Below are 115,343 nucleotides of genomic sequence, written 5' to 3' on the forward strand. Positions count from 1 at the left end.
TCCTCCGCGACGACCGCGCCACGGATGGGCAAGTGGTCGCGGCTCCGGGCCAGTGTCGCGGCGACCGCGTCCAGCGGGACCGACCGGTGGGCGGGATCTTCGAGCCAGTCCGCCAGATCGGCGGCCCGCGCCCGGAGCACCTCGGCCGACCGCGTGGACAGCGCGAAGATCCGCGGGCGCCGGGTCTCCGTCCCGCGAGCCGCGAACGACGCGGCGGGCCATTCTTCGAGGACCACGTGGGCGTTGGTGCCACCGAAGCCGAACGCGGAGACCCCGGCGCGCACGACGTCGGAGTACCGCGGCCAGTCCGTCCCGGTGTCCACCACCCGGAGGCCGAGACCGGCGAAATCGACGTGCGGGCTGGGTTCGTGATGATGCGGGGTCGGCGGCAGCCGCCGGTGGACCATCGCGAGGACGACCTTGATCAGCCCGGCCATCCCGGCCGCGCCCTCCAGGTGGCCCAGGTTCCCCTTCACGGAGCCGATCAGGAGCGGGCGGGCGGGTTCGCGTCCGGCCCCGAGCACCTCACCGAGCGCGCCCGCCTCGATCGGGTCCCCCACCGCCGTCCCGGTCCCGTGCGCCTCCACGTAGTCCACAGTGGACGGTTCGACGCCCGCCGCCGCGTACGCGTCCCGCAACAGGTCCGCCTGCGCGCCGGGACTGGGCGCGACGAGACCGTTGGACCGGCCGTCGGAGTTGACCGCGCTGCCGCGGATCACCGCGAGCACTCGGTCCCCCGCACGGCGGGCGGCCTTCAGCGGTCTGAGCACGATCACGCCGCAGCCCTCGCCGCGGGCGATGCCGTCGGCGGCGGCGTCGAACGGTTTGCAGTACCCGTCCGGGGCCAGCACCCCGGCCCGCTGGAAGGAGGCGGTGACCGCGGGTGAGAGCAGCAGGTTCACCCCGGCGGCGAGCGCCGTCCCGCATTCGCCGCGACGCAGGCTCTGCACCGCTTGATGCACCGCGACCAGCGAGGACGAGCACGCGGTGTCGACGGTGAGGCTGGGTCCGCGCAGGTCGAACAGGTACGACAGCCGGTTGGCGGCGATACTCGTCGCGGCACCGGTGGCGGACCAGACGTCGACGGCGGCGGGATCGGCCATCGTCAGGTGGCCGTACTCGCCTGCCGAAAGGCCGACGAACACCCCGGTCCGGCTTCCCCGCAGCGTGGACGGCGGGATCCCGGCGTGCTCCAGCGCCGCCCAGGTCACTTCGAGCAGCATCCGCTGCTGGGGATCCATCGCTTCGGCCTCGCCCGGCGTGATGCCGAAGAACTCGGCGTCGAAACCGGCGACGTCGCCGAGGAATCCGCCACGCGCGGAGGTCTCCCAGCGATCCTCCGGAACCTCGCGGATGCCGTCGCGTCCGGCGTCCAGGAGCCGCCAGTAGCTCTCCGGCGAGTCCGCGCCGCCGGGCAGGCGACAGCCGACACCGACGATCGCGATCGGTTCCTCCTCGCGGCCTTCGCCGCTCACGGTCGTAGGTTCCTCCACTGTGGACAGACGGTCGGCGAGGGCGGAGATCGTCGGGTACTGCCACACCAGGGTCGGCGGCAACGGACGACCGAGGTACCGGCCCAGCTCCGCCGCCAGTTCCATCGATTCCCGCGAGGAAAGCCCGCTCTCGTGCAGCGGCCGGTCCGGATCGACGTGGTCCGCGGGCGAGCCGGTCCGCTCCGCCACGCGCGCGATGAGCCAGGCACGGATCTCCGCGGTCACCCGAGCCGCCGCGCGGTCAGCGAACCGTCCGAATAGGACTTCCGGCACAGCGCACGGCTGATCTTGCCGCTGGAGGTGCGCGGCACCTCACCCGGGGCGACGAACACGACGTCGTGCGGCCGCAGACCGTGCGCTGCCGAGACCGCCCTCCGGATCTCCGCGATCGCGACGGCGAGGTCGGCCTCGGCACCCTTCGCCCGCTCCACCAGCACCACCGCTGCTTCGCCGTCTTCGCGCTCGATCGCGAAAGCCGCGGCGGAATGCGGCCGGACCGCGGGATGCGTCTCCACGGTCTGCTCGATGTCCTGAGGGTAGTGGTTGCGGCCGTCGACGATGACGAGGTCCTTGAGCCTGCCGGTCATGAACAGCTCGCCCTCGTACCGCACGCCGAGGTCCCCGGTCGCGAGCCAGCCCGCACCGGAGTCCGGGTCGATGGGTGGCAGGCCGAAGACGCCGTCGGCGGGCCGCCCCCAGTAACCCACGCCGACGTTCGGGCCGTTGACCTGGATCTCCCCCACCCGGCCCGGTTCGACCAGTGCTCCGGTGGCCGGATCGGCGATCCGGATCCGTTGCCCCGCCGGGAATCCGCAGGAGACGAGCGTGGTGGACGCCGCGCCGGGCAGTGCGGGCGTCGCGAGTCCGGCGGCGAGCCGGTCGCGGTCGAAGGCGACCTGCCGTGGCGCCTTGCCCGCCTCGGTGACGGAGACGAGCACCGTGGCCTCGGCCAGCCCGTAGGAGGAGCGGTGCACCTCCGGGCGCAGCCCGCATTCCTCGAAGGCGCCGTGGAACTTCGCGATGGTCGACGGAAGAACCGGTTCGCTGCCGTTGATCAGCGAGACGACCCGGCTCAGTTCGAGATAGCTCTTCTCGGCCTCGGTGACCCGGGAAGCGGCGTAGGCGTACGCGAAATTGGGTGCCGCGCTGATCGCGCCCGGGCTGGCCGAGAGCGCGCGCAACCACCGCGACGGACGTTCCAGGAAGGCGTGCGGATCCATCAGGACCGACGCCGCACCCGCCGCCAGCGGCGCGCCGATCCCGAGGATCAGGCCCATGTCGTGGAAGAGCGGCAGCCAGCTGACGGTTGAGGTCGTCGCGGTTTCGACCGCGTAGGCGTCACACGCTTGACGGGCGTTGGTGAGCGCGTTGCGGTGGGTCAGCATCACGCCCGCCGGCGTTCGCGTGGAACCGGACGTGTACTGCAGGTACGCCACTTCGTCCGGTTCCGGTCGCGGCCAGGAGCGATCACCGGCCGCGACCGGAGCTGTGGTGTCGACGGCGAGCACGGCGGGCCGCTCGAAATCCGTCGAGGCGAGGAAACCGGCGGCGTCGTCGAGTCCGTCGGTGGTCGTGAGCACGACCCTCGGTGCGCAGTCGGCGAGCACGGCGGCCAGCCTTCCCGCGTGCCCGGGGAGGCTCGGGGAGAACAGCGGGACCGCGATCAGCCCGGCCCGGATCGCGCCGAGGAAGGCGACGACGTAATCGACGGACTGCCGGGCCAGGATCGCGGCCCGGTCGCCCGGGCCGGTGAACCCGGTCAGCCGGGTGGCGAGCGCGTCGACCCGGTCGTCGAGTTCGCGCCAGGACAGGGTGATCGCCCGGCCGTCGGCCCCGGCTCGATGGTCGAGGTAGGTCACCGCGACGTCGTCGCCGAGCCGCCACGCCCAGTACCTCAGCAGCGTCGCGAACGACTCCCCGCCGCGTGCGTCGTCCGGCCCGTGGACGGCGACGACCGATTCCGAAATGGTTTCCATGGCCCCTCGTTGTGACGATTCGTACAGGAGCGGGTGAATTCGGAACGGCGCCGTTGCCGAAAGCGGATTCCATTCCGGAGACCGTTCTTTATCTGCCCGGAACTGTATGGACGTCGCGGGAAGAGTGTCAATGAAAGGATGATGGAACGCCGCCGGAAGCGCGGACGTGCTCACGGGGACGTGAGAAAGGGGGTGCTCTCCTTGTCACTTCGGCACGAACTTCGGGGGTTCAGGAGCCGGAGCGCGAGGAGCGCTCCGGCGAGTTGCAGCGCCGCCGCGGTCAGCAGCCCCGCCGTGTAGCCGTCGGCCAGCGCGGCCGGGGCGCCCTCGTCGAGCCGGGCGGTGCGGACCACCGACAGCACGGCCCCGATCAGCGCGACCCCCAGCGCGCTCGACAGTTCACGGGACGCGGTGAGCAGTCCGGAGGCGGTGCCCGCGTGCCGTTCCGCGACGATTTCCAGCGCGTACGAGGTCAGCGGCGTGGTCAGGGCCGATCCGGCGCCGATCAGCACCAGCCCGGGAATCCTCGGCGGCACTTCCGGCAGATGGTTGACCGCGGCGATCACCAGCAGTCCGGCGGCCACCGTGGCCAGCCCGGCCGCGACTGTCCGATGTGGACCCCATCGGGGGACTGCCCAGGGCACGAGCGGCGTGGCGGCGACGACCGCGACGGCCACCACAACCAGCGGTAATCCGGCGAGCGTCGGCCCGAGGCCGAGGGATTCCTGATGCAGCAACGGCGTGAAGAAGAAGACCCCCGAAACCCCCAGCCCCCACAGCAGCTGCACGGTGAGCGCGCCGGTGAAGACCCTCGTTCTGGTCAGCTCCTTCGGCATCAGTCGCACACGCGCGCGTCTTTCCCTGAACAGGAACCAGATCGCGAAGGCCGTCCCCACCGCACCGAGTACCGCGCTCGGTTCGACCACCGCGGCGGTGATCAGGACCATCGCGGTCGTCACGACCAGCATGGAGCGCACGGCAGGTCGTCCGGCCGCCGGGTCACGCTTCGCGAGGGCGACCTTCCGTACCAGCGCCAGCATCGCCGCCACGAAGGGGAGATTGACGAAGAAGATCCAGCCCCAGCCCAGATATTCGCTCAACGCCCCGCCGAGCGTCGGGCCGAGCGCGAGGGCGGCCGCCAGGCAGGCTGTCCAGACCGTCGCTCCGAAAGCCCGTCTTCGCGCGTCGAGATCGGTGCGGAGCAGGCTGAGCAGGGCCGGGACCAGGAACGCCGCGGCGGCACCCTGCAGCACCCTCGCGGAGATCACGAGCCACGCCGTCGTGGCGAACCCTCCGGCGGCCGCGCCGGCGCCGAACACGAGCAGCCCCGCCCGCAGGGTCGCGGCCTGGCCCCAGCGGTCCACCAGCGTTCCCGCGACCGGCAGCAATCCGGCGAACGGAAGCATGTAGCCGATGCTCACCCATTGCAGCGTGGGGAGATCGAGCCCGAGTTCCCGGGCGAGCGAAGGCGCGCCCGCCGCGACGATCGTGTTGTCGAGGGTGGTGACGAAGGCCCCGAGCCCGATCATGAGCAGCGTCGCTCTCATTGTCCATCCTCGTGAGTGGCAAAGACGGTTCTAACCGTCCTTACCACTCACGAGACGCGACCCCGCTCTCCCGTGACAATTCCCGCTCACCGTCCTCACACTCGCGCTACAACCAGCCCTGGCGCGAAGCCTGCGCTCCGAGCTGGAAGCGGGTCCGCGCGCCGAGCAGTTCCTGCAACCGGCTGATCCGCCGCAGCACCGTACGCTCGCTGATGCCGAGCTCGCGCGCGATCGCCTCGTCGGTCAGGCCTCCGCTCAGCAGCGCAAGCAGGCGGCGTGTGGCGACGGTCGGTTCCCGCGCCGCTTCGGCGTCGTCCTGGCCGCCCGCCCGCACGGGCACGGCCATCCGCCAGAAGGATTCGAACAACTCGATCAGCGCGCTCAGCAGCATCGACGGATGGATCAGCAGGGCGAGGACGTCACCGGCGTCGGAATTCGGGACCGCGATCAGCGCCCGGTTGCTGTCGGCGATCACCAGCTTCAGCGGGAGCCCGGGGAACACCCTGGCCTGCTCACCGAGGGCGATACTCGACTGCACCTGGGCGAATCCGTCGTCGTGCTGCAGCACGGACGAGTCGTAGACGACGCGGTACGCGATGCCGCGCGCCATCGAACCGGGCTGTACCGTGCTCACTTCGGCCTTCGGGCTCATGTACGACCCCGGGTCCAGCGCGACGATGTCGGCACCCGCCTGGGTCTGCATGGCTTCGAAGGTGGCGATCACCTCGTCGCGGCTGCGCAGCACCTCGACGAAGTCCGCGTCCCGGCCCGTGCGCAGCGAATAGGCGGCGCCGAGCACCTCGGCCGCTTCCCGCGCGCGGATCGCCGCGGCCTCGTGCTGCGCCGCGAACGCCGACAGCGCCGCACGCGGCGGGCATACCTCGACGCCGGACGCGCCGGCCCGGATCAGGCCGAACCGCTCCAGCTCCGCCAGCTCGGCGCCGGGCATGATCGGACGCCCGTCCAAGAGGGCCCGGTACAGCTGCTCAGCCTCCATCGACAGGCCCCGCGACTCGGCGAGCATGACGCTTCTCCTCCCCCACCCCAGGATCGATCGACGCGACATCGATGTCACGGCTCACAGTCCTTGAGGGGGAAACCGGCCGGATCGTGCGCCTGGACCGATTACAAAACCGTCACGGATCATGCCGAAGAGGCTCCCGCGAGCCGCGGGAGCCTCTCGCCGACATCGTCGGAGACTAGGCGTTGGCGGGCATGCCCTTCTCGTCCGCTTCCGGCGTCGCGGTGCCTTCCAGCAGCTCACGGACGATCTCGTTCGCCTTGCGCACCTGGGGCGTGATCATCTTGATCTTGATCTTCCCGTCGTGCCCGAGGTGACCGCCGACCTCGACCGTCTTGTCCTCACCCGGCAGCGGCAGACCCTGGCAGCCGGTGAACTTCTTCTTCGGCGTGAGCCCGGTCTGGAAGTAGGCGACGATCGGGTCGTCGACGCAGTCGGTGTTGTACGGGAAGATCCCATGGCTGCCTTCGTTGTCGACGCTGATCATCTTGGCGCCCGGCAGGCCGTTCGCGGTGGCCAGCGCTCCCTCGTACGGCGTGGCCGCGTCGAGTTCGGTCTGCGCGATCAGCACCTTCGGGAACGTCTTGGCGTCCGGCGCCGGCTTGGCGTTGGGGGTCGGCCAGAACGCGCACAGCGGCGCGCCCGAGAGGGCCATGATCGGCGCGATGAACGGCGCGTTCACGGTCAGATCGGCCTGCCAGAAATTCCAGTAGTGCAGGTTCTGGTTCCACTGGCCGTCCTGGCAGCGGATCGCCTCGAACGCGGCGTCCCAGGTCTCGACCTCGGCGCCACCCTGGTAGGAGGCCTTGCGCTCGACCGAGTCCTTCTTCGCGATGGCCTCCAGCGCGTTGCCCTTGGCCTTGGTCAGGAACGCCTTGTTCGCGTCGGTCAGCCCGGGAGTGGCGAGCGCCTTCGCGACGACCTGCTCCAGCTTCTCCGCGTCGGTCCCGGCAGGCGCCGGTCCCTTCGCGAGCGCGGCGACCATGGAAGCCGCCGACGGGTACTGGCTGGTGTCGTACATCGCCGGGATGATGAACCACGCGGCGTAGAGCATGCCCGCGAACTCCCGGGTGCCGCCCGCCTTCTCCCAGTTGCGGCGGATCTCGAGCGGATCGGTGCCCGCCTTGTACTTGGCGTCGTTGCGCGCGACGTAGGGCAGCAGCGCCTCCTGGAACTGGCGGTCACGGCTGCGCGGCTGGAGGTCCCAGGTCTTCTCCAGCGTCGAGCGGCTCGCGTCGGTCGACGAGTCGAGCAGGAACCGGTGCGCCTTGGACGGGAACGTGGTGGCGTACCAGGTACCGAGCCAGGTGCCGTACGAGTAACCGATGTAGCTGGTCTTCTTCTCCCCGAGCAGCACCCGGATGAAGTCCATGTCGTACGCGGTCTGCTCGGTGGTGATGAACTTCGTCAGCGGGTTCTTCAGGCAGCCCTCGACCTTCGCCCGGCTGATCACGTTCTGATCCGTGCTGTCCGGAACGGTGTAGCTACAGGTCAGCGGGGTGCTCTGGCCGACGCCGCGGGGGTCGAAACCGACGAAGTCGTACTGCGAGGCCAGCACGGGGCTGCGCATCGCCATCGCGGCGCCCCACGGGAGACCTTCGCCGCCGGGCCCGCCGGGGTTGACCAGCGCGATGCCCTGCCTGCCGGTGCCGGGGTAGGCGGTCGCGGTCTTGGAGACGCGGACACCGATGGTGTTGCCGTCCTGCGGGTTGTGCCAGTCACGCGGCACCTGGACGGTGGCGCAGGCGAGGCCCTTGACCTTCTTCAGTTCGGCTTCCGTCGCCGGCGCGACCGAGGGGAACGAGCACTCGCCCCAGGCCACGGCCTGCTTGGTCAGCGCGCCGGCGAGCGCCGCGGTGTCCGGATCGGCCTTGACCGCGGGTGCCGCGCCCGCGGCCGGGGCCGGCACCAGGCCGGAGGCCAGGAACGCACCGGCGACCACGGCCACCGTGCCCCTCCGCGTCTTTCTCGTACTACTGATCACCATGATCCCTTTCGACAGGAGCCCCCCGACGTCCTTACGTGAAGTTAAGACGGGTGATCAGCTCTGCCACACGGCCGGAAGGTGGCGGATACCCGACATGGCAGGATCTCGACACCGCGTAACTCGCGTGATCAGACACGTAACTCGCGTGATCAGAGGCGTAACTCGCGAGTTACGCCTTCAAACACGCGAGTTGCGCCTCTGATCACGCGAGTTACGCGTTCCGTCACGGATGCAGGCCGGGTCCGTGGTCGGGGTCCGGCGACGGCGCGATCGGGGTCGGGCTGAGCGACGACTCGTCCTCCCCCTCCTCCAGCAGGGTCGCCGCGGCGCCGACCACTTTCAGATCCGGTTCGCCGACGGCGTCCTCGTCCTTGTCGGCGTAGTCCACGCGGGCGAGGACGCTGCGCATCGCCTCGACACGCGCCCGTTTCTTGTCGTTGCTCTTGACCACCGTCCACGGCGCGATCTCCGTGTCGGTGGACCGGAACATCGCGACCTTCGCTTCGGTGTAGGCGTCCCAGCGGTCGAGCGACTTGATGTCGTTGGGGCTCAGCTTCCATTGCCGCACCGGGTCGACCTGCCGGATGAGGAACCGGGTCCGCTGCTCGGATCTCGACACCGAGAACCAGAGCTTGACGAGGACGATCCCGTCGTCGACCAGCATCTCCTCGAACGTCGGGGCCTGCCGCATGAAGCGCTCGTACTGTTCGTCCGTGCAGTACCCCATCACCCGTTCGACGCCGGCGCGGTTGTACCAGGACCGGTCGAACAGCACGATCTCGCCCTCGGTGGGCAGGTGGTTCACGTAACGCTGGAAGTACCACTCCCCCTGCTCGCGTTCGGTGGGCTTGCTCAGCGCCACCACTCTCGCGCCGCGCGGGTTGAGGTGTTCGGTGAACCGTTTGATCGTGCCGCCCTTGCCCGCCGCGTCGCGCCCCTCGAACAGGATCACCATGCGCCCGCCGGTGTCCTTGATCCAATACTGCAGTTTCAGCAGTTCGATCTGCAGCGACCGTTTCACGACGTCGTATTCCTCGCGCGACATCCGCGTCGGGTACGGATAGTTCTCCCGCCACGTGTCGATCGGCGATCCGTCGGGGCGGAGCAGGACCGGGTCGTCGGCGTCGTCGTAGTCGACGACGAGACGCTGGTCTCTCAGTTCCGGGAAGTACGAATGATCGAGCACGCGCCGCTGATACCCACACCGGGCGGCGCGCAAACACGGTGCGTCACCCACCGAGCCCGGCGGCGAACCTTCGCGCCGCTTCGAGATCTGCCGTATCAGGCCGGTTCTTGGCGATACCCCCGACGAGCCGGAACGGGAGCCAGGTGTCGAAACCCCGGCACGAGAACGTGCCCACCACGTCGAAGCCCTTGCGGCGGAGCGACCGTGCCAGACGACGGGTGTAGCGCCGGAACGGCGGTTCGGGCAGCCCGCTGGTGGTGAACACGAACGCCTTCCTCCGCCGCTTCGACGGCATCTCCTCGACGAACCGCCTCAACCGCGGATGGAAGTCCATGCCGAAGATCCCCGAGCCGAAACCCACGAGGTCACACGAATCCAGGTCGGACGGGCCGATCTCCTCGGGGCTGACGACTCGGGCGTCGAGAACCCCCGCCAGCACTTCGGCGATCCTCGCCGTATTGCCGTGGGACACCGAAACGCACACGATGACGACCTTCATGCCGATCCTCCACTTCGCCGGTCCTTCCCCCTTGAGAACCGGACAGCCGCGAAGAACGTGACGTCACCCTTCGCGCAGGTGATCCCGCAACGCCCGCGCCACGCGGGCCATCAGCACTTCGGCCTCCGGCTGGATCGCGGCGGGCACCCGGGATCCGGTCAGCGCGGCGATCGCGTACAGCCCGCCGTCGGCGTGTTCGACCACTCCGACCTCGTGCCGCAGGTTCAGCACCGTGCCGGTCTTCGACGACCATTTCGTGGCGTCGGAGACGAAATCGGGGCTGAGCCGCTGACGCAGCAGGTTCAGTCCCATGAGCTCACGCACCCGCGCTGCGACCTCTTCGTCCACTTTGGACGGTTTCCACAGCGCTTCGAGGAGGTTCACGAACGCCCGGGCCGAACCGGAACTCGCCCGGGTGATGTCGAGCTGCGGAACGGGATGACCCCGCCCGGCGGTACCCGCGTTGATCGCGAGCGCGTGCGCGAGGTGGACATCGGCCGGGGCGAACCGCTCGGCGGGCGTGTCACTGAGGTCCGCGGCCGGATGCCGCGCGGTGATCCCGGAAATGCCCCATTCGCGCGTCATCCTGGTGACCTCGGCGGGTGGGGTCAGCGCGAAGAGCGCGTCCGCGGCGGTCTCGTCGCTGATGGCCATCGTCAGGTAGAGCAGGTCGTCGATCGCCACCCTGGCCGGATGCCGGAACCGCGTCAGCCCGGTCGGTCCCGGCGCGGTGGCCCGTCCCGGCTCGACGTCGATCGGTGCGGAGCCGTCCAGTTCACCCCGACGGATCCGTTCCAGGGTCGCCGCAGCGAGCGGGATCTTCACCAGCGAGGCGCTCGGGAACTCCAGGTCCGAGTCGATGCCGATCTCGTAACCGGTCCGCAGATCACGCACGAGGAACGAACCGCGCAGGCCGCCGTCGTCGAGTTCGGCGCGCAACCCGAGGAGCAGGGTCTCCGTGTTCATGTCGTCTCCTCCGCGCCGAGACACCGGGCGATGTCCGGCCACAATCGTGCCCGGAGCCGCTGCGCGTCCTCGCCGGGCCCCGCCGTGATCTCGAAGCCACGCGCGAGCCGGAGCTCGCCGATCGGCCGCCAGTTCAGGCCGAGGCCGGTGGCCTGGGCCGCCGAGCAGAGCAGCAGATCGTCCGAACCGAACACCGCCGCGGCGGCCGCGGTGAGCGCGTCGGCGACGGACACCTGCGCGGGCCGCAGGCCCACCGAATCACGGACGCGGAAGAGGCGATCCCGGATATGCGGCACGTCGTCCTCGGGCTGGATCCAGACCCGGCGGGGCGACCGGCCGGACCGGCCGACGCGCAGCGTTTCCAGGTGGAGGGCGCCCGCCCGCGGCCTGCCCCCGCCCGCCAGCCCGAGCGGCACCGTCCAGGTGCCCTCTTCGGCGGGAACGGCGGTGAGCGCCGCGCGGACCTCCTGGGTGCGCACGAGTTCCGCGCGCTCTCCCGGTGGCGCCTGCCGGAACTCCAGGAAGACGTCCAGCGCTCGCGCCGCGGCGTCGAGTTCGGCGAGCTCCCGGACGGTGCAGGTGTCCGGCATCGCCAGCCGCATCGGCCGCAGTTTGGCGCGCTGCGCGTCGTGCTCCATGGCGTCGGCCAGCGCCACCAGCCGTTTCGCCGACGGCAGCATGTCGCGGCCGAACGGGGTGAGCACGGCGCGGCGGGTGGAGCGGTCGAACAGCCGCTCGCCGAAATGCCGTTCCAGCGCGGCGATCCGGCGGCTCGCCACCGGCTGCGGGATGCGCGCGATCGCGGCTCCCGCGGTGAAGGTCCCGGCTTCGCTCACACTCACGAACGCCCGGCAGCTCCCGATCAGGTCCACGACCACATACTATGCCGATAACGCATGAAAGAGGTCATTCGTGTCTTGGACAGCATGATCGGTGCCGGACAGACTGCGTGCATGTCCGTCACTTCTCGCCGCTGGGCCGCCCTGCTGGCGCTCTCGGTCGCTTCACTCGCCGCCTGTTCCACACCTGCTCCAGCGCCGCCGCCGGCCGCTACTCCGGTCGCGGCGACCGGGCGCGCCGACTTCGAACAGCTCGAACGCAGCTATCGCGCCCGGCTCGGGGTGTACGCGGTGGACACCGCGACCGGCCGCGAGGTCGCCTTCCGCGCCGACGAGCGGTTCGCCTATGCCTCGACGCACAAGGTGTTCAGCGCCGGAGGTCTCCTGCAGCGGACACCGGTCGCCGAACTGGACCGCACGGTGACCTACGAGCGCAAAGACCTGGTCGTGAACTCACCGGTCACGGAGAAACACGTGGCGACGGGGATGCCGCTGCGCGCCGTCATGGACGCGACCCTCCGGTACAGCGACAACACCGGTGGGAACCTGCTCTTCCGCGAACTCGGCGGCCCCGAAGGGCTCAACACGGTATTCCGTGGGATCGGCGACACCACGAGCCACGCCGACCGGATCGAACCCGAACTCAACGACACCTTCCCCGGCGACACCCGGGACACGAGCACCCCGCGTGCCCTCGCCGTGAGCCTGCGCGCCTTCGCCCTCGGAAACGCCCTCCCCGAGGACAAACGCAAGATCCTCGTCGACATGATGCGGAGCAGCACCACCGGCGACCAGAACATCCGCGCCGGGGTGCCCGGCTGGCCCGTCGCCGACAAGACCGGGACGGCGTCCTACGGGACACGCAACGACATCGGGGTCGTATGGCCGCCGAACCGGGCGCCGATCGTCATCTCGGTGCTGACCGACCGGTCCGAGAAGGACGCCGAGATCGACAACAAGCTCCTGGCGGACGCCACCGCGGCCGCCGTGAAAGCCCTTCCCTGAACGAACCCGCCGGGACGGACGAGGTTCCGTCCGTCCCGGCGGGATTCAGCGGCTCAGCGGCGGCAGGGGTTGCCCGCCGGATGCGCCGCGGTTCCGTGCACGTCGGCCTGGGACTCCGCGAGCACGATCTTCGCGAGCGCGGTGTCCAGCGCGACGGCCTGCTGCTTCACCACGCCGTTCGCCACGGTCTGGCCGTTGAGCTTCAGCGAACCGATGACCAGCGGGATGGTCAGCGGCGCCGAGCCCACGGTGATCGACTCACCGTTGATCTTCAGCGAGGCGACGTTCGAACTGCCCGCCAGCACCGGGGCGAGCCCGCCCGGCGACGGCTGACAGGTCGCGGTCGCCTGCGACTGGATCACGCCGAGTTCGACCGTCAGCCCGAGCGTGCTGATCACCGTCTTGTCGATCTTGGCCGACGCCAGCGCGCGATCGCCCGCGGCCGGGGCCGCCGACTGGTCGTCCGGCGTGAGATCGGTCGACGCGGTCAGCACCTTGGTGTCGACCTTGATCAGGCCGGCGTTGAGCGTCGCGGCGGCGACAGTGCTGCTGTCGTCGGCACAGGGCAGGTTCGCCGGATTCGCCCGCGCCGCGGTCACCCCGAGGACGTTCGCCGCGGTGCCGGTGCAGGAGAAGACACCGTCACGGTCGTCGTCGACGATCGTGCCGACCCCGGTCGGGTCGATGAGACCGGCGCCCGACGGGGCCGACAGGTTCACCGTGAACGTCTCGTTCGGCTCGTCGACGGTGTCCGGGTTGACCAGGACGGTCACCGGCCTGGTCGTCTGCCCCGGGGCGAACGTGACCGTCCCGCTCGCCGCCGCGTAGTCGGCGGGCGCGGACGCGGTGCCGTTGGCGGTCGCGTACTGGACCGTCACCGGATTCGGGCTGGGGCCGCCGAGCAGCGACACCGTGAACGTGGCGGGCACCTGCGCACCGCCGGACCCTTCGCCGACGCTCACGTCGTTGATGCTCAGGCCGAGCACGCGCACGGTCGTGGTCTCGAGGTATCCCCGCGAAGCCCCGTCGACCTGGTAGTCGACGACGCACTGGTAGGTGCCGGGAGCGGCACCGGCGGCGGCCGAGATCGTCTCGGTGAACGTGGCGACGCCGCCGCTGGCCACCGTGACGCTGCCCGGGGAGTTGGTGACGGTGAGCTGCGGATCGCAGCTGGTCACCTTCGGGGTCACCGTGACCTCGATGGACTTGATGCCGTCCAGGATGGCCTGGGAGACCTGACCGGCCGGGACGTTGTTCAGCAGCACCCCGCCCGTGGCCGAGGTGATGGCGGAGGCCTGGCCCGTGGCGTCGAGGGCGCCGACGTTGACGGCGACCACACGGATCTTCGCCGCCTGCAGCGCCGCGATGGTCTGGGCCAGGGTGTGCCCGCCGCTCGGGTCGTGCGACGGCGCGTCGCCGAACCAGGCGACGATGCGGGTACCGTCCGGCCGGAAGGCGACCGCGCCGGTGGCCAGCTGGTAGAGCGCGTTCAGGTTCGCCTCCGGCGTGTCCCCGCCGCCCGTGGCCACCCACTGGTCGATCCCCGCCTGGACGGCGGTCGTGTCCCCGGTGATGCCCTGATTGACCTTGAACGGCACCGAGTCGGTGAAGTCCTTGTACTCGGCGACACCGAACCGCGCGGTCGGCTGCGCGGCGAGGACGTCACCGGTGATGGTGCCGGCGTTCGACCGCACGTTGCCGATCGGCCCGCCCATACTGCCCGTGGTGTCGGCGAGCAGGACGAGATCGGGATTCGGCGGCACTGCCGAGGTCGTCACGTTCTTGGTCACGGTCGTGCTCTGCCCCGCGTTCAAGGTGAGGTCGAGCGTGGCCGGGTCCACTCCCGGCGGAGCCGCGGCGGCGACCGCGGTGGACGCGAGCATCGCCGAAACGGCGGCCAGTACGACGAGCAATGGTCTTCGTGACATGGACTTCCCTTTCGAGATCCGGCCGGGGCCGGAATACCTGTGGGCTCGGTGGAGAAGACGGAATATCTCGTTTTTCGTTAGCGCGGACGCCGGATTCACCCGGGCGCCCTGAGTCAAGGCGCCCAACGGGCTGTTACCGCGAATCCGGGCTACGCGGACCAGGTCCGCATTGGGCCGTCCGGCCGACGGGGCTTCGTCACTTTTCACTCTTCAGCGTGAAAGGGGCCGAAGATTTCGGCGTTTCCGTGAACACCTCGCCGGACGGAAACCCGAATTCAACGGCGAATAAGCACCGAATGTCGCAACGGTCGATACCTCGGCGAGACCTCGGTCAGTAGACGCATTGGATGATCGCGTCGTCCAAGCGGATGTACTTCGCCGGTCCGCCGTTGTTGCCGTAGATCGGCTGGAGATAGACCGTACCCACGCCGTTCAGATTGAGATTGGGCAGTGTGATGAGCTGATAGCCCGCCCGGTCGTCGATCCACTTCACCGTGTGGGAGATTTTCCGCCAGCCGTTGGGATCCCAGATCTCGAGGCCGATGTTCGCCCCGCCGCCTACCGGGTCGGCGTGGATCGCGGCGGCGCAATTCGATCGATTCGACGGGAAACTTCCGAGCGACTTCGGGGTCCTCATCGCCGACCATCCGTTGTCGGCGAAGAGCCAGCCGTTGTTGTTGCCGGTCCGGGCCACTCCCATGCCGATGTCGAACCAGGAATGACCGTCACCGCCTTGGATTCCCCGCTCCCATACGCCATGGGGGTTCGATTCGTAACCGTCGGACCATTGCACGATCCCGGCCTGCGCGGTTCCCGCGAAACCCAGGAGCGCGATCGAAAACACCGACAGGACGGCGAATAATTTCTTGAACACGAGAGTTCCCCCTCTTCGTGTGAACTGAACCCTGTCAGAGGACCAGAGTCCGGAGCGCGGGCACAAGGTACCTTCGCGCGCACGATCGCCCGCCTCGAAGTACCTAAGCGAGGTCGGCGGGCCGTGTCCGCAGTTTGGCGGCGATCCGGGCCAGCGCCTGCTGGTCCTCCACGGTCAGTGGGTCGAGGACGAGCTCCCGTACCGAACGGACGTGCGTGGGCGCGGCCGCCACGACCACGTGGTAGCCGTCGTCGGTGAGCATGGCGAGCGTGTACCGGCCGTCGGCGGGATCCGGCATCCGCTCCACCCAGCCTCGCTGCTCGAAGCGTTTGACCACATTGGACAGACGCGAGAGCGAGCCGTTGGCGAGGTAGGCCAGCTCGCTCATCCGCAGCCGCCGGTCCGGGGCCTCCGAAATATGACTGAGGGTCAGGTACTCGAACAGCGTCAGCCCGGCGTCGTGCTGCAGCGGCGACTCGAGCCGCCCCGGCAGCAAAAGGACGAGGGAGACCAGCCCGGTCCAGGCCTCCTTTTCGGCAGGGTTCAGCCAGAGCGCTTCGTCGGGGTCCGGGGCGGCCATGGCGGAACCTTACCCAGAAGCCGGTTACTTCACACGTGAAGTCAAATCGTGCTACCTTGACTTCAAGCATGAAGTCAACGAGAGGATCCACCATGACCCAGCCGGAGTTCTTCGCCACGCCCGGATACGGCGACCGGCAACTGAAGGTGATGCGCTACAGCCAGGCGGTGCGCGTCGGTGATCGTGTCGAAATCTCGGGACAGGGCGGCTGGGACGACGACTTGAACTTCCCCGAATCGCTGGAGGAGGAGATCGTCAAGGCCTTCGAGAACGTCGAGCGGACCCTCGCCACGGCGGGCGCCACCTGGCGCGACGTCATCTCCGTGAACTCCTACCACGTCCCGGAGACCCCCGGTTTCCTCGGCGAGACCCACAACCGCGTGATGGTCGAGCAGTTCCGCGAGCACATGGGCGACCGCGCGCCGATCTGGACGGAGATCGGCGTCCCGGCCCTCGGCGCGCCGGGGATGCGGGTCGAGATCAGGGTCACCGCGATCGCCGGGAGTTCCCGCGTGTGAACCCCGCGCTCCCTGGGTACTCCCTTACCGCGCCCATGCTCTTGGCCAAGCTGGGAAACCCGCTAAGGAGAACGCGTGGGTATCACGAGAACACGACAGGCTTACGAATTCCCCGCCGGCATCGCCCCGCCTTTGGGGGAGATCCGTGCCTGGCTGCGAGAGCGGCTGACCGAGGTCGGTCGCACCACCATCGCGGACACCGAGCTGCTGACCACGGAACTGGTCACCAACGCGCACGAACACGCGGACGGCGTCGCCGAGCTCAGGGTCTCCGTACCCTCGGGCCGGGACGTCGTCCGCGTCGAAGTCGACGACCATCGGCCGCGCCTGCGGCCGTACCGCGTGACCAAAGCGGATCCGACGAGCCCCCGCGGGCGAGGGATGGCACTGGTCGAGGCGATCAGCGCCCGGTGGGGCGTGATCGCCCGCGCGGGACGCAAAACGGTGTGGGCGGAGATCCCGGTGCTCTGACACGATCATCCGGTGACAGCCTCACGCGGCACCGTGGTCGCGCCGGCCCCACGGCCGGGTGATCACGTCCGCCTCGTCTCCCCCGCCAGCTTCCCCAGTCGCGAGCTGGTCGCCGAGGCCGCGGCGGTCCTCGAAAGCTGGGGACTGGTCGTCGAAATCGGCACACACGCGCTCGATCGCTGGGGCTACATGGCGGGCCGGGACGAAGACCGGCTGGCCGATCTCGACGACGCGTTCCGCGACCCGGCCGTCCGCGCCGTGATCGCCACCCGCGGCGGCGCGGGCGCGTACCGCATCGCCGACGACCTCGATTTCGCCGCGGTCCGGGCCGATCCCAAACCGCTGGTCGGCTTCAGCGACATCACCGCCCTCCATCTCGCGCTCTGGCGGCACTGCGGGCTGGCGGGGATCCACGGTTTCCTGGCAGGTCCCCGTTCCGCGGCCGCCACCCGTCGGCTGCTGATGGACGGCGAGCCCGCCGTCCTCCACCGCGACCCGCGGGCCATGACCGTCGAGGCCGAAGTGCCCGGCGCCGCCACCGGCGACCTCGTCGGCGGCAACCTCGGCACCGTCGCCCACGCGGTCGGCGCCGGCCTGCCGTCGCTGGCGGGCACCATCCTTTTCCTCGAAGCCGAACGGACGATCGGCCTGGGGCAGATCGACCGCCAGCTGACCCAGCTGATCCGATCCGGCGCGCTCGACGGCGTACGAGGGATCGCGCTCGGCCGGTTCCCCGGTTTCGAGGACTACACCGATCGCGGCTGGACCCTCGTCGACGTCTTCAAGGACCGTCTGGGCTCACTGGGCGTTCCGGTACTCGGCGGCATCGACGTCGGGCACGGCGCGGACCCGCTTTCCCTTCCGCTCGGACCGCTCGCCGTACTGGACACGGCCGCGGGCACGCTCAGCGTCGAACCGGCGGTCAGCTCAGAAGACGCGGATCCACGGTTCCCCCGAGCCAAGTGCGAAGGACTTCGTTGAACAGCTCCGGATCCTCCACGTTCCAGATGTGGTGCATCCCCGGCGCGAGCCGCGACCGCGTCTGGGGCGCGGCCCGCGCGATTTCCGAGAGCGAGCGTCGCACCGCCGAGGAATCCTTCTCCCCCGCTATCGCGAGAAGCGGCCCGGTATAACGACGCAGGTCGGCGGGCACCCCGCCCGCACACACGTCGGCCGCCATCGCGGACGCGGTTTCGCGGCGCACCGAGAGACCGTGCTCGACATACCGGGCACGGCTGTCCTCTGGGAGCCCGAAGACAGCCGCCTGTGCGCGCCAGTACCAGCGGGCTCGCGAGAGCGCCGCTTGCAGCGCGCAGTACAAGCGCATCCCGGCACCGGCGGGCGTGAGCGGCGCGCTGGTCAGGAACGCCGAGTTCACCCGGTCCGGGTGCCGCGCCAGCACGCGCAGCGCCGTGAGCGCTCCGAGGGAAAGCCCGACGAGGTCGAACGGGCCGTCGACGCCGTGCCCGGTCACTCTCGCGACGACGTCGTCCGCCACCGCGTCCAGCCCCGGCCAGTCCTCGCCGACCCGTTCGCCGAAACCCGGCAGATCCGGCGTGAGCACCGTCCGGTCCTCGAACGCGGACAGTTGCGGCTCCCACATCCAGTTCGCGACGTTGCCGCCGTGCAACAGCACCACCGGCCGCTCCGTCGTGGCCGTCCCGGCGGAATGCACTTCGGGGAACGTGTTCACGCGAGCTCCTTCTCGAGCGCGTCGAGCCAGTCCAGTTCGACGCGCAGGTTCGCGATTCCATAGTCCAGTGTGGACAGTCGCAGCCTGGCCGCCCGGTCGGGCGCGTCGGCCTCGGCCCGCGTCCGTTCGAATCGCTCCAGCCGCGCCCGGGTCGCCTCGCGGCGGGCCGCCAGGAGGGAGCGGAAGGCGTCGTCGTCGAGATCCGCACCGAAGAACACCCGCGCGAGAAACGGATCGCGTTCGACGTGCCGCTCGGGCTCGCTCGCCAGCCACTCGGCGAGCGCCGCCCGCCCCGCGGCGGTGATGCGGTGTTCCTGCCGGTCCGGCGCCCCTGAGCCGGCCACCTTCTCGACCTCGGCGAACCCGTCCGCGACGAGCCGGGCGAGGGTGCGATAGATCTGCGCCTTGTCGGCCGCCCAGAAGTGCCCGACGGTCGACTCGAAATGGCGTTTGAGGTCGTAGCCGGTCATGGGCGTGAGGGCGAGCAACCCCAGGATGAGGCGGGAGAGAACCATGCCACTAGTAGACTAGTCCCCTATGAGACTTGTCAACTAGTTGCACTACTTCGATTCGACCCGCCCGACCGGATCGGCCCCGGCGGTCAGCGCGTCGACCGCCTCCTGCCAGGCCGAATCGCCCGGATACAGCTCGCTGCGGAGATAAGCCGCCGTGAGCCGCTGGACCGCGGCCACTCGCTCCGGGTTCTCGTCCGTGGTCTCGGCGACGTCGTAGCCGGAAATCCCGCCGAGACCGTGCTCCGCGCCGAACAGGGTGAGCAGGGTCTTGCGCCCCGGCGAGAGGAAGTACGGATCGGTATGCCATTCCGGACCGCGGACCGTCAGATGCGCCGAGGAGTCCTTGTCGCCGGCGACCACGAGAGCGGGCGTCGCCATCGTGGAGAAATCGGTGCTGACGAAGAAGGAGTAGTTCTCCGCCACGAACTCGGTGACCGCGTCACCGCCGCGACCGGGCGCGGCGAGCAGCACTCCCGCGGAGACGCGGGGCTCGGCCAGGTTCACCACCGTGCCGTCCCCGGGCTCGGTGTACCGCGCGCCGAGCAGCAGGCTCGCGGTATGCCCGCCCATCGAATGCCCGGCCACGGCGACCCTGCCCCGGTCGACCCGGCCGCGCAGACCCGGTACCGCGGCTTCGATCTCGTCGAGCCGGTCGAGGATCGCGATCATGTCCTCGGCCCGCGACCGCTGGTACAGCGGCGCTTCAGGGTGAGCGGAACCCAGATCCAGAGTCCTGGAACTCAGATGGGTGGGCTGAAGAACGACGAATCCGTGCGCCGCCCAGTAGTTCACGAGCGGGGCATAGCCGTTCAGCGACGAGAGGTGGTTCGAAGGGCCCTGTCCGTGCGACAGCAGGATGATCGGCAACCCGCCACCGGACATCGGAGCGGAGACCCGGACCTGCAGATCCACCGCACGATCCGGGGTCGGCAGCGTCACCGGGGCGATCGAGATCACTGGGGTGCTCATGGTGATTCTTCCCTTGTGAGACGGCTCCACGCTAAGCGGAGCACTGTTCCACAAACATACGGAGCACTGTTCCGCTTTGTCAAACACCCCTCGCCCGGTCCGCGAGAGTGCGCGCGAGCGAGCCCACCTCGGCCGAAAGCCCGGTCCAGTCGTCGGCAGCCGTACCGAGGTAGCCCGCTCGCGCACGTTCGAGCAGCGCACGTCCGTCACCGTCGAGCGTCGGCGCCACGGCCGCCGCCGCGACGTCCTTCGAGACGATCGCGCCCGTCTCGACCGTCACGACGATGCGCGCGAGGGTGAGCAGGACATTGCGTTCGTCGCCTTCGATCTCGGAAAGCAGACCGGGGACGACGCCGAGCGCCGCGTCGCGGAGCAAGCCCCGCGGCACCGGATCGAGGAGATCGGTGAGCGCGGGGCCGCGCAGGACGCGATGCGCCGCGTGGGCGGTGGCCACGAGGATCACGACGTCGAGATCCTCCGCGGGCCGGGGAAGCCCACCTTGGACGAAGTCTTCCCGCAGCCATTCCCCGTACTGGAAATCCCGGCGCGACGGCCTGTCCCCGGCCACGATCCCGGTCAACTCGATCGGGCGGCGGCCCGCCGCGCCGGGGAATCGGGTGGCGTGGCCACGCCATCCCGAAACCCGCGACAGCAAGGACACCAGCGCGGCGCGCTCCGATTCGCCGAGCGAGCGGCGGGTGATCAGCAGCAGATCGACGTCGCTGTCCGGCCTGAGCCCGCCCGCCACGGCGGAGCCGTAGAGATACAGCCCGAGGACACCGCCCGGATCCTCGCGGTCGAGATGGTCCAGCAGAGGCTCGATGCGCATGCCTCGACGATCACGTACTACGCAAGGGATTTTCGCGCCCACTCCGCGAATCCGGTGAGCGGAAGGCCCAGCTCACGGGCGAATTCCGGACGCCCCGGCTGGCCGACCACGTTCAGCCACTCGTGCGAGGCACCCATCGGCGGCATCCCGGCGGCGACCGCCTGCTCGACGGTCATCTCCGGCGCCGTCAGCGGGGTGCCCAGCACACCGGACAGGACTTCGGCGATCTCCGCCATGGTCAGGAAGTCGCTCGCCAGCTCCAGTTCGACCCCGGTGAACCGCTCCGGTTCGGCGATGGCCGCGGCGGCCGCGGTGCCGATGTCGTCGACGGCCGCCAGTGACAGCGACGTCGACGGCTTGATGACGCTCACCAGTCCGCCGTCCACCCCGCGCGGGAACAGGAACTTCATGTCGGGCAGGAAGTTCTCCATGAAGAAGCCCGGCTTGAGCAGTGTCCACTGGGGAAAGCCGGCTTCACGGAGCCGGTCCTGGATCGCGGCCTTGGCGCCCAGCGTGGGCTCCATCGACGTCCAGCGGCCTTCGGCCCATCCGTCCGCCTCGACGTGCTGGCCGGCGCCGGAAACGGAGGTGTGCACGAACTGCGGCACCCCGGCCGCCCGCGCGCCCTCGATGAGGTTGACGCCCTGGGTCACCTCGCCGTCGAAGTCGAAACCTTCGGCACTGATGCCCGGCATCTGTACCGAGAAGACGGCGCGTGCTCCCTTGGCCGCCCGGATCACGGAATCGACGTCGTGGAGGTCGCCGACGACGAGTTCGGCACCGAGCGCTTCGACGGCTTTCGCCCTGGCCGGGTCGCGCACCAGCGCACGGACGGGAACACCGGCCGCGAGCAGGGCCCTGGCGGTCGCACCACCCTGCCTGCCGGTGGCGCCGGTGACCAAAACGGGTGCTGGGGACATGGGGACTCCTTCGGTCGACTAAATGGCGGGGCCCGCCACTTATCGTCCGCTACAATATGGCGGGGCCCGCCACTTACGCAAACTCCGAGGTGAAGACATGTCCGACGGCCTGCGTGCCGACGCACGGCGCAACTACGCGCGCATCCTCGCGGTCGCCGAGGAGGAGGTCGCGGCCCACGGCTCCGGCGCCTCCCTGGAGCAGATCGCGCGGACCGCCAACGTCGGCTCGGCGACCGTCCGGCGCCACTTCCCCACCCGCCGTGCCCTGCTGGAAGCGGTCTCCGCGAGCCGGATCGCGGCGCTGTGTACCCGCGCCGCCGAACTGACCGGCGAGGACGACAGCCGGAAGGCGCTCCTGACGTGGCTCGACGAGGTGGTCGCCTACTGCGTCTCCGCCCGCGGCCTGGCCGCCGCGCTCTCCTACGACGGCCCCACGCACGAGAACTCGTGCTCCGCCGCCATCGAGGAAGCCGGGGATCCGCTCCTGCGGCGAGCCGCGCGGGACGGTGTGGTGGCGCCGGAGGTCACCGTCGCCGATCTCATCACGCTGATCGTCGGCATCGTCCTGGCCACCGAGCAGCACCCGGATCCCGCCGCACAGGCCGGCCGCCTGTTCCGGCTGGCCGTGGCGGGAGTGACCGGCCGGACGTGAAAGGGGCCGGAACGGTCACCCGCTCCGGCCCCCGCAACACCTTCCGGACTACCGCGTACCGCGACGGCCCGACGAGACCACCGCCGGCACGGGACCGCCGTTGATCACGAACTGCGACCCCGGCTCACGGACGACGTCACCGTTCGCGGAGTTCGTGATCGTCACGTTCGTCAAGGTCGCGCTGCCGCGGGCGCCGCTCATCGCGAGGATGCCCGCGCCGTTGTTCGACTTGTCGATCTTGACGCCGCTGAGGGCCGCGGTCACGACGCCGCCGCCCGTCTTGAACTGGACACCGTCGTAGGTCGAATCGTGGATCTCCGTGTCCCGCAGCACGACCCCGGGAATGTCCTTGCCCTGCGCGAAGAACGTGATCGCGCCGAACTCCTGCTGTTCGCCCCAGAACACGCCGCCGCAGCGGTACAGGGCGTTGTTCGCGATCAGCGTCTCCCCGGAGAACGGCAACGGGTCGTGATCCGTCGCCAGCATGATGCCCGGGTAGTTCATCGTGTCGTGGACGATGTTGTTCTCGATCTTGTTGCCGTAGCCGCCGTAGATCGCGATCCCGTTGGCCCGCCACGGGAGCTGGATCGTGTTGTTGGCGAACACGTTGTCGTGCGCGATGTCCTGCGACGGATCCTTCACGTACTGGTTCGCCCACACCGCGAGCGAATCGTCACCGGTGGTACGGAACGACGAGTTGAACACCTTCGAGTTCCGGGTGCCGTTGGTGAAGTTGATGCCGTCGGCGTAGGTGTTCCGGATCCGCATCCCGCTGAACTCCAAGCCGTCACCCGGGCCCCAGAGCGCCGGGACGTTGCTGTAGTCCCGGCCGACCCACGCGCCGACGTTGGCGTGCTCGATCCACACGTTCGTGATCTTCGTGCCGGTGCCGAACCGGCCGTTGAGACCGACGCCGCCTTCCGCGCCGCCGTCCCCGCCGCGGATCCGGCCGGAACCGAAGATGGCGATGTCGGAGATCTGCGTGTTCTTGTCGATGTCGAACCCGAAGTTGCCCTCGTGCGGATGGTTGATACCGCCCGCGTTCTGCGGCTCGATCAGTGAGTAGAGCTGCGAGTGCCACATACCGGCGCCGCGGATCGTCACGTTGGAGATGCCGACCTGGTTGTACTGGCCGCCGCCGTTGGGCACGTTCGGGTCGTCGGTCAGGATCTTCTTCTCCTGCCGCCACTGCCCGGCCGGGATCCAGACACAGGCGATCACGCCGTTCTGGTCGTCGGTGACCGCACGCTGGATCGCCGCCGAGTCGTCGTTCCCGTCGTTCGGCACGGCGCCGTACTCCGTGATCGACACGCAGTTCGCGGGCTTCGCCGACGCCGGGGCGACCTCCTCCAGATCGATGAGGTCCACGATGTAGAAGGCCGCGTTGTCACCGCTGTCCCGCTGCAGCTTGAACTTCGTGCCCGGCGGATACGAACGGGACAGCAGCGCGTGCGACTCGTCGAACAGCCGTCGCGCGTTGGCCTGCGGGGTGTTGGTCAGGCCTTCGGGATCGTCGGTGCTGCCGTAGAGCCAGCTGTGCTTGGACGACAACGTGAGCTTCTGCGCGAAGGTCCCGTTGACGTACAGGCTGAGCGTCGCGTCCTGACCGCCGCCGCCGGGGGCGTCGGGAATGGAGTTGCGCACGACGATCGAGTTCGCCTGGTTCGCCGATGTGAACTCCACGTACTGCCCCTGATTCGCCAACCGCACGGATTTGCGGCCAGAGGATTCGGTCGCGAAGTTAGTGTGGCCGAAGGTGCGAAGCGGGTCGGCTTCCAGCAGTTGTCCTTGGTACTGCGCGGCTTCCGCCTCGTATTCGACGTACGGGACCGCCGCGCCGCGGCCCACGACGATCGCCCGCGAGAGACTGTTGTTGGACTCGTTGGTCTCCGTGACCGTGCCGTCCGCGTCGGCCGTCGCGGTCAGGGTCGCGCCACCGTCGGCGGCGGTCCACGTCCCCGAGATCGCGACGTTCGCCGTCGCGCCCGCTTCGATCGCACCGGTGGCGCCGGTCAGCGTGGTGCCACCGACGGCCAGCCGCGTCACCGAAGTGCCCGCGGCGCTCGTGCCCCGGTTGCGCACCGCGACGGTGAAGGACACCGCCGAACCGGCCGCCGGATTGGGCGGGTTCGAGGTGATGCCGATGACCTCGAGGTCGGGCCCCGGTGCCTGCGCGACGACCAGTGACGTCGGCGAGGTGTAGGTGTTGTTGGTTTCGTCCTGTTCGGCCACCGTGCCCGCGGGGTCGGCGGTGGCGGCCACGGTGTAGGTCCCCTGTGGACGCGTTCCCGCGTCGACGGTCACCGTGGCGGACTCGCCGGCGGCGAGCGCCCGGACCGCCGCGTCACCGACGACGGTGCCGCCGAGACTGACGTTCACGGTGGTGGCGGCCGCGTTCGCGGTGCCGGTGTTCTTCACCGTCGCCGACACGGCGAGCCTGCTGGTCTCCGTCGGGTTCGACGGCGTCCAGGTGGTGCCGGTGACGACGAGGTCCGGGTTCGGCGCGGGCGTGCCGATCACCTGGAATTCCGCGACCTGACCACCGGGGGCACCGGAGTTGGCGAAGAACTGGAGGCGCACCTCCGAAGCGCGTCCGCTGACCGGGATGACGACCGAGTTCTGGTTGGTGGCCAGGTCGAAGCGGTGGTCGGCTCGCGCCGACAGCGCGGTGAACGCGGTGGACCCCTGCGGACGACCGAGGACCTCGAAGTTCTGTGTCCGCGCGCCCCAGATCGCGTCCGGGTTGAGCTTCACCACGACCGAGTCGACGTCCGCGTCGACCCCGAGCTTCACCGTCAGCGCGTTCGGGTAGCCCGCGGCGGATTCCCAGTACGTGGCGGTGTTGTTGTCGTTGGCGTTCGCCGCGACGAACGAATGGACGGTCAACGTCGCCTCGATCGGCTTGCCCGCCGCCAGGTTCGCGCCCGCGCTCGTGCCGGAGCGCACGACGTGGTTGCTGTCGCCGGATTCGTTGCCCGCCGCGTCCTTGGCACGCACGAAGTATTCGACCCGTGTCCCCGTGGGCCTGGCTTCGGTGAACGTGGTGCCGGTGATCGTGGTGACCGGCGTCCCGTCGCGATAGACGGTGTAGCCGGAGACGCTGACGTTGTCCGCCGAGGGCGACCAGGTCAGCCGGATCTGACCGGCGGCGGGCTCGGTCAGCGCGAGATTCGACGGCGCGCTCGGCGCCTGCGTGTCGCCGGTGTCCGGCCCGTACAGCTCGAATTCCGAGAGCTGCGCGGCGGGCCACCGCGAGTTCGCGGTGACCTGCAGCCGCACGTAGCGGGCCGACGACGTCATCGGGATGGTGACGGTGTTGGTGCCGGGAGCGAACGCGTAGCCGGCCGGCGCGGCGAGGTCGGTGAACGCCGCGCCGTCGGTGCTTCCGCGCACCGCCAGCGTCTGGGTGCGGGATTCCCAGCCCGCGGGCAGTTTCAGCACGATCCGCGAGAGGGTTTTCGCCACGCCGAGGTCGGCCTGGATCCACTGCGGGAACGCGTTGTTGGCGGATTCCCAGTAGCTCTCCTGGTTTCCGTCGACGGCGTTCGCGACGGGATAACCGGGCAGCGCGCTGCTCGCCGACACCGTGCGCGTCAACGGCACTTCGGCGAGCGCGGCCGGAACGGGGCCGGCGACGGGATCGGGTGGTGGGCCGCTCGCGGCGGAAGCGAGGGAGAGCCCGGCGACGGAAAGCCCCGTGACCAGGAGACCGGCGATGAGCCGGGACAGGCGCATACGTGTCATGGCGTCTTCTCTTCTTTGAGACGGCGGGGAGGAGCCAGAGCCGTACGAGCATGCAACAACTCGGAGACAAAATGCAAGAAGTAGACATGTTTCAGAAATTTTGCGACTGCTCCCGTGGTCTCACCTCGAGCGACCACTGATCGAGCGCACCGCTTACGTGCGTTCTCCAAGATTCGGCATCTTTTGTTCCCGGCGAGATCGCGTATTCCGAACGTCCGGTGTACAGCTGTACACTGAGCGCAGGCTAGCCGCGTGGAGGTCGATCCCTGATGGACGTGACGAAAACCCTGAGGTCCGCGCTCACCGGGACGGCGAACGAGTCCAGGTGCGCGGTCCGGGAGCTGCGACGCGAGACCGAAGACCTCGTGGCGCGCCGGGCGGGCCGGACGGCGAACCGGCTGACCGAACTGGGCGAGCGGCTCGCCGATCTGGTCCTGGTCTCCGGCAGCAGGCTCGCGGGCCTCGCCGAGCGGCACAGCGTGCCCGCGGGCGAAGGAGTGCGCCGGGAGGCGGGCCGGATCGGCGAATCGGTCGAGCGCTTGTCCGTCACGCTGTCGGAGCGGACGATCCTGCTCGCCGAGGAACTGCTACGTCACCGATGACTGCGAAGTAGCTCGTGGTACGTGAAGGCCCCCTTCATTGCGTCTAGCGCAGTGAAGGGGGCCTTCACGTACTTCGAGGATCAGCAAGCCACGAAGGCCCCCGTGACCCATCGGTGCCATCGGCACTCACGTGCCGAAAGCGCTGGTCCGGTTCCCGTCTTTAGTCGCTATCGACCGTCGTATCCGCCTGCCTAGCATGGGAAAACCGAGATCGGATCCGGCCGGGCGATCCCCGGTGATCCGCCGCGGCCGTGAACGGGTGAACCTGCCGATTCCCCATTCCTTTCCCCGATTCCCCTGCATTGGAAGGCATTCATGCGCATCCGAGGTCTTCTCACCGCCCTGCTGTGCGCCGCCGGGCTCACGACGGTCGCTCCCGCCGCCGTCGCGGCCCCCATCATCGACGGCGAATACGCCCGGTCCGGCCCGTGGGCGGCCATGATCGAGCAGAACGGGCAGCAGTGGTGCTCCGGTTCGATCATCAGCGCCCGCTGGGTCCTCACGGCCGAGCACTGCGTCGACGAACCCGGCGCCGGCTACTCCGTCCGGGTGGGCGACGTCGACCACCGGGCCGGGACGTACGCCGTGGTGACCGCCATCCACACCCCCTCCAGCGGCGCCGACATCGCGCTGCTGAGGCTCGACCGTTCGGTGAGCACGACGTACGCGTCCCTCGGGACTTCCGTCGCCGTCGGCGACACCGAACACGTTTACGGCTGGGGCTACAACGAAGACGGTGACCTGCAGCGTTATCTCAAGGTCGCCAGGATGACGGTGAGCAGTGTCGCGAATGGACTGATCAAGGCCCGGCGGGGCGACGGGCTGACCAACGGCGGTGACTCCGGCGGCCCGGTCTTCGTCGGTGGCAAGCAGGTCGGCGTGCACATCGCCGGCAACAAGGTGGACACCTCGACGCACACCGGCATCTCGGCGAACCGCACCTGGATCCGCGACACCTCGGGCGTCTAGGGTTCGGCGAACCGGTCCGGGAGCGGCCGCACCACCGCTCCCGGACCGCTGAGAGGCAGGTGGAAAGTGGCATCGACGATTTCCCCGGACGGGCTCGACGCGCAGCTGACCAGGCTGGGCATCGGCGAGACCGCCGCCCGGATCTACCGGCGGATGCTCGAAAGCGCCCCTGTCACCGCCGGGGAGCTCGCCTGGCGGGAGGGCGACGCGGAGACCGTCCACCTGGCACTGAAAGAACTCGCGGACACGGGGCTCGCCGTGCCGTCCGGAGTGGACGGATCCGAGTATCTCCCCGCGAACCCCAGCGAAGCGCTCACCGCGCTGACCACGCGACGGCAGGCCGAACTGCACGACGCGCGGCTCGCGGTCCAGACCGCGTACCGCGCCTTCCGGCGCGCGCATTCGGGGATGCCGGACGCGCAGGACCTGCTCGAAGTGGTCACCGGCGATGCCATCATCCCCCGGCTCCAGCATCTCGCGACCACGGTGCGGCATCAGGTGCGCCGTCTCGACTCCCCGCCCTACTTCACCGGTGGCCGCCGGAATCTCCTGGAGGAGGAGCAACTGCGGCGCGGGATCACCTACCGGTGTGTCTACAGTGGAGCGTCGCTCGGCGATCCCGGCTACCTCGCCGCGAACATCCTGCCGTGCCTGCGGGCCGGCGAACAGGCCCGCCTGCTGCCCGAGCTCCCGGTGAAACTGACGTTGTTCGACGACCGTGCGGCGACCATCGCGCTGACCATCCGTGAGGCGGATCGCAACCAGTCCATCGTCATCGTGCGTCCCTGCAGCCTTTTCTCGGCGCTGGAAGGACTGTTCGAAACCTCCTGGGCGGCCGCCCTCCCGCTGGACCGGCACGCTCGGACGGCCGAGCAGCCGATCCGGCCGGTCGAACGGGAACTGCTGCTCCTGCTCGCCGCCGGGCGCAAGGACGACGAGATCGCCGCCGAACTCGGCGTCAGCAGGCGCACCCTGTTCCGCTATCTCGAGAACCTGATGGACCGCGCGGGCGTGTCCAGCCGGTTCCAGCTGGGCGTCTTCGCCGCGCACAACGATTGGTTCTGAACTCCCGGCTCATCGCGCTATGCCGGCCTTCACGGGCTTCCGCCAGTCGCCCGTGTCGCGAAAGCCACTTTCGCGACGTCTGATGTCCCGAAAGTGGCTTTCGCGACACGGGCGCCAGCGGCCAGGGTCGGTGCGGGTGGTCGTGCACAACGGCTGGTTCTGAACTCCCGCATTTCGTCCTCTGGATGCGGTAGTCGGCGATACGAACGACCGCATCCAGAGGACGAAACGCGGGCTCACCCGGACGGGGTCACCCAGGTGGCGGCAAGGACGCCGAGAGCGGATGGTGAGGTGGGAAGGAGGGCGGAATCATGGGGAATCACCGACACCACACCGGCACCGCGTCGCTCCGGATCGCCACCGCGGGCCTGCGGGTGGTCGCGGTCGTCGTCGCGGTCGCGGCCTGTGCCTGGCTCGCGCTCTGGCTCGCGTTCACCCTCTGAGTCCCGCCGGTCCCGGCTGGGCTTCCGGCGGGCTCTCGGGCTCGGGGATCGGGCGGTCCGGCCCCGGATCGGGGACGCGTTCGGGCACCCCGGGATCCGGGACCGGCTCCGGCCTGCCCGGGTCCGGCACCGGTTCGGGAATGCCGGGGTCGGGGATACCAGGATCCGGCGGCATGGGGTTGGGCGGCGCCGGAGGCGCGGTCATTCGAATACTCGTCATCGCACTACCTCCTGCCCACGCCACTACCCGGTCCGCCACCGGACGAAACGGCCGGTTAGCCCGTTCGAGTGGCGATCCAGTCCGCGATGACATCGGCGCGCGAGGTCGTCTCGATCCCGGCGTGCGGGCAGTCCGGCCCGGTGGCCTCGATCGAGACCAAGGCGCCGCTCTTGCCTTCCGGGACGAAGTACGGCGCACCCGAGTCATACGTGCAAGCACTGGTCGTGATCGAGGGCGCCGCGCCGCGGACGCCGATCGTCGTCGGAGCCACCGTCGCCACCTGCACCGTGCCCTGCTGCATCCGGGTGACCGGGACGGGGTTCTTGGCGGTCAGGCTGCCCCACCCCGCCAGCGTCAGCTGCTGGCCGATCTTCGGGAGAACGCGGTTCACCGTCAGCGGGGTCACCGTCGTCACCGGAGTGTCCAGTTTGATGAGCGCGACGTCGTTTTCCTTCGCCTGCAGCACTTCGGTCGCCTTGCGGGCCACACCTGACTCGATCGCCTCGTCGACGAGGCCCAGCGTCACCAAGGTCGGATACGGCACCTTGCCCGCGACGCGTTTGCGGTGCGCGTCGTGGAAGCAGTGCCCGGTGGTGACGACCCAGCCGGGCGCGACCAGCGCACCCGTGCAGTAGCTGCTGTAGGTCGAGCCGTCCGGGCGTGGGATCTTCGTCATCGCGATCTTCGCGACGAACCCGAACTGCCCTGGTGGGACATCGGTGCCGTGGGCGACGTCCGGCGCGGCGAGCGCGGCCGGAGCGGTGGTGATGGTCAGGACAGCAGCGGCCAGCAGGGCGCGCAGACGCAATTTCTTACCCTTCGTCGAGGAGGTGATCCGAGGCTAAGACCCCTGCGCGACAAGGGGAATTCCCCGACCAGGTGTCACCCGATGGCACGCCGGGCGGGTTGTTCGCGACGTTCGAGCCAACGCCGGTAGGGGTGACTGCTTTCGGTGTCGGAGCGGTAGGCCGCTTCGGCCGCGGCGATCAAGCCATCGCTGTCCGCGCCGAAGGCACCTTCCGTGCTCCAGGCGATCAGATACCGCATCCACAGCGGATCCCCCGCGAGCGGCCGGATCGCGATCCCGGGTGAGGCGGGAAAGGTGACCTGGCATGGGGAAATCGCCCGGCCCGCGGCGATCAGGCGTTGCAGGGGCCGCAACTCGGTGCTCCGATGCGCCACCTGCGGCCGGAATCCCGCCTGGGCACAGGCTTCCTCGAAGCACTCCGGCCAGCCGGCACCGTCGGACGGCCCGAGCACCCACCGCTCCCCGGCCAGGTCGGCGAGGTCGATCTCGGGCCGGTGCGCGGCCGGATGGTCCGCGGCGATCGCCACGAACACCGGTTGCGTGGCCAGCGGCCGCCACGCCACGCCGGGAGCGGACGGCAGGACGTGCCCGGGGTAGTCGGCGACCACGGCGGCGTCGAGTTGCCCACCGGCCACGAGATCCAGCAACCGCAAGGGCGAGAACTCGGTGGTCACCGAAACTGCTTGCCCACGGCGGGAATCACCGAGCCGGTCCGCCAGCTCGACGACCATCGAACCACCGATCCCACCCAGCGCGACCGCACGCTTTTCGCCGTCCGCCAGGAAACGCGCCGCGTCCCGGTGCATCGTGTCCGCCGCCGCGAGGACGGCGCGGGCACGGCCGAGCACGCACTCACCGAACGCCGTCGGGAAGACCCCGTCCCGCCCGCGGACGAACAAGGTTCCCCCGAACGCGCGCTCGATCCGTTGCAGGGCGGCGGTCAAGGCGGGCTGCGTGCTCCCGAGCCCGATCGCCGCGCGCGTGATGCTGCCCGCGTCGGCGACGGCGCACACCACTCGCAGGTGACGTAACTCGACGTCCATCACGCGGACCTTATGGCCACTTGGGATGTGCCGGAAGCCGTCGAAAGTCGGGATCGTTTTTCGTACTCCCCCTCCTCCCCGCAAGGAGTACGCATGCGACGCGCCTGCCTGATGGTCGCGCTGACCGCCGCTCTCGTCACCGGGTTCGTTCCCGCGACAGCCTCCGCGGCACCGGGATTCACGACATCGATGGAGGCCTTCGAACCAGGAGGAACCATCACCCGGGTGGACGTCACCCGGCCCGCTTCGGACCGAACCGCCGCGCCGCAGCAGATCGCGAGCGCCGCCGCGGTGACCCCGATCGAGACCAACGGCCCGAGCGAGACCACGTTCGACCTGGTCTTCGTCGGTGACGGCTACACCTCGACCCAGCTGGGCACGTACTCGCAGCACGTCCGCAACAGCATCGCGGCGCTGTTCGCCATCGAGCCGTACAAGAGCTACCGCAAGCAGTTCAACCTCTGGCAGGTCGACGTGGTGTCATCGCAGTCCGGGATCACCAACGACCCGACCCAGGGCATCCGGCGCAACACCGCGCTGGGCTCGTACTTCTGGTGCGGCGGCATCGAACGGCTGTTGTGCGTCAACGAAACCAAGGCGAACCAGTACGCCGCGGCCGCGCCGGACGTCGACCAGGTCATCATGCTGGCGAACACCACGAAGTACGGCGGTGCCGGTGGCGGCGTCGCGACCTCTTCGGGCGGCAACATCCAGGCCAGCCAGATCGTCGCCCACGAACTCGGGCACTCCATCGGCGGGCTCGCCGACGAGTACGACTACGGCACCTGCGACGCCCGCGAACCCCGGGAGCCCAACGCTTCCGCGCTCACGGCCCAGCAGATGAAGGACCGCCGCGCCAAGTGGTACGCCTGGCTCGGCAAGCCCTCCCCGGACGGCGGCACGGTCGGCGTCTTCGAGGGTTCGCGCTACTGCAAGACCGGGATGTACCGCCCCAGCGTGAACTCGCTCATGCGCACGCTCGGGCAGCCCTTCAACCCGCCGAGCACCGAAGCGATGATCGCGGGCTTCCATCGCGAAGCCGCCCATCGGCACTGATCCCCCGTCATGGCCTCCCGGCCGGGCCGCCGGCGTGCTCGGCGAGCCCGGTCGCCATGTCGCGCATGAAGCGGCGGAGGTACCAGCGGAAGATCCACGCGTTGCCCTTGCCGACGCGATACGTTCCGTGCCAGCGGATCCGGGTCCCGCCGCCGGGTGTTTCGCACAGATCGACCGAGGCCTGGTAATCGAGCATGACCGGGACGTCCACGCCTTCGTAGGAGAACCGCCGTTCGGGGTCGAGGGCGGTGATCCGCTCCTTGGTGACCGTCTTGCCGGTCCGGAAGGCCCGCACCGCGCCGACGCCGTCGCGTCCGTCGGCGGAAAGTCCTTGCGACGCGGCGGCTTCCAGTGAACCCACCCGTGACCAGACCGGCCAGCTGCGGGCGTCCAGCAACAGTGCCCACACCGCGGCGGGCGGCGCCGTCGATTCGGCGGTGACGTCGTACGACTGCGTTCCAGAGCTACTCACACGCTTCACCCTAGGAACGGGCAGACGGGCCCACCATGCGCCGGATTGCGGGGCGGCGATCAGGAATTGCGGTACTCCGACGGACGCGTTCCGGTGTGTTTCAGGAAAGCCGCCGACAAGGCGCCCGGGGTGGCGAACCCGCATCTTCCCGCGATCCGGGCGATCGGGAGATCGGTGTCGCGAAGCAGCCTTCGCGCTTCCTCGATCCGCAGCCCGGCGAGAAAGCGGTGCGGGGTCTGGCCGGTCTTCTCCTTGAAGACCCGGATGAAGTGATAGACGCTCAAATGCACTTCCCCGGCGATTCCGGCGACGCTGAGCGGTTCGGCCAGCCGCTCACGCATCAACGCGATCGCGGCACGGACGCGGTGATCCTCTCGTCCCCCGCTCGGCGGCTCCGGCTTCCGCGCGTGGCGGGTGAGCAGATGCACGGCGAGGAAGGCGGCCGCGGATTCGGCGTAGAGGTCGTCTTCCTCCCTGGCGTTCCCGACCGCACGGACCAGCTCGTCGAGCAGCGGGTCTCCCCCGGCCACGGACGCGGCCATCGCCTCGTGGTCCACCGCGCGGCCACCCAGCCGCGCGGCCACCGATTCCACCGTGGTGCCCGGAATGTGCACCTGCAGGCTTCGCATCGCCTCGTCACCGCGGTAACGGCGCTGCAGCGGCAAGCCGGGAACGGCCAGTTCCAGCCGTCCCCAGGGATGGCGGTCCCACCGGCCCGCGCCGCGGGTCTCCATCTCCGCCCGCCCCGAAAGCGGCAGGACCAGATGCAGATCCGCGACGCCGGGCAGCCGCATGTCCTCGGCGACGGGAACGTGGTCGAATCGCTGGACGAGCAACGACTCCCAGCCGGAGTCCTCCCAGCTGCAATAGGTCCGCCGGACATAGCGGGACATGTCGAAACCGGTGTACGGCTGAAGGTCGAATCGCTCGGAATCGAACACCACGTCTTCGAGGCTAGCCGAGCAGCTCCTTCACGCGCGGGACGACCTGCTCGCCGTACAGCCGGATCGAGTTCAGGCGCTGCTCGTGCGGAAGCGAGCCGACGCTGTATTTGAGCTGGAACCGCGACAGGCCGAGTGCCCGCACCGCCCACGCGATCTTCCGCGCGACGGTTTCCGGGGAGCCGACGAACAGCGCGCCGCGCGGCCCGGCCATGGCGTCGTAGTCGGCCCTGGACATCGGGCCCCAGCCCCGTTCGGCACCGATCTTGGCGAAAGCGGCCTGGTGATGCGAAAAGTGCTGTGCGACGGCGAGTTCGTCGGTCTCGGCGACGTGGCCTGGGCTGTGCATCGAGATCGGCAGCTCCTGGTGTCCCGCCTCCTTCACCGCGCGCCGGTACAGGTCCGCGAGCGGGGCGAACCGCTCCGGAGACCCGCCGATCACGGCCATCACCAGCGGCAGGCCGTACGCGGCCGCGCGGACGACCGACTGCGGGGTGCCGCCGACACCGACCCACGCGGGCAGACTGCCCGATTCGGTGACCGGGAACGCCTGCGCGCCTTCCAGCGCCGGGCGGACGGTCCCGGACCAGTCGACCGGCTTCTCTCCTTGCAGATGCGTGAAGAGGTCGAGCTTCTCGGCGAAGAGCGCTTCGTAATCCTCAAGCGAGTAGCCGAAAAGCGGGAACGACTCGGTGAACGAGCCCCGGCCGAGCGTGACCTCGGCGCGTCCCCGGGAAACGGCGTCCAGCGTGGCGAACCGCTCGTACACGCGCACCGGGTCGTCCGAGCTGAGCACCGTGACCGCCGTGCCCAGCCGGATCCGTTCGGTTTGCCCCGCGATCGCGGCCAGCACGACGTCCGGCGAGGACACCGCCATCTCGGCGCGGTGGTGCTCGCCGACGCCGAAGTAGTCCACGCCCACCTGGTCGGCGAGGACGCCCTCGGCCACGACCTGGCGGATGGCCTCGGCCTGGCTCACCGGCTGGCCGTCCGCGCCGTTCTCGACGTCGCCGAACGTGTCCAGGCCGAAGGTCGGCCGCTGCGGGGTGCCCAGGATCTCGTAACCCATGTCCAACTCCTCAAGTAGTTGAACGCTCAAACGTCGGGTCCGGTGATCGTATTCCGGGGTGGCCGGGTCAGGCGCCGGCGATGTCGCGCGCCAGCCGGCGGGCGTCGTCCATGGTGAATTTGCCGGTGATCTGGGTTTCCCCGCCGGTGATGGCGGACTGGATCATCGGCGCGGTCAGCACCCGGCTCTTCAGCACCATCGCGACCTGCTTGCCGACGTTCCCCGCGGTCCAGTCGGCCCACGTCCGCGCGCCCGCGTCGGTGAAGCTGAGCCCGACGAGCGGGCCACCCGACTGCGAATCGAGCCGGGCGTTCGCGCGGCTGAGGTCGGCCCCGGTGAGGAAGGCCGGGCCGAGCAGGTACTTGGTTCCCTGTTCCCGGTCACAGCTGACCAGCGGGAGCGCCGGATCGTCACGGCCGTCCAGCGGATCCGTTGCCGCCGAGCAGTCCAGTGCCGCCGCGGCGGCCTGCTGCTGCGCGGGATCGGTGCTCTGCCGGTCGGTCGCCGCGCCGGTCGCCGGACCAGGCGGGAACTCCGTCAGGACCGGGCGGAACCGCAGCCGCGACCCGTCCTTGATCGCGAAACTGTCGCCTTCGGGCTCGGCTTGGCCGGAAACCCCGCCCTGGCATCCGGTGACACCGAGCAGGACGAGGGCGACCGCTACGAGGATGTTCCGCACGGAGGCATTCTGCCGTGTTCAGTGCCCGCGCGTTGGCGAAACGGCTCGACGCCGCACGGTCCGCTCGAGAATCCCGAGCGTGGCCTTGAGCGCGGACTCGGGGACAACAGGGAAGGTGATGCGCTCCTTCCATTCCTCGCCGACCTCCGACCAGTCGTAATAGGACGTCACAAGCGTGCCGCCCTCGGCGGGCTCCAGCCGGTAGCCGTAGATGTGCCGGGCATGCGGGCGGACCCGCCCCTCGACGGTCCAGGCGATCTCCTCGTCCGGGACGAGAGTGGTGATCACGACCTCGACGTCGTACTTGCCCAAGGGCACGTCACCGAGCGCTTCCCGGTCCATGTGCACCACGAACCGGTCGCCCACGCGCTCGACCCGGTCCCCTTCCGCGTCGAGGAGCATTCCCGACGCGTCGATGTCGACATGGCCCTTCGGGTCGCTCAAGACCGCGAATATGTCCTCGGCGGGAGCCGGGACGAGCCGCGAGACCTCGATCCGTTCGGGACCGGGGGTTTCCGCCGTGGCGACCAGGACCGCGCGACCGAGTACGTGCTGGGAGATGGTGAAGCCGAGGAACGCGGGCGTGCAGTCGGCCGGGACGCCGAGCGACTCGACGTCGAGGGCATGCACCACGACGAAGTAGCGGTGCACGCCGTGCCCGGCAGGCGGCGCGGCCCCGAGGAAACGGGCCAGACGGGCGTCGTTCGGCACCTGGAAGGCGCCTTCGGGAAGCCCGGAGCCGGTGTCGTCGCCGGCGCCTTCGGGCAACTCCGCGACGGCGGCGGGGATGTCCGCGACCGCCCAATGCCAGAAACCGGAACCGGTCGGGGCGTCAGGGTCGTAGACGGTGACGGCGTAGCTCTTGGTGCCGAGCGGGGCGCCGCTCCAGCTCAGCTGGGGCGAGACGTCCTTTCCGGCCCATTGTCCGGGTGCCCAGGCGGCGCCGTCGGCAACGGAAGTACTGGTGACGGCGAAGGAGGCCACCTCGGGCAGCCTCGCGAAGGGATCGTTCATAAATCGACCATAACACAGATAATCGATTATCTGAGGGTTCGTCTATGCTCCACGGATGGCTTCACCGGACAAGCAGATGCTCTCCGAGCAGGTGTACACGCGCCTGCGGGACGCGATCATGCGCGGCGACCACGCCCCCGGCGCCCCGCTCAAACCGCAGGACCTCGCCAAGGAACACGGCGTGAGCCTGGCGGTCGTCCGCGAGGCTCTCGTACGCGTGGTCGGCGACGGCCTCGCCGACCGGCTCCCCAACCGCGGTTTCGCCGTCCCGGCCTTCTCCGACCGTCGCTGGCAGGAGATCACGGAGGCCCGCCGGACCATCGAACCGCTCGTGCTGCGCCTCTCCATCGAGCGCGGCGACCTCGACTGGGAAGCCCGGGTTCGTGCCGCGCATCACCGGCTGAGCCGCACGCCGCCGTTCGTGCCCGAAGAAGGCGAGTACATCAGCGGCGCCTGGTCGGAAGCCCATCGCGTCTTCCACCGGACCCTGCTCGACGGCTGCGGGAACCCGATACTGCTGGAGACCTTCGACCGGATGTGGACCGCGAGCGAACTGGCTCGCCGCTGGGCGGCGCACCGCTCCCCCGGCCGCGATCATCTCGCCGAACATCGCCTGCTGGAGGAAACGGCGCTGGCCCGCGACGCCGACGCGGCGGCCGAGGCGCTGACCCGGCATCTGACCCTGACCGCGGCCGCCCTGACCGACGAGTCGTAAGCCGGACCGGCATTGGGTGTTCCTCGCGCACAGAACGTCGTCGATCGGCGTCAGCCCACGGCGACCGTGATGGCGGCCGTGTGCACGCGCCCGCCGTGGGAGAACTCGAGGAACAGCCGATACTCCCCGCGTTCCGAAAACAGCGAGTGGAAGGTCAGCTCGCCGTCGGCGAGCGCCGCGCCGAGCGGCTGCACCGGATGCAGATGCGTGGCCGACAACAGCATGGTGTGGAATCCGGTCATATGGCCGTTGGCACCCAGGTGCGGGTCGACCGCGGTGACGAACGCGCCATCGGGGCCGCGGATGGCGAAGCGGAGGACTTGCGCCCGCATCGCCGGGATCGGTGCCTCTCCGGCGACCCGCGCCACGCGGTAACCCGTGGCCGTCACCGTGTCGCCCGCTGGAGCGGGCACCGGCACGAAGGTGGTGTCACCCGGCACGGTGAACGGGACACCGAGCACCACCGGATGCTTCGGATCCTTGGTGTCGAGCGGCACGAACTCGGCGAACATCCGGTAGGCGCCGCCGTCGGTCAGTGCGAGGCTCGTGTGCCAGGTGTCGCCGTCCAGTGTCGGGTGCACGTGCTGGAAGACGTTCATGTCGTCGCGCACGGCGAAGAAGTGCATCTGTTTGGTCTGGTTGTCCAGGAAACGGGTGACCGGCCGCCCGTCGGGCCCGAGGATCCGGAACGCGACCGGAACCTCCGGCCCCCGGACGGCGGGCGTGGTCACCCGTTCGAACCGGTACCCGCTTTCCGCTTCCGACAGCCCGTCGCTGTGCGCGGCGGGAAGCAGATCCGCCGTAACTACGGGCTGCTGGTGGGCAGAGTGCGCGGAGCCGGGTGCCGGCCGGAGCGCGACGAACACCGCGGCCGCGCCGATCACCAGCGCCAGCGCGAGGAACAACCAATCCGTGAGCCGAGGTTTGCGCACGCCGTCACTTGCCGCCGAGGTTCGGCTTCACCACGACCAGGCCTTGTTCGATGCCGTTGACGATGACGACGCCGCTGGAGAAGTACGGGTAGTTGCTCCACGCGCCGTTGAAGTTCGCCGCGTTGCCCGCCGGGTAGATGTCGAAGTAGCCGACCTCGGACAGCTTCGCCGACGCGACCCCGCTGACGTCCAGGATGCGCAGACCGGCCTGGTAGTTCGCCTGGTAGGAGTACTGGCCCTTGATGTACTGGTTGTGGTCGATCGCGGTGGCGGGCGAGCTGTAGACGCCGGTGTGCACGGGCGCGGACAGCTTGGCCAGGTCCCAGACGTAGGTCTTCGTGCGCTTGTCCGTGCCGCGGGACTCGTCCAGTTCGTCGTCGAGCAGGAAGTAGCGCTGGTCGCCGGTCAGCCAGCCCTGGTGCGAGTACTGCGCGCCCGAGTAGCCCTTACGCGAGATCTGGACCGGCCTGGCCTTGTCGGTGACGTCGACGATGGTGAGCGTGTCCTCGTTGGCGTTGAAGCAGATCTCCCGGCCGCTGTAGGCCGTGTCCGGCCCGCGGTAGACGACGCACTGCGTGTCGTGGGTGTAGCCGTCCTGGGACACGCAGCCCGCCTTGGCCGGCGCCTTCGGGTTCTGGATGTTGACGATATGCGGCCCGCCGCTGCACGTGTTGGAGCCGATCGCGTAGGCGAATCCGGTCTCCTCGTTGATGGCGATGTTGTGCGCGGGACCGAATTCCCGGTACAGCGCGTCGGCGGTGAAGGTCTGTGGTGTGGTGACGGTGCGCAGCCTGGTCAGGTCGAACACCTGCATCCCGTGCCCGGTGATGAAGTCGGCCACGATGAACGCGTGGTTCTCGTACACCTTCATGTCCCGCCACGAGCTGCTGCCGCCGTTGGAGGGCAGGTTGCCGAGGAACTTCGGCGAGGTCGGAACGCTCAGGTCGACGAACGCGGTGCCGTTGGTTCGCCCGACGATGGCGTATTCCTTGCCGGACGACGGGTCGGTCCAGCCCCAGATGTCGTTGCCGTTCCCGCCGCCGAGGCCGGACAGCGGAAGCACGCTGAGCAGGTCGACGTTCTTGCACGGGTACTTGTCGGCCATGCCGTTGACGCACGGGACGCCCGCCGCGGTGCCGGTGACGGCGTGCCGTTCCGCCGGGACGTGGTCGGCGAGGAAGGTCCGGGCCGCGGCCTGTCCCTCCGCCGTCTCGGGATCGTGCGCGGACGCCGCCGTCATCGAAAACACCAACGCGGAGGCCGTCAGGACGGCCAACCCCATCATGCGCACGAGTTTCATGGAGGTGCTCCTCACCGGGTTTCGGTCGGCCTCCGACGTTAAGAGCACCCGCTCCCGGTGTATCCCCCCGAATGTCGGGGGTTTTTAACCGTTTACCGGCAGATCCCGAAATGCGTCCCTGATTTCGGTCACCAGCAGGTCCGGCTGTTCGAGCCCCGGGAAGTGCCCGCCGCGGTCGAGTTCGGTCCACCGGTGCAGGTTCCGGTAGCGGCGCTCCGCCCAGCGTCGCGCGGTCGGCCACGGGTCGGCGGGGAACAGCGAGACCGCGGTGGGCACGGTCACCGGTCGCGCGTTCTCTTCCTCCGCACTGCGCGGCACCCATCGCATCGACTCCCAGTACCAGCGAGCGCTCGAAGCGCCGGTGCCGGTGAGCCAGTACAGCGCGATGTTGTCGACCTGTTCCGCCAAGCTCACCCCGCCGCCGTACTCCGGCCGGTCGTCGGCGTAGGCGGCGAACTTCTCACCGAGCCAGGCGGCGAGCCCCGACGGCGAATCGAGCAGGGAGTAGCCGAGCGTCTGCGGGCGCGTGCCCATGAGCATTCCGAAGCCGTATCCGTCGGACAGATGCAGATCACGCCGGTCCAGCATGCGGCGTTCGGGCTCGCTCGGCGCCACCCGGTCCTCCGGCAACGGCGACGCGGAAGGCATCGTCAGGTGCAGGCCCACGACCCGCTCGGGTACCTGGCACGCCAGTTCCGTGCTCACGACGGCACCCCAATCCCCGCCGTGGGCCCCGAACCGCCGATAGCCGAGCGCGGTCATCAAGCCCGCCCACGCCTTGGCGGTCCGGCCTGGATGCCAGCCGCGCTCGCTGGGCCGCTCGCTGAAACCGAAGCCAGGCAACGAAGGCACGACCACGTCGAAGGCGTCGCTCGCGGAACCACCATGGGCCACCGGATCGCTGAGCGGCCTGATCACCTTCTCGAATTCGAGGATCGAACCCGGCCAGCCGTGGGTCAGGATCAGCGGGAGCGCCGTGCGCTCGGGCGAGCGGACGTGCCAGAACCCGATGTCCAGCCCGTCGATCCGGATCCGGTAGTGGGGAATGGTGTTCCACCGGATCTCCCTCGCCCGCCAGTCGTGTCCTCGCCATTCCTGGAGCAACGCCGTCAGCCGGGCCAGCTCGATCCCCTGGGTGGCGTCGGGAACCGTCTCCGTTTCGGGAAGGCGTACCCGGGCCAGGCGAGCGTGGAGATCGGCAAGCTCACGGTCGGGAACGTGGATGGTGAAGGGTTCGATATCGGGCACAGCGCCGAAACTACGGGCGGTTCACGAGGTTTCCCATGCTCGGAATTGACGTTGGCCGGTCAGGGATTGCGCAGCTCCCCCATCGTGGGAGACGGGGTGCGGTTCTCGGCGGGTGTCGGCTGTCCAGTCACGCGTGTCGTCCATCCCCGCACGCGTGTCGTCCATCCACTCACCGTGAACCCGCCCCGGAGACGGTCGTGTGCGTAGTAGTCGATGCGGTGGAACTGGTGGATTCCAGTGATCGGGGTAGCTCTGTGTCGTTGGGTGGGTGACTGGTGAGCTTCTGAGCGCGGAGCAGGTCCTCGGGCCGGCACGGGGCTCCCGTCGCCACGAGGGAGATCGATCTCCTGAAGAGGCTGCGGCCGCGTTGCTGACGGCACCATCGACGGGGATGATCAGCCATCGGCGAGCCGCCTCGTCAGAGGCGTTCGACGCGGTCGGCCTGAGGGCCCCGGTCGCTCTGACGCACCGTGTACCGGACCCGGTCACCCTTCTGCAGCGGCTCCGACCCCATGATCACGGACGCGTGGGCGAAGAGATCGTCGCCGCCTGCGTCCGGGGTGATGAAGCCGAAGCCGCGGTCGTCGTCGTAGCGCGCGACGACGCCCTCGCCGCCTCGTACGGGCACGTCCCGCGCCGCCGGCCCTGCGGCCGCGGCAGGTGCCGACCGCTGCGGCGCCGTCTGGGGCTCGGCGCCCCGGACCAGGTGCACGTCGCGGGCCTGCGGGCCCTTGTCTCCACTAGCCACCTCGTAGGCGACGCGGTCGCCCTCCGCGAGCCACGTCAGCCCCTCGGCCAGGGCCCGGGCGTGGACGAAGACGTCCCCGGCGCCGGAGTCGGGGTTGATGAAGCCGAAGCCCTTGTCCTCGTCGTACCAGGCCACCGTGCCGTCGGCACCGTCCGCGATACCAGCCGCAGCGGGTGAGCCGGCCCCTGCTCCCAGTGGGATCACGTGCCCGGCCTGCGGGCCGCGCTCGCCTTCGACGATCAGGAAGGCCACCCGCTGCCCCTCGGTGACCACGCCGCCGGTCACGATGGCGGAGCTGTGCACGAAGATGTCGGCGCCGCCGCCGTCCGGCGATGCGAAGCCGTACCCCTTGCCCGGCTCGTACCAGGTGACGGTGCCGAGCAGGCCCACGGCGCTGCCGGTGGCCGCATCGGCGGTGACGCGAACATGCAGCGCCTGGGGCCCGCGGTCGTTCTCGCCGACCTCGAACACGACGGCCTGACCCTCGCGGAGCATTTTCGCGCCGCCGTCCCCGACGATCTCGGAGGCGTGCACGAACACGTCCGGCGAGCCGTCCTCGGGCGCGAGGAAGCCGAAACCCCGTTCGGCGTCGAACCAACGGACGGTCCCTTGCGGCATAAAAGGCTCCAGGTCGAGAGGGCGGGCACTGGCCCCCAGTCTCCCTGACAGACCTCCGGTCCGTTGGGCCGGGCCCTCAGTCGGGCGGTGCGGAGCCAGGGGCGGGCCGTTGGTTCACCTAGCGACACGCCGAGTTTTGAGACCAGGTCTAAACACCGTCTGGACTCTCCAGATGCCCTGGCGACCCTCACCCCACACGACCGGGCGCTCCCAACTGAAGGCATGGCGAAGGGCCCGTCGCCGGTGTGGCTGGCGGGCTCTTCGGGGGTTCAGCGGTGGTGGAGGGTGTTGCGGCGGGGTTGTCGGAGCGGGTCTCGGTATTGGGGTGGGATGAACTCCGGTAATCCGTCGGTGGCCATGCGGACTTCCCAGTCGCCGTGGTGAATCAACCGGTGATGAAACCCGCACAGCAGCACCAAGTTCCGGAGATCTGTCGGACCACCGTCCACCCAGTGATGAATGTGATGGGCGTGGCAGTTCTTCGGTTTCCGATGACATCCCGGGAACGCACAGCCGCCATCGCGGATGTTCAACGCCCATCTCTGGCCGGGGGTGACGAACCGCCTGAGCCGCCCCACATCCAAGGGTTCACCGGCGGCACTCATTACCACTGGGAGCATCAGGCAGTCGCAGGCTGCGAGTCGGGCTTCCCGGGCGGTCATCGTTCCGACGAAGTCCAGGCAGGCGGTGCCGAGGCCGGATTTGAGTTCGTCGAGTCCGATGGTGACGTGCACGAGGGTGCGGTAGCCGCTGGTTCCGGGTTGGTCGGGGCAGGCGATGGCTAGGTCGAGGAGTTCGGCCCAGGCGTCGCCCATGCGTTCGCACTTCATCCGCAGATCCGCTTGGCCGAATTCGTCGACCGGCCGCGGCTGGGCATACGCCTCCAGGGCGGCGGCGGTCCGGGCACCGGTCTCGTCGTCCAGCAGCCCGGTCAACTTCCAGAACCCGTCCCTGCGCCGCTCCAGCGTGATCTCCCGGCGTGGTTCCTTGGGCTCAGGCTCCTTGGGTTCGTTGCCGTCGGGGTCAAGCCAGCCCAGCAGTTTCGCCTCAGCTTTCGCCAGTTGTCGCGGACCAGCGGTCGGGGCCAGGTCGGCGAGGATCCTCTCCGCCTCCGCCCGATCCTCAGCGGAGGTGTCGGCAGGGAGCCTTTTCAAGATGTCCAGGATCTGATCGATCCGCTCGTCCCCGACCAGGCCCTCGGCGGCGACCGCGGCGGTCGCCGGTGCGACAGCCGGAACCTCGCTGCCGTCCAGTGCCCGCGTCGGATTCAACGCGATGGCCCGGTTCACCACCGCACGCGCTTCACCGACCGACAATCCCGCCATATCGGCGAACCACTTATCCGTACGGCCATACCCATACAAGTCTTTGACGCCCCGATTCTCGATCTCCGCCAGAAACTGCCCCAACGCGGCAGTGGCCATCCGAATCACCAGCAAGGACTGGTGCACGCCATGAGCAAGCTCCAGCTTGCCGGCGCGCCACAACTCCTGCGGCAACTCGGGGAGAAAGGTCTCGGACACACCTCCATAATACCCGAATAAATAGAACAAGTGTTCGTAATTTTAAGCAACAATGAACGGGCGCATTTAACACCGAAGAGTGGAACAGGACGATTGCCTCTGCTCCGCCGATCACAAGTCACTACCCAACCACCCGAGTAAGCGCTTACTCTGAGGCGGCAACGAACCCGGACATGGTCCGACGAGAAGGAGAACAGCACGCAGTGACTTCACCGGCAGCACAGCTCGAATCAGCACTCGCCGCCACCATCGCGGAGAAGACGGCACGCGGCTCGACCGACTCCCTACCGCCCGAGCAGGGATGACATCCCGGCGCCAGGATCGGGGCCACCGCCGAACAAGGGGCGCTCATCGCCTACAACGACGACGGATCCGCCGGCATCTGCGTTCTCGAGAACGGCCGCGGCACGTGGCTGAACCTGCAGCCCCAAGACCAAGACCAAAACCGCCGTCCGTATTCGGTATGGCACTGGATGCCCGCCTACAACGGCCGCCCCGCCTGGCTGCTGGGCGCGCTCACCCGTGAAGCGACCCGATTGGAACTGGTCGGCAACGACGGCACGGTGGCCGAAGCCGACATCGTCGACGGCACCTTCGCGGCGGAAATAACCGTGGACATGGCCAGCCTCCGCGAGGCGAAAGGGAGGCTGGAAAGCCACGAACCCGGCTCCGACGAAGGGCGCGCGGAGTTCGAGCGCCTGATGGCGGACTCGCGAACGGAAATGACCCAGCTCAAGGTCCGGGTCTATGACGGCACCGGAGCACTGCTTTACGACGGCGCGGCGATCGACGCCACCGATTAGGCGAATCTGTTCGACGGGCTCCGCGTCCAGGAGCCCGTCGAACGGATTATGAGACCAGCCGCCTGAGCAACGACCCGGCGTCCTCGGCGAGGCCGTTCTCCTCGCCGGCGAGATGGTGGAGCAGCGCCTGCTGGAACAGGCCGTCGAAGGCGGCGTAAGCAACCTGCCCTGTCACGACAGGCGCCGCGTCGGCGAGTTCGGCATAGCGCTCCACGACGCGCCAGATCATCGCCTGCCGCTGGGCGTCGATCTCCAGCACGTCGGCGCGGAACGCGGACTCGAAAAGGCTCTGGTTCCGCAGGTCGTACCACAGCCGGTGCATCGCGGCGTCCGCCCGTAACGTGTCCGCCATCGCGGCACCGAAGCCCCGTTCGAGTTCTTCGGCCGACGTCGCCATGGCCACGGCCTCGTCGTAGCGGGTCACGCACACTTCTTCGAACTTCCGGACCGCGTAGGTCAGCAGCTCCACCTTGTCGGTGAAGTAGTAGTGCAGCACGCCGTGCGAGAAGTTCGACTTCTGCGCGATCTCCCGCAGGCTCGTCCTCGCGTACCCCAGCTCGGACAACGCCTGCAGCGCGGACTCCGCCAGTTCCGCCCGCCGCTGGGCGAACTTGTCGACGCTCCGGCGTGCGATCCGCTCGCTCGTCTCGGTCACCACGAGTTCCTGTCCGGTCCGGGAGCCCGCGCCTGCCGCGGGTCCCACAGTCTAGCGTCGCCGAATTCTTGACGACTGTCCAAGAAAATCTTGACGACTGTCCAAAACTGGCTCAGGATGTGACCCACGCCGCAACCGCGGACCGTCTCAAGGAGGAGAAGTCCATGGGTTCGTACGACCTTTCGGGCCGGAAAGCCCTGGTCACGGGTGGAGCGCAGGGCCTGGGAGCCGGAATGGCCGAAGCGCTGGCCCTGGCGGGCGCCTCGGTGGTCATCGGCGACGTCCAGGAGGATCTCGGGCGCGCCACCGCCGATCAGATCAAGCAGAAGGGCGCCAACGCGGGCTTCGTCCGGCTCGACGTCACCGACGAACAGAGCTGGGAGCAGGCGGTCACCGCGGTCATCGGCGAACTCGGCGGGCTGGACATCGTGGTGAACAACGCCGGCGTCGAGATCACCGGCCTTGTCGCCGATCTCGACCCCGCCGACGTGCGCAAGATGCTCGACGTCAACGTGCTCGGCACCGCGCTCGGCGTGAAGCACGCCTTCCGTGCGATGCGTCCCGGCGGACCGGCGGGCACCGGTGGCGCCGTCGTGAACATCGCCTCGGTCGCCGCGACCATCGCCTTCCCCGGGATCGCGGGCTATTCGGCGACGAAATCGGCGGTTGACCGGCTGACCAGGGTCGCCGCGATGGAGGCCGGGAAGCTCGGCTACGGCGTCCGCGTCAACTGCGTCTACCCCGGCCTCGTCCCCACTCAGATGGGCAACCAGCTCGCGCAGGACGTCGTCGAGGTCGGCCTGTTCCCCAGTGTCGAAGAGGCCATCGGCGCCGTCATCGGGCAGACCCCGGCCGGACGGCTCGGCGAGGTCGCGGACATGGCCGACGCCGTCGTGTTCCTCGCTTCCGACGCCGCCCGCTTCATCACCGGCGCCGGGCTCCCGGTCGACGGCGGAATGGGCATGTGACCAGCACCGACCCGAAAGGAATCACCATGAGCAGCCCCAAACCCGTCGTGGTCTACGGCGCCTCCGGCTACACCGGACGGCTGATCTGCGAGTACCTGCGCGAGTACAACGTCCCGTTCATCGCCGCCGGCCGGGACAAGGCCCGCATCCAGGAGGCGATCGACCACGTTCCCGGTCTCGACACCATCGACCACGAGGTCGTCGAGGTCTCGCACGACGTCGAAGCGCTCACCGAACTGTTCCGCGACGCCAAGGTCGTCTGCAACACCGTCGGCCCGTTCAGCGAGTACGGCCACGAGGTCGTCGAAGCGTGCCTGCGCACCGGAACGCATTACCTCGACACCACCGGCGAACAGGACTGGCTGATCTCCGCCGAGGAGCGCTACGGCGCGCGGATGGCGGAGCAGGGCCTCCTGCTCTCCCCCGGTATCGCGCAGATGTACACCACCGGCGAGATCGCGGCGAACCTCTGCCTGGAGACCCCGGGACTGGACACTTTGGACATCCTGGTGTTCTGGAAGGGTTATCCCACGGTCGCTTCCACGAAGACCATCCTCGTCAACGCCGCGCTCTCGGCCGCGTACTACCTCGAACAGAACGAGTACCTGCCCTGGCCCGCGGACGGCGGCCTGCAGGACGTCACCGTGCCCGGCCACCACGAGACCGGGCTGGCCCTGCCCTGGGGCGGTACGTCGCATCCGGTCTGGTTCAAGAACGACGCCCGGGTGGCCAACGTCAAGGCCGTCGGCGGCGTCTTCGACCGCGCGCTGATGCAGGGTGTGCCGCAGATCGTCGCTGCCGTGCTGGAACAGGTAAAAGACCTGCCACTGGAGGAAAAGATGCGCGTGCTGGCCGAGCAGGCCGCGGCGGTGCGCGACGAGATGCCGCCGCGGGAGAACCAGCGGCTCAACACGTCGCTCGACTCGGTGCACGCGTCGGGACCGCTGGGCCGCGCGCACTGCGTCATCCACGGCACGTGCAATTACAAGCAGACCGGGCTGATGCAGGCTTACGGCGCTTACTCGCTGCTGCAACAGCCGCCCAAGCGGGTCGGTTTCGCGTCCGGGTGCCAGGCTTTCGGTCACCGCGAACTGCTCGGCGTGCTACGAAGCTTCGGGCTGGTTTCGAAGCCGGTCCTGACCGTCCACGACTGACCCGGGAGGACGAGCGCGTGCGACTGACCGACTACCTCGACAAGGGCGCTTCACTCGATCCGGCGGCGCCCTGCCTCACGATGGGCGACACGTCCCTCAGCTACGCCGACGTGCGGGAACTCTCGTGGCGGGTGGGGCGGGCGCTGGCCCGCTCCGGTGTCAAGCCCGGCGACAAGGTGGCGATCCTGTCCGGGAACGATCCCCTGTCGTTCGCCTGCGTCTTCGGTATCAGCCGGGCAGGCGCAGTGTGGTGCCCGGTCAATCCGCGCAACGAGGCCGCCGAGAACAGGGAGCTGCTCGACCTGTTCGACTGCACCTGCCTTCTGGTGCAGGAGTCCTTCGCACCGCTCGTCTCCCGGATGCTCCCCGACCTGCCGAAACTGTCCACAGTGGTCTGCCTCGACGGTTCGATGCCCGGCGCGGTAACGTTTTCCGACTGGCTCGACGACGCCGAGCCCTGGGAAGAGAGCCCACCGGACGACCTGGTCCTGCTCGTCGGCACCGGCGGCACCACCGGACGGCCCAAGGCGGTGATGCTCAGCGGCACCAACGTCGAGACGATGTCGGCGCTCACTCTGATGAGCTATCCGTTCACCGGGCGGCCGCGTTACCTGGCGCTCGCCCCGCTGACGCACGCGGCCGGCGTGCTCTGTTTCCCGGTCCTGACGCTCGGCGGCGAGATCGTCGTGATGCCGTCGCCGGACCTCGGCGAATTCCTCGCGCTGATCGAAAGCCGCCACATCACGCACACCTTCCTGCCGCCGACGCTGATCTATCTCCTGCTCGACAATCCGGCGCTGGACGGCGCCGATCTTTCGTCACTGCAATGCCTTTGGTACGGCGCCGCACCGATGTCGGCCACGAAACTCGCCGAAGCGATCACCCGGATCGGTCCCGTCTTCGGCCAGTTGTTCGGCCAGAGCGAGGCGCCCATGATGATCTCCACGCTCTCCCCCGCCGACCACGTCCATCCTGACGGCTCGCTCGCCCTCGAACGGTTCACCTCGGCGGGCAGGCCCACCCCGCTCACCCAGGTCGCGATCATGTCCGGGACGGGCGAGCTGCTCCCGCCCGGCGAACGCGGCGAGATCGTCGTCCGCGGTTCTCTCGTGATGCTCGGCTACTACAAGAATCCGGACGCCACGGCGGAAGCGAGCGCGCACGGCTGGCATCACACCGGCGACATCGGGTATCTCGACGACGACCACTATCTCTACATCGTCGACCGCGCCAAGGACATGATCATCACCGGCGGCTTCAACGTCTATTCGGCCGAGGTCGAGCAGGCGCTCATGGCCCACGAAGCGGTGCGGGACTGCGCCGTCATCGGGCTGCCGCACGAGAAATGGGGCGAGCAGATCACCGCCGTCGTCCAGCTCCACACCGGGAAGACCGTGGCGGCGCGAGAACTCCGCGCCGCGGTCAAGGAACGGCTGGGCGGTATCAAGACCCCCAAGGAGATCCTGCTTTGGCCGGATCTCCCCCGGTCCAAGATCGGCAAGGTGCTCAAGACCGAGATCCGGAAAACCTTGCTGGACAACGGCTAGCGCCGCGCGAGTTCTTCCGCGGTCGGCAACGGCCACTCGTAGCGTTCCTTGGCGATGCGGAGGTGCACCCACGTCTCCGCGGTCACGACGTCGGGCCTGCCACTGATCGCTTCGAGCGCCCGGTCGAGGTCACGGGCGGACTGCGCCGCGATGGTGGCGACGACGTCGAACCGGCCGATGGTCCTGGCCAGGAACTCGGTGTCGTCGCGCGCGGCGAGCGCCGCGGTCACCGAGTCACCGGCGCCCCGCACGTTGAGGCCGATCCCGCAGACCAGACCGGCGTCCGGGCGGGCGCGGCTGAGCACCGGCGCGATCCGGATGACGTCGTGTTCCAGGAGGAAACGCACGCGGGTGCGGGTGGCCGACGGCGAAAGCCCGACGTGCCCGGCGATGCTCGCGTAACTTTCCCTGCCGTCGGCCTGCAACCGCAGCATGATCGCGAGGTCGCGGTCGTCGAGCCGGAGCCAGGGCGGCAGCGGACGGCCGGGCATGAACAGGCCCTTGACCACGTCCACGTAGACGAGCGTGTTGACCTGCTCCACCTCCGGCAGGCCGCGGATGTCCGCCACCGTGCGGTACAGCTCCGGCGAATCGGGCAGGCGCAGCTCGGCGACGGTCTGGTACTCCCCGCTCACCGCGGAGACGAACGCCGCGGCCGGTAGCGCCGCGATGGCGTCCGTCGTCGCCTGCGAGCGGCCCGAGGTGCGGATCGCGAGATGCGCGTACGCGGTCAGGCCGAGGAACTCGGGATGGACCGCCGCGACCACGTTGAGCGAACCGTCGGCCTTCAGCTGCTCCAGCCGCGCTGATACGGCCGACCGTGACGCCCCGATGCGGTGAGCCAGATCGGCCACGCTCATCCGGCCGTCCGCGCGCAAAGCCGCGACCAACGCGTCGTCCACGGCGGTTCTCCTCTGCTGAATTTCCGACGGCGTGCCGAACCATATCACCGACGGGAATACCCTTAGAACAGCAGAGATTGCACGTTCTGTCTATGATTGCCGCCATATCGATCGTGAACACCGTCCGTACACGACCGATCTGATTGCGCTCTGGGTTTTCGTCGCTTACCTTCGCCCCACTTCACCGTCGAACCCCTGGAGTCCGCGCGATGCGTCTGCTGCCCCTCGATCGTTCAGTCCTCGACGCGAGAGCGACGATCCTGCATCCCGACGAGCTGGTGACCGTCGACGACGCCACGGAAGGCGCCGAAGCGGTGCTCGTGTTCGGCGAGGAGATCGCCGCGGTCGGCTCGGTGGACGAGTGCCGCGCCCGTGCGGCGAGTCTCGGCCACCCCGAGCCGGACGTGCGACGTCTGCCGGGCACGCTCCTCCCGGGCTTCGTCGATCCGCACGCGCATCCCTTGATGTACGGGCAGATGATGACCTGGGTCGACTGCGGTCCCGAGCGCGCGTCGACCATTCCCGAGATCGTCGCGCTGCTTCGTGAGGCGGCCGAGAACACCCCGGCGGCCAGGCCCGTCCGCGGTTACGGCTACGAACACCGCAACCTGGCCGAGAAACGCCATCCGCGCAAGGAAGAACTCGACGCGGTCGCCGAAGACCGCGAGGTCTACCTCATGAACGCGAGCGGCCACGGCGGCGTGGTCAACAGCTTCACGTTGCGGCGCAACGGCGTCACCCGCGACACCCCGGATCCCGACGGCGGGGTGTTCTTCCGGGACGAGCACGGCGAGCTCACCGGGGAGCTGTCGGACGCGGCGTGCAACATCCTCACCGGCGTCACGGGGGTGAAGGTCGGGCATCACGGGCCGAACTTCCACCTCGAGGACGAGCCGGAGGAACACGCGCGGCAGCTGGCCGCCGCGCAGGAGAAGTTCCTCGCCGCGGGGGTGACCGCGATCGGCGACGCCCAGGTGACGCGCCGCGAGTTCGACATGTACCTGCGGCTGGACGAAGCCGGGCGGCTCAAGACCCGCGTCCACATGTACTTGCTGTCGCATCTGCTGGACCAGGCCCTGGAAATGGGGCTGCACGGCGCTTTCGGCACCACGCGCCTCGCGTTCGCGGGGATCAAGTTCTACGCCGACGGCACGCTCGGCGGCTGGACCGCGTACTTCCCGGACGGCTACGTCGGCGATCCGTGCCGCACCGGGCAGCTCTACCACGACCCGAAGGACTACTCCGCACTCATCGACAAGGCTCACGAAGCCGGGCTCCAGACCGCGACCCACGCCCAGTCCCCCGACGCGATCGCCATGGTGCTCGACGCCATCGAGGACGCGCAGCATCGGAATCCCCGGCCCGACGCCCGGCACCGCATTGAGCATTGCGGGCTGCCGTCGCCGAAGCAGATCGAGCGGATGGCCGCGCTCGGCGTCCACCCGGTCAACCAGCCGCAGCACTACTACAACTGGGGCGAAGGCGTCACCGATGCCGTCGGCACCCCGGGCGAGCGGTTCAACCCTCTCGGGGAGTTCCAGGCGGCGGGCGTCCCGGTCACGCTGAGCTCGGACGCCCCGGTCGCGGAGCCGAACCCGCTCGAAGCCATCCAGACCGCGGTGACCAGGACGACCCGCCGCGGTCACCGGCTCGGCGGCGACGAACTGCTGATCGACGTCCGGTCGGCCGTCGCCGCCCACACGATCGCCGGCGCCAGGGTGCTCGGCCGTGAACGCGACCTCGGCTCGATCACCCCCGGCAAACGCGCCGATTTCGTGCTGCTCGGCGAGAATCCCCTCACCTGCGAGCCGGATCGGATCGCCGGTATCCGCGTGCTCGAAACCTGGATCGACGGCGAGGTGGCCCGATGACAGTCCAGACCGACACCCACTCGCTCCGCCGGGCCCGCCGGGCCGGGCTCGCGGCCTTCGTCGGCACCACGATCGAGTGGTACGACTTCTACATCTACGCCACGGCGGCGAGCCTGGTCTTCGGCACCGTGTTCTTTCCCGAAACGGGCGACCGGCTGACCGGCGTCGCGGCGGCCTTCGCGACCTACGCCGTCGGCTTCTTCGCGCGGCCGCTCGGCGGCATCGTGTTCGGGCACGTCGGTGACCGGGTCGGCCGCAAGACCGCGCTCGTGGTGACCCTGACCATGATGGGCGCGGCGACCTTCCTCGTCGGCTGCCTGCCCGGCTACGCGCAGATCGGCACGTGGGCGCCCATCCTGCTGGTGGTGCTCAGGTTCGTCCAAGGGCTCGCCGTCGGCGGCGAGTGGGGCGGCGCCGTGCTCATGGCCGTCGAACACGCGCCACCGGACAAGAAGACCTTCTACGGCGCGTTCGCGCAGGCGGGGAACCCCGCGGGCGCGCTGCTGGCCACCGGTCTGTTCAGTCTCCTGAGCACCGGCGGCACCGAATGGCTCACCACGTGGGGCTGGCGGATCCCGTTCTTCGCGTCGGTGCTGCTCATCGGCGTCGGCCTCATCGTGCGGCTGAAGGTCGAAGAGTCCCCGGTCTTCGAGGAGACCGTCGAAGAAACCGGCGTGCCCATCCTGTACGCCGTCCGGACGAACTGGAAGCCGATCCTGCTGGGCATCTGCGTGCTGCCCGTCGCGGTCGGCGGCTATTACCTGGTCACCACCTTCGCGACGGCGTACGCGACCGATCCGGCCGTCGGCGTCTCCGAATCGCTCGTGCTCAACGCGCTCACCATCGCCGCGTTCGTCGAACTGGTCGTCAGCTTCGGCGCGGCCTGGCTCGGTGATCGCTTCGGCCGCGTGCGGGTGGTCGTGATCGGCCTCGCCGGTGTCGCCGTGCTCGCGGCTCCGCAGTTCCTGGTGCTCTCGACCAAGAACGCGGCGCTGATCATCGCGGCGTTCGTGGCGATGCGCCTGGCGATGACGGCGACCTACAGCCCGATCGCCGCCGTCCTGTCGCAGATGTTCCGGCCGCGGGCGCGCTACACCAGCATCTCGCTGTCCTACCAGCTGGCGGGCGCGCTCTTCGGCGGCCTCTCACCGCTGGTTTCGACGCTGCTGTTCCAGGCGACCGGCAGTATCTGGCCGGCGATCGGCCTGCTGATCGGCATGTGCGTGCTGAGCATCGTCTGCGTGCTGGCCGCGCCACAGCACACCGACGAGGTTTAGCGGATGCGCAGCCGCCGCATGAGTTTCAGCCCGGACAGCATCCCTTCGACGTACTTCTCGTAGGTCTGGCCGCCGCGGGGACCCATCACCTGCTTCTTGAGCACCGCCACGTTCTTGACGTCGGTGTACTTGAGCAGACCCTGGTCCCCGTGGCGGGCACCGACGCCCGAATTCTTGACCCCGCCGGACGGCGTCCCCTTCGAGGCGTACGCGGTGGCCAGGATGTCGTTGATGTTGACGTTGCCGGACTCGATCCGCGCGGCCACGGCGCGCGCGGCGCCGACGTCGGCGCCCCAGACCGAGGCGTTGAGGCCGTACTCGGTGTCGTTGGCCAGCGCGACGGCCTCGTCGACCGTGCGGTACTTGTGCAGTGCGACAACGGGTCCGAACGTTTCGGTGACACCGCAGAGCATGTCCTTCGTGACGCCTTCGAGGATCGTCGGTTCGAAGAACGCCGGGCCGAGATCGGGCCGCGGCTTTCCTCCACAAAGGACGGTCGCACCCTTGGCGACGGCGTCGTCCACATGGGACTTGACCCGGCTCATGTGGTCGACGGAGACGAGCGAGCCCATGTCCGGTCCGAAGTCATAGGCGGCGCGGACGTCGAGCGACTTGGTCTTGGCCACGTACGCGTTCTTGAACTCGTCGTAACGGGACTCCGGCAGGTAGATCCGCTCGATGTGCATGCAGATCTGCCCGGTGTTGCCGAAAGCGCCGAAGATGGCGCCCTGCACGGTCTCGGCGAGGTCTGCGTCTTCGACGACGATCATCGGGTTCTTACCGCCGAGTTCGAGACAGCAGCCGATGAGGTTGCGGCCCGCCCGTTCGCCGATCACCCGGCCGGTGGCGGTGGAACCGGTGAACATCACGTAGTTCGCCTGGTCGATGAGCGTCGGGCCGACGTCCGGGCCCTCGCCGCACACGACCTGGAACAACCCCTTCGGCAGTCCCGCCTTCTCCAGCAGCTCGACGCCGTAGAGCGGGGAGAGCGCGGTCTTGTTGTCGGGTTTCAGCACCACCGCGTTGCCGGCCATCAACGCCGGGACGGCGTCGGAAATGCCGGTGGCGAACGGGAAGTTCCACGGCGCGATGATCCCGACCACGCCCTTGGGCTGCCTGACTTCGGTCGACGTCGTCAGGAACGGCACGGGCCCGCCCCGTTTGGTCGGTGCCAGCAGTTTGGCGGCCCGCGTGAGGTAATGGCTCATCACCATCGCCGGATCGCAGGTCTCCTCGATCGCCATCCGCCGGTTCTTGCCGCTCTCGACCTGGATGAGGTCGGTGACGGCCGGTGCGTTGTCGACGAAGAGCGTATGCGCCCGTTTGAACACCTCCAGGCGCTGCTTGAGCGGGGTGGCGGCCCATTTCTCCTGCGCGGAGCGCGCGGTGGTGAACGCCTGCTCGATGTCGGCGGGAGTCGACTGGGGCAGCTCGACGAGCACGTCGCCGGTGTAGACCTCGGTGAGTTTCCAGGTCAAGCCGGACGAGCCCGGCACGCGTGCGACGAGCCGTTGGAGGAACGCGTCGGTCACCGACGCCGGTCGGGTGAGCGCGAGCGGTGTGACGGTCATGGCCCTCTTTCCGTCAGTTGTCCTGGAGAACGAGCTGCGCGCCCATCTCGCCGATCATGATGGCGGGCGCGTTGGTGTTGCCGCCGGTGATCGACGGCATGATCGAGGCGTCGCAGACCCGCAGGCCGTCGACGCCGCGGACCTTCAGGTCAGGGCTGACGACGGCGAGTTCGTCGACGCCCATCCGGCAGGTGCCGACGCCGTGGTAGACCGACGTCGCGCGGTTCAGGATCGCATCGCGTAGCTCCTGGCCCTGCAATGCCTTGCCCGGGTGGAGTTCTTCCTTGATCGAGCCGTTGAACGCCTTCGACGCGAAGATCTCGCGCACCATTTCCGAGCCCTCGCCGAGCAGTTCGAGATCGGCCGGATCGGACAGGTACTGCGGATCGATCAGCGGCGCCGCCGTGGGATCGGCCGAAGCGAGGCGCAGCGTGCCGCGGCTCTTCGGGTAGATCAGCGTGGTCAAGACGGTGAGCGCGGGCCGTTTGTCGACGTCGTGCCGGATCGGCGCGTCCTGGTTGGGCGTCACGTACGCCCACGGCAGGAGGTGCAGCTGGAGGTCGGGCACCTCGGCGGCCTGAGAGGTCTTGAGGAAGGCGACCGCCTCGAAGACCGAGTTCGCCAGGAACGTCGTCCCGGGCCGCATCAGTTCGCTGACGAGGCCGCGCGCGAAGTACGGCGGCGTGCCCCTGTTCTTGCTCGACGACGCGCGGAAGGTCAGCGCGTGGAACATGTGGTCGTGCAGGTTGTCGCCCACCGGCAGATCCGCGACGACGTCGATGCCGTGCTCCTTGAGGTGCTCGGCGTGGCCGATCCCGGACAGCATCAGCAGCTGCGCGGATCCGATGAAACCCGCCGAGAGGATGACCTCCTTGCCCGCACGGACGATTCGCTGTCCCCCGTTCGCGTCGACGACCTCGACGCCGACCGCGCGGCCGTTCTCGATGACCACCTTCTTCGCCAGCACGCCGGACTGGACCTCCAGTGTGGCCGGCGCGAGGTGGTGGATATAGCCGCGCGAGGCGCTGTAGCGCAGGCCGTCGGCGGCGTTCTGCTGCATCCGGCTGACGCCCTCTTGCGACCCGGCGTTGTAGTCGTCGAGGATCTCGCAGCCGATCGCCTCGGCGGTCGCCTGGAGGAACTGGAGCGTGCCCTCCTGCGGGGTCTTGTTGCGGGTGACCCGGATCGGCCCGCCCGCGCCTCGGAACTCGGTCTCGCCGTCCTCGAAGTCCTCCATCCGCTTGTACGCGGCGTTGACACTGTCGGCGTCCCAGCCCTTGTTGCCCTCGGCGGCCCAGGAATCGAAGTTGGCGCGGTTGCCGCGGACGTAGACCATGCCGTTGATGGAGCTGGAACCGCCGACCACCTTGCCGCGCGGCACCGGCATCCGGCGATCGAGAACGTGTTTCTGCGGCACCGAGTAGTAGCCCCAGTCGAACGGTTTCTTGAGCTGGGGCACCGCGTGCATCGGGCCGACCAGCCCCGGCTTCCTGACGAGCAGCTTGTCGTCGCTCTTACCCGCCTCGAGCACGATCACGCTGGCACCGGACTCCGCCAGCCGCCCCGCGATCGCGGCTCCCGAGCTGCCCGATCCGACGACCACGTAGTCGGCCTCGTCGCCGCGCGCAGCCCTGTTCGCCATGTCCGCTCCTCGGTCCGCCCACCGTGCAGAACTGTAACCTGTTCTAGTTCTGTCACCGTATAGCGAGACCGGCCGGTTCCGCAACGGGCGGTCGCTCCCCGGCCGGTCTTCGAGACCTCAGCGCAGCGGTTCGAGAACCTTCGCCAGCGGCTCCAGCACGGCCGGGGTGTGCGGCGGCGGCAGGTAGATGATCGCCAGGTCGAGGCCCGCTTCACCGAGGGCTTCGGCGTCCGCGGCGACCTTGGCGAAGTCCCCGTCCGTGCCGAGACGGACGTGCGAGGACAAGGTGATCTCCTTCGGATCCCGCCCGATGTCCGCGCAGTGCCGGTGCAACACCTCGCGCTTGTGCGCGAACTCCTCCGGCGTGCCGCCGACGAAGTTCCAGTGCTGGGCGTACTTCGCGGCCGTGCGCAGGGTCCGCTTCTCGCCGCTGCCGCCGATGCAGATCGGGGGATGCGGCTTCTGCACGCCCTTCGGTTCACAGCGGGCGTCGGTCAGCTGGTAGTGCTCGCCCTGGAACGTGGTGGTCTCCTGGGTCAGCAGGCCGACGAGGACCTCGCAGGCCTCCTCGAACCGGTCACTGCGTTCCTTGATGGTGCCCAGTTCCATGCCGTACGCGCCGGATTCCTCCTCGTTCCAGCCCGCGCCGACGCCGATCTCCAGCCGTCCGCCGGAAACGATGTCCAGCGTCGCGGCCATGTTCGCGAGAAGCGCGGGGTGACGGTAGTGGATCCCGCTGACCAGCGTGCCCAGCCGGAGCCGTTTCGTGGCCTGCGCGAGCGCGGTGAGCGTCACCCACCCTTCCAGGCACGGACCGGTCGAATCCGAGAAAATGGGATAGAAGTGATCGAAGGTCCAGCCGGATTCGAAGAGTTCGATCTCGTCGGCGGCCTGCCAGACGGCGAGCATGTCGGACCAGACGGTGTCCTGCGGCGAAGTCTTGATGGCGAATCGCATGATCTCGAGCGTAAACCTGGAGTTCCTCCAGTCGCTCCCGCAATTCAGCGGGCGATGCCCCGGCGAAGGTAGTCGTCGGCGTCCACTCCGGACTCGACGAGCAACGCACGCGTGTGCTTTCCCAATGCCGGGACGTCGCCCATGCACGCCTCGAAATCGTCGAAGGTCACCGGCGGCAGCAAAGCGTCGACCCTGGCGAATTCGGTGCCGACCTCGCGCCAGCGATCGCGCGCCCGCAGCTGCGGATGATCGGCGACCTGGCCGACGTCCTTGAGCTGGGCGGCGGGAACCCCGGCCGCCGCGAGCTTTTCGTCAAGTTCGCTGTTGGACCACAGCGATGTCCGGGCCGCGACGGCGGCGTCGCATTCCTCGCGATGGGCCACGCGCTGCACGTTCGTGGTGAAGCGCGAGTCGTCGGCGAGTTCGGGCGCGTCGAGGACATCGGTGACGAGGGTGCGCCAGCCGGTGTCGTTCTGGACGCCGATCAGCATCTGGCCGTCGCGCGTGGGAAAGGCGTCGTACGGCGCGATCGAACTGTGGCTCAGTCCCATCCGCTCCGGCTCGGTTCCGGCGTACATCCGGGTGTTGAGCGCGTACCCCATCCATTCGACGGTGGCTTCCAGCATCGAGACCTCGATCGTCGCGCCCTCGCCGGTGCGCCAGCGGCGCAGCAACGCCGCCAGCACCGCCTGCGCGCAGTACATGCCGGAGGCGATGTCGGCGGTCGGGATCCCGGTCTTCGCCGGGGCTTCGGGAGTGCCGGTGATCGCGATGAGCCCGGCCTCGGCCTGGATCAGCATGTCGTAGGCCTTGCGCTGCTCCATCGGCCCGCCCGAGCCGAAGCCGGACAGGTTCACCACGACCAGCTCCGGGTGATCCGCCCGCAGGTCACCGAAACCGAGCCGCTCCGCCGCTCCCGGAGCGAGGTTCTGCACGAACACGTCGGCCTTCGCGACCAGCCGCCGGACGACGTCACGGCCCTCGGCGGACTTGAGGTCGACGGCGAGCGACTCCTTGCCCCGGTTGAGCCAGACGAAATGCGCGCCGCTTCCGTGTACGGCGTGGTCGTAGGCGCGGGCGAAATCCCCGCCGTCGACGCGTTCGACCTTGATCACGCGCGCGCCGAGATCGGCGAGGTTGCGGGTCGCCAGCGGGGCGGCGACAGCTTGTTCGATGGCGACGACCGTGACCCCTTCGAGCGGCCGGGTCATGCTTTCTTCTTCTCGGCCCGCACCAGGCCACCGCCGATGATCAGCCGCTGGATCTCACTGGTGCCCTCGTACAGCCGCATCAACCGGACGTCACGGTAGATGCGCTCGACCGCGACCTCGCGCATGTAGCCACTGCCGCCGTGCACCTGTACCGCGAGGTCGGCGACCTTCCCGGCCATTTCGGTGCAGAACAGTTTCGCCGCCGACGGCGCGATCCGCCGGTCCTCCCCCGTCACGTACGCCCGAGCCGCCTCACGGGCGAACGCCCGGCCAGCGAGCACACCGGTCTGCTGATCGGCGAGCATCGCCTGCACCAGCTGGAAATCCCCGATCGGCGTCCCGCCCTGGGTCGCGGTCGCGGCGTAGGCGACCGACTCGTCGAGCGCCCGTTGCGCCGTACCGACCGCCAGGCCCGCCATGTGGATCCGCCCGCGCGCCAGCGACGTCATCGCCGCCTTGTACCCGACCTCCCCGTCCCCGCCGACCAGCGCCTCCGGCCCGACACGGACCTGCGAGAACGTCACGTCCGCGGTACGCGAACCCTCCTGCCCCATCTTGGCGTCCTTCGCCCCGACCGTGATGCCCGGCGCGTCCGCGGGCACCAGGAACACCGCGATCCCGGTGTCGATACGCGCGAAGACCACGAACAGCCCGGCCTCGGTGGCGTTGGTGATGAACTGCTTGCCGCCGTCGATCACCCAGCCGTCGCCGTCCGGCTTCGCGCTGGTCCGCAGACCGGCCGGATTGGAGCCGGCACCCGGCTCGGTGAGCGCGAACGACGCGACGACCTCACCCGACGCGATACCCGGCAGCCACCGCGCCCGCTGTTCGTCCGTGCCGAACCCGACGAGCACCTGTCCGGCGATCCCGTTGTTCGTCCCGAACATCGACCGCAACGCCAAGGACGTGTAACCCAGCGTCATCGCCACCTCGACGTCCTGCACCAGATCGAGGCCGAGCCCGCCCCACTCCTGCGGGATCGCGTACCCGAACAGCCCCATCTCCGCGGCCTGCGCCCGCAGATCGGCCGGGATGGCGTCCGTGCTCATGATCTCCAGCTCGCGAGGCATCACGCGGGTGCGGACGAAGTCGTCGATCTGGGCGAGAACGTCCGCGAACACGTCGCCGGGGACGTCGGGGTTGCCGGTGTACATGTCCTCACTATCGATCACCGGCCGGACTTCGGTCCACCTCCAAGAGTGGATCCGGCCGCGAGACCTACCGGAGATGTCGATCTTCGTCCTAACGTCGTTCCCATGCGTACACGTACCGCTTTCCTCGCCATGGCCTCCGCCGTCGCCCTGTGCTTCACGATCCCCGCGACCGCGTCCGCGGCCGAAGGCGAATTCACCTACCGCTACTACGACGAAGACGAAGAGCTCCAGGTCGGCACCCTGGTCGACCCGCCAAGCGGCGAATGCATAGAGATACCCGAAATAGCCGACTGGGACGTCGACGCTTTCCGCCCGCGCAACAACACCGACTCGACCGCGGTGGTGTTCCTGGACGACGACTGCAAGAGCGATTCCTACTTTTCCTTGCGCCCGAACGGTGGACGAGGCTCGGACAGGCTTCTCCTGCGCTCGGTCATCTTCAGTTAGGCCAACCGGATCTCGACACTTCACCCCGCGCGGCGAAAGATGAGCCGCAGGGGTGGTCGTCATGGCCCGACGTGGTCTCGTTCTCCTGGCCCTGTTCACGATCTTTCTGGGGCTGCTGGTTCCCCGCGCCGCGGCCGCCGAGCCGGTCACCAGGTACGAGGGTGAACTCGGAGGCGCACGCTATCTGGTGCTGGTGCCGGAAAACTGGAACGGCACGCTCATGCTGTGGAGTCACGGGATGTACTCCCTGGCCTATCCGGAGCCGGAGCGGATCGCGCTGACCTCGCAGCCCACGACCGAGTCCTATCTGCTGGAGCAGGGCTACGCGCTGGCCGCGTCCCAGTACCGGACCGTCCGCGGCTGGTCGATCGAAGAGGCGCTGACCGACCAGATCCGTTTGCACGACTGGTTTTCCCGCACGGTCGGTAAGCCGCGGCGGACCATCGCGACGGGCGAATCAGTGGGAGCGATCACCGCGTCCCTGCTCGCCGAGAGGAACCCGCGGCGGTTCGCCGGTTTGATGACCTTCTGCGGCAACCTCGCCGGCGGGGCGGCGCACTGGAACTCCGGTCTCGATCTCGGGTACGCCCTGAACACGCTGCTCGACGCGCGGCTGGACCTGGTGCGGATCGCCGATCCCGCGGCGAACGCGGGCCGGTTCACCGACGTGGTGCGGTCCGCCACCGCGAACCCGCAAGGCCAGGCCCGGCTCGCGCTGGCGAACGCGCTGGCCGAAATCCCCGGCTGGTTCGACGCCACCCGGCCCCGGCCGCAGGCCGTCGCCGATCAGGTTTTCTGGCAGGGCGTATGGGATCGCTTCTATCGCGTCAGCGCTTTCGGCGTGGACAGGGTCGCGCTGGAGCGGCGCGCGGGCGGCAACCCGAGCTGGAACGTGGGCGTCGATTACCGGCGGATCCTCGCGCAGGCCGGCGAGCGGCCGCTCGTGGAACGGGCCTACGCGGAGGCGGGACTGGACCTCGACGCTGACCTCGACAGGCTGGCGAAGGCACCGCGAGTCACGCCCGATCCGGCCGCGGTCGGGTATCTGGCGCGCTTCGGGCTACCGCTGGGACGCACGCCGGTCCCGGTGCTGACCATGCACACCGTCGCGGACGGCGCCGCGCCGGCGGCGCACGAACGCGCCTACGCCGAACGAGCCGGGCCGGGAGGCGATCTCCGGCAGCTGTTCGTGAACCGCGCCGGGCACTGTGTGTTCACCGCGTCCGAGGAGATCACCGCCCTGCGCACGCTGGAGCGGCGGCTGGACGCCGGACACTGGCCGCCGGACGCGCCCGCCGCGCTGAACTCCGAGGCCGGCAAGCTCGCGCCGGAACACCAGACGATCTTCGACGCCGTCGGGGAAGCCCGGGTGACGACCACCCCGGCGTTCACCCGGCACTCCCCTCCCCCGTATCCGAGGGTCCTGCCGTTCTAGGTGCCGGTGACGAGCGTCAGCCCGTAAGCCGACAGGACGCGGTTGACCGGGTAGAAGTAGGTCGTGCCGCCGCTGGAGCAGTTCCCGCTGCCGCCGACCAGTACTCCCTGCGCCTGCGTCCCGCTGACGAACGGGCCGCCGTGGTCACCCGGCTCGGCGCAGACGGACGTGCGGGTCAAGCCGGTCAGCGTTCCTTCGGGGAAGGTGATCGACACGTTCTTCGCCTGGATGATCCCGCAGTGCCATCCGGTGGTCGCGCCGTACCGGCAGACCGACGCGCCGACCGGGGCCTCGACCGAACCGGTGATCGTGCGGCCGCCGGTGGGCGGGATCGAGCCCACCAAGCGCCAGTCGGTCGTATTGGTCACGCGGATGACGATCGCGCCGGTCGGCGGGACCTGAGTGCCGACGACCACCCCGACCACCCGGCCCGCGCTGCGGATGGTGTCGCCGGGTTTGCCGCAAGCGGAACTCGCGATCAGGTAGCCGGTCTTGCCCGAGACGGCGGCGAACCCGGCCGTGCACCGCGTCGCGGCGCTGCTCTGCAACACACTCCCGCCGCCGAGCGGGGCTTGAGCGCTCGCGTGCGCCGTCGCCGGGAACGCCAGGCCGAACGCCAGGACCAGGCAGGACAGGGATCGGGGCAGTCTCACGGGACCCTCCGATGGCCGGGGATGCCCCGATCGTAACGAGCGGGGCCGCCCCTACCCACCGCCGAACCGCGCATTCTCAGCGCCAGCCGAGCTCCGGGGCCACGTGCTTGAGGATGCTCTCCAGCACGTGCGCGTTGTAGTCGACGCCGAGCTGGTTCGGGATGGTCAACAAGAGGGTGTCCGCGGCCTCGATCGCCTCGTCCTCCTTGAGCGCCCGCACCAGCTCGTCCGGCTCGGCGGCGTACGACCGCCCAAAGATCGCCCTGGTCGTCTCGTCGATCATGCCGACCTGGTCCCGAGAGTTCCGATCACGGCCGAAATACGCGCGGTCGAGGTCGTTGGTCAACGCGAAGATGCTGCGGCTGACCGACACCCGCGGCTCACGCTCGTGACCGGCCTCCTTCCAGGCTTCGCGGTAGGCCTCGATCTGCTTGCGCTGCTGAACGTGCAGCGGCTCGCCCGTCTCGTCGTCCTTGAGCGTGGAACTCTGCAGGTTCATGCCCTGCTCCGCCGCCCACACCGCGGTCGCGTTCGAGCTGGACCCCCACCAGATCCGCTCGCGCAGCCCCTCGGAGTACGGCTCCAGCCGCAGCAGCCCCGGCGGGTTGGCGAACATCGGCCGCGGATTCGGCTGCGCGAACCCCTCGCCCTCGAGCAGCTTGAGGAAGACCTCGGTGCGCTGCCGGGCCATGTCCGCGACGGTCTGCCCCTCCTCCGGCCCGTAACCGAAGTACCGCCAGCCGTCGATCACCTGCTCCGGGGATCCTCGGCTGACCCCGAGCTGGAGCCTGCCCCTCGAGATGAGGTCGGCGGCGCCCGCCTCCTCGGCCATGTACATCGGGTTCTCGTAGCGCATGTCGATCACGCCGGTGCCGATCTCGATCTTCGACGTCCTTGCCCCGATCGCCGAGAGCAATGGGAACGGGCTGCCCGCCTGCCGCGCGAAGTGGTGCACCCGGAAGTACGCGCCGTCCACGCCGAGCTCCTCGGCCGCGACGGCCAGGTCGATCGACTGATGCAGGAAGTCGGCGGCGGACCGCGTCTCGGAGTGCGCGCTCGGCGACCAGTGGCCGAAGGACAGGAAACCAATCTTCTTCACGCCCGTGTAAGCGCCCGGTGCCGGGGTTTGATTCCCCACCCTCTGTAATCGCCGGTCACAGTACGCACTTTCGGCTTCCGACCTGGCGATACGTGCCCATCCGACGCCGTGAAACCTGTCGGAGGGTAACCGAACATCGTCTCAATGTAGGTCTGCGTGACGATACGTACCCCCCTGATTGAGGCCTCCAAGGCGACGTATACTCTTCTCACATCAGCAAGTCCGAGTGGCGGAATGGCAGACGCGCTAGCTTGAGGTGCTAGTGTCCTTAACGGACGTGGGGGTTCAAGTCCCCCCTCGGACACACGCAGTATCTACACCGGGGCTGGTCATCGCATAGATGGCCAGCTCTTTTGGTTCGTAGCGTAACTCCAGATTCAACCGCTGGTAGAGCCGGGCCAGCCCGGCTGGCTTCGCATCGGCGAGCATCGCTCCGACATCCCCGAGCGAATCGATCATCGCGTAGACCTCCGCGTCCGTGACTCTCCGGTCCGCAGGCGCGCCGTCCAGCTCGGCCTTGGCCGCAACACGCTCCGCGTGTGCCTGGTTCATGGCATCGACGACGGCCGTGGGATCGACTCCCGCCCCGATGGCTTCCTGGAACCGACGAAGCCGCGCCTCCGCGTCCGCCAGCCGGCGCCGAGCCGCCTCGTGCGCACCGCCAGTGTTCCCACCAGCGGAGTCAAGCAGCGCCGCAACGGTCTGGTCGACGTTGTCGGGCGCGAACAGCCACCCGATCCACCCATTGAGCGCTTCGACCACTGTGCTTTCACGCAGGTTCACGGTCTTCGGGTGGTCGGCGAGCATCGCTGAACCTGGCGCCATCGTCCGGGCCGTGCAGCGGTAGTACGCGCCCTTGCGGATGGTCGCACCTTGCATCTTCCGATGACAGACTCCGCAACGGACCAGCCCGCGTAGAAGGTATGTCCGAGCTGTGCTGCGAGCGCCTCGCTCCGCCTTCCTCGCTGTCGCCAGGCCGCCGCTCGCCTTCGAGCGTCGAAGCAACTGAGCTTGCGTGAACGTCTCGACAGACACGATCTTCGGATGAGCCTGGTTCCTCGACCGCACCACGCGGTCCGGAGAAGCGCGCCGGAAGCGGACCACGTGGCCGGCTGCTACGTCGTCGGGATCCAGCAGCATCTCGTGCTTGGCCCAGCGACCGAAGATCGCATAGCCGGTGTACCGCGGATTCTCCAGAATCGCTCGAACCGTGCTTGCCTGCCAGCCGTCCGCCAACCGGTGCTGATTCTGATCCGGCCGTTTCGCCGACGGGCACGGGATTCCTTCGAGATTCAGCATGTTCGCGATCGCGCGATCACCGCTTCCGTCGAGATACTCGGCGAAGATGCGACGAACCACCTCGGCGCCGGGCTCGTCGATCGCGAGCAGGCGCAGCCGGAACCCCTCCGCTGCCTTCCTCGGGTTCGGATGTGGCCCGCCATCTACGACCACGTACCCGTACGGTGCACGGCCTCCCTGGTGCCGTCCCTCGTTAACGACCTGCGCGTCCATCGCCGCCCGGACGCGCGCCTGAACGTGCTGCCGCTCCGACTCACTCATGCCACCGAGCACGCTCATCAACATCTTGTGCGACGGATTCCGCGGGTCGAACCGCCCGCCGAGCTCCGGCACCCACAAGTCCACGCCGTACGCGGCGAACCGCGGAGCGATCAGCGAGAACTGGTTGCCGAACCAACAACGGGTCCCCTCACCGACGACCAGGGCGTTCCACGTCCGGCGAGGATTCTTCAGCTCGGCGAGCAGACGCGACGCTTCGGTCCTCCGCTCCCACGGCACTGACCGCGACTGGCCCACGTCGAAGTACTCGGCCACGATCCGGCCGCCCAGCGGCTCGACGAACTTGCGCGCGTTCCCGATCTGCCAGCCTCGCGAGGTCTCCGGGTCCTGGTTGTCTTCAGTAGAGCAGCGACCGTAGACCGCCAACTCGCCGATCCCGTCGTCCACGGGCTCGGCTACCTCAAGGCCCAGGATCTCGTCCAATTTCGACCATGGGTCGCTGATTTCAGCGGTCATCGGTCGCCTCCCTTCCTGGTCCATCAAGGACCGGCACCTCAGTCAGGTCGATGAGAACCGCCAGCAAGGCGCGTGCCGCCGCAGGCGTCAGCTCAGGCAATCCTGCAGGTAGGATAACCCGACAAGGCTGGTTGTTCTGGTTTGCGCTCATCGCTGGGCACCCGTGGCAGCGTATACATCGCCATGACCAGCTTGCTCGACAGCACGGCGGATATCAGCGGTCAGGTAGCCCCGAACCTGCCGGGTCTCACCGTCCTCGCTGGTCACACGGTCTCGCGTCGGCCGACATCCTGCTTCGGTCATCTGCTGCGAGAACATCCTGCGTTCGATGCCGAGCGCCTCCACTAACTCGGCCGTGGGGACGAACTGCCGCCCCTCAGGTCCGAGGTCGACTCCCAGATACTCGACGAGCGCAGAGAGCGGTTCTGGTAACTCAGGCATCGATGGGCTTGTTACAACCCCCGCGCCCAGAGCGTGTGCAACGGCAGCGTGATCGAGTGTTGGCATACCGTCCTGACCGGCCGCATGCCCTGTCAGCGTTCCAGCCGCCTCCCGCAGAGCGCGCCCCTGCTGACAGATGGTCTGCCAGTCCTCGTTCGGCATGTAGTACGTGCGGACCGTCATCGCCAACACATCCGCCCCAGCCGCCGTGTCACCGTCCGGCCTGAGGATGCCCACGCCCTTGTGCGACGGCAGAAGGCGAGACGAGTCGAACCCGCGGGTGTTCATCTGCTCGCCGAGCACGATGTTTGAGTCACGCCAGTCCATCACCCGAAGGGCGAACCGTGATCCGAGCACCGCCCGGAGCCCGGATGGGATGGTCTTGGAGTCGGGGCGTTGAGTGGCGAGTACGAGCACGATCCCGGCCGCTGGCCCCTTCTTGGCCAGCCACGTCAACAACTCGCCGATGTACTCGCCTGCCGCAAGCCTCTTTCCTTGTACCTCAACAGGAGTGCGATCTTCGAGCGGCACCTGAACCTCGTCGATGAAGATCGCCGTTATCGGCATGTTCAGCGCCTTGTCCCGTGACATCTCCGGCGTCACCTTCGATTCCGGGCACACCAAGTCGTCCAGATCCCGCATACGCCGGAACCTGCCCTGGACTTCGGCAACCAATTCGGCCAGCCAATCAATGAGGGCCAAGACGTGTTCAGGCTCGTCACCAGCCATAAAGCGGTGCGCAACTCGCCCGGCGGCGACCCAATCTTTCCCAGCCTTGAAGTCCGCCACGTACAGCCGCACCCAAGCGTCCAGGACAAGTCCACTAGCAGCGAGCCGGGCAGCGAACGTCTTACCCTGCCTGGGAATAGCGCCGATCAGAAGCGACGTCCACACGAGCGGCAGATCGATCCACCGATCTCGCGCGTCACGTCCGAATGGGACAGGCCGCCAAGCATCCCAGCGCGTAACGCCGAGCAGCGGCGTCTGAAGAGGCGCACGAACGTACGGGTCCTCATCGGCGACCCACATCGAGATCCGGCCGGCATGCCCACCGTTTCCGCGCACGCGCTCCACGATGAGCTGAACTTCGTCGACTGCCAGGGCTGAAGCCAACGCATCCCGATTCTTCACGACATCCGCGGCCTTCCGCGTCGCCGGCAGGTCCACGGTGACCGCCCAACCGTCGCCCACACGCGTTGCTCGTTCCACCAAGCGAAGTGTCTCGTCCTTTCCGATCAGCTTCGCGTCGCGGAACGCATCCACAAGAACTTGCGGATCCATCGTCCACGTCAGCGTGCGCGGACCGGCAAGCGCGGGCTTCCGTCCCGGACTGCCATCCTTGCGGCGTCCCAGAATCGCCAGCGCCAGTGATGCGACAGCCCCGCCGATCCACAGTGGATCGTGTCCGTACAGGAGATCCACAACGGCGACCGCCAACGCCACTATGGCAACGACGGCACCAGTGACCTTCCAGCGGAACAGCGTCAGTTCACGAATCTCCGTGAACTTGTCGGCAAGCTTCTCCGAGTCCTCGGCAGCCGTCCGATAGTCGTTTACTTTGACCCAGCCTCGCCAGGCGCGCGTACCGGCTACGGCCCCACGGACCACCGCACCCGCGTACCGAAGTGGCGACTTGACTATCCAGACCACGGCGTCCTTCGCAGCCTGGACGGCTTGCGGCCTACTCTTCATCCACAGTGGCACTCGCGGTGAGTGCTTCCACCAGCGCGCGAGCCGCCGACGGACGGTCCGAACACGCGGTTGGGGTAGCGAGTCGTCGATCAACTCACCGTCCAGGATCGGCCCGATGTGCTCGACGTCGCCCGAGGCCATTCGGGCCAGAGACACACCGCTGTCAGCCTCTGAACTCGCTTCAGCTGCCATGGCGCACCCCCTCGGCCACCTCGGCCGAAAGCTCGGCAGCGAGCCGGGAGGACAACCCGCGCGAACAACCAGTGACCTCTCGCACCCAGGCAGGCGTCACTCTGACGTCGGGTTTCCAGGCCAGCCGCGCGTCGGCGAGGTAGTCGGCGAACAGCCGACGAGCGGGGCGTTCACGATCAGCCGTCGCCAGTTCATGAACGTCCGCGGGTTTCGCAGTGTTCACGAGAGCAACCTGCACGGCGTCCGTGAGCTTGTCGCGTAGGTCGGTGACGGCTTCGGCCGCGACGAATACGACCATCGGCGGCACGGAGTGCAAAACCACTCCAGCCGGTGATCCCGCCGCCCACGAAGACCAGGTGTTCATGACATACGTGGCCGCCAACGTGAGCCACTTCGCCGCACGGACCCACCGCCCGGTGCGAACCTGGTACCGGGCGGTGACCTGCTCAGCTCGAAGGATGGCGAGCAGCACGAGGCACACAGTCGGGTCCAGCAGCCAGGCCGTCAGCCAGGGCAACGAGCCGAATTCCGATCCGGCGGCAGCGAACCACTGGACGTTGGCCGCAGTGAACGCCAGTCCGAGTATGATTCCGGCCCAGCACAGCCGATCGACCTGAGCACGAACTCGCTCGATCCGAAGGGCGACAACGTCCGGATGGGTCCGCCAGCGGCGGACATCGGCAGCCTCTGCGGCATCCGCGGCGAGCCGCTGAGCACGGCTCGTCGATGCCGTACGGGACGACATCTCCTGCGTCATGTCGATCATCGCCCACCGCCTCGACGTGAGGTATCGAGTGATGTGACGGTCAGTGCACGCGTCAGGACGTATGCCGCGATCAAGTCCGGCACTCCGAGTACCACGAGCAACAGAGTCGGGTTGCCAGGATGGGTGATCACGAGCCACTGCACACCCACGAACGCCGCGCCCGTGAACAGCACCCTTCCGGCGAGCGAGACGACTCGTGCGCCCGCTCGTGCCGTTTCGGCAGCGCGGCGCGCTTTGCGTGCGCCGACACGCCACACCATGAACAGGGCGAACAGAACACCAAGTCCGGCGAGAACCTGTGTCGACGAGAGGGTGAGCGTCATCGCGCCTCGCCTCCTCGGCGACGCTGCCAAACCATGTGGAGGATGCGCCGATCGGTATCCGCCATCGCGCCCCACACGCCGAGAGCATCCGGTCCGGTAGTACGCAGATCGAGTTCAAGGCACTCGTCGATTACCGGGCAGCCGGCACACAGCCGCCTGGCCAGTTCCCTGTCAGGTGGATCGTCCCCGGTCAGTTCCGGTATGTCCGCGCGCTCGAATGCCCAGAAGCACAGGCCGTCCCTTTCGACGACATCCTTCAAGACCGAGTCAGGCACAGAGGCGAACCGGTCTAGCCGGGCGGCGATCGCCGTGTAGTCGAGTTCGCTCATCGCACACCCCCACCGAGGGCTCGCCGCAGCTCTGCAGCCGGAATGACGAGGCGCGAACGGCGCCGCTCGGCCCGCAGTTCACCGATCCGGATGGCGCGATGGATCGAGTTGAGGTCAACGCCGAGAATCCAGGCGGCGTCAGCCGGTGAGTAGAACGCTGGCCCGCCAGCGTCAGGCATTTTCTTCTGCATTGAGGTGTCCTTAAAGTCGGAAAGCTGATTTGAGCCTTAAAAGTGCGCTGATTTAGTCGCACAAAGGCGCGAGAATGGTCCGAATGCGCGACGCGGTGTGGATCTCAGCGTCGTTGATTCCGTCAAGCGCTAATGTCGGCGCTGAGGCGGACCACGAAGGAAGAGGAATAGGTGTCGGAAGACTGGGCGGCGGTCGCGAAGACCATCAACGAGCGCGTACACGAGCTCGGATGGAAGCAACGCGAACTGGCTGAGCGCTCGCAGGTCTCCCAGGCGATCGTCCGCGAAATCCAGAACCACACCGTGGAGCGCAAGCGAAGCGACCGGACGCTCGAAGCGCTTGCGGTCGCGCTCGGTTTGCACCCACAGCATCTGCTCGCTGTCCTGCATGGCCGCATCCCGCCAACCCTCGGCCAGCCTCGCGAAGACATGGAAGACGCCGTGTCGGCGCGGCTCGCTGTCATCGAACAGCGGCTGTCGCAGATCACCGAGCACCTCGCCGATCTCACTGAGCTGCTCCGCCGCGATGGGACCTCCCGCGGCTAGCGCGAAATCCTGTTTGCGATCGGCCGACTCGGTCGACCGCCGGTGTTTCTTGTCGTTTCTCATGTCACCAAGAAACGGCATTTCTCCGGGCGGCGGGAGCTGGCAGCGGTTTACATGCCCCGTGTTATTTCCTGTTATCTCCGCAGTTCAAGGCCGTTGCCGGAGGTGCGCGTCATGAACTCGACAAGCCCTTTGAAGGCCGCTCGGAATGCGCTTGACTGGAGCCAGGAGAAACTCGCGCGAGCAATCAACGCGCGTGCAGCGGCACACGGATTGCCCGAACGCTCGGTCCCCAGCCGGAAGACGGATATCTCCCGGTGGGAGAACGGCCACGTGGTGCCCGAACCGCCGATGCGCGCCGTCCTGCGCGAGATCTACGGCCGAACTGACGACGATCTCGGGTTCCCGACGGGCGACTTCGCCGGCCCCTCCGGCGATGAACTGGCCGAACGGCTGGTCATCGCCCGCCGCGTGGACGAGCAGACCATCGAACTATTCCGCGACGAGGTCATCAGCGTTCGCCATGCCGACCGTCGGTTCGGATCAGCCGCGAGGCTCGAACGGCTCCGCGGACAGATCACCGAGATCGAGGGCCTGCTCAGGCACACCATCCTGCGTCGTGACAGAGCTCCGCTGGCCGGCGTGCTCGTCGAGGCGTCCACGTTGGCGGGGTGGAACTCTCTCGACATCGGCTCACTCGCACAGGCATGGACGCACTACGAACGCGCGAAATACGCGGCAATGGAGTCCGGATCCACCGGGTTGCTTGCTCACGCCACAGCTGAACAGGCATTCGTCCTCATCGACACGGGCAACGTCGATGACGCGCTCGCCCTGTTCGGGGAGGCGCGTTCGATCGGCGAGCACGCCCCGGAACTACTGCGTGCCTGGCTCGCGGCCGCGGAGGGCGAAGGTCACGCGATCGCTGGTCACCGGGACGAAGCACTCCGAGCGTTCGACGAGGCCGACACGCTCCTACCGAACGAAGTCGTCCACCCAGAACTTCCGTTCGTCTTCCTGGGCGGCAGCCATCTTGACCGATGGCGCGGCAACGCATTGGTGCACCTCGGCGCACCCGAAGCGATCGAACATCTTGAACGCGTGGTCGATGATTCCCGGTCCACATCCTTCGTTCGCGCCGGCGCCGCCGTGTATGTGGATCTCGCCTTCGCCTACAGCGCATCGGGTGACCGGGAGGCCGCCCGAACCTACGCACAGCAGGCCCGGCGGATCATCTCCCAGGTCGGCTCCGTGCGGCTACGACGTCGGCTGGAACGACTGGTGTTGCCAGGCGACTCAGACCCGGCGTGAGTTGAGGTAGTAGAGCAGGGACACCAGCGTGCCAGATCCGAGCAGCTCTTGACGCTGCGCAAGCTCGTTGACCCTCGACAGTGGCACCCACTCCACCCTGCCGACTTCCTCCGTGTCGGTGGGCTCGCCGATGTGTTCGGCCTCGCGCCACAGGTACACATCGACCGGCGCCGTGACCTGGCCTGGCAGCGGCTCGAAGCTCACCAGATGTTCCGGCTCGCCGACCGGCTGCCAGCCGGACTCTTCGGCCGCCTCCCGCGCGGCCGTCCCAGCGGAGTCGTCGCCGTCGTCGACCATGCCGCCCAGCAGCTCATAGCCCCATTGCTCGGTAGCGAACCGGTAGCGCCACAGCATCAGCGCCTCGTCCTGGTCGTTCACGATCAACGCGATAGCTATCCGCGCGAGGTGCACGACGTGGTAGTCCCAGCGCTCGCCATTCGGCGCCTCGACGTCCGTCAGCCCGACCTTGACCCACCGGTTGTCGTAGACCAGACGCTCACCGAACGTCTTCCACGACCCATGCTCGTCAACCACGCCGCGAGCCTACGGGCTGACAGTTGCCCGCAGTACCACCTCCCGCTCAGTCTTCGCGCCCCGAAGCGATGACCTGGGCAATTCGACGTTGCTGCCGCACAGACCCGATTTCGACCGCAAGGGCACGAGCACGAGCTGCGTGCGCTCGGCCTTCTTCGTGCTCGCCCATCGCGACGAATGCCGTCGCGAGGTCCACTCGCAACGCTGCCTCGGCGCGCGTGAACGTCGGATCGAGACGGCTGAGCGCTGTCGAAAGCACGCTTACTGCCTCCGGCTCACCGATCCGAGCGAGCGCGTGCCCGCGCCACCTCGCGAGATGAACAGGGTCAAGCACCACGTAGGGACCGTCTACCGCGGACACGTCGGTCGGCAGAAGAGCTGCGGCACGATCAAAGGCCAGCAGACTCGCTGAACGCTGCCCGTCTGCCGCAAGAGCTTCGCCGTGCGCGGCAGCGAGCCACGCTCGAAGGAGGCGACCGGCGAGGTGTCGGGCCTGACGCTCGGCAGCGCACAACAGGTCGACCGCCGATCCAGTCTCTCCGACGTCGATCAGCACAAAGGCCTGTTCAGCGAGACAGTGCACTTCAAATGCCTCGTCACCGGACTCGCGAGCAGCCGCCTTGGCATTCTCGTAGAACTGCCAGGAGTCGTGAACGTAACCCATATCGAGCCTCTGCCAACCGGCGAGCGTGCCAAACTCCGCAAGGAGCGCGGCAAGTCGGCCACGAACCTCCGAAGTGAGGCTGTGGGAACGCAAGCGCGCGATTTGCCGGATTTTGGTAGCCACCTCTTCGTGAGCCGTTGAAGCACCCAGCTCCCGATCGAGGCGCCGGACCGAGGACAACTGGCTGTGAAGCAGGGTCAACACGTCCGCGTTCACACGGCGAGCAGCGCTAAGCCGCTGCCGGAGCTCCACATCCGGGTCTTCGGTGGAACTGCGAACGGCGTCAGGTGCCGACAGCAACTCGCCGATCCCAAGACCGAGCATCCGTTCGAGCAGGCGCGCGGTAGCCGGACGCGGGCGTCCGACCGGTGATCCGTCCGGCTTGCGTCCCGAGATCAAGCGCTGCAGGTGCCGCACGCTGAGCGTGCCAGGCTCACCGAACCTGCGCGCGAACCGCTCGGCATCCTCGACGAACTCGGCGAGGGTCTGATTTCGCTCCCGGAGCTTCATCTCCAGAACTGTTCGCGGCAGGTCGTCGGTGCCGCCGCCAGCCGTCATCGTGCCCTCCCGGTATTCATGCTGCCCGCTAGATGTCCTAGCTATGTCGTCCGCGCGTCCTATCGCCTAAATGAGCGCATAAGGCAGGCTGATTTCAGATCTTACAGCCCGTTGTGGCTGGTCAGCCTGTAGGTAGCGGAGGACTCATGCGCGATGTGCTGCGGCCAGGTGTGGCCGCTGGGATATACGTCACCTGGCACAGGAGCGAGATCGACGGCCTCGATCACGCCGTAACCGACGAAGAGTTCGCGCGCGGCAGGGATGACGACCTCGGACGATACGAGGGACTCTGCGGTCACGCCGTGCTGCCCTTCTCGATGCTCGTTCCACCTGGGCGACCATGTGGCCGCTGCAAGGCGTACCTGTCAGCTCGGTCGACGCTATCCACCGTCGACCAGCGCCTCCGCACGCCTCAGCACCGCAAGCCGTCGCGCTTGCGCCGGCTCTTCAAACCTTCTTCTGGCTCCGATGCTCAGAGACCGTGTGCACGGCATTTGCTGAGCGCTGCTCGAACCCGCGGGCTTCCGACTTTGAGCGCCGCTTTCTGCACTGCCGAGCTAACCCGCGGCAAGTCATGACATCGCCAACCGACGCCTCGATCCCCGTCTTCCAGCTTGAACTTGACCCACTTCTGCTCCTGCCGATCCGGCTGTTCGTGCTGTGTCTTCTCACTGACGTCAGGTGGCAGGAAGAGGGCGCTCTTTCGACGCGCCTTCGCGTCAGCTCACGAGTCCTCACCGCTCATACCGACCGGCTGCTCGCGGCCGGGTACCTAGCTCGACACGAAGGGCATCGAAGCCTGCTACGTCTCACCGAACTTGGCTTCGAGCGACTTACCAGTCACGTGACCGCGTTCCAGCGAGTCGCTAGCCGAGCCGTAGATCTCGTCGCGACGCAGCGCGCCGGCCCAGTCCACGGATGTGACACCTGATCGCCGTCTCCCAAAGGCTCGCCTCCAACGGCGATTCGTGACGGGCGTGACGGGCCCAAAGCCAGCCGACCCAACCGTCACACGAAGCGTTCCCCCAGTTCAGGGCCGCCTTCATGTGTCACAACACCTGCGACGGCACGTGTCTCACGAGACGGCCGTTCTATCCCCGTTTCCAGCACGGCGTTTGCCACTACACCCCTGAGCAGGAACTGGTGAAATCGAAGAAGACGCCCCAGCTGTCTACCGCAAAACAGAGGGAGCTCGGCGCCGAGCTGCGACGAATCCGCATGCGCGCCGGCTATCTCGCAACTGACATGAGCCGCATGCTCGGCTGGCCCGCCTCCACCATCTCTCGCCTAGAGAGCGGTCTACGCAACTACCAAGCCGGGGACATCGCCATCTACCTCGCCCGAGCGAAGGCAACCCCTCGCGAACTCGATGACCTCGTAGCCCTGGACCGCCACCCCGACGACGGCTACCAGGTCAGAAGTCACCCCGTGGGCTTCTCCGACGACCTCCCGCTCATCTCCGTGCTCGACACTGGCAGCGAGTCCGTTACGGTCTACGACCCTGTAGACATTCCGCGACAGCTCCAGATCGAGCCCTACATCCGCCAGTCCCTCACCAGAAACGGTCCTGCTCTGGATGCAGCAGTGCATGCGCGACTCGCCAACCAGCTCACATCCCTCCGGGTGTCGGCTCGTCTCACTTTCTACCTTTGCGAAACCGCGCTGCTCGCGATTCCTGAAGGTCTGGCCGTCAAGCACGAACAGGTGCTACATCTGCTGATCACATCGTCGCTGCCTCGTCGTCACATCCATCTCGTCCCCGCTGACTCAGTCGTGACCGATGTTCACACAGGGTTCACCCTCTACCGACACGACCAACACCGTCCGGTCGTCCACCACCAACAGCCCACCACAAGCCTCTTCCTAGAAAACGCCCACGACATCGCCTACTACGAAGGCCAGCTCGAACACGCCGCTGGCCAGGCGCTCAGCACCCAACAAACCCGCGACTGGCTCACCAGCTACCTAGCTGAGCTCGAGTCAAGGCTTGACCACCAGTCAGCCAACCCCGAGACCACTGAGCCATTGGGGGCCTAGCCCCGCCTGGGATTGCGTCCTCGAAGCCAGCTGCTGCTACCTCCACCTGCGACACTGTCGCCTATTGATTCCGCTCGACATACCCGAGGCGATCGAGCACATCCCATGAGGGCACCAGATGGAGCGACGATCGGCAGGGTGATCGTAAAGAGCGGCTAGCACTACCGACTGCGACCGAGAACCTGACGGGATCGGCGAACAGTGGGCTTCAGCGGCACGTGCACCACCACCAGTGGGACGGTGACGACCGCAGCTGTTCCGGTAGCGGCCGGTTGGAATATCGCCACGCCCTTGGTCTCGCCGTACACGGAACACACGCCTAACATTCGAACAGTCGTGCGATTAATGCACGCACGACCGACGACCCGGCACGAGCTCCTAAAGTACCTGGTGAGACATGGACAGTGTGAGCGAGTTCGAGACCGGCCTTTCCAACGCGTTGCACTCGCGACCTGCACCAATCCTAACGGGCGGAACCACAACCGAAGCCGAAATCAGGGCCTGCAGTACCCGACCGCAGCGGACTGATGAGTGCTGGCTAGGCTCCTTGCCATTGCCTGACCGCATCGATGACGGCCCACAGGCTGCTGTCGGTGCGCTGGTAGTAGATCCGACGCTGCTCCTTGCTGTCGGACACGGTGAGCATGCCGAGGGTCACCAATCGGCTCAGCTCCGCGCCTGCCGCGCTCTGAGAGATCACCTCGTCCGGTGGCTCGGATTGGTAGAACCGCGGTTTCGGGTAGGTGAGGATCCAGAGCGCGAGCCGGAGCCGACAAGAGCGGCCGAAAAGCAGATGGCCGAGTTCGTCGGTGTCCAAGATCGCTCCTTGGATGTAGTATTCATCTTCAAGATAGTTGATAGTTGAGTTACGTCAATCCTGTGACCTGGCGAAACTCGAACGAGTCGATCAAGCAGTTCAAGGAACGTGCTAGGTAAGGAGGTCGGTGTGGACGCAGCGGTCAGCTCCGGCCTTCCACCGCGTTTAGGCTCAGAGGGGCTATGTACCCGCCTCCCCGGCCACGGCCCCGTTGCCTTCGCCCTGTACCGGTTGGACGTTGACGAACACGGACGTCGCCAGAGTGAGGGCGTCTGTGACCTGACTGACCTCTCCGCCCTGGACGCTTTGCTCACGTTGCCGGAGGGCGCGGCCGTGGCACGCCAGGCGGTATCCGCCCGAGTGCAACGCATTGTCGAGCGGCTACCGCAGGCAATAGTGTCGCGGGATTCGCAGCACCTGTGCCGGCTCGCGCGGACACCCGTGACCGTCGACTGCGTCAGTGTGACCGTCCAACGATCGTGGTCCGCAGCTTTGCATCGCGTGCTCGAGTTCAGCCAGTACGCCGAGCGGGTACTGGTCTGTCGGTCGAGCCCCGACACCGAGCAGGTCCTCGAGGCATCTTACTGGGGGGTCGGGATCACGGTTCCGACCAACGCGGGCTGGGATTGGCTCATCGAGCCGGCCGCGTTTGTGGTGAAACACCATTCGGCGGCACGCTGGGAGTTCGCTGAGCAGATTTACGGTCTACATCTGTCACAGCCGAACGAACCTGCGTCGCTCAGCTCGGCAGCTTCGCCCAGCGGATCAAGGCTTCCGGCGGCTTGAACGCCTTCGGGTTTCCCAGCTGGTTGTTGAGGAGTTCGTGGTGGTCGACTGCCACCTGGCAACGCTTCTTCCACCATCCAGCCCGATCGGCCCGCAGCGGCAAGTCCCGATGCAGAGTAAGCATGAGATCACTCCAAACTGCGATGTTGTGCGAACGGGCTTCGAGCTTGTCCTCTTTCGGGTCCAGCAGGCGAGTGAGTCTCTGCCCTTGACAGACCGTGCAGGAACACGACGGCGGCGTCGAGTTGGCGAACTTCTTCAAAAGTGTTGTGGTCCAGATGAATCGCAACAGTTCGCTGACCAGCACGCTCGGAGGTACGGGGCCGTCACTCGGCCCGGACTGTGCCTTCTCCTCGGGTGGAACGAGGTGTCGACGCGTGCCGGTGAGCCCGATCGCGCCGGCGAAGGCACCGTGACAGAGTCCGTCGATGGCGGACAGGTCGGTGGACAGCCTCATCAGGTGGGGTACCTCCGCTTCAAGCCGGCGAAGGTTTCCGGGTGCGTCTTTGAACTGGGCGAGAGGGTCGAACTGGCCGCCGAGCCGGAGCGCGATCGGCTTGCCCACCATCCGCAGAATAGCGATGAACTGGTCGATGAAGGTGTCGTTGATCCACGCGACAGCGACGGCCGCGACGTAAATAGCGTCGTCTCGCTGCAGCGCCGCGACCCGGCGGGCCTGCGCCTTGAGACTGGCGGAATCGCCCGCCGCGACGTACAAGGACGGCGTAGTCGCCACCGTCGCCCCCCGCGCGAGCTGATCGTCCAAGGCGGCCTCCAGCCCATCACCGAGCGTCTCCGGCAGCCCGAACGGTTCCTCTGGCGTCGCGGTCCGCTTGCAATACGCTTCCAGATCCGGGACAAGAATCAGATCGTCGAAGCCGGCATCCCGATAGTCGGCGATCTTGAGCGCCGCGTTGCTACCACCGACCCAGACACCACCCCAGGTAGGATCGACGGCTCCCAGCACCGGCAGGAGTTCGCGTGTTCCGGCCGCAGTGAGCAGCCGATCGGCCAGAAGGCCGACGCGCCCTCGTGGCCGAAGTCGCTCGATATCCCTGATCGCGGCATTCAGTTTGCCGTTCTCACGCGGTCCGGTGTGATCGTCGTCAACCACGCGTGCCCCTTTCGGTTGCGGCGGGCTCAGAACCTGTCGCCCCGGCGAGCCCGAAGATCTCTACGAACTCCGCCGTCGTTAACAGCGTGCGAGCGGCCAGGTCGTCAACGCCATCCTGCTGTCGGGTGATCCACTCCTGCGCGGCCCGTAGCGGAAGTTGCGGTTGCTCCGGTTCCAGATTTCCAGGCTCATCGGTTCGGTAACCCAAACTGGACAACTCCACGTTCAAGCTGCGATAACGCCAATCCGTGATCAACCCCAGGTCACGGGCACGGCGAACCAGAGCGGCCATGGACACCCTCCACCGCTGCTTGAGCACGCCGAGTTTGCCGATGTCGAGATCATTTCCGAGCTCCGTTGTGATCTGAGCGGCGGGCATGAGAAATTCGGCGGCGAATTCATCCGCCTCGCGCTCTTGTTCAGGCCCCGGCACGGGATGGCACACGATGTGACCCAACTCGTGAGCCAAGGTGAAGCGCTGCCTATCGGTCGGCGTCGCCGCATTGAGCAGGAAGATCGGAGCTTCATCGTCCGGCCACTGACTGACCGCGTCCCAAGCAGTCGATGAAGTCCGCCGCTGGACCACGATACCGCCAGCTTGTTCAAGGAGAGCGACCATCGAGGCGACCGGACCGGGCGGTACAGACCATCGCTGTCGAACCTCGGCCGCGGCGTCGCGCGCGGTGTCTACAGCCGAGACCGGGAAGCGGAAGAACGCGTTTTCCGGCTGCATGTCGCTGCCGGTGAGAAGCAAGCGAGTCTGGATACGCGCCAGATTAAGGTAGGCATGGATCCGTCGGCCGGCGGCAGCACTGAGAGATTGCCGCTTCCGATGGTGGACGCACGCGGTTCCAAGCCCGTAGACACCGCCGGACATCGTCAGAAGCTCGGAGGGATATCCCAACACGGCGGCGAAGAGTTCGAGGCGCTCGCCGATCACGGATACCGCGCCAGCCTCAGCCTTCGAGACGTAGCCCTGGGTGATTTTCGGCCCACCACCCCGTCGGTCGCTCATCTGCCTCGCGACCTCCGACTGAGTGAGTCCACGAGAGTCCCGAGCGAGCGTGAGCATCACCGGGTTCCCCGCTGACTGATCCATGCGACCTCCTCACCTCAGATAATACCACCTCTCATAACCTCCAAAAATCTCGCGAAATATTCCAGCTCGTTGACGCCCTGAGAACGGGGCGGCGCCCACCCAGGCCGGACGTGGCTGATCAGGGACTGTCGGGGACGCTTGCCAAGAAAGACACGCCGATCGAGCCTGCGCGGAGATCGCTCCCGCAACGGCAGGAGACGCTAGTTTTGTCGGTGTCGTCTGGTATTTCTGTGATCATGTTCGTTCATGGGGGGTCGGTCGCCGAGGCTGCCGATGCGATCGAGGCGTCGGTGGCGCAGTTCGTCAAAGCGGCCGAGGACCGGTTCGCGATGCTGTATCGGCGGCCGCTGAGCGACTCGGAGCGTTCGAGTTGGGAGAACAGCTGGCCGGCGCTGCTGCGGACGCTCACCGAAGCAGGGCTTGGCGGTCTGCGGCTGTTCCTCGAATACGAACTGCCGGGCAGCGGGCAGCGAGTCGATGCCCTGTTGCTGGGTTCCTGCGGCGACGGCGGAGTGACCGCGATCGTGATCGAGCTGAAGCAGTGGACGGAGCTGGACTCGACCACGGCACTGTTCAGCTGGGTCCGCCGCGTCAAGTATCTGCACCCGAGCCGTCAGGCTGCGGGCTACTGCGCTTACCTGGATGACTGGATCGACGAGCCCGGGCTTCGGTTGGAGACGCGGGCCGTCGCCTACCTCCATGACGCCGGCAACGACGTGATCGGCCCGCTGCGCGAGGCGGTGACGGCTCGTCCGGGCAGCGGCGAAGTGGCACTCCTCGGCCGCGACGACGTCCAGCCGTCGCCGAGCCCGCCGCGACTCGCCAAGATGTTCGGCGCCGATGACCTCCAGGCACCTGCGGAGGCGCAGATCCAAAAGTTTCTGACGGCTCGACACCGGCCTTCGGGCGGACTGCTCACACGTGTCGACGACGTGGTGAAGCGCGAGCCGGTCTTCCGCCTGGTCGGCGCTCAGCAGAACGCCTACCTGGAAGTACTGGACGCGGTACGCCGCGCCCGATCAGATCCGCGCAAGCAGCTGATCGTGGTGTCCGGAGGCCCGGGAACCGGCAAAACGGTGATCGCGATGCGACTGGTGGCCGACATCCGTGGCGTCGTTGGCGACGAGGTCTACGGGTGCTACCTGACCCCGTCCGGAACCCTGCACCACCAGCTCACCCGCGCGATCACCACTCCCGGCGCGGACGGACTGGTCAGCCACGTCGGCGACTTCGGCAGGCACGCGGGCAACGCCGTGGTGCCGATCGTCGACGAAGCCCAGCGGCTGCGCCGGAACCAACGCCAGGTCGAACGGATGCTCGCCCGCACACGCGTGTGCGTCCTGTTCCTCGACGAACATCAGATCGTCCTGCCCGAAGAAGGCTTCACCCTCACCGAGCTGGAAAAGCAGGCGGCCAGGACCGGTGCCGAAGTCACGCACGTGAAGCTCGTCAGCCAGTTCCGATGCAACGGATCCCAGCAATACCTGGGCTGGCTGGAGCAGCTTCTCTACGGCGAGGCGACGCCATGGACACCGTCGGACTACGACCTGGCGATCTCCCCCACACCCGACGCCCTCAGCGACTGGGTCGATCACCACACCCGCGCCGGGCACACCGCCCGCATCACCGCGGGCTTCTGCTGGCCCTGGACCAAAAAACCGGACAGGGATGGCAAGCTGACCAAAGACGTGACACTTCCATGGGGTTCGCGCGAGCCTGACTGGGCGATGCCCTGGAACGCCTTCGACGAAGGCCACGACCACGAAGGGCCCGTCCCGAAGACCCACTTCTGGGCGACCGACGACGGCGGTGCTCGCCAGGCCGGCTGCATCTACACCGCACAAGGCCTGGAGTACGACTACGGCGCCGTCATCCTCGGGCCCGACCTCGTCCGCCGCGGCAACCGCTGGGTGGCCGTCCCCCAGACCAACGAGGATCCGCGTATCCCGAGGGACATCGACCCCGACCACTACCTACGACTGGCAACGAACACCTACTGGGTACTCGCCACCCGGGCAAGCCTCGGCTGCCGCATCTATTCGGCCGACACAGAAACCCAGGAGTTTCTGACGAGCTTGGTTCCCGAACCGGAGGGCGCTTCTTGAACGCGCGGCTTTGTCGGTACCGGCCGCTACTCTCCCGATCATGAACGACAGGAAGCTGGCACTGCAGCCTCGCGGAGGCAGGGTCGCTTGGCCGGAATGTAGGAGAAGCGGTCAGCACTCAGCTGAAATGCGAATTCAGCCACGGCGCGGACTCGGCCTGACGGAAGGCCAGGCGAAGCTCCTAACTCCGTGCAACCTGAGCGACTCCGTTCCCAGTTCTCACATGAGGCTCGTTCATCGAGGTGACGAGCTGTCGGTCATAGTTGCTGGCATGACAGTCGAGGAGTTGCAGCAGCGGTTACGCCAGTTCGCGCAGGAGAGGTCGTGGGAGCAGTTTCACACACCGAAGAACCTGGTGATGGCGCTGGCCGGCGAAGCCGGTGAACTGCTCGAGCTGTTCCAGTGGCTCACCCCAGACGAGTCAGCCGAGATCATGGCCGATCCGCAAACTGCTGTGCAGGTACGTCATGAGATGGCGGACGTGCTGGCCTACCTGCTTCGACTGGCGGACGTGCTTCAGGTCGATCTTTTGTCGGCCCTAACTGACAAGATCGCGGTCAATGGCGCGAAGTACCCGGCCGAGTTGGCCAGGGGCACGGCGCGGAAGTACGACCAGCTCGGCAAAGGGGACAAGTGAGGATCGCTCTTCAGCCCGCGGGGCTCAGCAAGCCCTCGGTGAACCAGCACTTCCAGGACACCATCGAGACCCAGGTCCCATTCGCGGCACACCGCGACCTGCTCTCTCCCGACGTGTACAAGGAGCTGCGTAAACGCTTCCCGCGAGGCAAGGCCCAGTTCTGGGGAGCAACTCCGGGCACGTCAGGAACGACGGTCGGGAAGTGGGCAAAGCTGCGGCCAGGCGACGGTGTCCTCTTCTACGGTGATCACCACCTCTACCTCGCAGGCCACGTAGCGTTGACATTCCGCAACGAAGCGCTCGCGGAGCGTCTCTGGCAGCGGACTGACAAGGGCCTCACCTGGGAGTTGATGTTCGCCCTCACCGACCTGCGCAACATCAAGGTGCCTATCACCGAGGTCCGCGCGGTACTCGGCTGGCAGGACCGCGCCGTAGTTCAAGGGTTCACCGTCATCGACGGCGACCGGGCCGAGCGCCTTGCCGACCTGGTCGACCTCGACGACATGCTCAACCTCCCAGCTACCTCACCTGGCCCTGCAGACACCACGCCTTCTGGAACAACCACTCCCCCGGCCGGCCCGACCGACGAGACCCGGTCGACGACAGGGCGCCGCGAGCACCGTGCCCTCAAACGGCGCCTCGTCCGGATCGGTGGCGGCGTGTGCGGGCTCTGCGGCAGCACACTGCCGCCAGACTTCCTGATCGCAGCGCACATCAAGAAGCGCGCGTTCTGCAGTGAAGACGAACGCAAAGACTTCGACCACGTCGGCATGCTCGCCTGCTTCCTCGGCTGCGACAGCCTGTTCGAACACGGCTACATCGCCGTCGACACCGGCGGCGACATCCTCATCAGCGACGCCGTAGACAAGGCCCCCGACGTCGCCAAATTCGTCGCCGAACACCTCCAAGGCCGCACCACCACATGGTGGAACACCGACCGTGAACCCTACTACGCCTGGCACCGCGACCACGTCTTCAAAAAACTCCAACGCGGAAAATAGACTGTCTATCAGCCCTGACGTGTCTCTAAACGGCGAGCGGCCGAGGCCCCACGTAGACTAAATTGTCGACTACGTGGGGCACCACTTCGAGGAATTTCGCTTATCCCCCTGCGCTTCCGGCCGTTTGCGTCGCGTCTCAACTTCAAGCTTTGGCAAACGATTTTGGACGCCTACGCCGCGTGTGCAACGACCAGTTCCATGATGCCGACTGAATCGAAACCCACACCGTTCAAATCTTTGGCGATGTCAGCAATGGTCACTGCCTGCGATGCCGGCACCCAGTGCGCGCAGGTCCATGAGTTCCGTAAGCCTGTCGATAGTCAAAAATTAAGGACCGATATCGGGCCGAACCTCTTCCCGAGATACCCAATGGTTGCGTAGCGCCTACGCGACCAGGAATCAAACCGGGAGTTGCCATTACTCAACCGAGTCGGGGTTGATGGGCTCATTTCGAACCGAGCTAATTCTGGTAGTCCAACTCATCCCTTAACAGGTCTAGGAGGTTTTCCGAATGGGCGCCCGCTCCATTGGATTTCGATTCCTCTTGCGGAGAATCGACGTCATGCGACTCCCCTGAGGCGTCAATGAATTTGTCGGTATCTATCTGGCGAAGTTCGGTGATAAAGTTCCCGAGCAGTTCTTCAAGGGTCGATATAGGTGGATGCTTCTCGAGGTGGTTGTGAATCTTTTCGATGATGGCGAGGCGATCATGTTGGTCGTGGTCGGTCTTATCTGCCCAGCCGCGTCCAGGATGGAGGGTGTCCCACGGTGATCGTTTGTTTTTTCTCGTTTCGGCACTATCGCCATGTTTTCCGATGCCAAAACAGACTTTAGTTTGCCAGTTCCAGATAGGTTTGAAAAATTCGATCAGCTGGTCTTCCGCAGCGTGCTGGAAGCCGCTCTGCACGATGAGGAAGCGGCAGTCAAAGTCATCGATGTCGAGCGTGTCGCTCGATTCGATCGATGACCTGTGTTCACGGAGTCGGTCATAGAGTTTCTTCCCGTGCTCGACAGGGTTGTTGCTTGAACGGTTAGCCGGGTCCGCCTTGCCGACGTAGACCGGGTGTTCCGTCTTCGACAGTCTCGCGTAAGGCTCGAAGGGGCCACGGTAGTAGAGGGCGTAAACCCCGGCGCCGTAGAAGGGGCGCAGGGTCGCCAGTGGGTGGCGAGGTTGAGATGCGGCCATGAGGGCCACGATCCGCGCGGTGGTGTCCGGTTCGAGCGGGTTGAAGAGCTTGGTCGGTCGGAGTACGGGGTCGAGCTGGTCTGCCACCACCTGCAGCGCGGAGACGGCGACATTGAGGTCCTTGCGGAAGTTCTCGCGAGTCTTCACCGACAGCCCGGCCGCGACCTTCGCGGCTTGTTCGGCCGCGTGGGTCACGTTGTCGAGTACGGCTTTTCTGGGTTCGGGCGGTTTCCTGGATGGCACTGATTTCCCTCCCCTGGGGTGCGCGTCCGTCTCTCGTGGACGCGCCGGTCGCTTGGGTCCGCAGGATACCGATCATGGAGGCCGCGCGGAGCGGATCGCGGACTGTCGGTGGCACGATGAGACGTCGTCTCATCGACTCACGGAGTGTCGCGCAGGTGTTCGACTGGGCCGCGGTACGGTTCCGGGCATGGGTACGCAGGCAGAGCTGTTCTCGCCGCGCGCGGTCGTGCGTGAGGTCGGTACGAGTATCGAGCTGTTCACCGGTGGTGGCGGGCTCGCGATGGCGATGGAGAACGTCGGTTTCCGGCATCTCCTGGCGGTGGAGCTGGACAAGCGTGCCTGCGAGACCCTGAAGAGGAACCACGCGGAGGAGTTCGGGGCCTCGGCCGAACAGGGTACGACGCTCGGGTCGCCGTGGCCGTTGAAGGCCATGAGCGTCCGTGACGTCGAGTTCGACCCGTGGTTGGGCAAGGTGGACGTCGTCGCCGGCGGTGTGCCGTGCCAGCCGTGGTCGCTGGGTGGTGCGCACAAGGGGTATGACGACGAGCGCAACCTGTGGCCCGAGCTGTTCCGCACAGTTCGGGAGACCCGGCCGCGGGCGGTCATCGCGGAGAATGTGAAGGGGCTCCTGCGGCCGTCGTTCGCGCCGTACTACGAGTACGTCCTCAACGAATTGCGGGCGCCGTTCGAGCGGCGGGTCGAGGGCGAGGACTGGCGGGATCACGCCAAGCGGCTCGAGAAGGCCTTGGCGAAGGACTCGATCGATCCGTCCGAGCGCTACGACGTGAAGTTCAAGCTGGTCAACGCTGCGGACTATGGGGTTCCGCAGGTTCGGTGGCGGGTGTTCGTGGTGGCGTTCCGCCGTGATCAGGGGTTGGCGGACTGGGAGTTCCCGGAACCCACCCACTCCGAAGGCGCGTTGCTGCGCGCGCAGGCGGATGGCAGCTACTGGGACGAGCACAAGGTCGCCAAGCGCTACCGGTACGCGCCGCCGCTGTTGGACGGCGTCGACGATGGGGACGGCACCGAGCGGTGGCGGACGCTGCGGGACGCGATCAACGCGGACCCGGCGCGTGGTCTTCCGAAGCTCGGCGAACCGGTCGGGGACAAGGTCGAGCACCCGGACCATCTGCACCACTACGGCTGGCCGGGCGCCCGCCAATACCCGGGACACACGCCGAACCTGTTGGACCGGCCGGCGAAGACGGTCAAGGCCGGCGTCCACGGTGTGCCGGGCGGCGAGACCGTCTTGCAACGTGACGACGGCTCGATCCGCTACATGACCGTCCGCGAGGTCTCGCGGGTCATGACCTTCCCGGACGACTACTACCTGATGGGGCCGCGCAGCGAGCAGATGCGGCAACTGGGCAACGCCGTCCCGGTCCTGCTCGCCCAGGCGATCGCGCGCTCGGTCGCGGACGCGCTGGACACGAAGCCCGAGCGAAGCGACGGCTGATGGCCGAGCGGTATCACTGGAAAGAGCAACGCCCCGAACCCGCCGCCTGGCAGCCCACACCGGGCAAGACGCAGCGGGAACGCGCCGAGGAGCAGGACACCGCCGCCGGCGGACGCGGCGCCCGCCACATCCGGTTGCCCGGCGGGCCGCCGGTGTGTGGCTCGGTCGCGTTGCGCGTCTACCCGTCGGGTCGGCGGATCTACGCGTATCTGCGCTGGTCCGAGCGCGGTAAGACCCGCGAACGCTATGTGGGCGAGGTCGAGCGGCCCACCCGCGAGGAGAACCTCGCCGACGCCTGGCGGCTCGTGCACGACGCGGGCCTGCTCGACCAGGCCCGCGAAGCCGACCTCAGTACTCGGTGATCGCCAACTCGGCGATGAGCCGTCCGCCGACGGTTCGTAGACGGACACGAAGTGGCGCTCGCTGATTCGGAACGGGCGCGAAGGGGGAACTCCATGGATTTGCGTGAGCTGCTGAGCACGATCGCGATCACATACGACCGTGAACTGGGACAGCAAGCGCCGGCCGCGCGCCTGCTGCGCGGCGCCGGCGAGGTCCTCGAGCGCTACGTCCCGCGGGGCTACCTCGTCAAGGGCAGCAGCGGGCAGAGCACCGCGGCGTTCGTGCCGTGGATCGCGGTCTTCGACCCGGACGAGACCGACTCGGCCACCCACGGCATGTACGTCGTGTACCTGTTCGCCGCCGACATGCGCTCGGTGTCCCTCACCCTGTTGCAAGGGTCGGAAGACCTCCGCAAGGTGATCAAGGGAGACGCCCTGGCCAACCTGACCGGTCAGGCCGGAGCGATCCGACGGGCGATGGACCCGAACCTCATCACGGGCCTGGACGAGCGCGTCACCCTGCTCGCCCCCACCCGCGTGCAACGCCCGAAGTACTACGAGGCCGGCACCATCATCGCGAAACGCTACGAGATCGCGGACCTGCCCGCCGACAAGCGACTCGCGGACGACCTCCTCCGGTTCCTGCGCCTGTGCGAGCACGGGATCGACTGCCGCCGGCAGCTCGCCCTCGCCGACCCCGGCGCGATCGCCACCGGCGAGCGATACCAACCACCTGCGGCGGAAGGCTTCAAACCGAAAGACGACAGCGAGTACGAACAGACGATCGCCGCCCGCAAGATCATCAAAAGTCGGAAACACGAGACGCTCGTCAACACCTTCAACGACCACCTGCGCGACCGCGGCTTCACCACCGCGAGCCCGCACCCCCGCGACCTCACCGCCACCCGCGACGGACAGAACTGGCTCATCGAGGCGAAGGTCCTCCGACGCGGCGACGCCGTACAAGCCACCCGCGGCGCCCTCGCCCAGCTCTACTGGTACCGCCACGTCCACTACACCGAACCCCGCACCGTTCGACTACTCGCTCTCTTCAACGAGCCCGTCGGAGACCTTTGCCTCGACGTACTCCACGCCAACGACGTCCACGCGATCTGGGCGCAAAAAGGCACCTGGGCCGGAACAGCGACGGCCGTGACCGAGGGAATCTGCTAGACGCGAGCCCTTGTGTCGTGGGACACACCGGCCAGGGTATCTTTGCCGATGGACGACCTGCTTGATGTCCGTCGTACTAGGTGGAAGGCGTTCTCGGATAGTTGATCAACTATCCGAGCAGCTGGACGCCGTGCCGCGATCCCTGGTGCCAGGGAACCCTATTAGGGAACCAGGCCCTCGGTCAGGTTGGTGCGTGGCTCTGGCGGCACTTGAGTTCGTGGGTGGGTAGGTGACCTGCGATCGACACAGGTGGAGGACGGCACCCGTCGAACTCTCGACCCTGCTGGCATAGCCCGTGCCAGCAGCACGAAGTTCGCGTTCCGGCGATGATCCGGGCCGACCTCCCTTAGAAGGTGCTGCGATTTGTCCACCGACACCACCGCACTCATCGTCTTCGACGACCTAGACGTCCAACTCGTCGTAGGCGTGCTCCGCGAAGCCGTCGAACGTGCCCAGGTAGTCATTCCCGACGATCCCGACGTCGACTCTCACTCAAGCGGAGTGACACTCGGCGGAGTTACCTCACGCTGGACTCGGTTCACCGAGACCGGCGAGGGTTGCGAAGTGATCAACTTTGATGGCGAGCGACTGTTCGCCGTCCGTCTCATCATGGAGGAGCGGGTGTTTCTCTGTGGTCAGCTGAGCCACCACGCCGCCCAACTCGCACATGGTGCCGATCTCGATACGCTCGAGGGCACGGACGACATGGAGCGCGCGGAGCATGCCTTCCGGCTGATGACGAGGATTTCGGAGGCTGCCTGAGATGACTGAGCGGGTTGTTGTCGACCTTGACAGCGACATGGACGGTTGGCAGCCCGAACTTCCGGCGCTGCCCCGTCCTACCGCCGTCAACAACTTGAGCGACGCGCTACGGAGTAAGGGACTCAGCCCTGGTGCCGTGCGCACGCTCGCGAGAGCGGCGGTTCGCCCCGATGAGATGCGGCGCAAGCTTGCGGACCCTCTGGAGCTCCGGGTCCAAGGCGGCACACTGTTGATCGTCGAAACTCGCCTCTGGACGATGGCAGTTTGGCCCCACCCCGCGAATCCTCGGGAGTACGGCCACCGCCTCTACCCCCTTAGCGATCACCCGTCGGCGCGAACACCACTTGTGTTTGAACCGACCTCGCAACAAGATGGTGGACCGGAACTTCAAATTCGCGCAGCGGGCCCTGAGGCACTCGAAGAGCGAATTACCGAGGCCAAAGAGCGTCTAATTAGGGAGAACCCTCTATTTTCGGATATCGCGGCCGAGGGGGTACTGCAACCACTCACAGTAGTGCCAGCTAACATCGTACATAACGATGGGTCTCCTCCCTTGACTCTCCTGATCGCGGCAGATGGGTCGAGTCGGATTAGTTCAGCTCATCGGGTTGTCGCCGGAGGGAAGCTGGAGAAGCATCCCTCAAGCTATGCGCTCGCCTACGACGATCGAAAATTTCGCAAGTGGATCAGCCCGCATCTTCGGCAGGCACAAAGGCTTTCATGGAACGAACTCGATTCAGGCGATCGAGACATCTTACGAGCACTAGCACTTCCAGCCCGAGTTATAGTGGGCTTTCGACCTGATAAACGTTCCGGAATTCCATTCCACACGGCGGTTCGAAATCTAATTGGACTGACCCACATTCGCCCTCCTAAGCCCTATGGCGCCTCCGTGGAGAACGAGGCTAAAGCCGACGCGGTACTAGATGCGCTCTCGGCGCCGCTATTGACGCGCCCAGCGCTAATTAACAGAATTCAGCACCAGTGGTACGGTGGGACAATAACCAAAGACAAGGCACACGCGGCCCGGCTTCCTGATCATCAAGATCTGCGAGCCGCGGAAATAGTCAGGTCAATTCTCGGCGGCGGCCGAACAACCACCTTGAGGGTAAACAGTGGAATTCGTGCCTTAACGGCAAAGCTCAATCCTCGACGGGAAGAACGCGTCGATATTGCGGTAGAGCTTATCCTTCGCCCGCTCAGGACCGACGAAGCCGCAAACATAAAAATCGTTAAGTCGTGGCGTGCCACGCTCCAACGCGCGTATCTAATTCCAGAGATCTCGGAAATTCCAGGTGACAAACTTCTAGAGACCACAAGCGAAGGCGGCATTACGCTCGAAGCGCTCCGAGACCTGGCCATCGAGGAAGTTGAGCAGGGGCACGGACACAGCGGCCACCTCGCGCAGGCTCAAATCGAACTGGCCATCAAGGCGGCATTTTACATGGCCACCAGCGAGCCGATGGCATTGCAACGAGAAATTTACGGCGGCGGCGATGATGACGATGATCGGAGCTTGACAGCCGTGCTCCGCGCAATGCTGTCTCGAACTAGAGGAGTACATCAGGCGTATAATGTTATAAAATGGGGACGCGCAGGCAAGCCTCTACTTCAAACCGATGAGACCGGCAACGTAATATTAGAAAATGGCGAAGAGCAATTTCTTACAGATAAGTTTATCAGGGAAACCTATAGCGGGCAGCACGTTGCTATTGCCGCCACCGGAATTGTTGCAGCCCGACAACAATGGGACCGTCTAGTTACTTCTGTTAAAGAAACACAGAAGGCGACCAGGAAACTTGGTGAAATACCGGCATCAGATGGCGGGCCCGCCCACGTCAGTCGAGATGGTTGGGATTCGAAAGAGATTCTGGTCGTTCGCAAGCTGCTAGACAAGGTGGACCGCACTCTCGGCGACTGGGGAGACACTTTCGACCTAGCCAACCATCTAGATTCCCGCGAAGACCAATAGACGCATTACATAGCCGAAACCGACCGAAAGGTGCGTTCATATAGTCCGCCGACCATCAAATGGCCCTGCATGGTCGATTCGTGATCGACATAGCTTGCTTGCGGCACGGTCTACGGGTTTGCTATATTTGAGTCGTTATTTTCGCTTTCGCGAATCGCGCCTTCTGGCCTAGATGGACTTAACCAGTTCGCGCTCCGTCGAAAACGTGCGACTAGCCTCCATGCACACCAGCCAAACCCTGTAGCCCCCGTTCCCATCCAGCCAACCATGGAAACTGGAAAACCGAAAATGAGGGTGGTAGGCGCTAGAACGTGCGCCAGAAACGCAAGCGCAGGAACACTAATGGCCAACGTCGCAACTACACGTCTGGGCTCATCCAAGATGCGATAAACCAGTCCTATCACAGTATCTGGGTCTTCGTCAGGACGTCGGGGCCTGATTCGAGTTGGCACTAGGTTTCATCCGCTCTCGAGTCGCCGTCGATCTCCTTGAGGAGCGTCTCGACTTCTTCGGCGGTCGACATGACTTTGCGCTTATTCGACTCATCCGCGACTCGCGCGAAATGCTCCTCGATTTTCCTCAAGCTTTCCTCGACCGAACGGCCCGGACGCGCCTGCTGCACCGCCCATGAACGTCCCGGATGAAGCTCATCCCAGTCGGGGCGAGCCCCATTTCGACGCCCCCCTCCGGGGTCGTGATTTCCAAAACCCTGCAATGTTTGATTCCACAAAGGCTGGAAGTGGCCAATCAGAAGCGCTTCCGCCAAAGGAACCCAAATATCCTCTACAACAAGGAAGCGGCAGGTGAAGTCCCTCAGCTTTAACTGAGGCGTGCCACCATCCTCCATCCCAAACTCTTCGACCTGCTTAATTGAGCGCGAATGCTCTCGAAGACGATTAAATAGTACGGGTTCTTCCACGGAGTTAAGTAACCCCCCAAAGCCTGCTCTCGCTCCGCGTGGGATCGCTCGACCAACGTAGATCGGAACTTGACGTTCAGCTTTCACGATCGGTGCATATGCTGGAAAATCTCCCGAGTAATATATGCAGTATAAGCCGGCTCCCGGGAATGGTTCGGCGGGCGGCAACGGATTTTGAGGTTCCTCCAGAAGCGCGTTCTCTACACTCTTCGCTAGGTTCAAACGATCCAGCGGGTTGAACTTCTCGGTCCTGTTGCGCTTCACGTTGCCACGCGGGAGGGGTTGAGCATTTCGCCCACGACTGGCAAGGTAGTCCAAAATGTCCGCTTCATAAAACACGGGGCCGCTGCGCAGGTCAGCCACCGGCGCCGGGAAGTTGTGGTCTCGCTGACGAAGGTTGGTCATGGCCTGCCTGCTAAGTTGAGCCAATTCGGCGATTTCAGCCATCCCGACGAGACGGAGCGCCTCCGCGTTTGACCGCGGGTAATCGAACAGTGGTTCCACAACACTCCCTGTGTTCATCAGACCCGGGCAGCCGGATACAGGTGACACTACAACAGCGGCCGAGTTGATGCAACGGGGACCCGTGTCCTTCGGACACGGTCATGGCACCGCGAGTAGCCAGCGCCCGGAGACACCCAGTCTGCTCAGTTACGCTCGCCCAGGTCCAGGCGGGTTTGGCCCATAGTTGGCCGTGATCGAACCCGCGCAGTGCTCCATGTCGCCCGCGCGCGCGGACGTGGTTGGGTCTGTTGACACGAACCAACTCGTCCGCACCTTCATGCGAGCGGGTGCCGATCGGCTACCAGCAGGCAGGGCGACTAGCGCTCGGCGAAGCGGGAACGGTGGACGTCGGTAGTGCCGGATTGCGATCTAGCACTACCGGCGCATCAAGATGGTCGCAGCGGTCACCGGTAGCCTCCGTCCGTGGCTGCTCTTGGAAGTGACTTGCATGACTCGGCCTCCGCCCCACGCGACCGGATCGTCGCGTACGCCGCCAAAGTGTTCGCGGAGTTCGCCGCAACGGACCTATGGGACCCTGGCGCACAGTTGCGCGCCGCCTCCGCTCACGCCGGGAACGAGTACGCTGGCCGGTTCTTGCTCGAACTGCTCCAGAACGCGCACGACACACATCCGGCCGACAGGCATGACGGACGCATCACCATCGTCGTCGACGCGAATGAGGGTGCGCACGGCGTTGTGTACGTCGCCAATTTCGGGACGCCGTTCACCTACGAATCCATGAACGGGCTGTGCAAACTGGCCTGCAGTCCGAAAGAGATCGGCCAAGGCATCGGTCATAAGGGCATCGGTTTCCGCAGCATCCTCCCGGTATGCACCAGACCGGAGATCTACAGCGCTGACCCGGCCGGACCACCTGGCAACCTCGATGGCTACACCTTCCGGTTCGCAGACCTCGCTGACCTGCTGACCCTCGCACGGGGAGACGAGACGCTCGCCCGCCGCGCCGACGAGAAGTTCCCGCCGTTCCAGCTCCCGGTCCCCATCGACACGATCCCCGCGGCCGTCCGGGAACTCGCCGCCGCCGGGCATGTCACCATCGTCCGGTTGCCACTTGATACGCCCGATGCGCGCAGGGAGGCGCTGACCCAAGCGACGAACCTTGTCGCAAGCGACGTCCCGACACTCTTGTTCCTGGAACGCATCGGCGCGCTGACCATAGTTCGACACGACGGAGGTGACTCCGCCGAAACCTCCCTCACCCGCACCCAGCAACCTTTCAGCACCGTCACCACACCGGACTTGTCATTCACACAGGTCGCCCTCGGTGAACTTGGCGACTACACCGTCGCCTCTACATCCGTTCCCGCGACGAGGCTGCGCGAAGCCGTCCAGAACGCTCGGCATGGAAACAGATTGTCGGCCGCTTGGGATACTTGGGACGAAGCCGTCGTGTCCCTCGCGGTGCCCACGGATGGTGAAGTGACCGGCCGGATGTTCACCTTTCTGCCGATGGGCGACGAGGCGTCGTCCCCGTTTGCCGGACATCTCAACGCCCCGTTCTTCACCAAAATCGACCGCGCCGACCTCGATCCGAACCATCCACTCAACAACCTGCTACTCGATGTCGCCGCCGAGACTGCGCTCACCGCGGCGGCCGCTCTGCAACCGAGCGGACTCGCGGCGGCGCGCCGGTGGATCAGCGACCTGGTGTGCTGGGACGACCCCCACACGGAGAGGCTCGCACAGGCCGCAGACAGGTCCGGGGACGGCCCGCTCGCCGAGCGCCAGTTCGTCCCGATCGAAGCGGCCGCCGAGCATCCACTCGGCTGGGCATCGCTTGCCGACACTTACCGCTGGCCAGGCCAGAACCCGACCGTGCTCACCGCCGCGCGAGCCGCCGAAAGCGGAATCTGCCTGGTCGACAGCGGGCTCGGCGAGGACCGCGCGGATCGTTGGGAAGCATTCGCCGACTGGCTCGACCACCCACTCGACCCTGATACGGACACCCTGGTCGAACTCATCGAGCGGATCGCCGCCACCTTGGAGCGGCCATCCGCGTACGACGACACCATCGGAACACTCCGCGCTCGACCAGCTAAAGGTCGAGCGGGCAAGGCCGCCAAGAAATCGGCGAGAGCTCGACGGCAAAGTGGTGAGGCCTCCCTAGCCGCGTTGTGGGCAGGTGTTTACAGCGACCTTGCCGACATTTTCCCAGCATATGGCGCCACGGTTCTGCGTGGCCGAACACTGTTGGTCGACGACGCAGGCGACCTGCGGCCAACTAACACCCCACCACCCGCACCGTCGGAGCGCGGCAGCACCCGACGGGTCACTGCGTTCCTGCCACCTGCGCGCGACGACACCCCCATCGCTGTTCCCGCATCACTTCGCAAGGACTTGTTCTACCTCCACCCGGCGATCGCCGAACAGCTCGGATCAGCGGGGCGAGCGCTCCTCCTCAACGCGGGTCTCGTCGACCGATATGACATCCGCAGCCTCCTGGACCATGTCGGAACAATCCTGGTTCGTACCAAGAGCGAGCGGATCCATCGCGACGCGCTCCGATTCGTGTTCAGCCTCGAGCAGAATGGACAGATTCCGCCCCGGTATCCGCTCAGACAACTGCGTTTGCATGTCCCGAGCACAGTCGGCAAGATGGTTCCCGCCAACCGCGCGGCATTCGGGTCAGGTTGGGACGGCCACGACTACACCGACCTGATTACGGTCATCGAGGACGCCCGCGAAGTGGACAGCGGCTTCGCCGAACTCGCATACAGTCTCGTCGAACCGGTATCAGACTTGGTCCGTCCGACGGACGACCGCACGGCATGGTCGCGTTTCCTCAGCAAGATCGGGATCAGCTCCGGACTTGACTTGCGCACCACGTCCGCGGCCACCCCGAAACTGGTTGGCTCGACACTCAGTGGGCCGACCTTCGCCACTCGCCTCCGCGTCCGCGAACCCATCGCCGAACAGTGGGTCGCGCATCTCTCCGACCTGCCGCCGCGCCGCATCGCGTTCCCGCAGACTGAGTACGTCGCCGACCGCAAGCCGAGGTGGGCGATGGGGCAGGCCATTGCCGAAAAACTCACGGATCCGGCACGTGAGGCCTATGCCCGCCTCTTCCTAAACGGCCTTGCCAGCTGGCACGCAGACCGCCTTCATATGAACTGGGATCGCGACCGTCGCGGCATCAAGGACCGTCAAACGGTACCGACTCCGCTCGCAGCATTCATGACTACCGCCGCATGGTTGCCTGCCGCGCCGAAGCCAGGCCGCCCTTTGTTCGCCCGGCCCGATCAGCTGTGGCACTTCTCGCTCTCCTCCAACGACGCAGAGCCTGCATTCGCGCCGTTGGCCAGCCGAGCCACCCGGTTGTTCCTCGATAAGAACCCACAGGTGCTCACGGCCCTCAAGAACGCCGGGCTCGGTGACTGGTCTGACCCTGCCCACGCGGTACGCCTGGTTCGCAGCCTTGGGGCAGCTGCGGCAGCAGGCAGTATCGGCGAGGACCAGCGCGACCAATTCTCGCGCGCTTACCTGCGTGCGTGGTCGACCGTCGTTAAGAGGCCTACTTCGAGTCTCGTCGGTATGGAAGATTTACATCTTGTCCTGCGAGAAGGGGAGCGGTTAAGCGTCCGCACGGCCGCGGAACTAACTCTTGACGACGTCACGGTGTATCTCGCTTCTCCCGGGGACGGATTACACCTGCGCCTTCTCGACGAGCTTGAGCTTCCCGTCCTGTTCGTCGACGCCGACCTCGAGGGGGCACAAGCGGTACTCACAGGTGTACTGGGCGACTCAGTGCAGATAGCGGACGAAACATCAGTCACGGTCGCCCCCACCGGAGGTACAGGTCAGGACGAGCTGCTACTGGAGCGGCTGCCCTGGATGGCCGTGCTCGTGGCAGCTGCGGCCAACCATGGTCACGGCCTCACCCTTCAAGAGCGAGACTTCGACGACCTCGCGCGTGGCCTGCGGCGCTTGCGGATCGAGACGTACACCGACCTCGGCTTAAGCCTCTTCGACCAGCCGACCGAGCTTCCCGCGACCAGCTACGGGCTATTCGCCGACCCTGACTACACCTATCCCGTCATCCTCTCGCCGACCTCCGTCTCCGACCTTCGAGGTCCAGCGCTCGTCGCACTCGCAGAAGAGATCGCCGTCGCCATCGACTTTCCCAGTCTTCGCGAACGGCTCCGAGCCGCCGTCCTCAGCCTGCAGTTGGGCGGCAACGAGCAGCCAGATCCCAGCGACGCGGACCTCGCACACGCGTTACGGCTCACGAACGCACAGGTGGAGGCAACCCGCATCAGGCTCGACGGTGGCTTGGAAGCCGTCATTGAGCGCCTTTACCCGGTGCTCGTACACTGGTCCGGCCAGGCGGCCGCCGACGCCGCTGTCGACAACGCCCGTGCCACCACGGATCTGGCGGAGTTGTCAGCAGCTCTCCTGAAGCTTGCCTCGTCACTGCCGGTCCAGCCAGGCAAGCTCATCGAGGCCGCCCGAACCGCCACGTCCATCGATGAGCTGCGGATCAGCCTCGACATCGAGTTCTCCGCCTTCAACACCACGCTTGCCGGTCTCAGCCCCGCGTACACACCCATCTCGTATCAGGCAGCGCATGAACAGGCGCTGCGCCAGCACCTCGCCCTTTACCACCAAGAACTATGCGACCAAGTGCGGTGGGTTCGTCTCGCGAATTTCGACGCATACCGCCCGCAATCGGACTGGCCTGACCTGCGCTCGTTCACCTGGGTGACCGTCCCCGAAACATGGGGCACCACCGTCGACAAGCCCAAGCGCGCCGACCTTACCGCTCTCGTCGCCAACGCGGCCGAGACCCGCCTCGGCCAGACGCTGCCGACCAGCGGACCGAGCCTGCCCACGCTCAGCGCTGTCACCGCCGCCAACAAAGCGCTGGTCACCCATTCCGCTCCCGGAATCGCACGTCTTGCCCGTGCCTGGGCATCCTCACATCGCGCAACCCTCGTTGAGGCCCTGTCCTCCAGCGATCCTGGAACGGAGATCCTGACACTGTTCGACAACAACGGTGTGCTCGACTTCAGGCGCCTGGGCGAAAACGACATTCCCACCTGGCTCAAGGCACTTGGCGCGTGGCCGGCCGGCATGCCCGTGACCACCGATCCGAGAGTCGCAGGCGTCACCCCCGAGGAACTCGCCGCCGCGGACTCAGCCGCGACCATCGCGAGGCAGGAACGCGAACGTCAACGCCGGCTGATCCACATCGACGGTAACTCAATCGACGTCGGGGTCGGGGCCACGAACATCGCGGCGCTCGTCGACGCGCTCCAAGCCAGCCTAGAAGCCCATCCATCCGTCATCAGCGCGAGCAACCGGGTCAAGGATCTCCAACCCATGTCCGCCCTCCAGCCCCGCCGCAGCGGTGGTGCGGCTAAGGTCAGCCGCGACCCGATGGCCGGGCTGTCCGACGAGCAACGTCAGGCACTCGGGTTCGCAGGCGAGTGGCTCGCGTATCAGTGGCTCACCCGGATCTACCCCGAGACGAACGAGTCCAGCTGGGTGTCCACCAACCGAGCCAAGGTATTCACAGGCAACCCCGGCGATGACAGCCTCGGCTTCGACTTTCAGGTCGAACGGCCCAACGGGGCCATCATGTTCGAGGTCAAAGCAAGCCGAGCCGATCCCGGCATGTTCACACTGACGGATTCCGAGATCCGCGAAGCACGCCGGCACGCTCGCAACGGCCGCTGGCGGCTCCTGATAGTCCCGTACGTGTCCGATCCTGCTCGATGCCGGGTGCTACGCCTCCCGAATCCTTTCGAGGCCCGCGCCGAGGGGCTGTTCCGCGCCGAAGGTGACGGCATTCGCTACCGCTACCACCTCGATCAATGATCGCCATCTGCGACCGAGATGCCGACCTGGCCGTTCCTGCCCGAGCACCAGGACACCTGGCACTACCACCGATATCATCGCCGAGCTGCCCGTCGCCGTGCTGCTCGGTCTGATGAGCCATACCGTGTCCGCCGCGCCCGTAGCCGACCTGCCGCCAGCGGAAAGCGCCGCGATCCTGTTGCTCCTCGAAGCCGCCTCACTGCGACCAAGTGCACGCAGCACTGATGCCCGCTACGTTGCGTAGGCATCAAACTTAGCGAGAGATAGCGGGTTAAGGGTGAACCCTGGTTGCAAGCTGGGCTTTCGCTGCTGGTCGGCCTATTGACCGCCTCCGGGCGACCGGTCGTCGAGGTCGACCAGGTCGGCAAGGCGTTCCGCCTCCTCCCGGTCGAACACCGGGACCGGCATGCCCCGTAGCAGCTCCACCTGCGCGGCGGGGGTTTCGGGAACGCCGCCCGATCAGCGAAATCCGCGGCCTGCGCGTACCAGGTCAGCACCGCCGAAACGGTCCCTTCATGGCTCTCCCTCGGGTCCGTCGGAACCGGTGCCAGCTGAGGTGGTGGAAGGAGTCGAGACCGACGCGATCGCGCTGGCCGAGAATGAGGGCACTCCTGCGCGCGGCGAAGCGAATTAGCGGCCGCGTTGAGCACAGCCGATGCGGGAGCGGACGACGACTTGGTTGCCGCAGCGCTCAAAATTCTCGAGCTAACCGATCCCGCTAAGGTGGAAAATACCGCGTGTTGCCGCACTGCAATAAGGGCGTACAGGTAGGCGAGCAGACTGTCCCAGTGTCCAGCCTTGCTGGACACTGGGACAGTCTTCAGTTCCATTAATCTCTAAGGGTTTCAGGGAGTCGATAACGAGTTCCCCGAGCGACTCCAGTTCGCACCAATTCTTTTGAAGAAACAAGCTCTTCAAAATAGCGCCTAATCGTACGCTCTTGCTCTATCCCTGTAACCCGCCTGGCAATACTATTGTCAATTGAGCCATGCTCTCGCACGTATTCCATGATCATCTGGGCTGGACTAGCGAGCGGCTCGTGGCGAATTATGACCAGTACACGGTCAGCGGATTCCGTAATTTCTGGCTGTTGCAAACGAAGTGCGGCCATAGCTTCGAAAGCAGTGTTGAGCCCTTCGCCGACATCCATATTCGGCGGGTTTGGAAACCTGTTAATTAGGCGTACAATCGTTCCATTTCTAGCAAATCGCTCATTGAGGATATTCTTAGGCGTAACATGAGCCGGCAGTCGACCAGGGCTTTCTACTTCAACCCTATTATCAAAAATTCGGACATGTACATCATCATTTATGCCATAGTCTCTATGCAGAACGGCATTCGTGAGAATTTCATGTAACGCTTCAGGCGGGTAGTGAATCTGCTTCATGCCCGCGCCTGTCATAATTGGAATCGCGTCAACTATTTCCACGGTGCGAGCTACAGTGGCAAATATCTGCGAATAAAGAGATCCTTCGATGGTCTCGGGCACGGCATCAAGGTATTTGCGCTCGGCAACGCCATCGGTTTTGTACCGGTAGATCTTAACGCCAGCTTTCGGGATATGAATTTGCGGCTCGTCATGAAATAGCAAGGCGCCTGCGACTGTCGGTCGCTCCTCGGAATTGATGAGACCTTGCTTGCGCAAGAAGCGCTCTGGCTCCAGCGTTGGGACCATCGAAAGACAGAACTCGATCGACACCTCAGAGTTAGAGATCTCCGATACCGGAAAGACTAGTCCCTGATTCTCGAAACTGACTACACCTTTTACGCGCTTCAGCGATTCCAGTTCTTCGCCGCGGACGAGGACACTGGCCGCACCCCGCCGAACATAAACATCAGAAGTGGTACTGACGCATAGGGCAGGTGTGCGGCGAACAGTAATCAACAGTGCGACGCCAGATTCATTCGCATGAGACAGAAAGTCAACTTCATAGTACCCAGGCGCTACCACTGTTGCTGCGACGTTGATGAGATCGTTGGCGGCCTCAACTGAAGCGAACCCGTCCCAGGTCCCATCATCTTCGATTCCAACAACAAGTTCGCCGCCATCAGTATTGCCAAAAGCTGCCAAAGTTCGACTAAGCTTCGCAGGCTGTATTCTTCGGGACTTTCGGTCAAAGAAATTATCCTCATCTCGCTTAGCGAGTCCATCTCGCTCGCGATCAGACAACATTAAGCGCACCCGGAAATCCCCTCAGCTTGTGGCATCAACCTCTAAAACTCGATAGATTCTCGACAAAGCTATCGGCTAGCTGACGAATTAACTGCACACCATGCATCGACAGCTACGACTTGGAGGTTGATTGCTGTCGCAAGCTCTGTTGTCAGCATAACGCAGGGTGCGAACCGCGAAGGACCCGACTTAGAGTAGCTCATGCGCTCTATCTCGCAGCGGACACAACAGGCGTTACAGAGTGTGACCATTCTGTGTCCTTCTGCTGGCTCTCATTCCTAGGTTGCGAGCTGTTGCGGCCTCTGCCGTGTGAGCTCCCCGCACGGTCTACCATCCTCTGGTGGAGGAGTTCGAGACAGTAGGTACCCGATAGCCGACAGCTACAAGCCTGGCGCGGGCGTAGTTGCTAGTCGGCGAGGTCGCGGTCCGCCTCCCTCCCGACGGACTGCTCACCCGTCTGACCAAGAGGTCGGTGGTTTGTCGAACTGGGCGGTATCTTTGAAGACGGTCACGCCGAAACAGGCGGCTTTGGTGAATGTGGCTCCGGTGAAGACGGCGTAGCGGGTGAAACGCGCAGCGATGAAGTTGACGCCGTTGTCAAAGGTCGCTGCGTCGAATGCGGGGTCTATGCAGGTCGCCGCCTCAAAGATGACGCGGTTCCTGAAGGTCGCCAGTGAGAACCCGGCTAGGCCGGTGAAAGCCGCCTCTTTGCAGGAGGCCGTGTCGGCGAGAGTCGCCTTTTGGAAGTCGGCGGCTCCGGTGAAGGTCGTCTCTCGGAAGATGGCGTCACCGGAGAAGGTCGCGTCGCGGAAGGTGCTGGTTCCGATGCACGCTTCGGCCAGGTCGAAGTCGATGAGCTGGGCGTTGGTGAGGTCGAGGTCGAGCTCGCCTCAGTAGGCGGTGCCGTGGCCGGGTTTGAGGTGGTCGTGGAGGATGCGTTGAACGGTGAGCCGGACTTCGCGTTCCTGGACAAGGGCACGGTGCTGCTCGCGTTGGTCGGCATGGGCATCGCCTGATAGCGGTTCGGGGATTTCGTAGGGCATGCGGAGGTAGGCACACAGGACGTTGGCGATGGTCTGACGTTGGGTTTCGTTGCCCTGGGCGAGGCCGTTCGAGGGCGTAGAGGCCACTGAGCCGGACGGGGGCTTGGGCGGAGCCTAGTAGCTCCGCGGCCTTGAAGTACAGCTCGGTGATCCGCCGTTCCGCGGCGTCGGCGCGGGTGTCGTCGACTGTCCGCTCCTGCTGGGAGAGTGCGGCTTCGGTGGAATGCTGCCGGCGCCAGGCGGGGTAGAGCCCGACCACTCCCACGCTGCCGACACCGACACTCAGCCCGATCTCCAACACGTCCAGCCGGGCTTTCACGAGGTCTGCCCGGCGAGTCAGGCGGTGGCCGACCACCACAACGCCACCACCACCGCCAGCACCGCGATCACGGGTGCAGTGGTCCACATCGCCGCCCAGGTCAACTCCGGCAACCCGCCGCACCGACGACGGACTCGGTATAGGGGTGCTGGCGGTCGGGGGCTGCGGGTCATCGGCCATGACCTTCATCGTTGCGAATGTGGCGAGAACGTTTCGACTACCCGCTGCAGCGAGCTCTCCCGCCAGGCTGGGACGAGCTCTACATCAGCCCTTCAGTTTGCAAGATCCGAAGCACCCTTTCCGGCTGCACGCCTTCTTTGAGTCGGTAGAGGATGGTTTCACCTCGAATCTGTGCTGGCAGGTGTTCTGGTCGGATACCCAACTCTTCCAGGACTTGGGCCAACGAGACTTCGCTGTGATTTAGTCCGGCGCCCCACCAGGCGGCTGTGGCCGCAGGGGTGAAATCCCTGGTCCAGGAATTAGCGATCTTGATTGCGTGTGACCGGCTGAGTTCCGGCCACTGCTTTTGCGCCGCGGCTGCGGTGCCAGTAAGCGGTGCTTCCCGGGTGTAGGCGGCTGGCTGCGAATGGGCAACCTGCTTCAGCGCCTTCATCCGGCGAACGTAATCAGCGTGGGCTTCCCGCAGGCGATCGGCGTTGCTGAGGCTGATCTCAGTATCGGGTCCCTTGGCATAGACCTGCTGCGCATTGCAGAGCTGGTACATCCTGTGCAGAGTGCGACCAAGTTCGTTTGCTAGCGCCCGGACGGTGATGGTGTGCTGCTGTCTCGGAGGATACGGCGAGTTTGACTCCATCACGTCATCATGACTGCAGGCACTGACATTTTTGCGTTGAGTGACGCAGCGTCGCGGTGCGTGTCGCCGGCGACCACCGCGCCTTCACCAGGACCTGGCCCGCGATGAGTCCGGCGGTGGCTCGCTACACCACCACGGTAAGCACCGAGGTCACGGTCCCAGTGGTCCACATCGCCGTCCGGGTCAACTCCGGCAACCGCCGCACCGACGACGACTTCGAGATTGGCGGCGGGCTGGTGGCAGCCGTGGCCGCAGATCATCGGTAGTTTCCATCATCGTCGCGGACGGTGGCATAACCGTGTCAGTCGCCGTCCGAACGGCAAGGTGGACAACCTGCCACCCGCTGGGACAACCGTGGGCGCGACGACGCGCACCAGCAGTCGCCTGGATCATCCCTGTCTAGGCGAGGTTGCTCCGCCGTGCAAGTTATTCCACCAGCCTGTGCGGACATCGTCGCCCGCACAGGCGGGACTGGTCCCAGCCGTGTCCTCACGGTGATCCCGATCCGAGGGCCCTCACGCAGGGGCGACTCAAGCGAGTTCAGCTTGCCGCCGCGCCTTCGGATCTCGTACTTGACGACGATTAGCTCGCACACAAAGAATTTTACTCGATCGATGCAGAGATATATCCATCCGGAGGGATCAAGTCTTTCAAAGTCGAATGCTTACTTACCAGAGCTTCGGTATTGCCAGCTATTGTCAAAGCGATGACCGCCTTGATCGCGATCAGTAGTGGCATGACAGAGTTCTTGCAAACAGTATTCAAGTCTGAGCTAACATTGCTTTTATTCAAGCGGTCGACTCCATGGTAAACTGTAAGAATGCCGCCTCTTGTCAGAATTCCAACACCCTGATTTATCTGCTCAAGGTCTGCTATTGGAAAAATACTTGGAGCTAGTTGTGCCAAATCTGGCAACTCGGCGGCGGATTCGATCAGAGCAGGAAGCCCTGGATCGACTATCCGACCGAAGTAACTGGAATAAATTATGTGATGGGGATTCTGCCGGTGAACCACCGCATCAGAGCTCTGTGCTCGGCGCAAGGTAGAAGAAGTTCTGACAACTTCCGCCCGGAAGCCCATCACTTCAAGTGTACGACTCAGATCAACGGCTGCCATACGATGACCGTCGTCTTCGGGATCAATCCCTATCCACGCCTGGGACACGGCCGCAGCTAGTAGCGGTCGCCATTCTAAAGGCGCAAATGCTGTAGCCCCTAGAGCTTCATCGGCGCTCAAAGTTCTTGATTGTTTGGGTGCGCAGTAAGGAGTGGATGACACGGTGGAAGGCGCACACCTGGATGCCAACTCAACCCAACGATATAGCAAGGCGTGAAGAACGTAGAAAGTAACTGACTGGAGCTTCGCCAACTCCTTCAGATCAAGTTGAGCAAGCGTCCGACGAAGGTAATCAAGGTTCCCTTCCAAGGCCGCGCGCAAGCAACGAAACAGGTCTATCACTGCCTTGTCGTGTGCCTGCAAGAATCCACCGTGACGTTCGAAGAAGTCGGCTACCATCAAGGCGCGTCCCAACAGGGTTGCGGCTGGACCGCCGGGATTTGTTAAGGTTTGCAGCGTAGCGATCGCTACGTTTCGCGCGACGTTCGCGGCTTCGCCGGCCCGGATCGTTCCCGAGGCCGCCGCTTCGACGAATGACTCCATGTCCCTCAGTGCAGCATCCCAGTTACTTGACCATACGTAGCACTCAAGACGAAGCCGGAATAGCTGTTCCTTTTCCAACTGACGCAGCCCTGACACTTCAAGTAGCGCATCGATTCGCGCAAGTGCCTCGCGATAGTCGCCTTCCCTGATCAGGGCGTTGATTTCTGTGACCTCTCGACTAAGATCAATGCGTTCGGTCAGGGGAATCATTTCGCAATACTGTTCCAACGCCAGTCTCAACTGCTCAATACGTGGCGTTGCACCACCCCCATCATGTATCAGGTTAATGACAGCGGTCAGTGCGACACGAAGCGTATGGGCCGTTGCCTCCTGATCTATTTCGTAAGCAGCAGAGATTTGTTGGATCAAAATCTCAAGCACTTCGGCGATGTCGCCACTCACCTCGCGCGGCCGTTCCGCACTCTGATAGAGAACAGAAGCGAGATTGGCTGCCGTCTGCAGTCGGAGCAGCGATTGGTCACCAGGGCAATGTGGGAGTATCTCCAGTTCGGCTCGGAGGTAACCTGTGGCCAGGTCGTGAGCGTCTGCAATTTCTAGCATTCGAGCCGTGTTACCAAGAAGTAGCGCGACGCAGTAGTCTTGCGAGTTGACATCCAGGGCGTGCTCAGCTACAGCGACTGCATGCGCGATGAGCGAAGTCGCGACTGAGTAGTTCTCTTGATCCATGTAGAATGAGAGCCAGTACTGGACATGGAAAGCGATCATCGAGAGTGCGCTGTCAAGCTCGCCCGCATTTCGCAGATCCTCCAGAAGGATAACCTGGACGATCTCATTGACGGCAATCGTGAACGCAGTCGAGTCCAGTGGAACACTGTACTCCCTGCCCCCTAGTGGCATATCCGTGACAGCAAGAGACTGACGCCGCATCGCTCGAACCACTTCACCCAATGGTGGTTCTTGACCTTCGTACACCCTAGGGCCGCGTTCGACGCCATCCTCAAGCAAAGAACGCGGTTCCAACAGGCACGCACTCAAGAGTATGTGAAGTGGAATCCTGCGAGGAGCGAACAAGCTGGCGAACCTCAGTGCCGCGACAGCTAAACGGTCGGCCTCCGTTGATCTATCAACCATCCGCCGCCAAGCGATCTGTATTGCCCGCACCAATGTGTGCGGGTAGCCATGAGGCACACAGTCCTCGTCACCCAGCGAACGCATCAGCAGGCTTTCGTAATCCGCTACGCCAGCCAGGCCACCGAGGCAGTCATTAAGGTAAGTTGCGGCCAGCTCAAGCGCCAACGGCCAACGCTGCAAACGAACGGCGAGTCCACGCATTAAGTCGACCTCCGCCGCGTTAGCCTTTTCGCTGTTCAGCAACCGCGCAGCGAGCAAGGTCACTGCCTGCTTCTCAGTCATGGCACCCACCACGACCGATGCGGTGTTGGGCCCCGAGATACCGGTAGGGTCTACGGTTGTCACCAGAACGTGCCCCAAGCCACTGGGCGGCAGCCAATCACGCACGCCGCGCAAGCTAGAAGCATTGTCGAAAACCATCAGCCAAGGGCGGGCCGTTCGGGCGAGAGCCCCCCAGAGCACATCGCGGGCACTCTGCCCCGTTCTCGCCGTGTTCCCGGCAAGTAAGATTGCTGCTTGAACGAACGATGCCTCAATCTGCGCACTGGTGGCAGCTTCAACCCAGATGATGTTGGTATACGCATCAGCCCGATCCTCTACCCAAGCTGTGGCTACTCCGGTCTTGCCAATACCGGACAGTCCGGTGAGCACGCAGATCGGCACCGAGTCACCAGAAATTGGGGTTCTCAAGGTTTGCTCGATCCGCTCCAGCACGTCCGGGCGAGCAATATCCGTGGCACGGGGAGCGGGTGTAAGCGGCACAGCCCAGTCCCGGTCGCGCATCAAGGTCCGCAACACTTGCGGGTTAATGCGGAGGGCAGCATCAAGCGCCGCCCTGTCGAGAGTCGGGCAATCGGGACTCGCAGCCTTCGCTAGAACCTCGGCAACTAAGTAGCCAGTAAGAAGGCCTGCCGCGTCCCATCCGACATTTCGTGGATCAACCATCCTGCGCGCCGCGCGCACCTGCTCGCGCACTGCAGTGCGAAGTTCGTCGACCGATCGGTCATCTATTACGAATTGGACGCGCGCTAGACGGCCGACCCACTCGCTTCCCGCGGCGAGCACAGCCCGCTGAACCTCCGGTGAGCGGGAAACCGCAGCTGCGATCCGTTCGCGAGCGCCGCCCCCATGCACGGCGTCGATGAGAGTCAGCAGCCCAGGGCTCGGTCGCCGATTCGTGATCAGTGCGTACCGGTCAGCGTCGTGAGTTAACAGCCGGAGCAGGACTCGAACAGCATCAGCTGCACTCATCGTACTGCCCGGAGCGCCTCCCTTCACTTGCGCTGCCAGCTCGCAGCGATCACCTCGTAACAGTGCGAAGTCGACGATTTCCTGGTCGGCCTGCAGGTCGCTAGCCGGGGGCGCATCGATGACCACGCCGCTGAGCCAGTCATCGGCATCCAGCAGGCCTCGCAGGGCGAACGAAAGCGTGCTCAAGAACTGGTACTCGAACCCGAGTGCCGCCGCCTGTCCACCCACTGCACTCCCATCATCGCACCCAAGACCCTGATACGAGCCACATCGAATTCTAGTGATTGCGACCGACAGCTTCTGGCAGCGAGGATCTACGCGGCCCTTCGCGCGCCTGATGGCACGTAGCCAAGTACTCGACCCAACGATTGCTACTAGCTAGTAGCAAGACGCTCCCAGTTGCCGCCCCCAATGCTCACGCGAAAGCCGCCGCCTGTCCGTCGGGCAGGCGACCGAGAACTGCTGAACCTCTGCAGGAACGCCGCCGACCTGCTCGCGACCACGTGTCCGTCACCAAGATGGCTATGAAAGGAGCTAAGGCAACCGCAGCCGGGTGGATAGTGTGCAACATGCCTCGGCGTACCGCTAGCGTACCCGCCGCGCTGCGCGATTCCTCGCTGCCGACATGTCTGCCGAGACTGGAAGCCTTTCTTGGCACTTATGCACCCGATCTCGCCTAACCGCAGCGGTTGCGTGCGGCGGCACGCCGGGCGTCCGGCTCCCGTGAGCTGGGGACTCAGTGGTCGAGTTTGGTGGTTACGGTGCAGACGTGGGGCACTGTGGTTCAGAAGAGGTGTTCGCAGATCTCACATGTTCGACTAGATCAGCCTGCTGGCGTCGGCTAGCTGTCGAAATGCAGGGCTTCCCGAGGGGACCCAGTAATCGGGCTACTTAACCAAAAGTACTCAAGTGATCACATGAAGGCTTGTCTGGCCCAGTTCGTTAACCCTTTCGATGGAACGCATCTTCGACCACTTAACGCACTGCCGCCGTGGATCGATTGCTATACAAGCGTGGCGCAACCCGCGGGTTCTTCTTAGCTGCCGGGTAAACCCCCGGGATGTTCGATCGGAGGCCGGTGTTGAGTGATAGACAGCGGGGCTTCTTCTCGTTCGAAGACGCTCACTTTCGCTTGTACGAGTCGGCCGGCAAGCCAGCATGGCGCAACCCTCAGCTCGGTGCCCTGGGTGCCCTGCTGGCGCATTGGTCCCTGCCGAAACGCACGCCGGCCTTGTTGTCGCTGCCGACTGGGAGCGGCAAGTCTGCGGTCGCGCTGGCGGCGCCGTTCCTCGTGGCGGCGCGGCGCGTTTTGGTGGTGGTGCCATCCGGGGAACTGCGCAGGCAACTCGCCGACGCGTTCAGGGATTTCGCGCTGTTGAAGCGAATCGATGCGGTCGACCTCGGCTGTGTGCCTCGCGTGCGCGAGCTGAAGAAACGTGTGCAGAGCTGGGCCGAGCTTGCTGACGCGGAAGTCGTCGTGGCCTCGCCCAGCACGATCAGCCCAGTCCACTACAGCGAGCTGCCTCCGCCCGTCGACTTGTTCGACTTGCTGATCATCGACGAAGCGCACCACAGTCCAGCGCCTACTTGGCGGGCGATCATCGAGCATTTCGAAGAGGCCAAGACGGTGTTGCTGACGGCGACGCCACGTCGACTCGACGGCCAGAAGCTGCCAGGTGAACACATCTACCACTACCCGCTGAAGCAGGCGCTCGCCGAGCAGCTATTCAAGCCGGTCGCCCCGTTAATCTTGGACAACTCGGCGTGCGGCAGCCGCGAGGAGACCGATCGCGTACTGGTTGTCAAAGCGGTTGAGGTGATGTCCCTACCGGAGCACGCGACGAGCACGTTGCTTGTGCGAGCTTCTTCGAGGGACCGTGCGGTCATGCTAGCTAATTTGTACAAGCAGGCCGGTGTTTCGATCGAGGTACTGCACTCCGGCCTGGGGGCTCCGCGACAGCGGCAGATCGTCGAAGATCTGCGGTCGGGCCTGCTTCGGGCCGTTTCGGTCGTCGGTATGCTGGTCGAAGGGTTCGATCTACCGAGCCTTCGTGTCCTGGCGTACCACGACAAGCACAAGTCGCTGCCCGCTACCGCGCAGTTGATTGGCAGACTGGCACGAGTCGATGGGCGATTCCCTCAACCGTCGGTCCTTGTTGCCGCGCGCGATATCGATGTCTTCCCGGAGTTGCAGGGCGTCGTCCGAAGTCTCTATGGCGAAGACTCGGACTGGGTGAGCATCCTGCCGGGGATCATCGATGAGGAGATCGAAGCCGATCGCCGGAATCGTGAGTACGTTCGGCAGTTCAGGGACGCGCCTCCGGACCTGGTGCTGGACGCTGTGCAACCGCTCCGACGCGTCGTGATCCGCGAAGTGGTGAAGCGAACGTCCACCGCGCCTCGGCTGTTCGAGGAGGGAGTCATCCCGGAGGAGCTGCTGGAAGGAAAGATGCTGCGAGGCCAGACGATTCTGTACTCCAGCGTCAATCCGGATGGGACCACCTGGATGATCATCACGGAATCGGTGAATCGGCCGCACTGGCATAATGCGGCAGGTTTGGATGTTCCCGAATACCAGCTACACCTACTATCCCGCCGACTGGCGCCTAGGACGGACCTCTCCGACCTGTTGTTTCTCAACGTTCAGGACAACGGAATCGGGAGGGACTTTCTCGACTTCCTCGGCGCCAGGGCACAGAGTTGGCTGGCAGACCCCGGCAAGCTCCACGCCGCCTTCGACAGCCTCGAACGACTATCGGTCTCATCGGTTGGACTGCGGAACACGTACGGCGGGACAACAGGAACGCCGAGCTATCGAATGTTCGCTGGCAAGGGGGTCGACCGAGGCCTGCGGGAAGCTGACACCGCATTCGGTTCATTGGGGCACGCCATGATCCAGGTTGCCGACGACGAGTCCACGTTCACTGCGGGAGTCGCCACCGCAAAAGGTAAGTACTGGGAGACGAGGTACAGCCCGTTGCTGGCCTACGAGGCGTTCATCGACTCGCTTGCGGAGCGGCTCTGGTTTCCGCCGAACGCGGTGACAGGGCAATTGCTGCCTCAGGTCGACCGAGGGAGCCGGCTGACCGAGTGGCCGGACGCGTTCCCGATCGCCGTCGAGTTGGATCCGGCTCTGGTGGGCATGAGCTGGACCGTCGCGCAGGAAGGGCCGTTGGACGAGGTCACCTTCGAGGCGGAGCGAGCTTCCGATGTGCGGAACTGCCTCGTTCTGAGGGCTGTCGTCGGGGAGGAGGACGCACGCAGAGTCATCTGGTGTGGGCGGCTGGATCTCACTGGAAATGTGGAGTCTGCGGGGTCCGAGTTGACCATTCAGCGCGGATACGGCGTGACGACGCCGTTGAGCGACCTCCTGAACGAGCGACCTCCAGTGATCTTCTTCTCCAACGGTAGCACCGTACATGGTCCGGTGATCGTCAACAGCAGAATTCGTACACGTGCGCTACCGGCAGCCGACTACCACTTCCCCGACTGGTCGAAAACTGATATTACTGCCGAAACGAGGAACCAAGCGGCGTCGAACAAGCAAGGGTATTCAGTGCACGAAACTCTGGAGGAGTTTTTGAAATCCAGGCCGCGTCGTGGTCGGCATCGTTGGTTGATCCACAACGACGGAGGCGGCGAGTTCGCCGACTACGTCGTCATCGAGGTTGATGTCGACGATGTATCGATAGGCCTCTGGCATGCCAAGTACGCGGGCGGTGCCCGTCCATCGGTGCGTGTTGTAGATCTTCAGGAGGTCGTCGCGCAAGCGATCAAGAGCCGTCGATGGATCACGGACCCTAGTTTCTGGGGCGAACTCGGCAAACGGCTGACCGGGCAGGCGGCACCAAAAGCAACCGTCTGCGATGGAAGCCGGAAACAGTTGCTGGTGCTCTGTGGTCAGGCCGGGCGGGCGGAGAACCTCTCGTTCACGAGGACTCGCCCCGTAGTTCGTGGGACGATTGCGATCGTCCAGCCGGGGCTGAGTCTGGGGAAGCTGCGCACAAAGCTCGACGACGAAGGCCTTTCGGCTATCCAAGTCCGCGACCTTCTAGCCGTCTTCGCGGACAGTGTGTCGCAGGTGGCGACTACGACGGTTCTGTGTTCGGAGTGAAGTTCGGCTGACAGGCGCACCGGTTCGGCAGTTTGCGAAAGACGTCTTCCGACGTTCGCCCGTCTCGACGCTAGTCGCTGAGCGATACGGGGCCAGGCGTGGCCGCGGAATTAAGGTCCCAAGCCAACGTGCCCAGCATGCGCACCGGTTCTTCCGTTAGGGTCGGCTTGCGGGCTGCGTTCGCACGACCCGGGCCCGCTGGGGCGGCGCGACGTCCCATGACGGCGGGTGCTACTTCGATAGATGCAGAAGAATCGTTGCAACACCCCGCCAGTCAAGCACGATCTGCCGCAATAGAAGTTTATGGTTCAGGCTACGAGGAATTTTGGGACGAGGATTCATAAGGTGATATTGACTCGCAGTAATTGATTGTAAAGAAAGTATTCGTGACTACTGCGGGGCACCGGTCGCAGCTGTCACCGGCGCATCGGCGGGGTCCGCCTGACGAACACTGTTCGCGTCCCGCGACGTCACCGGATGGTCCTCGTCGTGGAACTTCTGCGAGCACTGCTTGAGGACCTGGACGAACCCGAGGGTGCTGCCGCCGAGGCCGCCGACGGCCAGCCGGGCCTCCTGCTGCGGCGGTCTGGTCAGATCGGCCTGGTGGAGGGTCTAGTCGGTCCACAACTTCGCCCGCCGCTCCGGTCCCTCGAACCGATCCACGAGGACGGTCCTGCTGGCCGACACCGCATTGTGTGCGTGTGTTCACGCCAGGTCGTAGAACCACAACTGGTCTTCGGCGCGGTCGAGGCAGTCGTACTGGAACGCACGCGCACCGTTGACGTTGTTGCCCCGGACACCGCGAGACACCGGTCCGTGTAGGAGTTGCGGTAGCGCCGCAGGAAGTGACCGTCGGTGTCTTGACCCCTGTCGCGACAGCGCCGAAACCGTCGCGATCAGGACAGCGCGCAGCGACTTGTGTGGCATGTCGATCGGAACCCCGAAATCGAACGATGTCATCCGGCCACGATGCTGGCCAGTCGATCACCGACCCACCAGCGACCATCCAGGTGAACCGCGACAATCCGCCTGACCTCCGGTCCACCGTGGGCCGCTGGCGAGTTCCGCCTGCTTCGAAGGAGTTCGCGCAACAGCTTAAGTCGGCCACGGCCCACCGATGCGCGCTGGCTACTATTGCGCCTCCACAAAACGAGGGAGGCTCCCATGGCGACCTACGAGGGAATTCGTATCTACGCCGCCGGAAAAATCACCAAGAACGGCTGGCGGCACAGGCTTTTCCCCATCGCCGACGACCACGACTACACCGGCACCTACCCGAGCTGGCCAGACGGCCTCGCGATCGACGACCTGCCCGGCGCTGTCTACGTTGGGCCGCACTTCCTCAGCTGCGACCATGGCTGCTTCCACGGCGAAAACACGCACGGCGTCGCCGGTCAAGGCTGCGGTGGCGAAGGGCTGAGCCGCCCGGACGTGCTCAAGCGGTGCCTGACCGCCATCGAGCACGCCACCCACGTCTTCGCGTGGATCGACAAGGCCGACGCCTACGGCAGCCTCGTCGAGCTCGGCTACGCCCGCGCCCTGGGCAAGCACATCCACCTCTACCTCGCCGAGGACCTCGACGTCGCTGACGACCTGTGGTTCGCCGCGCAAGCAAGCGCGGTGTACTCCACCGCGAAGACCGCAACGCACGCCTGGGAGGATTTCGCAGCACGCCTGCCCGCGCCCTTGGTGCTCGGCTGACGTACCTGCTCTCGACGTCACCGACCAATGTCACGATGACGAACGTCCCGGAGATGATCGTCTCCGGGACGTTCGCGACGCTCGTCGTCACAGTTCCGCCCAACCGACCAGAGCAGCTACGGCGGCGTCATCGTCTAAGCATCCGCATCCACAGCGCCTGCATGCTGGCGAAGAGGCCGATGGCCCCGTCTTACAGTTCAAGCGGCGGTTCACCTGGTCCCAGTTCGACGAGGTCGTAGTCGGCGAGCAGCTCCTCGTTGGAGACGGGCAGGAGGTATGCCGATCCGCCGCCGGGCTGGCCGAACCACGGGATCGTGACACCGGCGAGAGTCTCGAGCGGCCGCAGCACGCGGTAGAGGTGGTACGGGCGGTTCACCCACTCCGGCACGAGCGAGCGCTCCTCGAACGGCGTCCCGGCGGCTTAGCCAGGGTTCCCGTTCTGGCCGCCGAAGCGATCCAGCTCAGAGCCAACGGGGCAGAGGGCAACGCCACCATGCCACCAGCACCACCGCGTCCAAACCCACTCGCCGCCAGGTGTGCGACACTTACAATACCCCGTCGTCATCGACGATCGGCACCTGTCAGCTATGTCGCGAACGGCGTGCCCAGTGATACGCCCACCCGGCCGAGATCTGAGCCGGGACACTCTGCGCCTACGTCGCGGCGGTGCGGGAATCGGGCGATGCGGCGGCTCACCCGAACTCGGGTGCGGTGATCTCACGACAGTGCAGGAATGGGCACACTAAACTTCCCATTTCGTCACCGTCGCCCCCAACATCCGCTGAAACACCACCCACGCCCCAGCAACGAGGCATGGGTGCGTTTCGTACCTCGCAGTAGCCCGGCCGCCGGTCCTACTCTCTGTCGATGAGTATGCCGTCGATCCCGGGCTACACCGACAGGCCCCAGGGGGACACTCTCGCGGATCTGTGACAGCGCCCCCCAGATGACTATTCGGGCGCGCTGTGGCTTGAAGACGACCTGAAGACCATCACCCCCACTTCAGCCGGGTGGCTCGTCGCCGAAGAAGCCGGAGCCGTCGATAGTCCCACAATCAACAGTGAAGGATCGAGTAATGACATGCGATCATCCTGTGAGATTTTGGCGATTAGATCGACGAGTACTGACTGACGTCATCTTTTATGTTTTCATTATCACGATTGCTACCGTCTTGGGCGGCTGGGGATGGACAGCTACACTAGGCGTAGCCGTTCTACCCGTTCCCCATTTGTGTTCGACTAACCGATGTCACGATGCGATCAGCTGATACCACCGACGATCATCGTGTCAAAGCATGGGAGTTTTGACTAAAGTCCTCGGTAATCCCTGCGATTGCTACACCTTGACACTCTTAACAAGATCACTCAAGGCCGATTCGGACGCAACCGCCCTACTGATAATTGCATCCGTGGCCGGCGTGACCACGTGGACCATTCTAGTCGAAGCATTCGTGCTTTGGTCTCGATACAGAAATCTTGATGAGCCCACTACATCTCACCATGTCGACTAACCGTTCAATAGCCTTGCCCACCACAGCCCGCAACAATCTAGCCGGCCATCGCGTGATCTCTCGACTGCCTTCTCGGCGGGCGTCGAGAGTTCTTGACACTCACTGAAAGGCCCGACTTGCCTTCGCAGCGAAGTCAGCCATTCAGACAGGACCATCCGCGTCCACCGTGTCGACTGTGCCGATGATCAGCTCCGCGTTGCGGTCCCCGGCGGCGAGAGCCTGGTGCCACGCCCAGAACTGAAGGTGCAGGTCGATTCCGAGCGCACATTCCTGACGTTCGCCGCGCGCTTTAGGGCTGACGCGATCGAACCGGCAGGTGATCAAGGCCGAGGTGAGCGCCGAGCATGGCGACGGGGACCGGGCCAAGGATTACCCCACGCCGTACCTGCCGAACGAAACCCGATGCGTCGTTGAAGATCTTCTTGCAAGGAGACTGGAGAACGCAGCACTGGTGACAACACGCACCACAGGCTAGCTGGATTTACTTTTAGGATGCGAGTAATATGCCCTGCATGGCAAGCTTCAAAGCCCGACTTTACCACGGAGAACTAAATATTCCGATCGGCCGCGTCTATGTTATCCAATTCGGGAACGGTGTAATCAAAGTTGGCCATACGATAGATTACGAGGAGCGACTCAAATACTACCACCGTCGAGCGGCGCCGTTTGACATATCAATAGAACGTGAATGGTGCTCCCGAGAACACTGGCAGCATCAGAAAAATGAAGGTCTCATTCTTCACTCTTGTCGCGAAGTTTCCAATGTCAAGGTGACTGCGTCCGAGTTTTTCAAGGGGCTTGACTTCGACTGGGTAGTTGCGACAGCTGCGCGAATAGTTGAAAATTCCGAATAGTGAACTTCGAACTTCATGCCGTTGCTCACATTGGGAAGATTGTTACTAAAAGCGGGAGAACGCTGGATCCGTCCCAGCTCGCGAGAATGTGCGCAGCTTCGCTGTCAACTTTCCTGGCATGAACCTAGCCGTAGGCGACTACTGTTCCTTGCGGCCCGCGGAGCAGGCCAGGCTCTTACCAGAATTTCCGGCTATTCTCCCTTCTGCTAAAAGCCGTCGATTCAGCGCGACGATCTCTGTCTTCTAACTGTTCCCATCCTCCTTGGAACTCGCCTTGGACACCACTTCCCGCACTAATTAGCGCCCTCGCGGCCCCTGTTCAAACAATCGTTGCCGACAGATCGAACTCCTCGACTATGTCCTAGAACTTCCAGCCCCTCGCCGGAACAACTGCCCGACCTGCGACTTAAACTCTCGAGAGAACGTGCTGACCAACCGAACAACCTCCCGTAGTCACCCAGACCACTCTGACGGTGTCCGCCACCCCGGGGCAAGCTCAGTCAGGGCTGTCAGATCTCACGGACGGAGTGTACCGATGATGGCGAAGCTGCGGTTCACGGTGTGAACGCGTCTAGATGCTGTGCAAGCCTCGACGGAAGTTCCGCCTCATCCGGTGCTGGCCGCCGTTCACAGGACCAACTGTAGGCGTGTGGATAGTGAGCAACACGCCCCTCGGACACCGCTTTAGGTGAGATCTCACCAGTTGCGAGAACCTTCACTCAGCTCTACCGAGTGAAGGTTTCTTCTATTTCAGGGCCCGGGGACGGCATCGCAGGTGCACACGGCTGTGCACAACCGGATCAAGCACGCGATGGCGCCGTGTGAGTTTGAATCCTTGGCGCGGTTCCAACAGGTACCTCACGAACCAAAATGCCCCGTGAGCTGCGGATCTCTGCGACGACCGTGATCGAACGGCGCCGCCGCAAGGCCCGGTGACCGCCTTGAGTAACCCGAACGAAGCAACATCGCCCACGGGCCGACGCGACCTCGCGCTGGTCGTACAGTGCGCCTGCACCGCACTCGTGGCCCTCGGCGCTGCCTACGCCTCCTACCGACACGGACGAGACTTCGCACTCCAGTTCGGGGCGGACCACACCACCGCCGCGATCTGGCCCCTCATCGTCGACGGCCTCCTCATGATCGCCACCGTCGAACTCTGGAAACCCGCCGACCACGAACACGCAGGAGGCCGCTGGGCCGCATGGCTCGCCTTCGTATTCGGCATCTCACTCTCGCTCTGCGCCAACATCGGGCTCCACACCTGACCCCAGCATCTTCGGCGTGATTGTGGCTGCTCGCCCTCCCCTGGCCCTACTCTTGGCCGTCGAACTATTGTACCGAGCGCTCAAACCACACAGAACCGTAACAGGAGAGCTGATTGAATCTCACGGCGACGATCATCTGGACGAGAAGGTATCCAGCAGCCCGGCCGTCGACCAGTTAGCTACGACAGTCGCTCAAGAATCAGGCACCGAACTGACAGCCGAAGAACGCATGTGGGCCCACTACCTGACAGAGCAAGCCGCCGGACGCACCCCCACCGGCGCTGACCTGGATCGCATCGCGGGCACCCACAACTACGGACGCAGAATGCTCCGCAACTGGCGCCAACACGGCAAAATCCCCGAACTCTGCCAGCCTGCCAGCTGAGGCCGATGCAAACGTCTGCTGTGGCTCGCAGCGAACGAACCCCAGCAGACGCAGCACTCCCAGCCCGACAGCGTGGGTTTGCACCCCCGACGAGGTACAAGCAGCTTCCACCCAGGCTGATCTAGCCCCTGAGCTGCGGCTTTCCGCCACCGTCGAGGTACCACGACTCGGCCGCCGCCGTTCTGGAGGCGCCGCGTGAGTGCCATCTCCCTCCGAATCCAGTGCGCCAGCACTGCCCTTGTCGCCCTCGGCGCCGCCTACGCCTCCTACATCCACGGACGCCAATTCGCCCTCCGCTTCGGCGCCGACACGATGACCGCCTCCATCTGGCCGCTCATCGTCGACGGCCTCCTCACCACCGCCACCGTCGAACTCTGGAAACCCAGCCGCGACAACTCGAGTCGATGGCCAGCCTGGTCCGCTTTCGTCTTCGGCATCTCGCTATCGCTCTGCGCGAACATCGCCTCGGCGCCCGTGACCAGTGCGTTCGGTGTCGCCGTCGCCGCTTGCCCACCGCTTGCTCTGCTGCTGGCCGTCGAACTCCTCAACCGAGCGCTCAAACGCCACCG

97 protein-coding genes, 1 tRNA gene and 2 pseudogenes (2 of these 100 cut by a window edge) are annotated in these 115,343 nt (G+C 66.1%); 41 read left to right on the forward strand and 59 right to left on the reverse strand.

What is annotated here, in order from left to right; genetic code table 11:
* The 9 genes from H4W30_RS22870 to H4W30_RS22910 form a co-directional block, all read right to left on the reverse strand.
* Positions 1 to 1,718: the 5' portion of a type I polyketide synthase gene (locus H4W30_RS22870; RefSeq protein WP_192744729.1), read on the reverse strand. 4,660 nt of this gene lie to the left of the window's left edge; 1,718 of the gene's 6,378 nt are visible here — the first part of the coding sequence; the start codon lies at positions 1,716 to 1,718; its stop codon lies beyond the left edge, outside the window.
* Entirely contained in the window at positions 1,715 to 3,469 is a 1,755-nt protein-coding gene (locus H4W30_RS22875) for a fatty acyl-AMP ligase (RefSeq protein ID WP_192744730.1), read from the reverse strand. The genes H4W30_RS22870 and H4W30_RS22875 overlap by 4 nt, the downstream gene beginning before the upstream one ends.
* Positions 3,470 to 3,639: 170 nt before the next feature.
* The gene (locus H4W30_RS22880) at positions 3,640 to 5,016 is read right to left on the reverse strand and encodes an MFS transporter (RefSeq protein WP_192744731.1); all 1,377 of its coding nucleotides are present in this window, start codon (positions 5,014 to 5,016) and stop codon (positions 3,640 to 3,642) included.
* Positions 5,017 to 5,122: 106 nt separating this feature from the next.
* Entirely contained in the window at positions 5,123 to 6,040 is a 918-nt protein-coding gene (locus H4W30_RS22885) for a helix-turn-helix transcriptional regulator (RefSeq protein WP_192744732.1), read from the reverse strand.
* A gap of 175 nt (positions 6,041 to 6,215) precedes the next feature.
* Complete coding sequence (locus H4W30_RS22890; RefSeq protein ID WP_192744733.1) at positions 6,216 to 7,985, reverse strand: alpha/beta hydrolase; 1,770 nt, start codon at positions 7,983 to 7,985, stop codon at positions 6,216 to 6,218.
* 262 nt (positions 7,986 to 8,247) lie between these two features.
* On the reverse strand, positions 8,248 to 9,243 hold the full coding sequence (gene ppk2, locus H4W30_RS22895; RefSeq protein WP_225950137.1) for a polyphosphate kinase 2: 996 nt from the start codon (positions 9,241 to 9,243) through the stop codon (positions 8,248 to 8,250).
* Positions 9,244 to 9,253: 10 nt separating this feature from the next.
* Positions 9,254 to 9,709, reverse strand: coding sequence for a flavodoxin family protein (locus H4W30_RS22900; RefSeq protein ID WP_192744734.1), 456 nt, complete (start codon positions 9,707 to 9,709; stop codon positions 9,254 to 9,256).
* Positions 9,710 to 9,772: 63 nt separating this feature from the next.
* Positions 9,773 to 10,675, reverse strand: a complete 903-nt coding sequence (locus H4W30_RS22905; RefSeq protein ID WP_192744735.1) for a serine hydrolase — start codon at positions 10,673 to 10,675, stop codon at positions 9,773 to 9,775.
* Positions 10,672 to 11,553, reverse strand: coding sequence for a LysR family transcriptional regulator (locus H4W30_RS22910; RefSeq protein ID WP_192744736.1), 882 nt, complete (start codon positions 11,551 to 11,553; stop codon positions 10,672 to 10,674). Before H4W30_RS22910 ends, H4W30_RS22905 begins: the two co-directional genes overlap by 4 nt.
* A 75-nt stretch (positions 11,554 to 11,628) precedes the next feature.
* On the opposite strand from H4W30_RS22910, the gene bla reads away from it, so the two are divergent.
* A complete protein-coding gene (gene bla / locus H4W30_RS22915) occupies positions 11,629 to 12,519 on the forward strand; it encodes a class A beta-lactamase (protein ID WP_192744737.1) in 891 nt (296 codons plus the stop codon).
* A gap of 53 nt (positions 12,520 to 12,572) precedes the next feature.
* On the opposite strand, the gene H4W30_RS22920 is transcribed toward bla, so the two are convergent.
* The 3 genes from H4W30_RS22920 to H4W30_RS22930 form a co-directional block, all read right to left on the reverse strand.
* Complete coding sequence (locus H4W30_RS22920) at positions 12,573 to 14,447, reverse strand: Calx-beta domain-containing protein (protein ID WP_192744738.1); 1,875 nt, start codon at positions 14,445 to 14,447, stop codon at positions 12,573 to 12,575.
* 331 nt (positions 14,448 to 14,778) lie between these two features.
* Positions 14,779 to 15,321, reverse strand: coding sequence for a hypothetical protein (locus tag H4W30_RS22925; protein ID WP_192744739.1), 543 nt, complete (start codon positions 15,319 to 15,321; stop codon positions 14,779 to 14,781).
* A 103-nt stretch (positions 15,322 to 15,424) separates the two neighbouring features.
* A complete protein-coding gene (locus H4W30_RS22930) occupies positions 15,425 to 15,901 on the reverse strand; it encodes a MarR family winged helix-turn-helix transcriptional regulator (RefSeq protein WP_192744740.1) in 477 nt (158 codons plus the stop codon).
* 92 nt (positions 15,902 to 15,993) lie between these two features.
* On the opposite strand from H4W30_RS22930, the gene H4W30_RS22935 reads away from it, so the two are divergent.
* From H4W30_RS22935 to H4W30_RS44545, 3 genes are all read left to right on the forward strand, one after another.
* Positions 15,994 to 16,419 (forward strand): RidA family protein, encoded by a 426-nt coding sequence (locus H4W30_RS22935; RefSeq protein WP_192744741.1) that lies wholly within the window; start codon positions 15,994 to 15,996, stop codon positions 16,417 to 16,419.
* 75 nt (positions 16,420 to 16,494) lie between these two features.
* Positions 16,495 to 16,890 (forward strand): ATP-binding protein, encoded by a 396-nt coding sequence (locus H4W30_RS22940; protein ID WP_192744742.1) that lies wholly within the window; start codon positions 16,495 to 16,497, stop codon positions 16,888 to 16,890.
* Between the two features lie 12 nt (positions 16,891 to 16,902).
* Positions 16,903 to 17,871 (forward strand): S66 peptidase family protein, encoded by a 969-nt coding sequence (locus tag H4W30_RS44545; RefSeq protein WP_318780648.1) that lies wholly within the window; start codon positions 16,903 to 16,905, stop codon positions 17,869 to 17,871.
* Here the strand turns inward: H4W30_RS44545 and H4W30_RS22950 are convergent.
* From H4W30_RS22950 to H4W30_RS22970, 5 genes are all read right to left on the reverse strand, one after another.
* Entirely contained in the window at positions 17,813 to 18,583 is a 771-nt protein-coding gene (locus H4W30_RS22950; RefSeq protein WP_192744743.1) for an alpha/beta fold hydrolase, read from the reverse strand. The genes H4W30_RS44545 and H4W30_RS22950 overlap by 59 nt on opposite strands.
* Positions 18,580 to 19,098, reverse strand: coding sequence for a PadR family transcriptional regulator (locus tag H4W30_RS22955; RefSeq protein ID WP_192744744.1), 519 nt, complete (start codon positions 19,096 to 19,098; stop codon positions 18,580 to 18,582). The genes H4W30_RS22950 and H4W30_RS22955 overlap by 4 nt, the downstream gene beginning before the upstream one ends.
* Before the next feature lie 45 nt (positions 19,099 to 19,143).
* Positions 19,144 to 20,067 (reverse strand): alpha/beta hydrolase family protein, encoded by a 924-nt coding sequence (locus H4W30_RS22960; RefSeq protein WP_192744745.1) that lies wholly within the window; start codon positions 20,065 to 20,067, stop codon positions 19,144 to 19,146.
* 79 nt (positions 20,068 to 20,146) lie between these two features.
* On the reverse strand, positions 20,147 to 20,896 hold the full coding sequence (locus H4W30_RS22965; protein WP_192744746.1) for an aminoglycoside adenylyltransferase domain-containing protein: 750 nt from the start codon (positions 20,894 to 20,896) through the stop codon (positions 20,147 to 20,149).
* 17 nt (positions 20,897 to 20,913) lie between these two features.
* Entirely contained in the window at positions 20,914 to 21,816 is a 903-nt protein-coding gene (locus H4W30_RS22970) for an NmrA family NAD(P)-binding protein (RefSeq protein ID WP_192744747.1), read from the reverse strand.
* A gap of 97 nt (positions 21,817 to 21,913) precedes the next feature.
* On the opposite strand from H4W30_RS22970, the gene H4W30_RS22975 reads away from it, so the two are divergent.
* A complete protein-coding gene (locus tag H4W30_RS22975) occupies positions 21,914 to 22,468 on the forward strand; it encodes a TetR/AcrR family transcriptional regulator (protein WP_192744748.1) in 555 nt (184 codons plus the stop codon).
* 48 nt (positions 22,469 to 22,516) lie between these two features.
* Here the strand turns inward: H4W30_RS22975 and H4W30_RS22980 are convergent, their stop codons facing one another.
* Positions 22,517 to 26,212 (reverse strand): CARDB domain-containing protein, encoded by a 3,696-nt coding sequence (locus tag H4W30_RS22980; RefSeq protein ID WP_225949833.1) that lies wholly within the window; start codon positions 26,210 to 26,212, stop codon positions 22,517 to 22,519.
* A gap of 269 nt (positions 26,213 to 26,481) precedes the next feature.
* Between H4W30_RS22980 and H4W30_RS22985 the strand changes: the two genes are divergently transcribed.
* The 4 genes from H4W30_RS22985 (at position 26,482) to H4W30_RS44255 (ending at position 29,291) form a co-directional block, all read left to right on the forward strand.
* A complete protein-coding gene (locus H4W30_RS22985) occupies positions 26,482 to 26,814 on the forward strand; it encodes a hypothetical protein (protein WP_126731301.1) in 333 nt (110 codons plus the stop codon).
* Positions 26,815 to 27,129: 315 nt separating this feature from the next.
* Entirely contained in the window at positions 27,130 to 27,783 is a 654-nt protein-coding gene (locus tag H4W30_RS22990; RefSeq protein ID WP_192744749.1) for a S1 family peptidase, read from the forward strand.
* A 66-nt stretch (positions 27,784 to 27,849) separates the two neighbouring features.
* Positions 27,850 to 28,848, forward strand: coding sequence for a LuxR C-terminal-related transcriptional regulator (locus H4W30_RS22995; protein ID WP_192744750.1), 999 nt, complete (start codon positions 27,850 to 27,852; stop codon positions 28,846 to 28,848).
* A 311-nt stretch (positions 28,849 to 29,159) separates the two neighbouring features.
* The gene (locus H4W30_RS44255) at positions 29,160 to 29,291 is read left to right on the forward strand and encodes a hypothetical protein (RefSeq protein ID WP_257487333.1); all 132 of its coding nucleotides are present in this window, start codon (positions 29,160 to 29,162) and stop codon (positions 29,289 to 29,291) included.
* On the opposite strand, the gene H4W30_RS23000 is transcribed toward H4W30_RS44255, so the two are convergent.
* From H4W30_RS23000 to H4W30_RS23010, 3 genes are all read right to left on the reverse strand, one after another.
* The gene (locus tag H4W30_RS23000) at positions 29,281 to 29,511 is read right to left on the reverse strand and encodes a hypothetical protein (RefSeq protein ID WP_192744751.1); all 231 of its coding nucleotides are present in this window, start codon (positions 29,509 to 29,511) and stop codon (positions 29,281 to 29,283) included. The two genes, H4W30_RS44255 and H4W30_RS23000, sit on opposite strands and share 11 nt — an antisense overlap.
* Positions 29,512 to 29,566: 55 nt before the next feature.
* Positions 29,567 to 30,319, reverse strand: coding sequence for a trypsin-like serine protease (locus tag H4W30_RS23005; protein WP_192744752.1), 753 nt, complete (start codon positions 30,317 to 30,319; stop codon positions 29,567 to 29,569).
* A 74-nt stretch (positions 30,320 to 30,393) separates the two neighbouring features.
* The gene (locus tag H4W30_RS23010; protein ID WP_192744753.1) at positions 30,394 to 31,362 is read right to left on the reverse strand and encodes a LysR family transcriptional regulator; all 969 of its coding nucleotides are present in this window, start codon (positions 31,360 to 31,362) and stop codon (positions 30,394 to 30,396) included.
* A gap of 93 nt (positions 31,363 to 31,455) precedes the next feature.
* On the opposite strand from H4W30_RS23010, the gene H4W30_RS23015 reads away from it, so the two are divergent.
* Positions 31,456 to 32,418 (forward strand): M64 family metallopeptidase, encoded by a 963-nt coding sequence (locus tag H4W30_RS23015; RefSeq protein WP_192744754.1) that lies wholly within the window; start codon positions 31,456 to 31,458, stop codon positions 32,416 to 32,418.
* 7 nt (positions 32,419 to 32,425) lie between these two features.
* Here H4W30_RS23015 and H4W30_RS23020 read toward each other — a convergent pair whose 3' ends face one another.
* The 5 genes from H4W30_RS23020 to H4W30_RS23040 form a co-directional block, all read right to left on the reverse strand.
* The gene (locus H4W30_RS23020) at positions 32,426 to 32,890 is read right to left on the reverse strand and encodes an SRPBCC family protein (RefSeq protein WP_192744755.1); all 465 of its coding nucleotides are present in this window, start codon (positions 32,888 to 32,890) and stop codon (positions 32,426 to 32,428) included.
* Positions 32,891 to 32,949: 59 nt separating this feature from the next.
* Entirely contained in the window at positions 32,950 to 33,834 is an 885-nt protein-coding gene (locus H4W30_RS23025; protein WP_192744756.1) for an AraC family transcriptional regulator, read from the reverse strand.
* A gap of 10 nt (positions 33,835 to 33,844) precedes the next feature.
* Positions 33,845 to 34,900 (reverse strand): LLM class flavin-dependent oxidoreductase, encoded by a 1,056-nt coding sequence (locus H4W30_RS23030; RefSeq protein ID WP_192744757.1) that lies wholly within the window; start codon positions 34,898 to 34,900, stop codon positions 33,845 to 33,847.
* Positions 34,901 to 34,967: 67 nt separating this feature from the next.
* Positions 34,968 to 35,579, reverse strand: a complete 612-nt coding sequence (locus H4W30_RS23035; RefSeq protein ID WP_192744758.1) for a SecDF P1 head subdomain-containing protein — start codon at positions 35,577 to 35,579, stop codon at positions 34,968 to 34,970.
* A gap of 18 nt (positions 35,580 to 35,597) precedes the next feature.
* Positions 35,598 to 36,593: a YbhB/YbcL family Raf kinase inhibitor-like protein gene (locus H4W30_RS23040; RefSeq protein WP_192744759.1), complete on the reverse strand. Its 996-nt coding sequence runs from the start codon at positions 36,591 to 36,593 to the stop codon at positions 35,598 to 35,600.
* A 76-nt stretch (positions 36,594 to 36,669) separates the two neighbouring features.
* Between H4W30_RS23040 and H4W30_RS23045 the strand changes: the two genes are divergently transcribed.
* Positions 36,670 to 37,308 (forward strand): GntR family transcriptional regulator, encoded by a 639-nt coding sequence (locus tag H4W30_RS23045; protein ID WP_225950146.1) that lies wholly within the window; start codon positions 36,670 to 36,672, stop codon positions 37,306 to 37,308.
* Positions 37,309 to 37,358: 50 nt separating this feature from the next.
* Here H4W30_RS23045 and H4W30_RS23050 read toward each other — a convergent pair whose 3' ends face one another.
* The 5 genes from H4W30_RS23050 to H4W30_RS23070 form a co-directional block, all read right to left on the reverse strand.
* Positions 37,359 to 38,240 carry a hypothetical protein gene (locus H4W30_RS23050; RefSeq protein ID WP_192744761.1) on the reverse strand — a complete coding sequence of 294 codons (882 nt, stop codon included), beginning with the start codon at positions 38,238 to 38,240 and terminating at the stop codon, positions 37,359 to 37,361.
* A 4-nt stretch (positions 38,241 to 38,244) separates the two neighbouring features.
* Positions 38,245 to 39,540, reverse strand: a complete 1,296-nt coding sequence (locus H4W30_RS23055; protein WP_192744762.1) for a choice-of-anchor B family protein — start codon at positions 39,538 to 39,540, stop codon at positions 38,245 to 38,247.
* 84 nt (positions 39,541 to 39,624) lie between these two features.
* On the reverse strand, positions 39,625 to 40,788 hold the full coding sequence (locus H4W30_RS23060) for an epoxide hydrolase family protein (RefSeq protein WP_192744763.1): 1,164 nt from the start codon (positions 40,786 to 40,788) through the stop codon (positions 39,625 to 39,627).
* A 418-nt stretch (positions 40,789 to 41,206) separates the two neighbouring features.
* Positions 41,207 to 42,154 carry a cold shock domain-containing protein gene (locus H4W30_RS44260; RefSeq protein ID WP_192744764.1) on the reverse strand — a complete coding sequence of 316 codons (948 nt, stop codon included), beginning with the start codon at positions 42,152 to 42,154 and terminating at the stop codon, positions 41,207 to 41,209.
* A 269-nt stretch (positions 42,155 to 42,423) separates the two neighbouring features.
* Positions 42,424 to 43,677, reverse strand: coding sequence for an HNH endonuclease signature motif containing protein (locus tag H4W30_RS23070; protein WP_192744765.1), 1,254 nt, complete (start codon positions 43,675 to 43,677; stop codon positions 42,424 to 42,426).
* 473 nt (positions 43,678 to 44,150) lie between these two features.
* On the opposite strand from H4W30_RS23070, the gene H4W30_RS23075 reads away from it, so the two are divergent.
* A complete protein-coding gene (locus tag H4W30_RS23075; RefSeq protein WP_192744766.1) occupies positions 44,151 to 44,480 on the forward strand; it encodes a hypothetical protein in 330 nt (109 codons plus the stop codon).
* Between the two features lie 46 nt (positions 44,481 to 44,526).
* Here H4W30_RS23075 and H4W30_RS23080 read toward each other — a convergent pair whose 3' ends face one another.
* A complete protein-coding gene (locus H4W30_RS23080) occupies positions 44,527 to 45,135 on the reverse strand; it encodes a TetR/AcrR family transcriptional regulator (protein WP_192744767.1) in 609 nt (202 codons plus the stop codon).
* Between the two features lie 164 nt (positions 45,136 to 45,299).
* On the opposite strand from H4W30_RS23080, the gene H4W30_RS23085 reads away from it, so the two are divergent.
* From H4W30_RS23085 to H4W30_RS23095, 3 genes are read left to right on the forward strand one after another with little or no spacing between them, the layout of a single operon-like run.
* Positions 45,300 to 46,103: an SDR family NAD(P)-dependent oxidoreductase gene (locus H4W30_RS23085; protein ID WP_192744768.1), complete on the forward strand. Its 804-nt coding sequence runs from the start codon at positions 45,300 to 45,302 to the stop codon at positions 46,101 to 46,103.
* Between the two features lie 26 nt (positions 46,104 to 46,129).
* Positions 46,130 to 47,257 carry a DUF5938 domain-containing protein gene (locus H4W30_RS23090; protein WP_192744769.1) on the forward strand — a complete coding sequence of 376 codons (1,128 nt, stop codon included), beginning with the start codon at positions 46,130 to 46,132 and terminating at the stop codon, positions 47,255 to 47,257.
* A 17-nt stretch (positions 47,258 to 47,274) separates the two neighbouring features.
* Positions 47,275 to 48,804: an AMP-binding protein gene (locus H4W30_RS23095; RefSeq protein ID WP_192744770.1), complete on the forward strand. Its 1,530-nt coding sequence runs from the start codon at positions 47,275 to 47,277 to the stop codon at positions 48,802 to 48,804.
* On the opposite strand, the gene H4W30_RS44550 is transcribed toward H4W30_RS23095, so the two are convergent.
* Entirely contained in the window at positions 48,801 to 49,706 is a 906-nt protein-coding gene (locus H4W30_RS44550; protein WP_192744771.1) for an Lrp/AsnC family transcriptional regulator, read from the reverse strand. The two genes, H4W30_RS23095 and H4W30_RS44550, sit on opposite strands and share 4 nt — an antisense overlap.
* 209 nt (positions 49,707 to 49,915) lie before the next feature.
* Here H4W30_RS44550 and H4W30_RS23105 point away from each other — a divergent pair, with 209 nt between their 5' ends.
* Complete coding sequence (locus H4W30_RS23105; RefSeq protein WP_192744772.1) at positions 49,916 to 51,577, forward strand: amidohydrolase; 1,662 nt, start codon at positions 49,916 to 49,918, stop codon at positions 51,575 to 51,577.
* A complete protein-coding gene (locus H4W30_RS23110) occupies positions 51,574 to 52,854 on the forward strand; it encodes an MFS transporter (RefSeq protein ID WP_192744773.1) in 1,281 nt (426 codons plus the stop codon). The genes H4W30_RS23105 and H4W30_RS23110 overlap by 4 nt, the downstream gene beginning before the upstream one ends.
* Here the strand turns inward: H4W30_RS23110 and H4W30_RS23115 are convergent.
* The 5 genes from H4W30_RS23115 to H4W30_RS23135 all read right to left on the reverse strand — a co-directional run bounded on the left by H4W30_RS23115 (position 52,851) and on the right by H4W30_RS23135 (position 59,389).
* Positions 52,851 to 54,425 (reverse strand): succinic semialdehyde dehydrogenase, encoded by a 1,575-nt coding sequence (locus H4W30_RS23115; protein WP_192744774.1) that lies wholly within the window; start codon positions 54,423 to 54,425, stop codon positions 52,851 to 52,853. The two genes, H4W30_RS23110 and H4W30_RS23115, sit on opposite strands and share 4 nt — an antisense overlap.
* A 13-nt stretch (positions 54,426 to 54,438) precedes the next feature.
* Positions 54,439 to 56,067 carry a GMC family oxidoreductase gene (locus H4W30_RS23120; RefSeq protein WP_192744775.1) on the reverse strand — a complete coding sequence of 543 codons (1,629 nt, stop codon included), beginning with the start codon at positions 56,065 to 56,067 and terminating at the stop codon, positions 54,439 to 54,441.
* A 117-nt stretch (positions 56,068 to 56,184) separates the two neighbouring features.
* Positions 56,185 to 57,024, reverse strand: a complete 840-nt coding sequence (locus H4W30_RS23125) for an LLM class F420-dependent oxidoreductase (RefSeq protein WP_192744776.1) — start codon at positions 57,022 to 57,024, stop codon at positions 56,185 to 56,187.
* Between the two features lie 44 nt (positions 57,025 to 57,068).
* On the reverse strand, positions 57,069 to 58,235 hold the full coding sequence (locus H4W30_RS23130; RefSeq protein ID WP_192744777.1) for a CaiB/BaiF CoA transferase family protein: 1,167 nt from the start codon (positions 58,233 to 58,235) through the stop codon (positions 57,069 to 57,071).
* Positions 58,232 to 59,389 carry an acyl-CoA dehydrogenase family protein gene (locus tag H4W30_RS23135; RefSeq protein WP_192744778.1) on the reverse strand — a complete coding sequence of 386 codons (1,158 nt, stop codon included), beginning with the start codon at positions 59,387 to 59,389 and terminating at the stop codon, positions 58,232 to 58,234. The genes H4W30_RS23130 and H4W30_RS23135 overlap by 4 nt, the downstream gene beginning before the upstream one ends.
* A gap of 102 nt (positions 59,390 to 59,491) precedes the next feature.
* On the opposite strand from H4W30_RS23135, the gene H4W30_RS23140 reads away from it, so the two are divergent.
* Positions 59,492 to 59,836, forward strand: a complete 345-nt coding sequence (locus H4W30_RS23140; RefSeq protein WP_192744779.1) for a hypothetical protein — start codon at positions 59,492 to 59,494, stop codon at positions 59,834 to 59,836.
* 61 nt (positions 59,837 to 59,897) lie between these two features.
* Positions 59,898 to 61,271 carry an alpha/beta hydrolase family protein gene (locus tag H4W30_RS23145; RefSeq protein WP_192744780.1) on the forward strand — a complete coding sequence of 458 codons (1,374 nt, stop codon included), beginning with the start codon at positions 59,898 to 59,900 and terminating at the stop codon, positions 61,269 to 61,271.
* On the opposite strand, the gene H4W30_RS23150 is transcribed toward H4W30_RS23145, so the two are convergent.
* Entirely contained in the window at positions 61,268 to 61,924 is a 657-nt protein-coding gene (locus tag H4W30_RS23150; protein ID WP_192744781.1) for a S1 family peptidase, read from the reverse strand. The genes H4W30_RS23145 and H4W30_RS23150 overlap by 4 nt on opposite strands.
* Positions 61,925 to 62,000: 76 nt before the next feature.
* Positions 62,001 to 63,023: an LLM class flavin-dependent oxidoreductase gene (locus tag H4W30_RS23155; protein ID WP_192744782.1), complete on the reverse strand. Its 1,023-nt coding sequence runs from the start codon at positions 63,021 to 63,023 to the stop codon at positions 62,001 to 62,003.
* Positions 63,024 to 63,243: 220 nt separating this feature from the next.
* Here H4W30_RS23155 and H4W30_RS23160 point away from each other — a divergent pair.
* Positions 63,244 to 63,327 (forward strand) — tRNA-Leu (locus H4W30_RS23160).
* Here the strand turns inward: H4W30_RS23160 and H4W30_RS23165 are convergent.
* The 6 genes from H4W30_RS23165 to H4W30_RS23190 all read right to left on the reverse strand — a co-directional run bounded on the left by H4W30_RS23165 (position 63,309) and on the right by H4W30_RS23190 (position 68,991).
* A complete protein-coding gene (locus H4W30_RS23165; RefSeq protein WP_192744783.1) occupies positions 63,309 to 65,057 on the reverse strand; it encodes a recombinase family protein in 1,749 nt (582 codons plus the stop codon). The two genes, H4W30_RS23160 and H4W30_RS23165, sit on opposite strands and share 19 nt — an antisense overlap.
* Before the next feature lie 147 nt (positions 65,058 to 65,204).
* On the reverse strand, positions 65,205 to 67,382 hold the full coding sequence (locus H4W30_RS23170) for an FtsK/SpoIIIE domain-containing protein (RefSeq protein ID WP_225949835.1): 2,178 nt from the start codon (positions 67,380 to 67,382) through the stop codon (positions 65,205 to 65,207).
* A complete protein-coding gene (locus H4W30_RS23175) occupies positions 67,372 to 68,148 on the reverse strand; it encodes a hypothetical protein (protein WP_192744784.1) in 777 nt (258 codons plus the stop codon). The genes H4W30_RS23170 and H4W30_RS23175 overlap by 11 nt, the downstream gene beginning before the upstream one ends.
* Positions 68,145 to 68,471 carry a hypothetical protein gene (locus H4W30_RS23180; protein ID WP_192744785.1) on the reverse strand — a complete coding sequence of 109 codons (327 nt, stop codon included), beginning with the start codon at positions 68,469 to 68,471 and terminating at the stop codon, positions 68,145 to 68,147. Before H4W30_RS23180 ends, H4W30_RS23175 begins: the two co-directional genes overlap by 4 nt.
* Positions 68,468 to 68,800, reverse strand: coding sequence for a WhiB family transcriptional regulator (locus tag H4W30_RS23185; protein WP_192744786.1), 333 nt, complete (start codon positions 68,798 to 68,800; stop codon positions 68,468 to 68,470). Before H4W30_RS23185 ends, H4W30_RS23180 begins: the two co-directional genes overlap by 4 nt.
* The gene (locus H4W30_RS23190) at positions 68,797 to 68,991 is read right to left on the reverse strand and encodes a helix-turn-helix domain-containing protein (protein WP_192744787.1); all 195 of its coding nucleotides are present in this window, start codon (positions 68,989 to 68,991) and stop codon (positions 68,797 to 68,799) included. The genes H4W30_RS23185 and H4W30_RS23190 overlap by 4 nt, the downstream gene beginning before the upstream one ends.
* A 171-nt stretch (positions 68,992 to 69,162) precedes the next feature.
* Between H4W30_RS23190 and H4W30_RS23195 the strand changes: the two genes are divergently transcribed.
* Positions 69,163 to 69,537, forward strand: coding sequence for a helix-turn-helix domain-containing protein (locus H4W30_RS23195; RefSeq protein WP_016333690.1), 375 nt, complete (start codon positions 69,163 to 69,165; stop codon positions 69,535 to 69,537).
* A gap of 174 nt (positions 69,538 to 69,711) precedes the next feature.
* Entirely contained in the window at positions 69,712 to 70,848 is a 1,137-nt protein-coding gene (locus tag H4W30_RS23200; protein ID WP_318780650.1) for a tetratricopeptide repeat protein, read from the forward strand.
* Here H4W30_RS23200 and H4W30_RS23205 read toward each other — a convergent pair.
* The 3 genes from H4W30_RS23205 to H4W30_RS23215 form a co-directional block, all read right to left on the reverse strand.
* Positions 70,834 to 71,382 carry an NUDIX hydrolase gene (locus H4W30_RS23205; RefSeq protein WP_192744788.1) on the reverse strand — a complete coding sequence of 183 codons (549 nt, stop codon included), beginning with the start codon at positions 71,380 to 71,382 and terminating at the stop codon, positions 70,834 to 70,836. The two genes, H4W30_RS23200 and H4W30_RS23205, sit on opposite strands and share 15 nt — an antisense overlap.
* Positions 71,383 to 71,428: 46 nt before the next feature.
* The gene (locus H4W30_RS23210) at positions 71,429 to 72,604 is read right to left on the reverse strand and encodes a hypothetical protein (RefSeq protein WP_192744789.1); all 1,176 of its coding nucleotides are present in this window, start codon (positions 72,602 to 72,604) and stop codon (positions 71,429 to 71,431) included.
* A 101-nt stretch (positions 72,605 to 72,705) separates the two neighbouring features.
* Positions 72,706 to 72,903, reverse strand: a complete 198-nt coding sequence (locus tag H4W30_RS23215) for a hypothetical protein (RefSeq protein WP_192744790.1) — start codon at positions 72,901 to 72,903, stop codon at positions 72,706 to 72,708.
* An 844-nt stretch (positions 72,904 to 73,747) separates the two neighbouring features.
* Between H4W30_RS23215 and H4W30_RS23220 the strand changes: the two genes are divergently transcribed.
* A complete protein-coding gene (locus H4W30_RS23220) occupies positions 73,748 to 74,641 on the forward strand; it encodes a helix-turn-helix domain-containing protein (protein WP_192744791.1) in 894 nt (297 codons plus the stop codon).
* Between the two features lie 538 nt (positions 74,642 to 75,179).
* Here the strand turns inward: H4W30_RS23220 and H4W30_RS23225 are convergent.
* From H4W30_RS23225 to H4W30_RS23235, 3 genes are all read right to left on the reverse strand, one after another.
* Complete coding sequence (locus tag H4W30_RS23225) at positions 75,180 to 75,458, reverse strand: hypothetical protein (RefSeq protein WP_192744792.1); 279 nt, start codon at positions 75,456 to 75,458, stop codon at positions 75,180 to 75,182.
* A gap of 739 nt (positions 75,459 to 76,197) precedes the next feature.
* Positions 76,198 to 77,358, reverse strand: coding sequence for a hypothetical protein (locus H4W30_RS23230; RefSeq protein ID WP_192744793.1), 1,161 nt, complete (start codon positions 77,356 to 77,358; stop codon positions 76,198 to 76,200).
* Positions 77,351 to 78,457, reverse strand: a complete 1,107-nt coding sequence (locus tag H4W30_RS23235) for an ImmA/IrrE family metallo-endopeptidase (RefSeq protein ID WP_192744794.1) — start codon at positions 78,455 to 78,457, stop codon at positions 77,351 to 77,353. Before H4W30_RS23235 ends, H4W30_RS23230 begins: the two co-directional genes overlap by 8 nt.
* 236 nt (positions 78,458 to 78,693) lie before the next feature.
* On the opposite strand from H4W30_RS23235, the gene H4W30_RS23240 reads away from it, so the two are divergent.
* From H4W30_RS23240 to H4W30_RS23250, 3 genes are all read left to right on the forward strand, one after another.
* Positions 78,694 to 80,562 carry a DNA/RNA helicase domain-containing protein gene (locus tag H4W30_RS23240; protein WP_192744795.1) on the forward strand — a complete coding sequence of 623 codons (1,869 nt, stop codon included), beginning with the start codon at positions 78,694 to 78,696 and terminating at the stop codon, positions 80,560 to 80,562.
* A gap of 271 nt (positions 80,563 to 80,833) precedes the next feature.
* On the forward strand, positions 80,834 to 81,199 hold the full coding sequence (locus tag H4W30_RS23245; protein ID WP_192744796.1) for a nucleotide pyrophosphohydrolase: 366 nt from the start codon (positions 80,834 to 80,836) through the stop codon (positions 81,197 to 81,199).
* 38 nt (positions 81,200 to 81,237) lie between these two features.
* Positions 81,238 to 82,200 (forward strand): hypothetical protein, encoded by a 963-nt coding sequence (locus tag H4W30_RS23250; RefSeq protein ID WP_192744797.1) that lies wholly within the window; start codon positions 81,238 to 81,240, stop codon positions 82,198 to 82,200.
* A 460-nt stretch (positions 82,201 to 82,660) separates the two neighbouring features.
* Here H4W30_RS23250 and H4W30_RS23255 read toward each other — a convergent pair whose 3' ends face one another.
* Complete coding sequence (locus tag H4W30_RS23255; RefSeq protein WP_192744798.1) at positions 82,661 to 83,581, reverse strand: Eco29kI family restriction endonuclease; 921 nt, start codon at positions 83,579 to 83,581, stop codon at positions 82,661 to 82,663.
* Between the two features lie 235 nt (positions 83,582 to 83,816).
* Between H4W30_RS23255 and H4W30_RS23260 the strand changes: the two genes are divergently transcribed.
* The 5 genes from H4W30_RS23260 to H4W30_RS23280 all read left to right on the forward strand — a co-directional run bounded on the left by H4W30_RS23260 (position 83,817) and on the right by H4W30_RS23280 (position 89,333).
* Positions 83,817 to 85,085: a DNA cytosine methyltransferase gene (locus H4W30_RS23260; protein WP_192744799.1), complete on the forward strand. Its 1,269-nt coding sequence runs from the start codon at positions 83,817 to 83,819 to the stop codon at positions 85,083 to 85,085.
* On the forward strand, positions 85,085 to 85,447 hold the full coding sequence (locus H4W30_RS23265; RefSeq protein WP_192744800.1) for a hypothetical protein: 363 nt from the start codon (positions 85,085 to 85,087) through the stop codon (positions 85,445 to 85,447). Before H4W30_RS23260 ends, H4W30_RS23265 begins: the two co-directional genes overlap by 1 nt.
* Before the next feature lie 93 nt (positions 85,448 to 85,540).
* Complete coding sequence (locus tag H4W30_RS23270) at positions 85,541 to 86,599, forward strand: MrcB family domain-containing protein (protein ID WP_192744801.1); 1,059 nt, start codon at positions 85,541 to 85,543, stop codon at positions 86,597 to 86,599.
* A gap of 363 nt (positions 86,600 to 86,962) precedes the next feature.
* Positions 86,963 to 87,361, forward strand: a complete 399-nt coding sequence (locus H4W30_RS23275) for a hypothetical protein (protein ID WP_192744802.1) — start codon at positions 86,963 to 86,965, stop codon at positions 87,359 to 87,361.
* Position 87,362: 1 nt separating this feature from the next.
* Positions 87,363 to 89,333 (forward strand): hypothetical protein, encoded by a 1,971-nt coding sequence (locus H4W30_RS23280; RefSeq protein ID WP_192744803.1) that lies wholly within the window; start codon positions 87,363 to 87,365, stop codon positions 89,331 to 89,333.
* Between the two features lie 451 nt (positions 89,334 to 89,784).
* On the opposite strand, the gene H4W30_RS23285 is transcribed toward H4W30_RS23280, so the two are convergent.
* Positions 89,785 to 90,699, reverse strand: a complete 915-nt coding sequence (locus tag H4W30_RS23285) for an Eco29kI family restriction endonuclease (protein ID WP_225949837.1) — start codon at positions 90,697 to 90,699, stop codon at positions 89,785 to 89,787.
* A gap of 480 nt (positions 90,700 to 91,179) precedes the next feature.
* On the opposite strand from H4W30_RS23285, the gene H4W30_RS23290 reads away from it, so the two are divergent.
* Both H4W30_RS23290 and H4W30_RS44275 read left to right on the forward strand, forming a co-directional pair.
* Positions 91,180 to 96,594 (forward strand): DUF3883 domain-containing protein, encoded by a 5,415-nt coding sequence (locus tag H4W30_RS23290; RefSeq protein WP_192744804.1) that lies wholly within the window; start codon positions 91,180 to 91,182, stop codon positions 96,592 to 96,594.
* Between the two features lie 288 nt (positions 96,595 to 96,882).
* Positions 96,883 to 97,011 carry a hypothetical protein gene (locus H4W30_RS44275; RefSeq protein WP_264082867.1) on the forward strand — a complete coding sequence of 43 codons (129 nt, stop codon included), beginning with the start codon at positions 96,883 to 96,885 and terminating at the stop codon, positions 97,009 to 97,011.
* Between the two features lie 412 nt (positions 97,012 to 97,423).
* On the opposite strand, the gene H4W30_RS23295 is transcribed toward H4W30_RS44275, so the two are convergent.
* Both H4W30_RS23295 and H4W30_RS44735 read right to left on the reverse strand, forming a co-directional pair.
* Positions 97,424 to 98,767: an ATP-binding protein gene (locus H4W30_RS23295; protein WP_225950158.1), complete on the reverse strand. Its 1,344-nt coding sequence runs from the start codon at positions 98,765 to 98,767 to the stop codon at positions 97,424 to 97,426.
* 449 nt (positions 98,768 to 99,216) lie between these two features.
* The gene (locus H4W30_RS44735) at positions 99,217 to 99,621 is read right to left on the reverse strand and encodes a pentapeptide repeat-containing protein (RefSeq protein ID WP_192746774.1); all 405 of its coding nucleotides are present in this window, start codon (positions 99,619 to 99,621) and stop codon (positions 99,217 to 99,219) included.
* On the opposite strand from H4W30_RS44735, the gene H4W30_RS23305 reads away from it, so the two are divergent.
* A complete protein-coding gene (locus H4W30_RS23305) occupies positions 99,508 to 99,783 on the forward strand; it encodes a hypothetical protein (protein ID WP_192744806.1) in 276 nt (91 codons plus the stop codon). The genes H4W30_RS44735 and H4W30_RS23305 overlap by 114 nt on opposite strands.
* Positions 99,784 to 100,388: 605 nt before the next feature.
* On the opposite strand, the gene H4W30_RS23310 is transcribed toward H4W30_RS23305, so the two are convergent.
* The gene (locus H4W30_RS23310) at positions 100,389 to 100,853 is read right to left on the reverse strand and encodes a hypothetical protein (RefSeq protein ID WP_192744807.1); all 465 of its coding nucleotides are present in this window, start codon (positions 100,851 to 100,853) and stop codon (positions 100,389 to 100,391) included.
* A gap of 206 nt (positions 100,854 to 101,059) precedes the next feature.
* Here H4W30_RS23310 and H4W30_RS23315 point away from each other — a divergent pair, with 206 nt between their 5' ends.
* A complete protein-coding gene (locus tag H4W30_RS23315; protein ID WP_192744808.1) occupies positions 101,060 to 101,209 on the forward strand; it encodes a hypothetical protein in 150 nt (49 codons plus the stop codon).
* 337 nt (positions 101,210 to 101,546) lie between these two features.
* Here the strand turns inward: H4W30_RS23315 and H4W30_RS23320 are convergent, their stop codons facing one another.
* Positions 101,547 to 105,173, reverse strand: a complete 3,627-nt coding sequence (locus tag H4W30_RS23320) for a hypothetical protein (RefSeq protein WP_192744809.1) — start codon at positions 105,171 to 105,173, stop codon at positions 101,547 to 101,549.
* A gap of 832 nt (positions 105,174 to 106,005) precedes the next feature.
* Between H4W30_RS23320 and H4W30_RS23325 the strand changes: the two genes are divergently transcribed.
* Together H4W30_RS23325 and H4W30_RS23330 are read left to right on the forward strand one after the other, a co-directional pair.
* Complete coding sequence (locus tag H4W30_RS23325) at positions 106,006 to 109,059, forward strand: DEAD/DEAH box helicase (protein ID WP_192744810.1); 3,054 nt, start codon at positions 106,006 to 106,008, stop codon at positions 109,057 to 109,059.
* A gap of 1,164 nt (positions 109,060 to 110,223) precedes the next feature.
* Entirely contained in the window at positions 110,224 to 110,760 is a 537-nt protein-coding gene (locus H4W30_RS23330; RefSeq protein ID WP_192744811.1) for a hypothetical protein, read from the forward strand.
* A gap of 190 nt (positions 110,761 to 110,950) precedes the next feature.
* Here H4W30_RS23330 and H4W30_RS23335 read toward each other — a convergent pair.
* Positions 110,951 to 111,235, reverse strand: a pseudogene (locus H4W30_RS23335) (TNT domain-containing protein); the annotation flags it as partial.
* Between the two features lie 1,351 nt (positions 111,236 to 112,586).
* On the opposite strand from H4W30_RS23335, the gene H4W30_RS23340 reads away from it, so the two are divergent.
* The 4 genes and pseudogenes from H4W30_RS23340 to H4W30_RS23355 all read left to right on the forward strand — a co-directional run.
* Positions 112,587 to 112,745, forward strand: a complete 159-nt coding sequence (locus H4W30_RS23340) for a hypothetical protein (protein ID WP_192744812.1) — start codon at positions 112,587 to 112,589, stop codon at positions 112,743 to 112,745.
* 37 nt (positions 112,746 to 112,782) lie between these two features.
* Positions 112,783 to 113,124, forward strand: coding sequence for a GIY-YIG nuclease family protein (locus H4W30_RS23345; protein ID WP_192744813.1), 342 nt, complete (start codon positions 112,783 to 112,785; stop codon positions 113,122 to 113,124).
* Between the two features lie 941 nt (positions 113,125 to 114,065).
* Positions 114,066 to 114,774 (forward strand): annotated as a pseudogene (locus H4W30_RS44740) (DUF2637 domain-containing protein).
* Between the two features lie 195 nt (positions 114,775 to 114,969).
* Positions 114,970 to 115,343, forward strand: the 5' portion of a protein-coding gene (locus H4W30_RS23355; protein WP_192744814.1) for a DUF2637 domain-containing protein. The gene runs 373 nt beyond the window's last position; only the first 374 of its 747 coding nucleotides appear in the window; it begins with the start codon at positions 114,970 to 114,972; the stop codon falls past the right edge of the window.

The sequence above is a fragment of the Amycolatopsis roodepoortensis genome (assembly GCF_014873915.1).
GTDB classification, from domain to species: Bacteria; Actinomycetota; Actinomycetes; order Mycobacteriales; family Pseudonocardiaceae; genus Amycolatopsis; species Amycolatopsis roodepoortensis.

Excerpts from the sequence above, each read along its gene's own strand:
- H4W30_RS22875 (WP_192744730.1), bottom strand. The coding sequence starts at position 3,469 with ATGGAAACCATTTCGGAATCGGTCGTCGCCGTCCACGGGCCGGACGAC.
- H4W30_RS22880 (WP_192744731.1), bottom strand. The coding sequence starts at position 5,016 with ATGAGAGCGACGCTGCTCATGATCGGGCTCGGGGCCTTCGTCACCACC.
- H4W30_RS22885 (WP_192744732.1), bottom strand. The coding sequence starts at position 6,040 with ATGCTCGCCGAGTCGCGGGGCCTGTCGATGGAGGCTGAGCAGCTGTAC.
- H4W30_RS22900 (WP_192744734.1), bottom strand. The coding sequence starts at position 9,709 with ATGAAGGTCGTCATCGTGTGCGTTTCGGTGTCCCACGGCAATACGGCG.
- H4W30_RS22905 (WP_192744735.1), bottom strand. The coding sequence starts at position 10,675 with ATGAACACGGAGACCCTGCTCCTCGGGTTGCGCGCCGAACTCGACGAC.
- bla (WP_192744737.1), top strand. The coding sequence starts at position 11,629 with ATGTCCGTCACTTCTCGCCGCTGGGCCGCCCTGCTGGCGCTCTCGGTC.
- H4W30_RS22920 (WP_192744738.1), bottom strand. The coding sequence starts at position 14,447 with ATGTCACGAAGACCATTGCTCGTCGTACTGGCCGCCGTTTCGGCGATG.
- H4W30_RS22930 (WP_192744740.1), bottom strand. The coding sequence starts at position 15,901 with ATGGCCGCCCCGGACCCCGACGAAGCGCTCTGGCTGAACCCTGCCGAA.
- H4W30_RS22935 (WP_192744741.1), top strand. The coding sequence starts at position 15,994 with ATGACCCAGCCGGAGTTCTTCGCCACGCCCGGATACGGCGACCGGCAA.
- H4W30_RS22955 (WP_192744744.1), bottom strand. The coding sequence starts at position 19,098 with ATGGTTCTCTCCCGCCTCATCCTGGGGTTGCTCGCCCTCACGCCCATG.
- H4W30_RS22960 (WP_192744745.1), bottom strand. The coding sequence starts at position 20,067 with ATGAGCACCCCAGTGATCTCGATCGCCCCGGTGACGCTGCCGACCCCG.
- H4W30_RS22965 (WP_192744746.1), bottom strand. The coding sequence starts at position 20,896 with ATGCGCATCGAGCCTCTGCTGGACCATCTCGACCGCGAGGATCCGGGC.
- H4W30_RS22970 (WP_192744747.1), bottom strand. The coding sequence starts at position 21,816 with ATGTCCCCAGCACCCGTTTTGGTCACCGGCGCCACCGGCAGGCAGGGT.
- H4W30_RS22975 (WP_192744748.1), top strand. The coding sequence starts at position 21,914 with ATGTCCGACGGCCTGCGTGCCGACGCACGGCGCAACTACGCGCGCATC.
- H4W30_RS22980 (WP_225949833.1), bottom strand. The coding sequence starts at position 26,212 with ATGACACGTATGCGCCTGTCCCGGCTCATCGCCGGTCTCCTGGTCACG.
- H4W30_RS22985 (WP_126731301.1), top strand. The coding sequence starts at position 26,482 with ATGGACGTGACGAAAACCCTGAGGTCCGCGCTCACCGGGACGGCGAAC.
- H4W30_RS22990 (WP_192744749.1), top strand. The coding sequence starts at position 27,130 with ATGCGCATCCGAGGTCTTCTCACCGCCCTGCTGTGCGCCGCCGGGCTC.
- H4W30_RS44255 (WP_257487333.1), top strand. The coding sequence starts at position 29,160 with ATGGGGAATCACCGACACCACACCGGCACCGCGTCGCTCCGGATCGCC.
- H4W30_RS23000 (WP_192744751.1), bottom strand. The coding sequence starts at position 29,511 with ATGACGAGTATTCGAATGACCGCGCCTCCGGCGCCGCCCAACCCCATG.
- H4W30_RS23010 (WP_192744753.1), bottom strand. The coding sequence starts at position 31,362 with ATGGACGTCGAGTTACGTCACCTGCGAGTGGTGTGCGCCGTCGCCGAC.
- H4W30_RS23015 (WP_192744754.1), top strand. The coding sequence starts at position 31,456 with ATGCGACGCGCCTGCCTGATGGTCGCGCTGACCGCCGCTCTCGTCACC.
- H4W30_RS23030 (WP_192744757.1), bottom strand. The coding sequence starts at position 34,900 with ATGGGTTACGAGATCCTGGGCACCCCGCAGCGGCCGACCTTCGGCCTG.
- H4W30_RS23040 (WP_192744759.1), bottom strand. The coding sequence starts at position 36,593 with ATGAACGATCCCTTCGCGAGGCTGCCCGAGGTGGCCTCCTTCGCCGTC.
- H4W30_RS23045 (WP_225950146.1), top strand. The coding sequence starts at position 36,670 with ATGCTCTCCGAGCAGGTGTACACGCGCCTGCGGGACGCGATCATGCGC.
- H4W30_RS23055 (WP_192744762.1), bottom strand. The coding sequence starts at position 39,540 with ATGAAACTCGTGCGCATGATGGGGTTGGCCGTCCTGACGGCCTCCGCG.
- H4W30_RS44260 (WP_192744764.1), bottom strand. The coding sequence starts at position 42,154 with ATGCCGCAAGGGACCGTCCGTTGGTTCGACGCCGAACGGGGTTTCGGC.
- H4W30_RS23075 (WP_192744766.1), top strand. The coding sequence starts at position 44,151 with ATGCCCGCCTACAACGGCCGCCCCGCCTGGCTGCTGGGCGCGCTCACC.
- H4W30_RS23085 (WP_192744768.1), top strand. The coding sequence starts at position 45,300 with ATGGGTTCGTACGACCTTTCGGGCCGGAAAGCCCTGGTCACGGGTGGA.
- H4W30_RS23090 (WP_192744769.1), top strand. The coding sequence starts at position 46,130 with ATGAGCAGCCCCAAACCCGTCGTGGTCTACGGCGCCTCCGGCTACACC.
- H4W30_RS23105 (WP_192744772.1), top strand. The coding sequence starts at position 49,916 with ATGCGTCTGCTGCCCCTCGATCGTTCAGTCCTCGACGCGAGAGCGACG.
- H4W30_RS23110 (WP_192744773.1), top strand. The coding sequence starts at position 51,574 with ATGACAGTCCAGACCGACACCCACTCGCTCCGCCGGGCCCGCCGGGCC.
- H4W30_RS23115 (WP_192744774.1), bottom strand. The coding sequence starts at position 54,425 with ATGACCGTCACACCGCTCGCGCTCACCCGACCGGCGTCGGTGACCGAC.
- H4W30_RS23120 (WP_192744775.1), bottom strand. The coding sequence starts at position 56,067 with ATGGCGAACAGGGCTGCGCGCGGCGACGAGGCCGACTACGTGGTCGTC.
- H4W30_RS23125 (WP_192744776.1), bottom strand. The coding sequence starts at position 57,024 with ATGCGATTCGCCATCAAGACTTCGCCGCAGGACACCGTCTGGTCCGAC.
- H4W30_RS23130 (WP_192744777.1), bottom strand. The coding sequence starts at position 58,235 with ATGACCCGGCCGCTCGAAGGGGTCACGGTCGTCGCCATCGAACAAGCT.
- H4W30_RS23135 (WP_192744778.1), bottom strand. The coding sequence starts at position 59,389 with ATGTACACCGGCAACCCCGACGTCCCCGGCGACGTGTTCGCGGACGTT.
- H4W30_RS23140 (WP_192744779.1), top strand. The coding sequence starts at position 59,492 with ATGCGTACACGTACCGCTTTCCTCGCCATGGCCTCCGCCGTCGCCCTG.
- H4W30_RS23145 (WP_192744780.1), top strand. The coding sequence starts at position 59,898 with ATGGCCCGACGTGGTCTCGTTCTCCTGGCCCTGTTCACGATCTTTCTG.
- H4W30_RS23165 (WP_192744783.1), bottom strand. The coding sequence starts at position 65,057 with ATGACCGCTGAAATCAGCGACCCATGGTCGAAATTGGACGAGATCCTG.
- H4W30_RS23170 (WP_225949835.1), bottom strand. The coding sequence starts at position 67,382 with ATGGCAGCTGAAGCGAGTTCAGAGGCTGACAGCGGTGTGTCTCTGGCC.
- H4W30_RS23175 (WP_192744784.1), bottom strand. The coding sequence starts at position 68,148 with ATGATCGACATGACGCAGGAGATGTCGTCCCGTACGGCATCGACGAGC.
- H4W30_RS23180 (WP_192744785.1), bottom strand. The coding sequence starts at position 68,471 with ATGACGCTCACCCTCTCGTCGACACAGGTTCTCGCCGGACTTGGTGTT.
- H4W30_RS23185 (WP_192744786.1), bottom strand. The coding sequence starts at position 68,800 with ATGAGCGAACTCGACTACACGGCGATCGCCGCCCGGCTAGACCGGTTC.
- H4W30_RS23190 (WP_192744787.1), bottom strand. The coding sequence starts at position 68,991 with ATGCAGAAGAAAATGCCTGACGCTGGCGGGCCAGCGTTCTACTCACCG.
- H4W30_RS23200 (WP_318780650.1), top strand. The coding sequence starts at position 69,712 with ATGAACTCGACAAGCCCTTTGAAGGCCGCTCGGAATGCGCTTGACTGG.
- H4W30_RS23210 (WP_192744789.1), bottom strand. The coding sequence starts at position 72,604 with ATGACGGCTGGCGGCGGCACCGACGACCTGCCGCGAACAGTTCTGGAG.
- H4W30_RS23235 (WP_192744794.1), bottom strand. The coding sequence starts at position 78,457 with ATGGATCAGTCAGCGGGGAACCCGGTGATGCTCACGCTCGCTCGGGAC.
- H4W30_RS23240 (WP_192744795.1), top strand. The coding sequence starts at position 78,694 with ATGTTCGTTCATGGGGGGTCGGTCGCCGAGGCTGCCGATGCGATCGAG.
- H4W30_RS23245 (WP_192744796.1), top strand. The coding sequence starts at position 80,834 with ATGACAGTCGAGGAGTTGCAGCAGCGGTTACGCCAGTTCGCGCAGGAG.
- H4W30_RS23260 (WP_192744799.1), top strand. The coding sequence starts at position 83,817 with ATGGGTACGCAGGCAGAGCTGTTCTCGCCGCGCGCGGTCGTGCGTGAG.
- H4W30_RS23265 (WP_192744800.1), top strand. The coding sequence starts at position 85,085 with ATGGCCGAGCGGTATCACTGGAAAGAGCAACGCCCCGAACCCGCCGCC.
- H4W30_RS23270 (WP_192744801.1), top strand. The coding sequence starts at position 85,541 with ATGGATTTGCGTGAGCTGCTGAGCACGATCGCGATCACATACGACCGT.
- H4W30_RS23280 (WP_192744803.1), top strand. The coding sequence starts at position 87,363 with ATGACTGAGCGGGTTGTTGTCGACCTTGACAGCGACATGGACGGTTGG.
- H4W30_RS23285 (WP_225949837.1), bottom strand. The coding sequence starts at position 90,699 with ATGGCTGAAATCGCCGAATTGGCTCAACTTAGCAGGCAGGCCATGACC.
- H4W30_RS23295 (WP_225950158.1), bottom strand. The coding sequence starts at position 98,767 with ATGTTGTCTGATCGCGAGCGAGATGGACTCGCTAAGCGAGATGAGGAT.
- H4W30_RS23310 (WP_192744807.1), bottom strand. The coding sequence starts at position 100,853 with ATGTACCAGCTCTGCAATGCGCAGCAGGTCTATGCCAAGGGACCCGAT.
- H4W30_RS23325 (WP_192744810.1), top strand. The coding sequence starts at position 106,006 with ATGTTCGATCGGAGGCCGGTGTTGAGTGATAGACAGCGGGGCTTCTTC.
- H4W30_RS23330 (WP_192744811.1), top strand. The coding sequence starts at position 110,224 with ATGGCGACCTACGAGGGAATTCGTATCTACGCCGCCGGAAAAATCACC.
- H4W30_RS23345 (WP_192744813.1), top strand. The coding sequence starts at position 112,783 with ATGGCAAGCTTCAAAGCCCGACTTTACCACGGAGAACTAAATATTCCG.